This window comes from Luteimonas sp. TWI596 (assembly GCF_039674105.1).
Lineage (GTDB): Bacteria > Pseudomonadota > Gammaproteobacteria > Xanthomonadales > Xanthomonadaceae > Luteimonas.
Genome location: NZ_JBDJMU010000004.1, coordinates 114,661 through 224,543, shown reverse-complemented (window position 1 = coordinate 224,543; position 109,883 = coordinate 114,661). Strand labels below are relative to the sequence as shown.

The 109,883-nt window shown below is 69.1% G+C and carries 109 protein-coding genes, 2 tRNA genes and 1 pseudogene (2 of these 112 only partly in view); 47 read left to right on the top strand and 65 right to left on the bottom strand.

Annotation, left to right across the window (positions count from 1 at the left end; genetic code table 11):
* Together ABE487_RS05015 and ABE487_RS05010 are read left to right on the top strand one after the other, a co-directional pair.
* Positions 1-538, top strand: the 3' portion of a protein-coding gene (locus tag ABE487_RS05015) for a pseudouridine synthase (protein ID WP_346451597.1). It extends 353 nt beyond the left edge of the window; 538 of the gene's 891 nt are visible here — the last part of the coding sequence; the start codon falls outside the window, past its left edge; the stop codon is at positions 536-538.
* 70 nt (positions 539-608) lie between these two features.
* Positions 609-2,171: a calcineurin-like phosphoesterase C-terminal domain-containing protein gene (locus ABE487_RS05010; protein WP_346451598.1), complete on the top strand. Its 1,563-nt coding sequence runs from the start codon at positions 609-611 to the stop codon at positions 2,169-2,171.
* A 79-nt stretch (positions 2,172-2,250) separates the two neighbouring features.
* Here the strand turns inward: ABE487_RS05010 and ABE487_RS05005 are convergent, their stop codons facing one another.
* Positions 2,251-2,823 carry a response regulator gene (locus ABE487_RS05005; protein WP_346445360.1) on the bottom strand — a complete coding sequence of 191 codons (573 nt, stop codon included), beginning with the start codon at positions 2,821-2,823 and terminating at the stop codon, positions 2,251-2,253.
* Positions 2,820-4,061, bottom strand: coding sequence for an ATP-binding protein (locus ABE487_RS05000; protein ID WP_346445361.1), 1,242 nt, complete (start codon positions 4,059-4,061; stop codon positions 2,820-2,822). The genes ABE487_RS05005 and ABE487_RS05000 overlap by 4 nt, the downstream gene beginning before the upstream one ends.
* Positions 4,062-4,157: 96 nt before the next feature.
* Here ABE487_RS05000 and ispG point away from each other — a divergent pair, with 96 nt between their 5' ends.
* Together ispG and ABE487_RS04990 are read left to right on the top strand one after the other, a co-directional pair.
* Complete coding sequence (gene ispG / locus ABE487_RS04995; RefSeq protein ID WP_346451600.1) at positions 4,158-5,456, top strand: flavodoxin-dependent (E)-4-hydroxy-3-methylbut-2-enyl-diphosphate synthase; 1,299 nt, start codon at positions 4,158-4,160, stop codon at positions 5,454-5,456.
* A complete protein-coding gene (locus ABE487_RS04990) occupies positions 5,446-6,153 on the top strand; it encodes a phosphatase PAP2 family protein (RefSeq protein WP_346452867.1) in 708 nt (235 codons plus the stop codon). The genes ispG and ABE487_RS04990 overlap by 11 nt, the downstream gene beginning before the upstream one ends.
* 67 nt (positions 6,154-6,220) lie before the next feature.
* Here the strand turns inward: ABE487_RS04990 and ABE487_RS04985 are convergent, their stop codons facing one another.
* The 14 genes from ABE487_RS04985 to ABE487_RS04920 form a co-directional block, all read right to left on the bottom strand.
* Positions 6,221-6,754, bottom strand: coding sequence for a DUF2939 domain-containing protein (locus ABE487_RS04985; RefSeq protein WP_346451602.1), 534 nt, complete (start codon positions 6,752-6,754; stop codon positions 6,221-6,223).
* 79 nt (positions 6,755-6,833) lie between these two features.
* The gene (locus ABE487_RS04980; protein WP_346451603.1) at positions 6,834-7,520 is read right to left on the bottom strand and encodes a DUF2461 domain-containing protein; all 687 of its coding nucleotides are present in this window, start codon (positions 7,518-7,520) and stop codon (positions 6,834-6,836) included.
* The gene (gene sbcB, locus ABE487_RS04975; RefSeq protein WP_346451605.1) at positions 7,517-8,974 is read right to left on the bottom strand and encodes an exodeoxyribonuclease I; all 1,458 of its coding nucleotides are present in this window, start codon (positions 8,972-8,974) and stop codon (positions 7,517-7,519) included. Before sbcB ends, ABE487_RS04980 begins: the two co-directional genes overlap by 4 nt.
* Positions 8,975-9,135: 161 nt before the next feature.
* Entirely contained in the window at positions 9,136-10,509 is a 1,374-nt protein-coding gene (locus tag ABE487_RS04970) for an NAD(P)/FAD-dependent oxidoreductase (RefSeq protein ID WP_346451607.1), read from the bottom strand.
* On the bottom strand, positions 10,506-11,429 hold the full coding sequence (locus tag ABE487_RS04965; RefSeq protein WP_346451609.1) for a hypothetical protein: 924 nt from the start codon (positions 11,427-11,429) through the stop codon (positions 10,506-10,508). The genes ABE487_RS04970 and ABE487_RS04965 overlap by 4 nt, the downstream gene beginning before the upstream one ends.
* Complete coding sequence (kynU, locus tag ABE487_RS04960; protein WP_346445369.1) at positions 11,426-12,706, bottom strand: kynureninase; 1,281 nt, start codon at positions 12,704-12,706, stop codon at positions 11,426-11,428. Before kynU ends, ABE487_RS04965 begins: the two co-directional genes overlap by 4 nt.
* Positions 12,707-12,751: 45 nt before the next feature.
* Positions 12,752-13,762 carry an amidohydrolase family protein gene (locus ABE487_RS04955; RefSeq protein WP_346445370.1) on the bottom strand — a complete coding sequence of 337 codons (1,011 nt, stop codon included), beginning with the start codon at positions 13,760-13,762 and terminating at the stop codon, positions 12,752-12,754.
* A gap of 58 nt (positions 13,763-13,820) precedes the next feature.
* Positions 13,821-14,363: a 3-hydroxyanthranilate 3,4-dioxygenase gene (locus ABE487_RS04950; protein ID WP_346445371.1), complete on the bottom strand. Its 543-nt coding sequence runs from the start codon at positions 14,361-14,363 to the stop codon at positions 13,821-13,823.
* Positions 14,364-14,438: 75 nt separating this feature from the next.
* Positions 14,439-14,876, bottom strand: a complete 438-nt coding sequence (locus ABE487_RS04945) for a RidA family protein (RefSeq protein ID WP_346451611.1) — start codon at positions 14,874-14,876, stop codon at positions 14,439-14,441.
* Complete coding sequence (gene can / locus ABE487_RS04940) at positions 14,869-15,543, bottom strand: carbonate dehydratase (RefSeq protein WP_346445373.1); 675 nt, start codon at positions 15,541-15,543, stop codon at positions 14,869-14,871. The genes ABE487_RS04945 and can overlap by 8 nt, the downstream gene beginning before the upstream one ends.
* A gap of 7 nt (positions 15,544-15,550) precedes the next feature.
* Positions 15,551-16,978, bottom strand: a complete 1,428-nt coding sequence (locus tag ABE487_RS04935) for an aldehyde dehydrogenase (protein WP_346445374.1) — start codon at positions 16,976-16,978, stop codon at positions 15,551-15,553.
* Positions 16,979-17,036: 58 nt separating this feature from the next.
* Positions 17,037-17,846, bottom strand: a complete 810-nt coding sequence (locus ABE487_RS04930) for a DNA-formamidopyrimidine glycosylase family protein (RefSeq protein WP_346445375.1) — start codon at positions 17,844-17,846, stop codon at positions 17,037-17,039.
* Positions 17,847-17,925: 79 nt separating this feature from the next.
* Positions 17,926-18,711, bottom strand: a complete 786-nt coding sequence (locus ABE487_RS04925) for an SDR family oxidoreductase (RefSeq protein ID WP_346445376.1) — start codon at positions 18,709-18,711, stop codon at positions 17,926-17,928.
* A 66-nt stretch (positions 18,712-18,777) separates the two neighbouring features.
* Positions 18,778-20,277, bottom strand: coding sequence for a S41 family peptidase (locus tag ABE487_RS04920; RefSeq protein WP_346451612.1), 1,500 nt, complete (start codon positions 20,275-20,277; stop codon positions 18,778-18,780).
* Positions 20,278-20,443: 166 nt separating this feature from the next.
* Between ABE487_RS04920 and ABE487_RS04915 the strand changes: the two genes are divergently transcribed.
* A complete protein-coding gene (locus ABE487_RS04915) occupies positions 20,444-20,968 on the top strand; it encodes an XRE family transcriptional regulator (protein ID WP_346451613.1) in 525 nt (174 codons plus the stop codon).
* A gap of 55 nt (positions 20,969-21,023) precedes the next feature.
* Here the strand turns inward: ABE487_RS04915 and ABE487_RS04910 are convergent, their stop codons facing one another.
* The gene (locus tag ABE487_RS04910) at positions 21,024-21,323 is read right to left on the bottom strand and encodes a hypothetical protein (protein WP_346445379.1); all 300 of its coding nucleotides are present in this window, start codon (positions 21,321-21,323) and stop codon (positions 21,024-21,026) included.
* Positions 21,324-21,343: 20 nt separating this feature from the next.
* Positions 21,344-21,646: a hypothetical protein gene (locus ABE487_RS04905; protein ID WP_346448803.1), complete on the bottom strand. Its 303-nt coding sequence runs from the start codon at positions 21,644-21,646 to the stop codon at positions 21,344-21,346.
* Positions 21,647-21,777: 131 nt separating this feature from the next.
* On the opposite strand from ABE487_RS04905, the gene ABE487_RS04900 reads away from it, so the two are divergent.
* Positions 21,778-22,047, top strand: coding sequence for a hypothetical protein (locus ABE487_RS04900; protein ID WP_346451614.1), 270 nt, complete (start codon positions 21,778-21,780; stop codon positions 22,045-22,047).
* A gap of 93 nt (positions 22,048-22,140) precedes the next feature.
* Here ABE487_RS04900 and asnS read toward each other — a convergent pair whose 3' ends face one another.
* Positions 22,141-23,538 (bottom strand): asparagine--tRNA ligase, encoded by a 1,398-nt coding sequence (gene asnS, locus ABE487_RS04895; RefSeq protein WP_346445381.1) that lies wholly within the window; start codon positions 23,536-23,538, stop codon positions 22,141-22,143.
* Between the two features lie 114 nt (positions 23,539-23,652).
* On the opposite strand from asnS, the gene ABE487_RS04890 reads away from it, so the two are divergent.
* Complete coding sequence (locus ABE487_RS04890; protein ID WP_346448801.1) at positions 23,653-23,991, top strand: iron-sulfur cluster assembly accessory protein; 339 nt, start codon at positions 23,653-23,655, stop codon at positions 23,989-23,991.
* A 59-nt stretch (positions 23,992-24,050) separates the two neighbouring features.
* On the opposite strand, the gene ABE487_RS04885 is transcribed toward ABE487_RS04890, so the two are convergent.
* Genes ABE487_RS04885 through cyoA form a run of 5 tightly spaced genes read right to left on the bottom strand, consistent with a single transcriptional unit; the run spans position 24,051 to position 29,109 of the window.
* Positions 24,051-24,800 (bottom strand): SURF1 family protein, encoded by a 750-nt coding sequence (locus ABE487_RS04885; protein ID WP_346448799.1) that lies wholly within the window; start codon positions 24,798-24,800, stop codon positions 24,051-24,053.
* Between the two features lie 19 nt (positions 24,801-24,819).
* Complete coding sequence (cyoD, locus tag ABE487_RS04880; protein WP_346448797.1) at positions 24,820-25,203, bottom strand: cytochrome o ubiquinol oxidase subunit IV; 384 nt, start codon at positions 25,201-25,203, stop codon at positions 24,820-24,822.
* The gene (gene cyoC / locus ABE487_RS04875) at positions 25,200-25,850 is read right to left on the bottom strand and encodes a cytochrome o ubiquinol oxidase subunit III (protein ID WP_346444031.1); all 651 of its coding nucleotides are present in this window, start codon (positions 25,848-25,850) and stop codon (positions 25,200-25,202) included. Before cyoC ends, cyoD begins: the two co-directional genes overlap by 4 nt.
* Before the next feature lies 1 nt (position 25,851).
* Positions 25,852-27,864 carry a cytochrome o ubiquinol oxidase subunit I gene (cyoB, locus tag ABE487_RS04870; RefSeq protein WP_346444033.1) on the bottom strand — a complete coding sequence of 671 codons (2,013 nt, stop codon included), beginning with the start codon at positions 27,862-27,864 and terminating at the stop codon, positions 25,852-25,854.
* Between the two features lie 42 nt (positions 27,865-27,906).
* Positions 27,907-29,109: a ubiquinol oxidase subunit II gene (gene cyoA, locus ABE487_RS04865; protein WP_346444035.1), complete on the bottom strand. Its 1,203-nt coding sequence runs from the start codon at positions 29,107-29,109 to the stop codon at positions 27,907-27,909.
* 180 nt (positions 29,110-29,289) lie between these two features.
* On the opposite strand from cyoA, the gene ABE487_RS04860 reads away from it, so the two are divergent.
* The 5 genes from ABE487_RS04860 (at position 29,290) to ABE487_RS04840 (ending at position 34,458) form a co-directional block, all read left to right on the top strand.
* Positions 29,290-30,609, top strand: coding sequence for an MFS transporter (locus ABE487_RS04860; protein ID WP_346444036.1), 1,320 nt, complete (start codon positions 29,290-29,292; stop codon positions 30,607-30,609).
* A gap of 395 nt (positions 30,610-31,004) precedes the next feature.
* On the top strand, positions 31,005-31,448 hold the full coding sequence (rpsF, locus tag ABE487_RS04855) for a 30S ribosomal protein S6 (protein WP_183425435.1): 444 nt from the start codon (positions 31,005-31,007) through the stop codon (positions 31,446-31,448).
* An 11-nt stretch (positions 31,449-31,459) separates the two neighbouring features.
* Positions 31,460-31,690, top strand: a complete 231-nt coding sequence (rpsR, locus tag ABE487_RS04850) for a 30S ribosomal protein S18 (protein ID WP_047135782.1) — start codon at positions 31,460-31,462, stop codon at positions 31,688-31,690.
* 136 nt (positions 31,691-31,826) lie between these two features.
* Positions 31,827-32,279 (top strand): 50S ribosomal protein L9, encoded by a 453-nt coding sequence (gene rplI / locus ABE487_RS04845; RefSeq protein WP_346444038.1) that lies wholly within the window; start codon positions 31,827-31,829, stop codon positions 32,277-32,279.
* Between the two features lie 778 nt (positions 32,280-33,057).
* Positions 33,058-34,458, top strand: a complete 1,401-nt coding sequence (locus ABE487_RS04840; RefSeq protein WP_047135784.1) for a replicative DNA helicase — start codon at positions 33,058-33,060, stop codon at positions 34,456-34,458.
* Positions 34,459-34,593: 135 nt separating this feature from the next.
* On the opposite strand, the gene ABE487_RS04835 is transcribed toward ABE487_RS04840, so the two are convergent.
* From ABE487_RS04835 to ABE487_RS04825, 3 genes and pseudogenes are all read right to left on the bottom strand, one after another.
* Positions 34,594-35,064, bottom strand: coding sequence for a YbaY family lipoprotein (locus tag ABE487_RS04835; protein ID WP_346451615.1), 471 nt, complete (start codon positions 35,062-35,064; stop codon positions 34,594-34,596).
* An 80-nt stretch (positions 35,065-35,144) separates the two neighbouring features.
* The gene (locus ABE487_RS04830; RefSeq protein ID WP_346444042.1) at positions 35,145-35,999 is read right to left on the bottom strand and encodes an endonuclease/exonuclease/phosphatase family protein; all 855 of its coding nucleotides are present in this window, start codon (positions 35,997-35,999) and stop codon (positions 35,145-35,147) included.
* An 11-nt stretch (positions 36,000-36,010) separates the two neighbouring features.
* Positions 36,011-37,792, bottom strand: a pseudogene (locus tag ABE487_RS04825) (M14 family metallopeptidase).
* Between the two features lie 182 nt (positions 37,793-37,974).
* On the opposite strand from ABE487_RS04825, the gene ABE487_RS04820 reads away from it, so the two are divergent.
* The 5 genes from ABE487_RS04820 to ABE487_RS04800 all read left to right on the top strand — a co-directional run bounded on the left by ABE487_RS04820 (position 37,975) and on the right by ABE487_RS04800 (position 42,784).
* Positions 37,975-39,597, top strand: coding sequence for an oligopeptide:H+ symporter (locus ABE487_RS04820; RefSeq protein ID WP_346444045.1), 1,623 nt, complete (start codon positions 37,975-37,977; stop codon positions 39,595-39,597).
* Between the two features lie 24 nt (positions 39,598-39,621).
* A complete protein-coding gene (locus ABE487_RS04815) occupies positions 39,622-40,239 on the top strand; it encodes a rhomboid family intramembrane serine protease (RefSeq protein ID WP_346451616.1) in 618 nt (205 codons plus the stop codon).
* A gap of 96 nt (positions 40,240-40,335) precedes the next feature.
* Entirely contained in the window at positions 40,336-41,232 is an 897-nt protein-coding gene (locus tag ABE487_RS04810) for a hypothetical protein (RefSeq protein ID WP_346451617.1), read from the top strand.
* 369 nt (positions 41,233-41,601) lie between these two features.
* Complete coding sequence (locus ABE487_RS04805; protein WP_047135789.1) at positions 41,602-41,811, top strand: cold-shock protein; 210 nt, start codon at positions 41,602-41,604, stop codon at positions 41,809-41,811.
* 154 nt (positions 41,812-41,965) lie between these two features.
* Positions 41,966-42,784: a DUF3298 domain-containing protein gene (locus ABE487_RS04800; RefSeq protein WP_346451618.1), complete on the top strand. Its 819-nt coding sequence runs from the start codon at positions 41,966-41,968 to the stop codon at positions 42,782-42,784.
* Here the strand turns inward: ABE487_RS04800 and ABE487_RS04795 are convergent.
* Positions 42,767-43,633, bottom strand: a complete 867-nt coding sequence (locus ABE487_RS04795) for an NAD-dependent protein deacetylase (RefSeq protein ID WP_346451619.1) — start codon at positions 43,631-43,633, stop codon at positions 42,767-42,769. The two genes, ABE487_RS04800 and ABE487_RS04795, sit on opposite strands and share 18 nt — an antisense overlap.
* A gap of 572 nt (positions 43,634-44,205) precedes the next feature.
* The gene (locus tag ABE487_RS04790) at positions 44,206-46,404 is read right to left on the bottom strand and encodes a M3 family metallopeptidase (RefSeq protein WP_346451620.1); all 2,199 of its coding nucleotides are present in this window, start codon (positions 46,402-46,404) and stop codon (positions 44,206-44,208) included.
* 216 nt (positions 46,405-46,620) lie between these two features.
* On the opposite strand from ABE487_RS04790, the gene ABE487_RS04785 reads away from it, so the two are divergent.
* A complete protein-coding gene (locus ABE487_RS04785; protein WP_346451621.1) occupies positions 46,621-47,127 on the top strand; it encodes a glutathione peroxidase in 507 nt (168 codons plus the stop codon).
* A 57-nt stretch (positions 47,128-47,184) separates the two neighbouring features.
* Here ABE487_RS04785 and ABE487_RS04780 read toward each other — a convergent pair whose 3' ends face one another.
* From ABE487_RS04780 to ABE487_RS04755, 6 genes are all read right to left on the bottom strand, one after another.
* Entirely contained in the window at positions 47,185-47,979 is a 795-nt protein-coding gene (locus ABE487_RS04780) for a ferredoxin--NADP reductase (RefSeq protein ID WP_346444055.1), read from the bottom strand.
* A gap of 111 nt (positions 47,980-48,090) precedes the next feature.
* Positions 48,091-49,767, bottom strand: coding sequence for an AarF/UbiB family protein (locus tag ABE487_RS04775; RefSeq protein WP_346448786.1), 1,677 nt, complete (start codon positions 49,765-49,767; stop codon positions 48,091-48,093).
* Positions 49,768-49,872: 105 nt separating this feature from the next.
* The gene (locus ABE487_RS04770; protein WP_346444058.1) at positions 49,873-51,747 is read right to left on the bottom strand and encodes an ABC transporter ATP-binding protein; all 1,875 of its coding nucleotides are present in this window, start codon (positions 51,745-51,747) and stop codon (positions 49,873-49,875) included.
* A 113-nt stretch (positions 51,748-51,860) separates the two neighbouring features.
* On the bottom strand, positions 51,861-52,109 hold the full coding sequence (locus ABE487_RS04765) for a hypothetical protein (protein ID WP_346451622.1): 249 nt from the start codon (positions 52,107-52,109) through the stop codon (positions 51,861-51,863).
* A 309-nt stretch (positions 52,110-52,418) separates the two neighbouring features.
* On the bottom strand, positions 52,419-53,279 hold the full coding sequence (gene pdxK, locus ABE487_RS04760) for a pyridoxine/pyridoxal/pyridoxamine kinase (protein WP_346444061.1): 861 nt from the start codon (positions 53,277-53,279) through the stop codon (positions 52,419-52,421).
* Positions 53,276-54,046, bottom strand: a complete 771-nt coding sequence (locus tag ABE487_RS04755; protein WP_346451623.1) for a YggS family pyridoxal phosphate-dependent enzyme — start codon at positions 54,044-54,046, stop codon at positions 53,276-53,278. The genes pdxK and ABE487_RS04755 overlap by 4 nt, the downstream gene beginning before the upstream one ends.
* Before the next feature lie 230 nt (positions 54,047-54,276).
* Here ABE487_RS04755 and ABE487_RS04750 point away from each other — a divergent pair, with 230 nt between their 5' ends.
* Positions 54,277-55,791 (top strand): fumarate hydratase, encoded by a 1,515-nt coding sequence (locus ABE487_RS04750; RefSeq protein WP_346448780.1) that lies wholly within the window; start codon positions 54,277-54,279, stop codon positions 55,789-55,791.
* Positions 55,792-55,864: 73 nt separating this feature from the next.
* Here the strand turns inward: ABE487_RS04750 and ABE487_RS04745 are convergent, their stop codons facing one another.
* The 4 genes from ABE487_RS04745 to ABE487_RS04730 all read right to left on the bottom strand — a co-directional run bounded on the left by ABE487_RS04745 (position 55,865) and on the right by ABE487_RS04730 (position 60,031).
* Positions 55,865-57,016 carry a sterol desaturase family protein gene (locus tag ABE487_RS04745; RefSeq protein WP_346448778.1) on the bottom strand — a complete coding sequence of 384 codons (1,152 nt, stop codon included), beginning with the start codon at positions 57,014-57,016 and terminating at the stop codon, positions 55,865-55,867.
* A gap of 127 nt (positions 57,017-57,143) precedes the next feature.
* Positions 57,144-58,292: a phospholipase A gene (locus ABE487_RS04740; protein WP_346444066.1), complete on the bottom strand. Its 1,149-nt coding sequence runs from the start codon at positions 58,290-58,292 to the stop codon at positions 57,144-57,146.
* Positions 58,289-59,515, bottom strand: a complete 1,227-nt coding sequence (locus tag ABE487_RS04735; RefSeq protein ID WP_346451624.1) for a mechanosensitive ion channel domain-containing protein — start codon at positions 59,513-59,515, stop codon at positions 58,289-58,291. The genes ABE487_RS04740 and ABE487_RS04735 overlap by 4 nt, the downstream gene beginning before the upstream one ends.
* A gap of 15 nt (positions 59,516-59,530) precedes the next feature.
* Positions 59,531-60,031 carry a DUF456 domain-containing protein gene (locus ABE487_RS04730; RefSeq protein WP_346448774.1) on the bottom strand — a complete coding sequence of 167 codons (501 nt, stop codon included), beginning with the start codon at positions 60,029-60,031 and terminating at the stop codon, positions 59,531-59,533.
* 251 nt (positions 60,032-60,282) lie between these two features.
* Between ABE487_RS04730 and ABE487_RS04725 the strand changes: the two genes are divergently transcribed.
* Positions 60,283-60,492 carry a cold-shock protein gene (locus ABE487_RS04725; protein WP_047135804.1) on the top strand — a complete coding sequence of 70 codons (210 nt, stop codon included), beginning with the start codon at positions 60,283-60,285 and terminating at the stop codon, positions 60,490-60,492.
* A gap of 70 nt (positions 60,493-60,562) precedes the next feature.
* Here ABE487_RS04725 and ABE487_RS04720 read toward each other — a convergent pair whose 3' ends face one another.
* Together ABE487_RS04720 and ABE487_RS04715 are read right to left on the bottom strand one after the other, a co-directional pair.
* Complete coding sequence (locus tag ABE487_RS04720; RefSeq protein WP_346444071.1) at positions 60,563-61,045, bottom strand: peptidoglycan-associated outer membrane lipoprotein precursor; 483 nt, start codon at positions 61,043-61,045, stop codon at positions 60,563-60,565.
* Between the two features lie 139 nt (positions 61,046-61,184).
* Positions 61,185-61,643 carry a hypothetical protein gene (locus ABE487_RS04715; RefSeq protein WP_346451626.1) on the bottom strand — a complete coding sequence of 153 codons (459 nt, stop codon included), beginning with the start codon at positions 61,641-61,643 and terminating at the stop codon, positions 61,185-61,187.
* A 79-nt stretch (positions 61,644-61,722) separates the two neighbouring features.
* On the opposite strand from ABE487_RS04715, the gene ABE487_RS04710 reads away from it, so the two are divergent.
* Complete coding sequence (locus tag ABE487_RS04710) at positions 61,723-62,526, top strand: tRNA threonylcarbamoyladenosine dehydratase (protein ID WP_346444074.1); 804 nt, start codon at positions 61,723-61,725, stop codon at positions 62,524-62,526.
* 12 nt (positions 62,527-62,538) lie between these two features.
* Here ABE487_RS04710 and ABE487_RS04705 read toward each other — a convergent pair whose 3' ends face one another.
* On the bottom strand, positions 62,539-63,309 hold the full coding sequence (locus ABE487_RS04705) for a TatD family hydrolase (RefSeq protein WP_346449426.1): 771 nt from the start codon (positions 63,307-63,309) through the stop codon (positions 62,539-62,541).
* The gene (locus ABE487_RS04700) at positions 63,306-63,548 is read right to left on the bottom strand and encodes a DUF6116 family protein (protein ID WP_346449419.1); all 243 of its coding nucleotides are present in this window, start codon (positions 63,546-63,548) and stop codon (positions 63,306-63,308) included. The genes ABE487_RS04705 and ABE487_RS04700 overlap by 4 nt, the downstream gene beginning before the upstream one ends.
* A gap of 165 nt (positions 63,549-63,713) precedes the next feature.
* Between ABE487_RS04700 and ABE487_RS04695 the strand changes: the two genes are divergently transcribed.
* The 6 genes from ABE487_RS04695 to ABE487_RS04670 all read left to right on the top strand — a co-directional run bounded on the left by ABE487_RS04695 (position 63,714) and on the right by ABE487_RS04670 (position 69,590).
* Positions 63,714-64,487, top strand: a complete 774-nt coding sequence (locus tag ABE487_RS04695) for a glycine zipper 2TM domain-containing protein (RefSeq protein WP_346444077.1) — start codon at positions 63,714-63,716, stop codon at positions 64,485-64,487.
* 125 nt (positions 64,488-64,612) lie between these two features.
* The gene (locus ABE487_RS04690) at positions 64,613-65,776 is read left to right on the top strand and encodes an acyl-CoA dehydrogenase family protein (protein WP_346444079.1); all 1,164 of its coding nucleotides are present in this window, start codon (positions 64,613-64,615) and stop codon (positions 65,774-65,776) included.
* Between the two features lie 2 nt (positions 65,777-65,778).
* Positions 65,779-66,090 carry a cupin domain-containing protein gene (locus tag ABE487_RS04685; RefSeq protein ID WP_346444081.1) on the top strand — a complete coding sequence of 104 codons (312 nt, stop codon included), beginning with the start codon at positions 65,779-65,781 and terminating at the stop codon, positions 66,088-66,090.
* Positions 66,091-66,109: 19 nt separating this feature from the next.
* On the top strand, positions 66,110-66,667 hold the full coding sequence (locus tag ABE487_RS04680; RefSeq protein ID WP_346444082.1) for a GNAT family N-acetyltransferase: 558 nt from the start codon (positions 66,110-66,112) through the stop codon (positions 66,665-66,667).
* A complete protein-coding gene (locus ABE487_RS04675; RefSeq protein ID WP_346449417.1) occupies positions 66,664-67,305 on the top strand; it encodes a glutathione S-transferase family protein in 642 nt (213 codons plus the stop codon). Before ABE487_RS04680 ends, ABE487_RS04675 begins: the two co-directional genes overlap by 4 nt.
* Positions 67,306-67,319: 14 nt before the next feature.
* A complete protein-coding gene (locus ABE487_RS04670) occupies positions 67,320-69,590 on the top strand; it encodes a thiamine pyrophosphate-dependent enzyme (protein WP_346444086.1) in 2,271 nt (756 codons plus the stop codon).
* Positions 69,591-69,643: 53 nt separating this feature from the next.
* Here ABE487_RS04670 and ABE487_RS04665 read toward each other — a convergent pair whose 3' ends face one another.
* Both ABE487_RS04665 and ABE487_RS04660 read right to left on the bottom strand, forming a co-directional pair.
* Entirely contained in the window at positions 69,644-70,147 is a 504-nt protein-coding gene (locus ABE487_RS04665) for an OmpA family protein (RefSeq protein WP_346444087.1), read from the bottom strand.
* A 546-nt stretch (positions 70,148-70,693) separates the two neighbouring features.
* On the bottom strand, positions 70,694-71,575 hold the full coding sequence (locus tag ABE487_RS04660; protein WP_346449416.1) for a folate-binding protein: 882 nt from the start codon (positions 71,573-71,575) through the stop codon (positions 70,694-70,696).
* A gap of 25 nt (positions 71,576-71,600) precedes the next feature.
* Here ABE487_RS04660 and ABE487_RS04655 point away from each other — a divergent pair, with 25 nt between their 5' ends.
* The 9 genes from ABE487_RS04655 (at position 71,601) to lolD (ending at position 78,352) form a co-directional block, all read left to right on the top strand.
* Positions 71,601-71,774, top strand: a complete 174-nt coding sequence (locus ABE487_RS04655) for a DUF1674 domain-containing protein (protein ID WP_346444091.1) — start codon at positions 71,601-71,603, stop codon at positions 71,772-71,774.
* Positions 71,775-71,859: 85 nt separating this feature from the next.
* A complete protein-coding gene (gene sdhC, locus ABE487_RS04650; protein ID WP_346444092.1) occupies positions 71,860-72,249 on the top strand; it encodes a succinate dehydrogenase, cytochrome b556 subunit in 390 nt (129 codons plus the stop codon).
* Positions 72,246-72,659: a succinate dehydrogenase, hydrophobic membrane anchor protein gene (gene sdhD / locus ABE487_RS04645; protein WP_183425399.1), complete on the top strand. Its 414-nt coding sequence runs from the start codon at positions 72,246-72,248 to the stop codon at positions 72,657-72,659. Before sdhC ends, sdhD begins: the two co-directional genes overlap by 4 nt.
* Positions 72,660-72,666: 7 nt before the next feature.
* Positions 72,667-74,454: a succinate dehydrogenase flavoprotein subunit gene (gene sdhA / locus ABE487_RS04640; RefSeq protein WP_346449415.1), complete on the top strand. Its 1,788-nt coding sequence runs from the start codon at positions 72,667-72,669 to the stop codon at positions 74,452-74,454.
* A 15-nt stretch (positions 74,455-74,469) separates the two neighbouring features.
* The gene (locus ABE487_RS04635) at positions 74,470-75,255 is read left to right on the top strand and encodes a succinate dehydrogenase iron-sulfur subunit (RefSeq protein ID WP_346444096.1); all 786 of its coding nucleotides are present in this window, start codon (positions 74,470-74,472) and stop codon (positions 75,253-75,255) included.
* A 458-nt stretch (positions 75,256-75,713) separates the two neighbouring features.
* Positions 75,714-75,917, top strand: coding sequence for a succinate dehydrogenase assembly factor 2 (locus ABE487_RS04630; RefSeq protein WP_346444181.1), 204 nt, complete (start codon positions 75,714-75,716; stop codon positions 75,915-75,917).
* Positions 75,847-76,329 carry a hypothetical protein gene (locus tag ABE487_RS04625; RefSeq protein WP_346452866.1) on the top strand — a complete coding sequence of 161 codons (483 nt, stop codon included), beginning with the start codon at positions 75,847-75,849 and terminating at the stop codon, positions 76,327-76,329. The genes ABE487_RS04630 and ABE487_RS04625 overlap by 71 nt, the downstream gene beginning before the upstream one ends.
* A gap of 69 nt (positions 76,330-76,398) precedes the next feature.
* Entirely contained in the window at positions 76,399-77,640 is a 1,242-nt protein-coding gene (locus tag ABE487_RS04620; protein ID WP_346449413.1) for a lipoprotein-releasing ABC transporter permease subunit, read from the top strand.
* A complete protein-coding gene (gene lolD, locus ABE487_RS04615) occupies positions 77,633-78,352 on the top strand; it encodes a lipoprotein-releasing ABC transporter ATP-binding protein LolD (protein WP_346444100.1) in 720 nt (239 codons plus the stop codon). The genes ABE487_RS04620 and lolD overlap by 8 nt, the downstream gene beginning before the upstream one ends.
* A 42-nt stretch (positions 78,353-78,394) precedes the next feature.
* Here the strand turns inward: lolD and ABE487_RS04610 are convergent, their stop codons facing one another.
* The 10 genes from ABE487_RS04610 to lexA form a co-directional block, all read right to left on the bottom strand.
* Positions 78,395-79,312, bottom strand: a complete 918-nt coding sequence (locus tag ABE487_RS04610) for a DMT family transporter (RefSeq protein ID WP_346444182.1) — start codon at positions 79,310-79,312, stop codon at positions 78,395-78,397.
* A 5-nt stretch (positions 79,313-79,317) separates the two neighbouring features.
* Positions 79,318-80,346, bottom strand: a complete 1,029-nt coding sequence (gene murB / locus ABE487_RS04605) for a UDP-N-acetylmuramate dehydrogenase (RefSeq protein ID WP_346451628.1) — start codon at positions 80,344-80,346, stop codon at positions 79,318-79,320.
* 7 nt (positions 80,347-80,353) lie between these two features.
* The gene (locus tag ABE487_RS04600; protein WP_346451629.1) at positions 80,354-81,406 is read right to left on the bottom strand and encodes a quinone-dependent dihydroorotate dehydrogenase; all 1,053 of its coding nucleotides are present in this window, start codon (positions 81,404-81,406) and stop codon (positions 80,354-80,356) included.
* A gap of 1 nt (position 81,407) precedes the next feature.
* On the bottom strand, positions 81,408-81,674 hold the full coding sequence (locus tag ABE487_RS04595; protein ID WP_346451630.1) for a DUF4190 domain-containing protein: 267 nt from the start codon (positions 81,672-81,674) through the stop codon (positions 81,408-81,410).
* The gene (locus tag ABE487_RS04590) at positions 81,671-83,206 is read right to left on the bottom strand and encodes an aldehyde dehydrogenase family protein (RefSeq protein ID WP_346451631.1); all 1,536 of its coding nucleotides are present in this window, start codon (positions 83,204-83,206) and stop codon (positions 81,671-81,673) included. Before ABE487_RS04590 ends, ABE487_RS04595 begins: the two co-directional genes overlap by 4 nt.
* A 98-nt stretch (positions 83,207-83,304) precedes the next feature.
* Positions 83,305-83,381 (bottom strand) — tRNA-Arg (locus ABE487_RS04585).
* Between the two features lie 197 nt (positions 83,382-83,578).
* Complete coding sequence (locus ABE487_RS04580) at positions 83,579-86,824, bottom strand: error-prone DNA polymerase (RefSeq protein WP_346451632.1); 3,246 nt, start codon at positions 86,822-86,824, stop codon at positions 83,579-83,581.
* A 43-nt stretch (positions 86,825-86,867) separates the two neighbouring features.
* Positions 86,868-88,286: a DNA polymerase Y family protein gene (locus ABE487_RS04575; protein WP_346449404.1), complete on the bottom strand. Its 1,419-nt coding sequence runs from the start codon at positions 88,284-88,286 to the stop codon at positions 86,868-86,870.
* Between the two features lie 111 nt (positions 88,287-88,397).
* Positions 88,398-89,012: a translesion DNA synthesis-associated protein ImuA gene (gene imuA, locus ABE487_RS04570; RefSeq protein WP_346451634.1), complete on the bottom strand. Its 615-nt coding sequence runs from the start codon at positions 89,010-89,012 to the stop codon at positions 88,398-88,400.
* Positions 89,012-89,617 (bottom strand): transcriptional repressor LexA, encoded by a 606-nt coding sequence (gene lexA / locus ABE487_RS04565; protein ID WP_346451635.1) that lies wholly within the window; start codon positions 89,615-89,617, stop codon positions 89,012-89,014. The genes imuA and lexA overlap by 1 nt, the downstream gene beginning before the upstream one ends.
* A 229-nt stretch (positions 89,618-89,846) precedes the next feature.
* Between lexA and ABE487_RS04560 the strand changes: the two genes are divergently transcribed.
* Together ABE487_RS04560 and ABE487_RS04555 are read left to right on the top strand one after the other, a co-directional pair.
* Positions 89,847-90,644, top strand: a complete 798-nt coding sequence (locus ABE487_RS04560; RefSeq protein ID WP_346451637.1) for an exodeoxyribonuclease III — start codon at positions 89,847-89,849, stop codon at positions 90,642-90,644.
* Positions 90,645-90,710: 66 nt separating this feature from the next.
* The gene (locus tag ABE487_RS04555) at positions 90,711-90,887 is read left to right on the top strand and encodes a DUF3606 domain-containing protein (protein ID WP_346444117.1); all 177 of its coding nucleotides are present in this window, start codon (positions 90,711-90,713) and stop codon (positions 90,885-90,887) included.
* Between the two features lie 96 nt (positions 90,888-90,983).
* Here the strand turns inward: ABE487_RS04555 and ABE487_RS04550 are convergent.
* Together ABE487_RS04550 and rnd are read right to left on the bottom strand one after the other, a co-directional pair.
* Positions 90,984-91,059 (bottom strand) — tRNA-Ala (locus ABE487_RS04550).
* Between the two features lie 13 nt (positions 91,060-91,072).
* On the bottom strand, positions 91,073-92,203 hold the full coding sequence (gene rnd, locus ABE487_RS04545) for a ribonuclease D (protein ID WP_346444119.1): 1,131 nt from the start codon (positions 92,201-92,203) through the stop codon (positions 91,073-91,075).
* A gap of 108 nt (positions 92,204-92,311) precedes the next feature.
* Between rnd and ABE487_RS04540 the strand changes: the two genes are divergently transcribed.
* Complete coding sequence (locus ABE487_RS04540; protein WP_346451639.1) at positions 92,312-94,144, top strand: formylglycine-generating enzyme family protein; 1,833 nt, start codon at positions 92,312-92,314, stop codon at positions 94,142-94,144.
* Positions 94,145-94,177: 33 nt separating this feature from the next.
* Positions 94,178-95,089, top strand: a complete 912-nt coding sequence (locus tag ABE487_RS04535) for a M48 family metallopeptidase (protein WP_346444122.1) — start codon at positions 94,178-94,180, stop codon at positions 95,087-95,089.
* Between the two features lie 19 nt (positions 95,090-95,108).
* On the opposite strand, the gene phbB (ABE487_RS04530) is transcribed toward ABE487_RS04535, so the two are convergent.
* From phbB (ABE487_RS04530) to gluQRS, 4 genes are all read right to left on the bottom strand, one after another.
* Complete coding sequence (gene phbB, locus ABE487_RS04530) at positions 95,109-95,852, bottom strand: acetoacetyl-CoA reductase (RefSeq protein WP_346451641.1); 744 nt, start codon at positions 95,850-95,852, stop codon at positions 95,109-95,111.
* A gap of 41 nt (positions 95,853-95,893) precedes the next feature.
* On the bottom strand, positions 95,894-96,427 hold the full coding sequence (gene phaR / locus ABE487_RS04525; protein WP_346446195.1) for a polyhydroxyalkanoate synthesis repressor PhaR: 534 nt from the start codon (positions 96,425-96,427) through the stop codon (positions 95,894-95,896).
* An 82-nt stretch (positions 96,428-96,509) separates the two neighbouring features.
* Positions 96,510-97,250 carry an acetoacetyl-CoA reductase gene (gene phbB / locus ABE487_RS04520; RefSeq protein WP_346444124.1) on the bottom strand — a complete coding sequence of 247 codons (741 nt, stop codon included), beginning with the start codon at positions 97,248-97,250 and terminating at the stop codon, positions 96,510-96,512.
* 54 nt (positions 97,251-97,304) lie between these two features.
* Entirely contained in the window at positions 97,305-98,207 is a 903-nt protein-coding gene (gene gluQRS, locus ABE487_RS04515; protein ID WP_346444126.1) for a tRNA glutamyl-Q(34) synthetase GluQRS, read from the bottom strand.
* A 149-nt stretch (positions 98,208-98,356) separates the two neighbouring features.
* Between gluQRS and htpX the strand changes: the two genes are divergently transcribed.
* Complete coding sequence (gene htpX / locus ABE487_RS04510; protein WP_047135836.1) at positions 98,357-99,262, top strand: protease HtpX; 906 nt, start codon at positions 98,357-98,359, stop codon at positions 99,260-99,262.
* Between the two features lie 483 nt (positions 99,263-99,745).
* On the opposite strand, the gene ABE487_RS04505 is transcribed toward htpX, so the two are convergent.
* Both ABE487_RS04505 and epmB read right to left on the bottom strand, forming a co-directional pair.
* Complete coding sequence (locus ABE487_RS04505) at positions 99,746-101,830, bottom strand: EAL domain-containing protein (RefSeq protein WP_346449694.1); 2,085 nt, start codon at positions 101,828-101,830, stop codon at positions 99,746-99,748.
* 23 nt (positions 101,831-101,853) lie between these two features.
* On the bottom strand, positions 101,854-102,897 hold the full coding sequence (gene epmB, locus ABE487_RS04500) for an EF-P beta-lysylation protein EpmB (protein ID WP_346451354.1): 1,044 nt from the start codon (positions 102,895-102,897) through the stop codon (positions 101,854-101,856).
* Between the two features lie 96 nt (positions 102,898-102,993).
* Between epmB and efp the strand changes: the two genes are divergently transcribed.
* The 6 genes from efp to folE2 all read left to right on the top strand — a co-directional run bounded on the left by efp (position 102,994) and on the right by folE2 (position 108,133).
* Positions 102,994-103,560, top strand: a complete 567-nt coding sequence (gene efp, locus ABE487_RS04495) for an elongation factor P (protein WP_047135839.1) — start codon at positions 102,994-102,996, stop codon at positions 103,558-103,560.
* A 124-nt stretch (positions 103,561-103,684) separates the two neighbouring features.
* Entirely contained in the window at positions 103,685-105,031 is a 1,347-nt protein-coding gene (locus tag ABE487_RS04490; protein ID WP_346449692.1) for a TRZ/ATZ family hydrolase, read from the top strand.
* A 10-nt stretch (positions 105,032-105,041) separates the two neighbouring features.
* Positions 105,042-105,752 carry a bifunctional 2-polyprenyl-6-hydroxyphenol methylase/3-demethylubiquinol 3-O-methyltransferase UbiG gene (gene ubiG, locus ABE487_RS04485; RefSeq protein ID WP_346449691.1) on the top strand — a complete coding sequence of 237 codons (711 nt, stop codon included), beginning with the start codon at positions 105,042-105,044 and terminating at the stop codon, positions 105,750-105,752.
* The gene (locus ABE487_RS04480) at positions 105,749-106,447 is read left to right on the top strand and encodes a phosphoglycolate phosphatase (protein ID WP_346451355.1); all 699 of its coding nucleotides are present in this window, start codon (positions 105,749-105,751) and stop codon (positions 106,445-106,447) included. The genes ubiG and ABE487_RS04480 overlap by 4 nt, the downstream gene beginning before the upstream one ends.
* Positions 106,444-107,109: a phytoene/squalene synthase family protein gene (locus ABE487_RS04475; RefSeq protein ID WP_346449690.1), complete on the top strand. Its 666-nt coding sequence runs from the start codon at positions 106,444-106,446 to the stop codon at positions 107,107-107,109. Before ABE487_RS04480 ends, ABE487_RS04475 begins: the two co-directional genes overlap by 4 nt.
* Positions 107,110-107,221: 112 nt before the next feature.
* On the top strand, positions 107,222-108,133 hold the full coding sequence (gene folE2, locus ABE487_RS04470) for a GTP cyclohydrolase FolE2 (RefSeq protein ID WP_346444137.1): 912 nt from the start codon (positions 107,222-107,224) through the stop codon (positions 108,131-108,133).
* 759 nt (positions 108,134-108,892) lie between these two features.
* On the opposite strand, the gene ABE487_RS04465 is transcribed toward folE2, so the two are convergent.
* Positions 108,893-109,708, bottom strand: a complete 816-nt coding sequence (locus ABE487_RS04465) for a M23 family metallopeptidase (protein WP_346451357.1) — start codon at positions 109,706-109,708, stop codon at positions 108,893-108,895.
* A gap of 77 nt (positions 109,709-109,785) precedes the next feature.
* Positions 109,786-109,883 carry the 3' portion of a dihydroorotase gene (locus ABE487_RS04460; RefSeq protein ID WP_346451358.1) on the bottom strand. Its footprint extends 1,255 nt past the window's final position, so 98 of the gene's 1,353 nt are visible here — the last part of the coding sequence; the start codon falls outside the window, past its right edge; it ends in the stop codon at positions 109,786-109,788.

Here is a 109,883-nt window from a genome sequence, read left to right as displayed (position 1 = left end):
GACCTTGCTGCACCGGTTGAGCGAACGGCTGGGCAACCCGCATCTGGTGCCGCTGCACCGGATCGATCGCGCGACCGCCGGGTTGGTGCTGTTCTCGGCCGAGCCCGGGACGCGCGCGGCCTACCAGGCGCTGTTTCGCCAGCGGCGCATCGACAAGCGCTACGAGGCGCTGGCGGCGCCGCTGCCCGACCTGGCGTTTCCATACGTGCACCGCAGCCGGATCGAACGCGGCGTGCCGTTCTTCCGCATGCAAGAGTGCACGGGCGTGCCCAACAGCGAGACCCGGATCGACGTGCTCGAACGCGGGCCCATTGACTGGCGCTATCGGCTCGAGCCGGTGACCGGCCGCAAGCACCAGTTGCGCGTGCATCTTGCTGCGCTCGGCGCGCCGATCCTGCACGATCCCTGGTACCCCGACCTGCGCGAGACCGACGACGGCGCGCCTGCGCTGCAATTGCTCGCCGCGTCGCTGGCGTTCGATGACCCGCTCGACGGCCGCCGCCGATGCTTCGATTCCCAGCTGCGCCTGCAGCCGTGAGGCGGCTCGGGATCGGCGGTCATGGGCGCGGTGCATAATCGGCGCGCTTGTTCGCCGCCGGATGTCCGCCATGTCGCGCTCGTGTTCGTTGTTGCCGTTGCCCGTCCTGCTCGCGCTGCTGGGCGCTGTGTCCGCGCCCGCGCCCGCGCTGGCCTGTGACACCGGCCTCGTGTTCGAGGACCGCAACGGCGACGGCCGGCAGGGTGCGGACGAGCCCGGTATCGCAGGCGTGGGCGTGTCCGATGGCGTGCGGATCGTCGAGACCGACGCCGACGGCCGGTTCGGTGGCCTGGCCGGCGGCTCGGCGTTCGTCATCAAGCCGGCGGGCTATGCGCTCGCACGCGATGGTGCGTTGCCGCGGCACTGGGCGTCGCCCGGCCGCGGCGACGATTGCCGCTTTGCGTTGCGCCCGCAGACGCCGGCCGCTGCGCTGGACGTGCTGGTGTTCGCCGACCCGCAGGCCGGGCGGGAGGCGGAGGTCGATTTCTATGCGCGCAGTGTGGTCGCGGCGGCGGCGCGGGCACCGGCGGCGCTCGGTCTGGTGCTGGGCGATGTCGGCAACGACGTGCCGGCGCTCTATCCGGCGATCAATGCCGCGACCGCGCAGCTCGATGTGCCGTGGCTGCATGTGCCGGGCAATCACGATCTGGATGTCGAAGCGGCCGACGATCCCGGCTCGACCGCGTCCTATCGCGCCGTCTATGGGCCGGAGACCTATGCCTGGGAGGAGCCGCAGGCCAGCTTCCTGATGCTCGACAACGTCCTCCACCAGCCGGGCGCGCGCCCGGCTTACGTCGGTGGCCTGCGCGAGGACCAGTTCGCGTTCGCCGAGGCGTATCTGGCGCGGGCGCCGACCGACCGGTTGCTGGTCGTCGGTGCGCACATTCCCTGGTTCGACACCGCCGCCGAGGGCGCGCCGGAGACCATGCGCAGTGCCGACCGCGCGCGGTTGTTTGCGTTGCTGTCGCGGTTCCCGCGCGTGCTGCTGCTCACAGGCCACCGCCACACCCAGCGCCACGTGCGCCACGGCGCGGCGCAGGGCTGGCAGGGCGCCACGCCCTTGCACGAGTACAACGTCGGGGCCGCGAGCGGGGCGTTCTGGAGCGGCGCGCCGGATGCCGATGGCCTGCCGGCGGCGACGATGGCCGACGGCACGCCGAACGGCTTTGCGACGCTGCGCGTCGAGGGCGATGGCAATTACCGGTTGGCCTGGCACCCAGCGCGGTTGCCTGCAGACGATCCGGCCACCACTGCGGCGATGGCGCTGCATGCGCCGCGCGTGCTGCGCCAGGGGGCGTATCCGGCCTGGGGGGTCTACGCCAATGTCTACATGGGCGAGCCCGATACGCGGGTCGAGTACCGCATCGGCGATGGTGACTGGCGGCCGATGCGCCGGGTCGAGCGCGCCGACCCGAGGCTGGTGCTCGAGAATGCGCGCGACGACCTCGCCGACGGCCTGCGCGGACGTGACCGCTCGCCGGAAGCCGACCTGTCGCCGCATTTGTGGCGCGGTGCGCTCGCGACCGATCTGCCGGTCGGTACGCATCGGGTGGAGGTGCGTGCGTTCGATCCCTGGCAGGGCGAACAGCGGGCATCGACGGTCTATCGGCTGGCGGCTTCGCCGGGCGATTGATCGCCAGCCAGTGCGCGGGCCGCAGAAGCGGCGCTGTGGCCGTGTCGGTCCGAAGTGACGGCGGCCCGCGGCCGCCGGTTCACTCCGACAGCGGACGGCGTTCCGGGCCGGGCCGCTTGGCGAGCTTGCGCTGCAGCGACCTGCGATGCATGCCGAGCAGGCGCGCGGTCGCGGAGATGTTGCCGCCCGTCTCGGCCAGCGCCTGCTGGATGTGCTCCCACTCCAGGCGGTGCAGCGGGATCATCGTCGGGCTTTCGACGCTCGGCCCGTCGTCGATGTCGCTCGTGGCACGGTCCGGGGCCGGCTCGGTGTTGTGCAGGATCCGCAGCAGGGTGTCGGCCGATACTGGCTTGGGCAGGTAGTCATCGGCGCCGCGCTTGATCGCCTCGACCGCGGTGGCAATGCTGGCATAGCCGGTGACCAGCAGGATACGCATGTCGGCGCGGATCGCGCGCAGCGGCTCGATCAGCGACAGGCCCGAGGCATCGGCGAGCTTGAGATCGACCAGCGCGAAGTCCGGCGCGATGCGCGCAGCGATCTCGAGTGCGGTCGGAATGTCGGGCGCGACTTCGCAGTCGATCCCGCGGCGGGTCAGGGCGCGTCGCAGCGCTTCCAGGTACAGGGTGTCGTCGTCGACCAGCAGGCCTTTCATCGTGTCGTTTCCTTGGGAGCATCGGCGTGGCGCGCGTCGATCGGGACGCGGAAGTGCAGCACCGCGCCGCCGCCGTCCGCCTCCTCCAGGTCGAGCTCGCCACCCAGTTGTTCGATCGCCGCATGCGACAGCGCCAGACCGACGCCGAGGCCGTCGGGCTTGCCGCTGCGGAACAGGACCGGCAGGAACGGCGCCTGGGCGTCGAATCCGGTGCCGTAGTCGCGGATCGCGCCATCGAGCATGCCGTCGTCGAGTTGCAGGCGCAGGTCGACCTGTTGGCTGCCGTTGGCCGCGCTGGCGTCGGCGGCATTGTTGAGCAGCGCCAGCAGCAGGTGGCCGATCGTGCGGTCCACCCGCAACTGCGGCTCGACATTGCCGCGGCGCATCAGCACCACGGTCGGGCGCACCAACTGCCAGTGGTCGAGCACCCGGCCGATGTCGACCAGCCGGCTGGCGGCCGGGTCGGCGGGATTGGCGAGCGAGCGCACCCGATCACGGCAGGTATCCACCAGCCGCCGCAGCATGGCGATGTCCTCGGCCGTGCCGGCAGGCAGGGCCGCGGTGTCGACATCGTCGAGCACCAGCGTCATCGTGCCCAGCGGGGTGTTGAGTTCGTGGGCGACGGAGGCGGCGTGGGTGGCCAGCGCGAGGATGCCCTCGTTGCGGACGAAGCGGTCGCGCAGGTCGCCAAGCTCGCGTTCCCGGCGGTCGCGGGCGCTCGCCAGCCGGGTCAGGAAGTACAGCACCAGCGCCACGGAGACGAAGAAGTTGACCGCCATGCCGGCCAGGTGCAGGTCGAACCGGTCGTGCAGGTGGGGCAACGGCTGGCCGAAGTGCACCGACAACATGTAGCCGCTCACACACGACAGCGCCGCGGCGACCGCCCAGGCCGGCGGCAGCGCCATCGCGGTCAGTGCGATCGGCAGCAGGAACAGCGAGGCGAAGGGGTTGGCGATGCCACCTGTCCAGGCGACCAGCCAGGTCAGCACCGCGGTATCGACCAACACGTGCGCAAACGCTTCGACCGGCGCCGCGTCGCGGCTGCTGCGCAGGCGCAGGTGCACCGCGACGTTGAACACTGCCAGCACCGCCACCGCGGTCCACAGCGGCCAGGCCGGCAGGCCCATGTCGAAGCCACGCGTCGCCCACAGGATGGTCAGCGACTGCCCGCCCACCGCAGCCCAGCGCAGGCTGTAGAGGGTGCGCAGCAGGGCGGTGGCGGGGGGTTGCGACTGCATGGGCCGCCATCGTAGTGCACCGGCGCGCGGGCGCCTATCGCGACGGCGTTTCGCCCGGCGTCAGCGTCGACCCGGACAAGCCGGTAAACTGCGCGGATGTCCGCTCAGCCCGACGCCCTGCCGTTGTCCGATCCCCGTCCAGAGCCTGCGGCCGCGCCGCCGTTCGGGGCCGCGCCGCGCCGCGCCACGCGCCAGGTCCGGGTCGGGGGTGTCGCCGTCGGCGGCGACGCGCCGGTGGTGGTGCAGTCCATGACCAACACCGACACCGCCGACGTGGTGTCCACCGCGCGGCAGATCGGCGAGCTGTGGCGTGCGGGCTCCGAACTGGTGCGCATCACCGTCAATACGCCCGAAGCGGCGGCCGCGGTGCCGCGGATCGTCGAGCGGCTGGCGATGCAGGGCATCGAAGTGCCGATCATCGGTGACTTCCACTACAACGGCCACCAGTTGCTGGCCGGCGAGCCGGCCTGCGCGCAGGCCTTGGCCAAGTACCGGATCAATCCGGGCAATGTCGGTTTCGGCAAGAAGAAGGACCTGCAGTTTGCGCAGCTGATCGAATTTGCGATCCGCTACGGCAAGCCGGTGCGCATCGGCGCGAACTGGGGCTCGCTCGACCAGTCGCTGGCCGCGACCCTGATGGACGAGAACGCCCGCCGCGCCGTGCCCTGGGATGCGGGGCGCGTGCTGCGCGAGGCACTGATCCGCTCGGCGGTCGATTCGGCCGAACGCGCGGTGGAGCTGGGCCTGGGACGCGACCGCATCGTGCTCTCGGCCAAGGTCAGCGGCGTGCAGGAGCTGGTCGCGGTCTATCGCGACCTGTCGGCGCGTTGCGATTTCGCGCTGCACCTGGGGCTCACCGAGGCCGGCATCGGCAGCAAGGGCATGGTGGCCTCCAGCGCCGCGCTCGCGCTGCTGATGCAGGAAGGCATCGGCGACACGATCCGCATCTCGCTGACTCCCGAGCCCGGTGCGTCCCGAACCAAGGAAGTCGTGGTCGCGCAGGAGCTGCTGCAGACCATGGGTCTGCGCGCGTTCACCCCGATGGTCACCGCGTGCCCGGGCTGCGGCCGCACGACCTCGGAGTTCTTCCAGGAACTGGCCGGTGTGGTGCAGGACCATGTGCGCGAGAAGATGCCCGAGTGGAAGATCACCCACCCGGGCGCGGAGAACATGACCCTCGCGGTGATGGGCTGCGTGGTCAACGGCCCGGGCGAGTCGCGGCACGCCAATATCGGCATCTCGCTGCCTGGCACCGGCGAGGCGCCCTCGGCGCCGGTGTTCATCGACGGCGAGAAGGCCGTCACCCTGCGCGGCGAGACCATCGCCCAGGACTTCGTCGCGCTGGTCGACGACTACGTGCACCGGACCTACGGTCGCGGTGCCGATGTCGGCTGATCACGCGCTGGCGCGCGAGGCCGCGCACGAAACTGGCGGCCTGCTGCGCAGGCACGGCTGGAAGCTGATGCTGCTGTTTGCCGGCGTGCTGCTGCCGATGTGGGGCTTCATGGAGCTGGCCGACGAGGTCCACGAGGCCGAGGCGATCCCGTTCGACGAGCCGTTGCTGCTGTACGCCAACCAGATGGCGCGCGAGGGCTTCGACCGCGTATTCCTGTTCTTCTCGCAGATCGGCTACGCGCGCGGCGTGGTGCCGGTCGACATCGGCCTGGTCGTGCTGCTGCTGGCGTTGCGGCGCTGGCGCGATGGCCTGTTCGCAGCCTTGGCGACCGGCGGCTCGGCGCTGCTGAATCTGGGAACCAAGCAACTGTTCGCGCGCGACCGGCCCAGCCTGTGGGCGTCGATCGCGCCGGAGGCGACCTACAGTTTTCCCAGTGGCCATGCGATGGGGTCGATGACGCTGGCGCTGGTGCTGGTGCTGCTGACCTGGCCGACGCGCGCGCGCTGGTGGACGGTCGCGGCGATGGTGGTGTTCGTGCCGATGGTCGGGCTGTCGCGCATCTACTTGGGCGTGCATTACCCCTCCGACATCCTCGCCGGCTGGGCCGCGGCCTCGGCCTGGGTGGTCGGTGTGTACCTGCTGCTCTACCACTCGCCGCTGCGCCGGCGCGGGCGCACGCTGGCTTCGGGCCGGTAGGCCGCAACGCGCAACGGGACAGCGGCCGGGGCCAGGCCTGCGCTGCGCAGCCGCCAAGCGGGCAGGCCTACAGCGGCAACTGGATGTCCGACAGCCGCCAGCGCAGGCCCTTGCGCGTGAGCACGAAGACGATCGGCCGTCCGGACTCGTCGCGCACGGTCGCGGTGAAGCGCGATGGCGAGTGATAGCGCCAGTGCGCATCGGCCAGCGGATCGGCTGCCGGCGCGCGATCGCCACCGACCGGCGGCGTGGCGCCGCTCGACAGGTCCCACAGCCGCCGTCCGCGCATCAGTGCGCTCAGCCCGACCGGCGTGACCATCATGTCCACGCCCGTGCCCACGGTGCCGCTGGCGGCCTGCAGCGCGAGCGCGCCGAGCAGGCTCGATTGCACATCGACGCCGGCGCGTCGTACGAGCGCTTCGGACAGTTGCAGGCGCAGGCTCTGGCGCAATGCCGGGAAATCCACCTGCCTGGACAATGCCCTTGAATCCTCGCGCTGCACCGCGTCGCGGATCGCGTGCATGGTCAGGAACGGTCCGGCCGCCGTGTAGGCCAGCAGCAGGGCGGCGATGAGTGCGGACAGCCAGGCGAGTTTCTTCATCGGGCGACGGGCCGAACAGGGGAGCGTCGCCATTGTGGGACCGCACGCCGTCGAGCGGCTGAACACCGCCGCGCCAGGCTCAGAACTCCAGGTCCAGCGCCGCGCACAGATAGTCGACGAACGGCGCCAGCACGGCGAGGTCGGCGGCGATCGTGCGGTCGAGGCCGGGACCGGCCATCGCCGCATCATCGAGCGGTCGCAGGAACGCCCAATTGCGATGGCGCAGATCATCGATGTAGACGAAGTCGGCCGGAAAGCCGCGCGGCGGGCGGACCAGCATCTGGCTGTCGTCGAGTGCGAAGCGGCGCCGCAACTTGGGGGCGTGCGCGGCCGCCTTCCAGCCGCCGGGGTTCTCCAGGATGAACTGCCGGACCTTGCGCTGGGTGTGCGGCTCGGGATGCCAGAGCCCGGCGCCGACGAAGCTCGTGCCCGGCTCCAGGTGCACGTAGAACGACGGCGCGGCGACTTCCCGCCGCCGTTCGTGGAACAGCCGCGCGCCCTGCCAGGTCTTGTACGGCGACTTGTCGTGCGAGAAGCGGGCGTCGCGATGGATGCGGAACAGCGAGCCGCCGACGGTGCGGGTGTCGGCGCGGAAATGCGGGCTGATCGCGGCGATGTCGGGCTGCAGGTCGCCGACCAGCCGCAGGAACGGCTGGCGCACGTGCGCTTCGTAGTCCTTGCGGTGGGCCTCGAACCAGGCCTTGTCGTTGTGGCGCGCGAGTGCGCGCAGGAAGCGGAAGCTCTTCTCGCTGAAATAGGCGGTCATGCGGGGGCGGTGGGGTAGAGGTGCGAATGCAGGCCATGGCCCCAGTCGACGAGCGCGTCGAGCAAGGCCTGGTGCGTGGAGGACTGCGCATGGTCGGCGCGCAGCGCGTCGATCTGCGTGAAGTAGCCGTCGAAGTCCTGTTCCGACGCGGTCGTGCCGGGGCCGAGCCGCAGACGACGGTATTCGTCCCAGCGGTGGCGCTCGTCCGGCGACAGGGTGTCGGGCCAGTTCCGGGCGCGGTAGCGGAACAGCAGCTCGTCCAGGCGCGGGTCCTCGAAGCCGAAGTCCGCCCCGTGCAACTGCGTCGGCGGCGTGGCCCGGACCCGGGCGACGCGGCGGCGGTCGCCGTCGCCCAGGAAGCCGTCGTACAGCGAGCCGTCGGCATCCGACGGCCCGTGCGCGCGCTCGGTCGCGAAGACCGCACGGATCTTCGCCGCCAGTGCCGGACCGGCTGCGCGCAGTTGCGCGGCGCGGCGCTCGACCAGCGCTGGATCGATCGACAGGCGCGCGAAGTCTTCTGCGCGCAGGTGCGACCAGGCGACCAGGGCCGGGCAACGGTTGCTGTGCACTTCCTTGAGCGGAATGCGGGCGATGCCCTCGGGCAGGTCTGCGCCGCGCACGAACACGCGCGCGGCGATGGTGTCGGCGTCGAGATCGAGCAGGGCGTCGGGCTCGGCGTCGAGGTCGAACACCACGATGCGGCTGTCGATTGTCGGGTGTCGCGCCAGCGGCAGCACCGGGGCCGCGCACAGCCGCGAGGCCGGATAGCGCTGGGAGACGTGCAGCACCGGGGTCATCGCGACCGGATCGAGCATCGCGGCCGCATGGCGCTTGTCGCGCAGTTTGGCGGCGTAGTCCCACAGCCGAGGCTGGGCGCTGCGCATCCGCCGCGCCAGGCCGATCAGCGCACGCACATCCGACAGCGCTTCGTGGGCGTCACCGGTGCGCACGTCGTTGGCCAGCGCCAGGTGTTCGAGCTTGAACGAGGTCGCGCCGTCGTCGCGCGTGGGCCAGACCAGCCCCTCGGGACGCAGCGCATGCCACAGCCGCATCACATCGAGCAGGTCCCAACGGCAGTTGCCGCCGCGCCACTCGCGCTCGTAGGGATCGTGGAAGTTGCGGAACAGTCCGAAGCGGACGAACTCGTCGTCGAAACGCAGCGAGTTGTAGCCCAGTGTGCAGGTGCGGGGGCGCGCCATCTCCTCGAAGATCCGCGCGAATGCCTCGGCTTCGGTCATGCCGTCGCGCTGTGCCTGCTGCGGCGTGATGCCGGTGATCAGCGTGGCGACCGGCGAGGGCAGCAGGTCGTCGGCCGGGCGCACGAAGAAATCGATCGGGTCCTCGATCTGCACCAGATCGGCATCGGTGCGGATCGCCGCGAACTGGGCGATCCGGCTGCGACGCGGGTCGGCGCCGAAGGTTTCCAAGTCGTAGAAGAGAAAACTATCCGTCATAAGCAGTGCTATCGGCTCTTTTTTGCTGCAGGCCGTTGCGACGGCCTTACTGCGATGGGGGCGGCAGGTTCGTCGAGGCGCAGTCGTAGAAGAGAACACTGTCGGTCATAAGCGATGCTATCGGCTCCTCGTGGCTGCAAGCCGTGGCGATGGCGGCACGATCATGCGGGTGTGTCCTCCAACGGCGTCAGCTGCGCTCGCACCTCGGCGTCGATCGCCGGCCAGTCCAGCGCGTCGAGCGTGGTGTGGCCGGCCGTTGCGCGTTCGAGGATGCCGCGCTGCAGATCGGTGCGGTGCATCGCCAGCGAGTACGGGATGCGCATGAAGGTCACCATCGCGTAGTGCGGGACGAAACGGCCGGGATGGCGCGCCTGCAAGGCAAGTTCGAGTTCGCGCTGCAGCAGGTAGTCGGCATCGTCGACCCGATCGCGCATCTCCAGGTAGTTGTCGAGCGCCATGCGCTGGATCGCGGCGGCGTCGGGCCGGCGCTGCGCCTCGAACGCGGCGAACGCGTCTGCGGTATCGGCATGCGCGTCGAGCTGGTCGGCCAATGCCACGCAGTCCTCGAATGCGCAGTTCATGCCCTGGCCATGGAACGGCACCATCGCGTGCGCGGCGTCGCCCAGCAGCACTGCGCGACCGTCCAGATGCCAGCGTTCGAGGTAGAGCGTGGCCAACTGGCCGACCGGATTGGCGGCCCAGTGCGCGCGGAACTCCGGCATCAGCGCCAGGGCGTCTGGAAACTCGCGCGCGAAGAACGCCTGCGCCGCGTCGACCTCGTGGATCTGCTCGAACGCCGGGCCGCCGTGGGCGCCCGCGCGGTGCGGCAGGAACAGCGTGACGGTGAACGTGCGCTCGTCGTTGGGCAGGGCGATGCACATGTAGTGACCGCGGGGCCAGATGTGCAGTGCGTGCGGCTCGATGCGGAAACCGCCGTCGGCCGACGGGGGGATCTCCAGTTCCTTGTAGCCATGATCGAGTATGTCGACCCGCTCGCCCAGGTCGCGCACGCGCTGCATCGCCGCGCGCAGCGCCGAGCCGGCACCATCGGCACCGACCAGTGCGCGGAAGTGGATCTCGTGCGTTGCGCCGCTGCCGGGATCGCGGAACATCGCGTGCCGGGAGTCGAAGTTGACCGCATCCAGGCCGGCATCGAAATGCAGCCGGGCGCCGGCGGCCTGCGCCAGGTCGAGCAGTACGACATTCAGATCGCCACGATGCACCGACCAGATCACCTCGTCGTCGTCGCGACCGTAGCGCTGCAACTGTGGCGCAGCGGCGCCGGTGTGGACCATGCGCCCGCGCATCATGATCGCGTGTCGCATCACCGCAGCGTCGGCATCGGCCGCGCGCAGCGCATGCCGGCCGCGCTCGGCCAGCGCCAGGTTGATCGAACGCCCACCAGCGTAGCCCAGACGCCGCGGATCGCCGCGCTTTTCGTACAGATCGACCTCCCAGCCCCGGCGTCGCAGCAGGATGCCGAGCAGAGCGCCGGCCAGGCCTGCGCCGACGATGGTCAATTGGCGTGCGCTCATGGCGTGGCACCGCTGACGAACGCCGACCCGTCGGGCGCGACGGCGCGGAAGCGGTCCGCGATCGACAGCAGCGCGCGCCGGACGCTCGACAGCGCGTCGGCGAGCGGACGGCGTGCCAACGACACCCGGATCCGGTGGCGCGGCATCGCGTCCGCATCCGCGCGGCTGTGCCAGGCCTCGCTGCGGATGTCCCATGCGTCGGCGTCGACGATCACCGCATCGCCCTGCAGCCAACCGCGGTCGCCGAGGGTCGATGCGACCGGGCCATCGCTATCCTGCGACGGCGTCGCGAACGCCGCGGGGTCCGCCGCCGGGCGCGCGCGCAGGCGATCGATTGCAAGACCGAGCGCATCGAGGTCGGCCACCTGCAGGTCGAGCGCGACCCCGCCGACTTCGGTGTGGCGGTCGGCGACATGGACTTGGATCTGCCAGCAGGGCACGCGCGTGGCGACGTCGAGCCGATGCGCACGCGCTGAGGTCCAGGTCTGCGCGAAGGCATCGAACCACGCCTGCCAGCCCGCGGGGTCGGCGTCGAGCGCGAAGGCGTGCCAGGACTGCGTTTCGAGGTGCATCCGCCGCGGGTCGGTGCCGATGCTGACTGCGTCGGCGAGATGCGCGTCCGACAGCGCCGGACGCGGCAGGGCCCGCCAGCCGCGGAACAGGCCCAGGCGACGCGTCGGCAGGCGCATCGGTAGCCGGACAGTGGCCTCGACCCGGCAATCGCGCAATCCGATGTCGCCGTCGACAGCGATCACGCCCGCGGCGGTGCCGCGCGGGTCGCGCAATGGCCGGATGTGTTCGTCGTCATCGAGCACCCACGGCGCCACGCCCGCCTCGCGCAGCGCCTGCGTGAGCGCATCGCCCTCGGCATCGGCCTGGCCGGCATCGGCGGTGGAAGGAAAGTCGCCGTCCGCCGTCATCGTGTCTCGCTCCATCGCCTCACCGCGCGTGCGAACCGCAGCACGTCGGTGTGATCGTTGTAGAGCGGCGCCGGCGAGATGCGGATCACGTCGGGTTCGCGCCAGTCGCCGAGCACGCCGTTGTCGGACAGGTGCTCGAACAGGGCGCGGCCCTGCTCGCGGCCACCGCGCACGCGCAGCGACAGTTGCGCACCGCGCCGTGCAGGATCGGCCGGCGTGACGATCTCGAGCACCTCCGACAGCTGCGCGTGGATCAGCGCTTCCAGATACCCGGTCAGGCGCTCGGACTTGGCGCGCAGCGCCGGCATCCCGGCTTCGGTGAACAGGTCCAGCGACGCGCGCAGCGGCGCCAGGCCGAGGATCGGCGGATTGCTGAGCTGCCAGCCCTCGGCGCCCGGCGTGGGCTGGAAGTCCGGCCCCATGCGGAAGCGCGTCGCCGCATCATGGCCCCACCAGCCGGCGAAGCGCGGGCGATCGGTCGTGGCGTGGCGCGCATGCACGAAGGCGCCGGCCACGGCCCCCGGCCCGCTGTTGAGATACTTGTAGTGGCACCACACAGCGAAGTCGGCGTCGCTGTCATGCAGCCGCAGCGGCAGGTTGCCGGCGGCATGGGCGAGGTCGAAGCCGACCACGGCGCCGGCCGCGTGGCCCAGGCGCACGATCTCCGCCAGGTCGAACGCTTCGCCGGTGCGGTACTGCACGCCCGGCCACAGCACCAGCGCCAGCCGGTGCCCGTGTTCGGCGATCGCCGCGGCGATCGCGTCCATGCCGAACAGGCCGTCGGTGCCGGGCTGCACCTCGATCAGGTCGGTCGCCGGGTCGAAGCCGTGGAAGCGGACCTGCGATTGGAGCGCATAGCGGTCGGACGGAAACGCGCCGGCTTCCATCAGGATCGCCGGACGTTCGGTGGTCGGGCGGTAGAAGCCGACCATCAAAAAATGCAGGTTCGCGGTCAGCGAGTTCATCGCGACCACTTCCTCCGGTTGCGCGCCCACGACCTCGGCCAGTTGCGCGCCGACCAGTGCGTGGTAGGTCATCCACTGCGAGTTGCCGCGGAAATGGCCTTCGACCGCCTCCATCGCCCACTTGTCGAGCACGTCCTCGACCTGCGCGCGGGCGCCGCGCGGTTGCAGGCCCAGCGAATTGCCGACGAAATACGCCTGCTCCACATCGCCGAAGCGCGGCATGTGGAACTGCGCGCGGAAGCGCCGGAGCGGGTCGGCGGCGTCGGCGGTCGCGGCGTAGTCGTCGGTGAACAGAGCGTGGGTGTCGGTCATCGTGAAAAGCCGGTGGTGTCGCGCGAGGCGACGCGAAAAGGAGACTCAGGCGAAACGGTTGGCCGGCAGGCCCAGCCAGTCGAGCGCCGTGCCGTGATAGAGCCGGGCGCGGGATGCGTCGTCGAGCGCCAACTGCTCGATCCCGGCGCCGGGTTCCTGCTCGCCGAGCGGGAAGGGGTAGTCGGTGCCGAGCATCACCCGGTCGGCGCCACAAGTGTCGAGCAGGTACTGCAGCGCCCGCGGATCGGCGACCCAGGAATCGAAATAGAGCCGCTTGAGATAGCCACGCGGGTTGTGCGGGTTGTCGGTGGCGACGAGGTCGGGACGCATGTTGAAGCCGTGCTCGATGCGGCCGATCGTGTATGGGAAGCTGCCGCCGCCATGTGCCATACAGATGCGCAGCTTCGGCAGCCGCTCGAGCACACCGCCGAAGACCAGGCAACAGGCCGCGCGGGCCTGCTCGGCCGGCATGCCGACCAGCCAGGGCAGCCAGTACTTGGGCATCGACTCGCTGCCCATCATGTCCCAGGGGTGGACCAGGATCGCAGCCCCCAGGTCGGCCGCGGCCTCGAAGAACGGGAACAGTTCCGGCGCGTCGAGGTTCCAGTCGCCGACATGGCTGCCGATCTGCACGCCCTGCAGGCCGAGCTGATCGACGCAGCGCTCCAGCTCCTGGATCGCCAGCCGCGGCGACTGCAGCGGCACGGTGCCGATGCCGGCGTAGTGCCGCGGATGGGCGGCGACGGTCGCCGCCATGTGGTCATTGAGCGCCTGGTGCAGTTCCAGCGCGTGCGCGGGCTTGGCCCAGTAGGCGAACATCACCGGCACGGTGCTGATCACCTGGACCTGCACCCCGAAGCGGGCGTAGTCGTCGATGCGCTCGCGCGCGTCCCAGGTCCGAGACCAGATCTCGCGGAAGAACCGCCCGTCCTTGTAGATCCGGTGGCGTCCGTCGGCGGTGTGGTGGATGACCGGGAACCGCGCCTCGCCATACTTGGCCGCCAGGTCCGGCCAGTCGCGCGGCAGGTAATGGGCGTGGATGTCGATCTTCAGCATGGCCCGATTGTAGGCACTGGCGGCCATGGGCACCCGCTGCGGCGCGGCAGGCGGTCGATCATCCGGCGGCCGGCCCGGTCGCCTGTTCGTATCGGGCGGGGCGCGGGTTGACGTGGCCGCAGGCCGCGCAGGTGCGCAGGTCGATCGCGCCGTAGAAGCGGTCGAACACCGGCGGGAAGTCCTGCTCGATGTCGTGAAGCGTGAAGTAGTGCTCGAACAACGTGTGGTTGCAGCGCTCGCAGAACCACAACAGACCGTCGCGCTCATGCGGCAGGCGCTTGCGCTCGATCACCAGTCCGACCGAGCCGGCGCTGCGCTGCGGCGAATGCGGCACCTTGGGCGGCAGCAGGAAGGTCTCGCCGGCGCGGATCGGAATGTCGCGCGGGCGGCCGTCCTCCTGGATGCGCAGCACCATCTCGCCCTCGAGCTGGAAGAACCACTCCGGGCCCTCGTCGTAGTGGTAGTCGGTCCGCGCATTGGGTCCGCCGACGATCATCACGATGAAGTCGCCGTCGTGGATGCACTTGTTGCCGACCGGTGGTTTGAGCAACTCGCGATGCGCGTCGATCCAGGCCTGCAGGTTGATCGGGTTGGGCAGCATCGGGCGTCTCCGGTCAGTGGCGCGCGGTGCGCAGCGCGCGGACGTCGGGGCGGGCAGGGCGCGCCACGACGATCATCAGGTGCGTTCGGCCGCGTCGCGCGCGCTCGCCACGCATTTGAGCTCGATCGCGATCGGCGTCGGCAGCGCATCGATGCCGAGCGTCGTACGGCAGGGCGCCGCGGCAGGGTCGGGAAAATGCTCGGCCCAGACCGCGTTGTAGGCGGCGAAGTCCGCCATGTCGGTCAGGTAGACGGTCACGTCGACCAGGTCTTCCCAGCACGCGCCGCTGGCCTGGAGCACGGTGCGGACATTGGCGAGTACCGCGCGGGTCTGCGCCGCGATGTCGCGCGCGACCACGCGGCCGTCGGCATCGAGCACGTTGCCCGGCACCGCGTCGGTCGTCGGGTCGCGCGGGCCGATGCCCGACAGGAACAGCAGGCCGCCGGCACGGCGCGCATGCGGGTAGTGCCCGACCGGAGCCGGCGCGGCGGCGGCGTGGACCGCGTCAGTCATCGCGCTCGCCACGCGCGGCGAGCGCCGCCACCTTGGCGACGGCGGCGCGGTAGGCCGGCGTGATCTGCTCGGGACCGGAGACGTCCATCGACAGCTCGCGCACGCGGCCGTCGCCCAAGGCATACACCCAGCCGTGCACCGCCAGCGGCTGCCCGCGCGCCCAGGCGTCGCGGACCACCGTGGTCTGACAGACGTTGAGCGCCTGCTCGATCGCGTTGAGCTCGCACATCCGGGCGTGGCGCTGGGTCTCGTCCTGGACCGAGGCGAGCAGGTCTTCGTGCTTGTAGGCGAGGTCGGAGACATGGCGCAGCCAGTTGTCGACCAGGCCGACCCGCGTGCCGGTGAGGGCGGCCTGGACGCCGCCGCAGCCGTAATGGCCGACCAGCAGGATGTGCTCGACCTTGAGCACGTCGACGGCGAACTGGATCACCGACAGTGCGTTGAGGTCGCCATGCGAAAGCACATTGGCCACATTGCGATGTACGAAGACCTCGCCGGGGTCGAGCCCCAGGATCTGGTTGGCCGGTACCCGCGAATCGGAACAGCCGATCCACAGGTACTTCGGGGTCTGCTGGCTGGACAGACGGTTGAAGAAATCCGGGTCGTCGCGCGAAACGCGTTCGGCCCAGTCGCGGTTGCGTTGCAGGAGGTTGTCGAGTTCGCCCATCGCACCATTATTCCAGAGACAGGCCGATGTTCTTCGCCTCGGTGAAGAATCGCATGGCCTCCAGCCCGCCTTCGCGGCCTAGCCCCGAGTCGCCGCTGCCGCCAAACGGGGTGCGCAGGTCGCGCAGCAGCCAGCCGTTGATCCAGACCATTCCCACGCGCAGCGCGGCCGCCAGGCGGTGGGCGCGGGCCAGATCGCGGGTCCACAGCGACGCGGCCAGGCCATAGCGGCCGGCATTGGCGAGCGCGAGCGCCTCGGCGTCTTCGTCGAAGGTCTGCAGCGTGACCACTGGCCCGAAGATTTCCTCCTGATTGGTCGCGCAGTCCGGTCCCAGACCGTCGATGACCGTCGGCGCGACGAACCAGCCGGGGCGGTCGAGCGCGTGGCCGCCGCACAACACCCGGCCGCCTTCGTCGCGGGCGCGCTGCAGCGCGGCAAGCACCTTGTCGAGATGCGCCTGCGACACCAGGGGCCCCATGCGCACATCCGGGTCCATCGGGTCGCCGACGCGAAGCGCGGTGGCCTCGGCGACGAAGCGCTCGGCGAACTGCACCGCAATGCGCCGCTCGACCAGGATCCGCGAGCCGCACAGGCAGATCTGGCCGCTGTTCTGGAACGTCGAGCGCACCAGGGTGTCGAGCCGGTCTTCCCAGTCGCTGTCGGCGAAGACCAGCGTGGCGTTCTTGCCGCCGAGTTCGAGCGAGGTCTTCTTCAGCAGGCCGCCGGCGAGCGCGCCGATCCGCCGCCCGACCGCAGTGCTGCCGGTGAACGACACTGCCCGCACCCGGGGATCGATCACAAGCGCCTCGCCGACCTCCGCGCCGCTGCCGTGGACGAGGTTGAGTACGCCCGGCGGCAATCCGGCCTCGGCCGACAGCGCGGCCAGCAATGTCGCCGTCGCCGGGGTGATCTCCGACGGCTTGGCGACCACCGTGTTGCCGGCCGCCAGCGCCGGCGCGATCTTCCAGGTGAACAGATACAGCGGCAGGTTCCACGGCGAGATCGTCGCGACCGTGCCCAGCGGCTGGCGCAGGGTGTAGTGCAGGCCGGCCTCGCCATGGTGCGATTCGCTGGCGAACTGGGTCGCGGCATGTGCGAAAAAGCGCAGGTTGGCGACCGCGCGCGGGATCTCGGCATCGCGCGCCAGTGCGAACGGCTTGCCGCCGTCCAGGGACTCGGCGTGGGCGAACTCGTCGTTGCGGGCCTCGAGCAACGACGCCAAGCGTTCGAGCAGGGCCGCGCGTTTGCTGTTGGGCAGCGCGGCCCAGCCGGGGGCGGCGCGTTCGGCGGCCTGTAGCGCGAGATCGACATCGGTGACATCGCCCGCGGCGACCTCGGCGTACACCCGGCCGGTCGCGGGGGCATGGACCGGCCACCAGCGATCCGCCGCCGGGTCCCGTGCTGCGCCGTCGATCCAGTGGGTCAGCCGCTGCATGGCGCCAGCTTACCTGAGTGCGCGCCGGGGCCGGGGGGCGGCCGGCCCGGCTCCAGGGTCAGTGTTGGCAGCCCGGGCACCAGTACAGCCGGCGGCCGGCCAGGCGGAGCTCGGCGATGGTGCCGTCGCCGCGCGGGCACGGCGCCCCGGCGCGCTCGAACACCGCGAAACCGAAGGTCGCCCGGGTGCGCGCCAGATAATCCTTGCCCGGCGGCGGCGTGTCGTCGAGCTTGGCGCGATAGGCGCGCCGGGGCACGTCGAGCAGGGCATTGGCCAGCCGCCGCCGCTCGCCGACGGTCAGGTCCTGCAGGATGCGATGCGGCGACAGCCGCGCCTGGAACAGCACCTCCGAGCGCAGGTAATTGCCCATTCCGGCCGCGAAGTCCTGCGCCAGCAGCAGTGCGGCCAGCGTGCGCTTGCCGAAACGCGGTTCGCGCATGTGCGCCAGCAGGGCTTTGGCGTCGATCGCCGGATCGAGGACGTCCGGGCCGAGCTTGGCGAGGTAAGGCTGGTCGCCGAGCGCATCGGTGCGCCACAGCGAGACCGACGGCGCGGCATAGAGCGCCGCGACACCGCGCACGGTGACCAGCAGCACGCGCGGCCGGGTCTCGCCCGGCAAGGCCTCGGGCGTATCGACAAAGCGCCAGAAGCCGAACAGGTGGCTGTGCGTGTACAGCGTCCAGCCCCCGTCGACCGCGGTCAGCAGCGCCTTGCCGCGCGCCTCGACAGCCAGCACCCGATGGCCTTCGAGCAGACGGCGGCGTCGCTGCAGCGCCGGATCGACGAACCGCACGCAGCGCAGCGTCTCATCGACGAGCAACTGCGACAGGTGGTCGGCGAGGGCGTGGGTTTCCGGACCTTCGGGCATGGGCGCATCGGAGCAGCCCGCACGTCGTCACGCCGTGACCCTGCCGGACACCGCGTTGAGGGGGGGGCCGCGTGGGGGCTCAGATCGAGGCCATGCGCCCGCCGTCCACCGGGAGGCTGACCCCGTTGATGTAGGCCGCGGCCGGCGAGCAGAGGAATGCGATCACGCCAGCGGTCTCCTCGGGTTCGGCGAAACGCCCGGCTGGCACCGCGGCCTGCATCGCGGCGATGACGGCATCCTCGGACTGGCCGCTGCGCGCGGCGCGATCGGCGACGATCTGCGCGATGCGCTGGGTGCGCGTGTAGCCGGGCAGCACGTTGTTGACCGTGATCCCGTCGGCCGCCAGTTCGCGGGAGAGCGTCTTGGCCCAGCCGGCCACCGCACCGCGCACGGTGTTGGACACGCCCAGGCCCGCGATCGGCTCGCGCACCGAGGTCGAGACCACGTTGACGATCCGGCCCCAGCCGGCGGCGCGCATGCCCGGCAGCAGCACCTGGACCAGAACCTGTCCGGCGAGCAGGTGGCGCCGGAACGCGCCCAGATAGGCGTCGGCCGATGCGGTATGCGCCGGCCCGCCGGGCGGACCGCCGGTATTGTTGACCAGGATCTGGGCCGGGACCGTGGCGACGTGCGTCTCCAGACGGCTCCGCAGAGCTTCCAGGTCGTCCATGTCGGCGACGAGCGCATGGTGCGCCTGGCCGGCAGGCGCCGGCAGCGATTCGCATACAGCTTGTAGGGCATCGCTACGTCGGGCGAGCACCGTCACGCTGGCGCCCAGCAGGGCCAGCTCATGCGCCGTGGCGCGCCCGATGCCTTCGGAGGCGCCGCAGACGAGCGCGTGGCGGCCGGTGAGGTCGAGGTCCATGGGCGGGTCTCCTGGAGCGGATGTGCACGTGCGGTAAGGATCGCGCGAGTCGAGCCTGACGATCCACTACGCGAAGAGGCGTGAGCGAGGACCTGGCCTCGGCGCCAATGTCGATCCCGTTGCGTCGTGTGTCCGGGAGATGCCGGTGGACGCGAGTGGCGGGCACACGGCACGGTCCGGGGTGCCCCAATCCTGCAGGGCGATGCGCCGAGCGACGCGCCAAGCACGGTCGCGCCCCACGCCGATCTCATCCACGCTCGGCGGCACATCGCAATGCGGCCGCACGCCACGGCCAGCGGGCAGACCGGGCCAGTCGAACCGGAATCGCAGCAGCGGGATCCCCAGCGCGACCCCGCTGTGCGGCAAAATCAGGCGCCAGCTGTAGCCGCTGGTGTTGCCTTCGTGCGCGCCGCCAACCTCTTCGCCGACGAACACGGCGCGGCCGACGTGGTGGAGCATCGACGCCAGTTCGGCGGCGCCGGAGAACGTGCGGCCGCCGGCCAGAACGACGAGCCTGCCCGAGAACACCGGTGTGGACGGTGCCCAGTGGCTCATCAGCCCCTCGGGCGGGACATTGAGCCGGGTCAGGCGACCATCCCCGGTCGGGCGTTGGAAATGGATTTCGTCTTCGTCGTAGACCTCCGTCTCGAAGATCTGTCCGGACGCAGACGCGACGCTGATCCGTTGGCCTCGTGCGTCGACGGCGCGGTATTTGCGCAGCGGCGTGTCGACCAGGAAGGAGAACAGGATGCTCTCGTTCGGTTCCGAGCCGCCCCCGTTTTCGCGCAGATCGAGGATCAGACGCTCGGCGCGACCGCGCTGCAGTTCCTCGAACAGATGGCGCATCTCGTCGCGGAAGGTCGTGCCCGCATCGCGATAGACCCGGTTGGAGAAAGAGGGCACCTCCAAATAGGCGAGCCCGGGCGCGAGCCATTCGAGTGAGGCGCGCCGCCTCTCCCGTTCGGGCGCACGCGGGCGTTCGGCCATGGGGTGCGCGGCGACGCTCCTGTGCACGATTCCGCCCGCAGGCGGCGCATAGGTCAGCGCGAATGCGGACTCGCTGCCACGGCGCCTGTGCCGAAGTACGGCGTAGCAACTACCGGGACATTCGCGCATAGCGCTGGTCGCGATCCGCCCGTCGTGCTCGACCAGTGACATCAGTTCCTGCAGCAGCGTGTCACCGTGCTCGCCGTTGATCGACAGCAGCCGGCTCCCGAGCGGAATATCGGCCGCGTCTCCGTAGCCCTGGCTCACGAAGGTGCCTTCGGTGCTCCAGTGCAGGTCGAGCGGCAGCAGCCGAGCGGTGCGTTGCTGCTCGGCCACCGCTGCGGAGGCCGGGCGGACGGTCAGATGGCCTTCGCCGATCCGGCTCGTCAGTTCGGCCACCGCCACATACACCGACATTGCGTCGTGCGCGCCGTCGGCCGCGGCCAGTGCGCGCGCCTTGGCCGACGTCCAGTCGTCCGGCGACTGATGCCAGTGGATGTCCGGCAGCGCCGCCTCGGTCGCATCGATCGCCAGCAGGATGTCTTCGCGCGCCTGGATGGGCGTGATCGAACGCGCCACGGGCACTGCCTCGGCAGCGGCGGCCGATGTACTCGCGAACAGAATCGCGGCGAGGAACGCCGCCCGGAAAGAGCAAGTTGGCGGCACGCGACAGACCCGCTATAAGCAAAATACCGCCGGTATCCTATGAGGCAATATTTTGCCGAGTCAAGTCACCCCGTCTTTCATGGCGTTCGTCGCCAACAATGTCCGCGAACGGCGCTTGGCCGCCGGCCTGAGCCAGAAGGCACTGGCGGCGCGTTCGGGTGTCAGCCAGCGGATGATCGGCGCGATCGAGGCCGGCACCAGCAGCGTCAGCACCGCGACGCTGGACCGGATCGGGATCGCGCTCGATGCCACGCTCGCAGAATTGGTGACCGACCCCTCCGCACCGCGAAGCGTGATGGTGGACCGGCTGGGCTGGACGGGTGCGCACGGCGGCAGTGGCATCCTGCGCTGGAGCGTCAACGCCGTCCGCGAAGTCGATGCGTGGGCGTGGCAGCTGCAGCCAGGCGACCGCTACCAGGCCGCCGCCGACCCTGCGGGTTGGCACGTCATGCTCTTCGTGCTGCAGGGACGGCTGACGCTCGAACTCGACGACGTCGAGATGGAGATCGAGGCGGATGCGCACGTGTTCGAGAGCGCGACGACGCACGCTTACAGCAACCGGACCGACTCGCCGGTGCGGTTCTATCGCTGCACGGTGTGGTAGGTCGTCCGCGGCGACGCAGCTCGTCTGCGGGCGGGTCGCTCTCTGGGCCTTCGCGTCAGGCGCGCGCGCCCAGCGACTGCACCATGCGGTCGCGCAGCTGGGCGTCGTCCTCGGCCTGCGGCGGGGCGATCTCGCCGGGCGCGAAACCGCGCTCGAGCGCATCCTCGGCGTCCAACCCGTCCCAGGCGACGAACTCGGCGTCGAGCAGCATCGCGCGCGCGGTGTCCTCGCTGTCGTAGGGCAGGGTGTTGCCGTCGCTGTCGAACACCTCGGCGGTGCCGGCCTCGAGCACGCGCAGGCGCGCCCAGATCACGGTCCGTCCGATCGTCGCCAGCCACCATTCGTCGCGGGTCATCGAAAACGTCCTTCCTAAGGTCAGGGGGCGATCGACCACAGCCACAGCACCGCGCAGGCGGTCAGTGCGCCGAGGATCACCATCAGCGAGATCCGCGCCGGGGTGGCCAGGCCGGTGAACTGGCGGTCGGGGACTTCGTAGTAGCCACCGGCCAGCAACCAACGCAGCGCCGCCGGCTGCAGAAACGCACCCTCCGCGAACCGCGCCCGCACCTGCGGATGGCGGTCGCGCAGGTGCACCAGCGACAGCGGCCAGAAGATCACGAACGCGGTCACGCCGCCGATCGCGACGCCGAAGAAGCACAGGGCGAGGAAGAGGATCACGACGCGTCCGGTACGTGGATATGCCGAAAGGATAATGGGTTCGAACAGATCGCGCTTGACCTCGGCGCGCGCACGGAACTAGCGTCCCACGGGAGGGATACTCCCTCGAAAACGCCATTCAAGGAGGATGTATGAAGACCAGAACGTTGTGGGCAGGCGCGCTGATGTGCCTTGTCGCCGGATTGACGGTCGCGTCTGTCCAGGCTTCCAGTGTCGCGACCGAAGAACGCACCACGCCGGAGGTCGTCGCCTCTGTTTCGCCCTCGCTCGCTGCACCCGTCAGGTTACTTCCTGACCTTGGCAGCGATCCCGAGATGAGCTGTATGCAGATTCGCGACCGGCAGTCTTGCCTGTTGAACATCGCGTGTCGGTGGCGCAACGAACGCTGCGTCGACGAGTAACGCAACATGTTGCTCGGTCCCAGCACTTTTCACCGAGTGCTGGGACCGGTACTGGCTCAAGACGCAGAACCTGCGTTTCTTCGATCCCTGAACTCAGTATTCTGCCTGCCCCGGTGCGCGTGGGTAGGGGATTGCGTCGCGGATGTTGGACAGGCCGCAGACGTAGACGATCAGGCGCTCGAAGCCCAGGCCGAAGCCGGCATGGGGCACGGTGCCGTAGCGGCGGAAGTCGCGGTACCAGCCGTAGTGTTCGCGGTCGAGACCGAACTGGTCCATGCGCGCATCGAGCACGTCGAGGCGCTCCTCGCGCTGCGAGCCACCGATGATCTCGCCGATACCCGGCGCCAGCACGTCCATTGCCGCGACGGTCTTGCCGTCGTCGTTGAGGCGCATGTAGAACGCCTTGATGTGCTCGGGATAGTTCGCGACCACGACCGGCCGGCCCACGTGCTGCTCGGTCAGCCAGCGTTCGTGCTCGGTCTGCAGGTCAAGGCCCCATTCGACCGGGAACTCGAACTTCTGCCCGGACTTGCGCAGCAACTCCACTGCCTCGGTGTACTCGATGCGCTCGAACGGGGCGTTGACGAACTTTTCCAGCCGCGTGATCGCATCCTTCTGCACGCGTTCGGCGATGAACGCCATATCGTCGGCGCGCTCGTCGAGCACCGCGCGGAACAGGAACTTCAGGAAGTCCTCGGCCACGCGTGCGTCTTCGGCCAGATCGGCGAACGCGATCTCCGGCTCGATCATCCAGAACTCGGCCAGGTGACGCGTGGTGTGGCTGTTCTCGGCCCGGAAGGTCGGGCCGAAGGTGTAGACCTTGCTCATCGCCAGGCAGAACGCCTCGACGTTGAGCTGGCCGGACACGGTCAGGAACGCCTCCTTGCCGAAGAAGTCGCGCGAAAAGTCGACCTTGCCATCGCGCAGCGGCAGGTTGGCCAGGTCCAGCGTCGAGATCCGGAACATCTGGCCCGCACCCTCGGCATCGGACGTGGTCACGATCGGGGTGTTGATCCAGTAATAGCCGTTCTGGTGGAAGTAGCGGTGCGCCGCCTGCGCCAGGCAGTGGCGGATGCGGGTGACCGCGCCGAACAGGTTGGTGCGCGGGCGCAGGTGCGCGACTTCGCGCAGGAATTCCAGCGAATGCGCCTTGGGCTGGATCGGATAGGTCTCCGGGTCCTCGACCCAGCCCACGACCTCGATCTCGCGCGCCTGGATCTCGAAGCTCTGCCCCTGGCCCTGCGAGCGGACCAGCGTGCCGGTGGCGATCACCGAACAGCCGGCGGTCAGCCGCCGGATCTCCGACTCGTAGTTGGCCAGTGTCTGCGGCGCCACGACCTGGATCGGCGCAAAACACGAGCCGTCGCTGACGTTGACGAAGCTCAGGCCCGCCTTGGAGTCGCGGCGGGTGCGGACCCAGCCACGGACGGTGACGTCGCCGCCTTCGGGAAGATGGCCGGCGAGGGCCTGTTGGACGCTGGTCGTGGTCATGCCTTGAATCCCGGAAATCCGCACCGATGAATGGCTGCACAGTCTACCGTGCCGCCGCCGCGCCGCGGATGTCCGCTCAGCTGCCGCTGTCGACCGCAGGAGTACACTCGTCCCATGGCCATCGCACTCGCTCCCGCTGCCCTCGAACGGGCCCGCCGTTTCCTTGCCGCCAGCCCCGATGCGCTGGGGTTGCGCTTCGGCGTGGCCAGGACCGGCTGCTCGGGATGGGGCTATGTCGTCGACCTCGCCCACGAGGAACGTCCCGGCGATGCGGTCTCCGAGCAGGACGGTGTGCGGATCTATGTCGATGCGCAGAGCCAGCCGATGGTCGACGGCACCGAGATCGATTTCGCGCAGAAGGGACTGAACCAGGAGTTCGTGTTCCGCAACCCCAATGCGGCCGCCGAGTGCGGCTGCGGCGAAAGCTTCACGACCGATCCGGGCAAGGCCTGATCGCTTCGGCCGGTGGCCTCGGCGGCCAGGGCGAACGTTCCCGCCGGGGCAGTGCGCGTCTAGGCGGCGTCAGGCGCGCTGCGCCGGAACTCGCTGCGCAGCACGAAACCGATCGCCAGCAGCGTCAGCAGCGCCATGCCGAACCAGGTCAGCGCATAACTGAGGTGGTTGTCGCGGAACTGCACGATCGTCAGTCCGGGCACCGGCCAGTTGGCGCCGTCGATCGAGGTCTGGGCGTCGATGAAGAATGGCGCCACCGGTGCCGGGACCTGCCGCGCGGCAGTCATCTCCACCGGCACGCGGGCATACCAACGGTCCTCGGCGGGCACGTTGGCACGCACGAACAGGCCGGCGCGGTCGGGCTGGCGTAGCAGGCCGGTGACCTCGACGACGTCGGCGGCGTCCACACGGGCGCGGCTGTCGCGTCGGCGATGCGCATTGTCGACGTAGCCGCGGTTGATCCACACCGCGCCGTCCGCGGTCGCCATCGGGGTCATGATCCAGTAGCCGGGTCCACGCTCGGTGGAGGCGTAGACCGCGACTTCCTGATCGTGCAGCAGGCGCCCGCGGGCGGTCACGCGCTGGTACTGCGCATCGGCCACGTCCAGGCTGTCCCAGTCGGCGACGGCCGGCAGCGCTGTGGGGGCTGCGTGGATCCGGGCCTCGACCCGGGCGATCAGGTCGCGTTTCCAGCCCAGCCGCTCGACCTGCCACAGGCCCAGCGCGATGAAGCCGGCGGTCGCGGCGACCAGGAATACCAGCAACGCCCAGCGTCGGGCCGGGCGTTGCGGGGCGCGTTGCACGTGCATGCGGAGGCGTCGCGTCCGGTCAGGGCGCGGCGCGCATCTGCTCGGGCGACATCGGCATCATGTTGTTGTTGAGGTGATACATGACCCACAACGAGCCGACCAGCGCGATGACGATGAGGATGCCGGTGAACAGCATCGACATCAGGATCCAGCCGCCCTCCGATTTCCGGTTCATGTGCAGGAAGTAGATCATGTGCACGACGATCTGGATGGCGCCGAACATCATGATCAGTGCGACTGTCCAGACACGGCTCTCGATCACCTCGCCCATGACCAGCCAGAACGGGATGACGGTGAGGATCACCGACAGCACGAATCCGATCACATAGTCGCGCATGCTGCCATGGCCGTGCGCGTCGTGTGCCGCCTCGTGGGCAGGGTGGTGGTTGGTTCCGGTGCTCATCCCACGACTCCCATCAGATACACATACGAGAACACGCCGATCCAGATCACATCCAGGAAGTGCCAGAACATCGACAGGCACATCAGACGGCGGTTGTTGGCGGCGTTGAGCCCGTGCTTGCGCAACTGGACCACCAGCGTCACCAGCCAGATCAGGCCGAACGTCACGTGCAGGCCGTGGGTGCCGACCAGGGTGAAGAACGCCGACAGGAATGCGCTGCGCTGCGGTGTCGCGCCCAGGTGGGCGAGGTGGTGGAACTCGTAGAGTTCGATGCCCAGGAACGCCAGGCCGAACAGGCCGGTGACGAGCAACCAGCCGATCGTGCCCCGGATGTTCTGCTTGTACGAATTCAACATCGCGAACCCGTAGGTGATCGACGAGAACAGCAGCATGAACGTCGCGACCAGGATCAGCTTCAGGTCGAACAGGTCGGCCGGCGATGGGCCGGCCGCGTAGTTGCGGCCGAGCACGGCGTAGATGGCGAACAGGATCGCGAAGATGAGGCAGTCGCTCATCAGGTAGATCCAGAAGCCGAGGTTGGTCCCGGTCTCGGGGTGGTGCCCATGCCCGTCCTCGGCATGGGGGTCCTCGATCACGTGGTAGACGCGGGCGGTATCGCCGGAAGTGGATTGGATGCTGTGTGCCATGTCAGAGCGCCTGCTGCGCGAGATCGCGCGTGCGTTGTTCCTCGGTGTCGATCACGTCCTGAGCGGGGATGTAGTAATCGCGGTCGTAGTTGAAGGTGTGCGCGATCGCCGCGACCACCAGGGCCACGAACGACGCGCCGGCCAGCCACCAGATGTGCCAGATCAGGCCGAAGGCCAGCGCGACGCTGATCGCCGACAGCACGACCCCCGCACCGGTGTTGCGCGGCATGTGGATCGGCACGAAACCGGCCAGCGGACGCTTGTAGCCGTGACGCTTCATGTCGGCCCAGGCGTCGATCTCGTGGATCACCGGGGTGAAGGCGAAGTTGTAGGCCGGCGGCGGCGACGAGGTCGACCACTCCAGCGTGCGGCCATCCCACGGGTCGCCGGTGACGTCGCGCAGCGCCTTGCGCTTCCGCACGGCCTGGACGATCGACATGATGAACGCGCCAATGCCGGCCGCGACCAGCGCCGCGCCAATCGCCGCGACCACGAAGAACAGATGCAGCGAGGTGTCCTCGAACTGGCTCAGGCGGCGGGTCACCCCCATCAGGCCCATGATGTAGAGCGGGGTGAACGCGACCCAGAAGCCGGTCAGCCAGCACCAGAACGAGACCTTGCCCCAGAACTCGTCGAGCTTGAAGCCGAACGCCTTCGGGAACCAGTACACCATGCCGGCGAACAGGCCGAAGACCACGCCGCCGATGATGGTGTTATGGAAGTGCGCGATCAGGAACAGGCTGTTGTGCAGCACGAAGTCAGCGGGCGGCACCGCGAGCAGCACGCCGGTCATGCCGCCGATGACGAAGGTGAACATGAAGCCGATCGTCCACAGCATCGGGACGTCGAAGCGGATGCGTCCCTTGTACATCGTGAACAGCCAGTTGAAGATCTTCGCGCCGGTGGGGATCGAGATGATCATCGTGGTGATGCCGAAGAACGCGTTGACGCTGGCACCCGAGCCCATCGTGAAGAAGTGGTGCAGCCACACCAGGTACGACAGGATCGTGATCACCGCGGTCGCGTAGACCATCGACGTATAGCCGAACAGGCGCTTGCCGCAGTACGTCGAGACGATCTCCGAGAAGATGCCGAACGCCGGCAGCACCAGGATGTAGACCTCCGGGTGGCCCCAGATCCAGATCAGGTTCACGTACATCATCGGGTTGCCACCCAAGTCGTTCGTGAAGAAGTTGGTGCCGACATAGCGGTCCATCGTCAGCAACGCCAGCGTCGCGGTGAGGATCGGGAACGACGCGACGATCAGGATGTTGGTGCACAGCGAGGTCCAGGTGAAGATCGGCATGCGCATGTAGCGCATACCCGGCGCACGCATCTTGACGATCGTCACGATCAGGTTGATGCCCGACAACGTTGTGCCGACACCCGCGACCTGGAGCCCCCATAAGTAGTAGTCCATGCCGACGCCTGGACTGTAGTCGGCGCCCGACAACGGCGGGTAGGCCAGCCAGCCGGTCCGCGCGAACTCGCCGACGAACAGCGACAGCATGATCAGCACCGCGCCGGCGGCGGTCATCCAGAAGCTGAAGTTGTTGAGGAACGGGAACGAGACGTCGCGCGCACCGATCTGCAGCGGCACGATGTAGTTCATCAGGCCGGTCACCAGCGGCATCGCCACGAAGAAAATCATGATCACACCGTGCGCGGTGAAGATCTGATCGTAGTGATGGGGGGGCAGGAAACCTTCGCCACCGCCCGAGGCCAGGGCCTGGTGCGCGCGCATCAGCACGGCGTCGGAGAAGCCGCGCAGCAGCATCACCAGCGCCAGGATGCAGTACATGATCCCGATCTTCTTGTGGTCGATGCTGGTGAACCACTCCTTCCACAGGTAGCCCCAGAGGCGGTACCGGGTGATGAGCACGAGCAGCGCGATGCCGCCGAGCGCAGTGCCGATGAAGGTCGCCGCGAGGATCGGGTCGTGGAGGAAGGCCAGGGACTCGAGCGAAAGACGCCCGAGCCACGGTGAGTTGAGCTGGTCCTGGGGTGCGGACATGGGGTTCCTGCCTAGTACTGGATTCGGTGATGCGATCCGGGATCAGCGGCCTGAGGGGCCGCCGTCGTCGTCCGGCTTGCCGGGCGCGCCTTGCTGCTGCGGTGCCTGTCCCGGCGGGATCGGCTGCACGCCCTTGTCGTCGGCGCCTTCGCTCGAGGGCGTGGGCTGCGGTGTCGGCTCCTCGGGCGAAACGGCTCGCGGCTGGTGGCCCTGCGGCTCGTCGCCACGCGCTTCGCGGCCGGCCTCGGGGAACGTCGCGCCAGGAGCGGCCATCGGTTCGTCGGCGTGGCGGTTGTCGTAGCGCAGCCGGGCGTAGTTGGCATGGCTGTCCACGCCGCCGCCGCCCGAGCGGTCGATATGCATCATCTCGTGGATGCACATCGAGCCGGGCGACACGCACATGTTGAGGATCGCCTCGTAGAGCGCCGGGTCGACGTTGCCGAAGTAACGCACCGGTTCGCGCTCGGAAGGCTTCTCGAGCACCAGGTACTCCTGACGGCCCAGCGGGGTCTGGTCGGCCTGCACCTTGCGCACCCAGGCGTCGAAGCCTTCCTGGCTCATGCCGTGGAAGTCGAAGTGCATGTGCGAGAAGCCATCGCCGCTGTAGTTGGCCGAGAAGCCCTTGTAGACGCCCTCGGCGTTGATCACGGCGTTGAGCTTGGTCTCCATGCCGGTCATCGCGTAGATCTGGCCGGCCAGCGCGGGGATGAAGAACGAGTTCATCATCGACGCGGAAGTGATCTTGAACTCGATCGGCACGTTCACCGGCGCGGCGAGCTCGTTGACCGTCGCGATGCCCTGCTCGGGATACAGAAACAGCCACTTCCAGTCGAGGGCGACGACTTCGACCACCAAGGGCTCGACGCCCTCGGCGATCGGCGTGTTGGAGTCGATCCGGTCGAGTGGGCGATAAGGGTCGAGCTTGTGGGTGGCGATCCAGGTCACCGTGCCGAGCACCAGGATGATCGCCAGCGGCGCCGACCAGATGATCAGCTCCAGGCGCGTGGAGTGGTGCCAGTCCGGCGCGTACTCGGCGTTCCTGTTCGACGCGCGGTACTTCCATGCGAAGAAGAACGTCAGGAAGATCACCGGGACGATGACCAGCAGCATCAGCACCGTCGACAGCAGGATCAGGTCGCGCTGCTGCAAGGCGATGTCGCCGGACGGCCGCATGAGCACCCAGTCGCAGCCGGACAGCAGCAGGGCGGCCCCGAACAGGACCGAGAATCGAAGGAAGGATTTCATTGGCGGGAGATCAACGACTGAAAAGGGAAAGACGGCTTGACGGAGGCGCCACGTGGCGGCGGCTAGCGTGGAATCAGGGCAGGGCGCGGACGCGTGCTGCTGCGCACCTTGCGTGGTGGGCCCGTTTGGGGTTCACAATGCGGTGCATTATCCCCCATGACGACCGGAGAGAGCGCGCAGATGAGCGGAACCGCACAGCAAGCCACCACCGGGCTGGACGATGCGCCGGAGACCGACGACCTGGAGATCTCGCCTGGGAAGATCGCCTTCCCGGTCGTGATGGGCCGGACGTCGGAGTTCTTCGACTTCTTCGTCTACGGCATCGCCTCGGTGATGGTGTTTCCTTATCTGTTCTTTCCCGACAGCGATCCGGTGCAGGCAACGCTCAAGTCGTTTGCGATCTTCTCGCTGGCGTTCATCGCCCGCCCGATCGGCTCGGCGGTGTTCATGGCCATCGACCGCAACTTCGGTCGGGCCGCAAAGCTGATCGTGGCCCTGTTCCTGCTGTGCGGCTCGACCATGGCGATCGCGTTCCTGCCCAGCTACGCCCAGGCGGGCCTGCTGGCGCCGGTGCTGCTGGCAGTCTTCCGCTTCGGCCAGGGGCTGGGCTGGGGCGGCGCCTGGGACGGGCTGCCGTCGCTGCTGTCGCTCAGCGCGCCCAGAGAACGCCGCGGCTGGTACGCCATGGTGCCGCAGCTGGGGGCGACGTTCGGCTTCATGCTCGCGGCTGGCATGTTCCTGGTGTTCACCCGCTTCCTCGGCCATGAGGACTTCATGGCCTGGGGCTGGCGCTTCCCGTTCTTCGTGGCGCTGGCGCTGAACGTCGTCGCGCTGTTCGCGCGGCTGCGTCTGGTGGTCACGCCGGAGTTCGTGCAGTTGTTCCGGCAGCAGGAACTGCAGCCCCGCCGGATCGGCGAGACCATCCGCACGCATCCGCGTCAGGTCCTGCTCGGTGCGCTGATTCCGCTGGCCAGCTACGCGATGTTCCACCTGGTGACGATCTTCCCGCTGAGCTGGGCCACGCTTTACACCGACCATGACCCGGGCGACTTCCTGGTCAGCCTGCTGATGGGCGCGGTGGTCGGCGGGGTGGGCATCGTGCTGTCGGGCCTGCTGGCAGACCGGGTCGGCCGCCGCGGGCAGCTGGCGATCGCGGCGGTCCTGATCGCGATCTTCAGCTTCTTCGCCTCCCGCCTGCTGGGCGACGACACGACCGCTGGCCGCACGACCTACGTCGTCGTGGGCTTCGCGCTGCTGGGGCTGTCGCTTGGCCAGGCGAGCAATGCGATCGCCTCGCGCTTCGAGAGCATCTACCGCTACACCGGCGCGGCGGTCACATCCGACATCGCCTGGCTGCTCGGCGCGGGCTTCGCGCCGCTGGTCGCGCTGGGCGTGTGCAGCCGATTCGGGCTGGAGTACGTGGGCTATTACCTGCTGTCGGGCGCGGTCGTGACGTTGGCTGCGCTGGGCTTCAGCCGAACGCTGGAAACCGTGCGCTGACCCCCACGCACCGTGCGCCCAGTCGGGCGCACGGTCGATTCGGTGAAGGGCGGCGGTCTGCACGATGCGTTCGTCCGGGCCCGAAACATCCGGGCATGTGAGGCGGGGGAGGGGCCTGCGGCTCGACTCGGGCGCGTCCGCTTGGGGTGCGCTCCGATGTCGCGGTGGCCGGGTGTCCATTTCACCATGCCCGCCTGCGACAGGGCTGCGACCGAGTGTCGCACCTGCGCGCTGGACCACCTGCGCATGTCCCGCGCTTGCCCGAAGGCGGGGAATCTGTGACAATTGCCGGCTCCCTGCGCCCAGGCGCCGGGAGGCCCTTGCCCCACTGCGCACGCGGGGGGCTATCCGGACCGCCGCCGACCGGCGCGGTCGATATCCGAAAGGAAACCACTATGCGTCATTACGAAGTCGTGTTCCTGGTCCACCCGGACCAGAGCGAGCAGGTGCCCGCGATGATCGAGCGTTACAAGTCGATGATCGAAGGCGCCGAGGGCACCATCCACCGTCTGGAAGATTGGGGCCGCCGTCAGCTGGCCTACCCGATCAACAATCTGGTCAAGGCCCACTACGTGCTGTTCAACATCGAGGTCGGCCAGGCCGGTCTCGACGAGCTCGTCGAGGCGTTCCGCTTCAACGATGCCGTGCTGCGTCACCTGGTGATCCGCCGCGAAGAGGCCGACACCGAGCAGTCGCTGATCATGAAGAACAAGGACGACAAGGGCGACAAGCCCGAGCGTGGCGAGCGTCGTCGTCGCGATGACGAGGGCGAGTCCACCGGCGGCGATGCCGACGGCGACAAGTCCGACAAGCCCGACACCAACGCCGAAGCCGCCTGAGGAGCACGTCCATGTCCAAGTTCTTCCGCCGCCGCAAGTTCTGCAAGTTCACCGCCGAGGGCGTCAAGGAGATCGATTACAAGGATCTCAACACCCTGCGCCAGAACCTGACCGAGAACGGCAAGATCGTTCCCAGCCGCATCACGGGCACCAAGTCGCGTTACCAGCGCCAGCTGGCCACGGCCGTCAAGCGCGCCCGTTACCTGGCCCTGATCCCGTACACCGACAACCATAATGTGTGAGTCCCTTCACTAGAAGCCCGCACATCCATGTGCGGACTGTCCAAGTGAAGCGAACGCATCTTTAGATCATTTCGTCCGGTTCGGACAGCAATCGTTGCGGCGCCTGGGGCGCCGCTAACGAATACGGAGCTACACCATGCAACTGATTCTGCTGCAGAAGGTCACCAACCTCGGCAACCTCGGCGACAAGGTCAATGTCAAGCCGGGCTATGGCCGCAACTACCTGGTGCCCCAGGGCAAGGCCGTGCCGGCGACCGAGGCCAATCTGGCCGAGTTCGAGACCCGCCGTGCCGAGTACGAGGCCAAGGCCAAGGCGCAGCTCGACGAGGCGCAGTCGCGTCTGGCCAAGCTCGAGGGTGCCAGCGTGACCGTCTACGCCAATGCGTCGACCGAAGGCAAGCTGTACGGTTCGGTCGGTCCGCGCGAGATCGCCGACGCCCTGACCAAGGCGGTCGCACCGGTCGAGAAGTCGGAGGTCGTGCTCGGTGAGGGCGCGTTCCGCACCACCGGTGAGTACGAGGTGGTCGTGCACCTGCACGCCGATGCCGAGACCACCGTCAAGGTGATCATCGAAGGCGAGGTCGCCTGATCCATCGGATCGGGTGGTCCTTAGACGGGCGCCGCAAGGCGCCCGTTTTCGTTTGGGTGTTCTGTTTTGGTCGCTTGTGCCGGGCTTTGGCTTCGGGGACCACGCATCGGCCTGCCGGGCCACGGTCGCTCTTCCCTCGGTCAGGGCCGCTTCGCGGTCCGGCCCGGCGCAGCGCGCCGTGCGTTCATGTGGACGCGCGGCAATGCCGCGCAAGCCGTCCCCACTCACCCTGCCCTGACTCGGGCGCGCGCCCGCTCAGCTTTGCGGATCGGTCCGGCCCGGCGCAGCGCGCCGGGCGTTCGCCCACTCGCGCGGCATGCCGCGCAAGCAGAGCGGGCTCACCCATGGCGCGCTCGGCGCGACCATGACCCCCCAGTTCGCCGCTTGCAGCAAGCCTTAGGCTTTCGTGCCTTCGGAAATGCCTCACGCAGCAGCGCTTTTCACAGGCGTTTGGTCCGTCTGAGGCATCCAACCGCAGCGCGCATGAGCTTTCGAGGTCTGCATCGTCCCAACTCGCGGGCGAGGGCTCGGCCGGGCGTTGCGGAGAGCGGACCATGGATGGTCCGCGGCGGCGAGTCAGTCAGGGATGACTGACCGAGCCGAGGAGCAATCCCGGCCGGGTACTCGCAGCCGCCGAAGAAGTCGTCTCAGTCCGCGAGATAACCCGTTGTGAAGCTGCCCATCGTTAGGCTTATCCACAGGTTATGGGGTCGCGTGTCCACAGGCCCGCGCTCTAGCATGCCACTTGCCGTAATCCGTTCTTTCTGAAGTCCACGCCATGTCCGCACGTCCCGAGTACCGCAATGACCACCGTGCCGATGCGCGCGTCGAACAGCTGCGCATTCCGCCGCAGTCGGTCGAGGCCGAGCAGGCCGTGCTTGGCGGCCTCATGCTGGTGCCCGATGCGTACGACCGCATTGCCGACCTGCTGGTGTCGGAGGATTTCTACCGGCGCGACCACCAGAAGATCTACGCCGCGATCCAGGAGCTGGCCGAGAAGAACAAGCCGTTCGATGCGGTGACGCTGGGCGAGTGGTTCGAGTCCAACGGGCTGTCGGAGCTGGTCGCCGGCGGCGCGTACCTGGGCGAGTTGGCGAGCACGACGCCGTCGGCGGCCAACATCCGTGCCTATGCCGAGATCGTGCGCGACAAGGCCATCCTGCGTCAGCTGATCGATGTCGGCACCGAGATCGTCAACGACGGCTTCCAGCCCGAGGGCCGCGACAGCAGCGAGATCCTGGCCAAGGCCGAGCAGCAGGTGTTCAAGATCGCCGAGGCCGGTGCGCAGGGGCGCAGCGACTTCACCGCGATCAACAAGGCGATGGCCGACGCCTTCGATGTGCTGCAGACGCGCTACAACAACGGCGGCGGGGTCACCGGCTTGCCGACCGGCTATACCGAATTCGACGAGATGACTGCCGGCCTGCAGCCGACCGACCTGATCATCCTGGCCGCGCGCCCGGCGATGGGCAAGACCACGTTTGCGCTCAACATCGCCGAGTACGCGGCGATCAAGACCAAGAAAGCGGTCGGCGTGTTCTCGATGGAAATGTCGGCCAGTCAGCTCGCGCTGCGTCTGATTTCCTCCAATGGCCGCGTCAATGCGACGCGCCTGCGCACCGGTCAGCTCGAGGACGAGGACTGGAGCCGGGTGAGCAGCGCGATCCGCATGCTCAAGGAGACCAAGATCTTCATCGACGACACGCCGGGTCTGGGGCCGGACGTGCTGCGCGCCAAGTGTCGCCGCCTCAAGCGCGAACACGATCTGGGGCTGGTGGTGATCGACTACCTGCAGCTGATGTCGGTACCGGGCAACAGCGAGAACCGCGCGACCGAGATCTCGGAGATCTCGCGCTCGCTCAAGGGCCTGGCCAAGGAGCTCAATGTGCCGGTGATCGCGCTGTCCCAGCTCAACCGTTCGCTGGAAACCCGCGCCGACAAACGTCCGGTGATGGCCGACCTGCGCGAGTCGGGCGCCATCGAGCAGGACGCCGACATCATCATCTTCATCTACCGCGACGACTACTACAACAAGGAAACCTCGCCGGACAAGGGGCTGGCCGAGATCATCATCGGCAAGCAGCGAAGCGGCCCGACGGGCTCGGTCAAGCTGAAGTTCTTCGGCGAGTACACGCGCTTCGACAACCTCTCGCACGACTCGATCGGCAGCTTCGAGTAACACGACGCGGTCGTGTCTTCTTCATTGGGGGCGGGGTGTTGTCGCGCCCGGAGACGGGCGAACGCACGCAGGGGGCGCGCCGATGTCGAGGCCGCCGCCGGTGATGCGGCGCGCAGCCTCGTTTCCGGCATCGCTTTACGGCTGGACGTGATGCAGCCGTACGCGGCCCACGTGCACCCCGACGTTGGCCGGATCGATCGCGATTGGCACGGCATCCTCAGTGCGGAAGCGTGGCGTGCCGTCGGGCATCGACACGGCGATTTCCAGGGCGACCGCGCCCTGCAGACGCGCGCGCGGCACGACGAGCTCGAACGCGTAGGGCCCGGCGCCGACGCTCGTGCTGCGTTCGGCCAGCACCCGCGCCTCGCCCGTGCGGGAAGGGTCGACCAGGCGGACATCGAGCCGCGAGCCCTCGGGCATCAGGATCTTCTCGAAGTAGACGGCTTCGCCCTGCAGGGTGAGCGACGGCTGCGGCATGGTGTCGGTCATCGATGGTGCTCCTGCGGCGACGGTTGGGGCCGGGGTCTGACAGGCGCCGAGGAGCGCCACGGAAAGCGCTGCGGCGGCGATACGGGCAAACACCAGGACGGGGCGGGTCGGGGACATCGGATGGGCTCCACGGTGGCGAGGCCGACCAGCATGCGCGTCGCCAGCGCAATGGCGGCGCAACGCTGGACCGGCCATGGTCACGGGCGCAGGCGCAGGCGGACCCAGGTCCCGAAATGGTCGGACGGCCAGGTGCCCTCGGCGTCCGGCGTGTCGAGCACCACCTGGGCGTCCTCGATCTCGAACCGGTCCTGCTGCGCGAACACCAGATCGATCCGTGACCGGTAGTCGAAGAAGTGCGGATTGAGCGTGGTCACGCCGGCGCCGTCGGCTTCCGGGTGCAGCGTGCCATAGGCGTCGATGTAGCGTGCGCGCAGCGCCGCGAACTCGGGTGCGCTGGCTGGCGCGTTGAAGTCGCCCAGGATCAGCGACGGCGCTTGCGCGGACGTCCGCGCCACGAAGTCGAGTGCGTCAGCGACCTGGACGTCGCGGATCGCGCCGCCCTCCAGCGTCCAGTGCAGGTGGGTGAAGTAGACATCGAGCGGGCGTCCATCGATGTCGAGGCGTGCGTGGCCGATGCTGCGCGAGTCGTCATGCGGCTGCAGCCGATGCCAATCCTGCGCCTTCACCGGTAGCCGGGTGAGCAAGGCATTGCCGTAGCGGTGCGCCTGGTCGGCCGGGTCGGTGGAGACGAACTGCACCGCGTAGCCGAGCTCGGCGGCGATGGTCTGCGCCTGGTTGCGCAGGGTCTGGGTCTGCAGCACTTCCTGCAGCGCCACGATATCGGGATCGAGCGCGCGCAGCTGCTCGACGATCAGCGGCAACCGCTTCGGCCAGTCGGCCTTGTCGTGGTAGATGTTGAGCGTGACCACGTCCAGGGTGCGCGGCGTCGCCGGTTCGGCTTTGGCGCCGCCGGTGCCGGTGCAGGCGGCGAGGAGGAGCAGCGACAACGCCGCGGGCAGGCAGTGACGCATCAGGCGGGACAACGGGGACATGGCGGCTCCGGTCATTCGGGGGCGAGGTCGGTGCGGACGATGGGGTAGAGGTTGTAGCGCGCATCCCAGGCGCTGTGCCGACGATAGAAGTACGCCAGGCGTGCGCGCGGATCCGCCGCGAAGGCCGGATCGTCGCGCAGCCGGGCCCGGAAGTCCTCGGCGAGCGCCGGATCGGCAGCCAGCATCTCGCGCGCCACCGCTTCGGCGACGTAATCCTCCATGTACTCCTTGCGCTCGAAGTGGGTGTTGAAGCGGCCCCAGGCGGCCATCGAATCGGGCGCCTGCGGCTCGAGCAGCGCGGCGACCAGCCGCGCGCGCGGCTGTGCGATCGGCACATACAGCGCGCCGGCGCCGATGTCCTGCGGCTCGGCGCGCCAGCGGCCTTCGAGCGTGAGCCGCTGGTGGCCCTCGACCGGGGCGGTGCCGAACGCGGTGCGCTCGGCGCGGAAGGTGTCGACGGCGAGCTGGGGATGGGCGCGCTTGAGCGTCGAATGGGCGATACCGTGGCGGTCGAGTGCCTGGGCGACGCTGGCCGCGTGGGCGGCGGGCACGATGTAGCCGGCGCGCGGCAACACGACGCTCAGCGACGGCACGATCTCGTCGCGCAGCGGCACGTGCCAGATCTGCGGCGTGGTCTCGTCGTAGCGCGTCATCAGTGCGCCCGACACCTCCGACAGCGTGCGCGTGTAGGCGTAGCCACGGAAGTCGACCATCCGCGCGCGCGCCGTGGCCTGCCAGTCCAGCGGCAGCGAGGTGCCACCGAGCGCGGCGGCGCGGGCGTCGGCGTCGGCTGCCACGCGCATCCAATCGCGGCCATGGCGGGCGATCTGCTCGAGCACCGAGACCACGGTGTTGCGGGTCAAGGCCACGCGGACCGGGTAGGGTTTCCACGAGTGAGTCTCGATCAGCATCGCCACCCGGTTGCGCAGCGGGAAATAGCCGGTCGAAAAGCGCGGCGCCGACACGCCGTCCTCGAAGCCCGAGGCCGGATCGTCGGATTCGACGAACGACGGGTAATAGGGCAGCGGCAGCGCGCCCTGGCGCGCGAGGTCGTCGATGACCGCATCGCGAAATGTGCGCCCGACGCTGCGCATCTGCGCATCGCCCGAATGCAGCGGTTCGACCTGCACCGCGATGTCGTGTTCGAACTGCGCGCCATTGGTCGCGTGCAGGTCCACATAGGCGATCGGATCCCAGGCCTCGACCAGTGCCAGCATCGCCTGCATCTCCGGCGACTCGGCCTTGGCGTAGTCGCGATTGAGATTGTAGTTCTGCGCGGTCGTGCGTCAGCCCATCTCGCGCGGACCGCGCTGGTTGGGACGGTTCCAGGCTGCGAACCGCTCATGGCCATCGGCGCTGAATACGGGCACGAAGACCCAGACCAGCGCGTCGAGCGCGCCGGGCGCGGCGTCGCCGTCGAGCACCTGGCGCAGCGCCAGAAAGCCGGCGTCCTTGCCGTCGATCTCGCCGGCGTGGATGCCGCCCTGGATCAGCACGACCGGAATGCCCTGCGCACGCGCCTGGGCAGGGTCGAGCGTGCCGCTGCGGCTGACGATCAGCGCCTGCATCGGTCGGCCTTCGGGCGTGGTGCCGAATTGGGTGCAGCGCACCGCATCGGGATGCAGGCGGGCGAAGGTGGCGCACAGGCGCACGACCTCATCAAAGCGGCCGGTCTCGATGAAGCCACTGCGCTCGGACACGGTGATACGCGGATCGTCGCTGGCCGAGGCGGACGGCAGCGGCGCGACGAGTGCGGCGGCGAGCAACAGCGGCAGGAACGGGCGGCAGGACATGGGGCGGTCCGGAGGAGAACGACGACGCATGATGCCCGGCCGGGCGCGCCCGCCCAAGGGCAGGTGTCGCGATCGATGGCCCAGCGCCCGGCACTTGCCGCCGTCCGGCGGGCATGGCAGTCGCGGGCCGGACGCGAGGATCGGGTAGGCTGTCGGGTTCCCAGACTGCCTTCGACGTGCCGATGACGACCGTCCAGACCACTGCGGGCCGCATGCCCCGCCAGATCTCCTACATCATCGGCAACGAAGCCTGCGAGCGCTTCAGTTTCTACGGCATGCGCAACATCCTGGTGCCGTTCCTGATCAGTTCGGTGCTGCTGGCCTACCTGCCCGAGGGTCCGGAGCGCGACGGCGCGGCCAAGGACATCTTCCACATGTTCGTGATCGGCGTGTACTTCTTCCCGCTGCTGGGCGGGTGGTTGTCCGACCGGTTTTTCGGCAAGTACCACACCATCCTGTGGTTCTCGCTGATCTACTGCGCCGGTCATGCCTGCCTTGCGCTGTTTGAGAACAATGCCGCGGGCTTCTACACCGGCCTGTTCCTGATCGCGCTCGGCTCGGGCGGCATCAAGCCGTTGGTGGTCTCGTTCTGCGGCGACCAGTTCGACCAGAGCAACAAGGACAAGGCCAAGCTGGTCTTCGACGCGTTCTACTGGATCATCAACTTCGGTTCGTTCTTCGCGTCGTTGCTGGCACCGCTGTTCCTGCGCCATTTCGGGCCGGCCGTGGCCTTCGGCATCCCCGGCATCCTGATGTTCATCGCCACGTTCGTGTTCTGGCTCGGGCGCCGACGCTATATCGACGTGCCGCCGGCCGGTCGCGATCCGCATGCGTTCTTCGAGGTGGTCAAGACTGCGCTGCGTGCCGAGCGCCCGGGGGCGGGCCGTCCTGGCCTGCTGGTTGCGCTGTTCGGCCTCGCGGTCGCCGCGCTGCTGCTCGTGCTGTGGGCGCTGTCGGCGGTGGGCGTGGTGCCGTCGGCATGGGCCGAGTCCTTCAACTTCGTCATTTCGGCGTGTCTGGCACTGGGTGTGATCATCGCTGCCGGTGGTGTCGGTGCCTCGATGCAGCTCGAGCGTGCGCGCGGCGCGCACCCCGATGCCGCGGTCGACGGCGTGCGCGCGGTGCTGCGGATCCTGATCGTATTCGCGCTGGTCACGCCGTTCTGGTCGCTGTTCGACCAGAAGGCCTCGACCTGGATCATCCAGGGCCGCGAGATGGTGATCCCGCACGCGGCCTGGTGGTGGCCGAGCTGGCTGATCCAGGACGCAGCGCAGATGCAGGCGCTCAACCCGCTGCTGGTGATGCTGTTGATCCCGTTCAACAATCTGGTGCTGTACCCGGCACTGCGCGCGATGGGGCTGTCGGTGACGCCGCTGCGCCGTATGGGCTGGGGCATCGCGTTCTCGGGCGTGGCGTGGATCGCCGCCGGCGCGATCCAGTTGTGGATCGATGGCGGCGAACAGGTCTCGCTGGCCTGGCAGTCGCTGCCGTATCTGCTGCTGACCTTCGGCGAGGTGCTGGTGTCGGCGACTGCGCTGGAGTTCGCCTACAGCCAGGCTCCGCAGGCGATGAAGGGCGTGATCATGGCGTTCTGGTACCTGACCAGCACTTTCGGAAGCCTGTGGGTGCTGTTGACCAATGCCGGCGTGCGCAACGAGGCGGTGACCGCGTACATCGCATCGTCGGGGTTGAGCGAAAACGCCTTCCTGATGTTCTTCTTCGCCGGTTTCGCGTTCCTGGCCGCCTTGGCGTTCGCGGCGTACGCACGGCGCTATCCCATGCAGGACCACTACCGTGTCGCCTGATCCGTCCACCCGGAAACCCGCCCGATGAACCTCGCCCCCGTCACTTTGCTGCTGATTGTCGTCACCGCCGTGGTGTCATGGCAGGCGTTCGAGAAGCCGCAGTTGCTCGCCCGGCTGATCCTGTGGCCGCCGGCAGTCGATCGCTATCGCCAGTACGACCGCCTGCTGACCCACGGCTTCATCCACGCCGACTGGCAGCACCTGCTCTTCAACATGATCACGCTGTTCTTCTTCGGCGGCGGCATCGAACGCGCGTTCGCGCCGTACATCGGTCCGGTCGGCTTTCTGATGTTCTACCTGTCGGCGATCCTGGTCGCGATCCTGCCGACCTATCTGCGTCACCGGCGCGACCCGCACTACCGCAGCCTGGGCGCCTCGGGCGCGGTGTCGGCGGTACTGTTCGCGTCGATCCTGCTCAGCCCATGGTCGATGCTGTTGGTGTTCTTCATCCCGATGCCGGCAATCGTGTTCGGCGTGTGCTACGTCGGCTACAGCATCTGGATGGACCGCCGAGGCGGCGACAACATCAACCACAGTGCACACCTGTGGGGCGCGGGTTACGGCGTGCTGTTCACCGTGATGATGGAACCGCGCGTGCTCGGCAGCTTCGTCGATCGCTTGATGTCGCTCTCGTTCTTCTAGCGGCGAATGCGGACGTGGTTGGCGTCCGCACTCACTGGTCTTGCATGCGAGGCGTGGTATCCCTGCGCCCACATCCATCAAACGGAGTGCATGTCCATGGCCGTGACACGAGCGAAAGCCACCAGCCTGCTCAACAAGACCGAGATGGGGCTGTACGACGCGAGCCGCGCCAATGCAGTGCGTGGTCTGAGCGAGGCCCAACTCGCCAAGCTGGTGACCCGCGCGCGTACCGCCCGTGATCGTGCGCGGGATCTGGAAAAGCGCCAGCGTCTGGCCTCGCGCAAGTCGACCGGCAGCAAGGCCGGACGGACCGGTCAGGCGAATGCGCGCACGGGCGAGAAGGCCGAACTGCTCGCCGATATCCTGAGCCGCTTCGAGACACGCCAGAAGGACACTGCGAAGGCCGCCAAGGCGGCGGCGACGGCTGCGCGCAAGTCTGCGAAGAAGACCAGCGCGTCGGGCGCACGCAAGCCGGCCGCCAAGTCGGCCGCTGCTGCGCGCTCGACAGGCACGCGGTCCAAGCCTGCCAAGACCGCAAAGACGGCGAGCAAGGCCGCGGCGAAGTCGGGCTCGTCCCGGCGCGCGGCGTCCGGCGCGACATCGACCAACGCCGGCACGACCACCAAGCCGGCTGCGGCCCGGTCGCGCAAGGCAGCCACGTCCACGGCGCGCAAGCCGGCGTCCGCCGAGACGCCGGCCGCGCCCGCGCGCAAGTCGCGACGTGGATCGCGTATTTCCCCCGAGCGTGCGCTCGACAACACGCGGCAGTTGCTCGAGCAGCACGAAGCACAGGCACGCGCGCCCAAACACTGGGAGGACATCGGTGGCGACGGCGCGGCGGCGGCGGCGCCGGGCTTCCAGTCTCCGCAGGCCCGCGCCAAGGCGCTGGAACTGCACGCTGCCGAAAGCCGGCAGGCCTCGATCAACGGCAGCAGCAGTACGCGCGACCGCAAGAATCAAGGCAAGCGCGATCGCCGGGCAGCGACAGACTGACCGACCGGGCCGGTCGGGTCGGCGGTGTCCGCAACCCGCGTCCGCAGCCGGCGTGACCAGCGCCGGCTGCGCAGCGCAGTGAACCGTTGGCCGCAGCCATGGCGCCGACGGGGCCGGCGACATTCGCGTCCCCCTATTCACATTTCGGTCGATAATTGCGGTATCGTGCGCGGACTGTTCAAGGCGGGATCACGGTACATCGTGGCTCCGATGCGGTAGATCCAATCTCACGACGGCCGGGCTTTCCGGTCGGGACGATCCGCTCCATCGCTTTCGCGTTACCCCTTGCTAGACAGTCGCGGCAGCCGGCCATCCAAACAACGCCGGTCGTCGTGTTCCAATGACCACACTGCTTCAAGGAGTAACACCATGTCAGAGCGCCAGACCGGAACCGTCAAGTGGTTCAACGATGCCAAGGGCTTCGGCTTCATCACCCCGGAAAGCGGCCAGGACCTGTTCGTCCACTTCCGCTCGATCCAGGGCACCGGCTTCAAGTCGCTGCAGGAAGGCCAGAAGGTCTCCTTCAAGGTCGTGCAGGGCCAGAAGGGCCTGCAGGCTGACGAGGTGCAGGCGATCTAATCGCCCGCAGCGTCTGCAAGATCCGGCCCCGGACGGTAACGTCCGGGGCTTTTTCGTATGCGTCGGCCTGGCGGGCGTCGTTCACGACGAGGCCACGTCGATATCGTTAGCGTTTCGTGAGTTCCATGCTGCGTGGACGGCTCGAGGATCGATGATGAGACGGATGGTGCTGTGCGTTTTGCCGCTGTTGCTGCTGGCCTGCCAGCGCGAGGCGCCCGTGCCCGCGCAACCTGCGGCCGGCCCCGCGGGCGTCGATGCCGAGGCGGTGCAGCCGTTGGCCGAAGCGCCGGTCAAGCTCGAGGATGTGGTCGAGATGGACCCGCGCTACATCGTCGGCATCAGCTACCCGCCCGAAGCCAACAAATACCCCGGGTTGGCTGCGGAATTGCATCGCTTCGCGCAGGCGGCCCGCGACGAACTCAAGCAGGCGTTGCCGGGCACCGAGCAGCAGCCGGGCGTGACCTACGATCTGTCGCTGAGCTTCACCACGTTGCTCGACACCCCGCGCGTGCTGGCCATCGCCGCCGATGGCGGCAGCTACACCGGCGGCGCGCACGACAGCCCGATCATCGCGCGCTTCTTCTGGCTGGTTCGGGAAGAGCGGTTGCTCACCGCCGAAGAATTGGTTCCGCGCGCGGCCGACTGGCAGGTGATTTCGGACTACGTACGAGAGCAACTTCATGCGGCGCTGTCCCAGCGCATCGATGCCGACGAACTCGAACCGGCCGAGCGCAGCCGGATGATGCAGACCGCAGGCCGGATGATCGACGAAGGCGCACGGCCGGACGTGTCCAACTTCCAGCAGTTCGAGCCGATCGCCGGTCCGGGCGGCACGCTGGCCGGGCTGCGTTTCGTGTTTCCGCCCTACCAGGTCGGGCCGTACTCGGACGGCGCGCAGACCGTCGAGGTGCCGGCGTCGGTCCTGTTGCCGCACCTGGCGCCGGCGTATCGCGATCTATTCGTCGCTGGCTGAGGCGTCTTGCGCGAGGGTGCCCAAGGTGTGGCCGATCTCGGCATCGAGCCGCAGTGTGGCCAGGGGGTCGGCGCGCGTGACCCCGCGGTTGAGGATCGCCAGCGGCAGGCCGGCCTCGTGGGCCATCTTGGCGAAACGGAAGCCCGAATAGACCATCAGTGAGGAGCCGACGACGAACATCGCGTCGCTCTGCGCCAGTGCGGTCCTGGCTGCCTGCACGCGTGCCTTCGGCACATTCTCACCGAAGAACACCACATCGGGCTTGAGCAAGCCGCCGCAGTGCAGGCACCGCGGCGGCACGAACGCGGCTTCGGACTCGGCGGCGATGTCGGCGTCGCCATCGGGCGCCATCGCGGCCGCGCCGGGATGCCAGCGGGGGTTGTCGGCGACGAGCCTGGGTTGCAGCGCATCGCGCGCCATCGCGTTGCCGCAGCTCAGGCAGACCACGCGGTCGAGCCGGCCGTGCAGGTCGATCACCGAGCGGCTGCCTGCAGCCTGGTGCAGGCCGTCGACGTTCTGGGTCAGGAGTGTCGCGATCGGACCGGCATCGCCCAGTGCCGCCAGCGCGCGATGCGCGACGTTGGGGCGTGCGACGGAGAATCGCGGCCAGCCGACGAAGCTGCGCGCCCAGTAGCGGCGGTAGATCGCGGGGTCGCCGGTAAAGGCCTGCCAGGTGACCGGCGCCGGGCGCTTCCAGGCGCCATCGGTATCGCGATAGTCGGGAATGCCGGAGCCTGTACTGATGCCCGCGCCGGTGAGCACGAAGACGCGGCGGAATCCGCCCAGCCAGTCGCGCAGGCGTTCGGGGGCGTCGGTGGCTTCGGCGGCGTCGAGGCAGATCGCGGACATGCGGCCATGCTACTCCGGGCCTCTACTTTTCGTAGTACGCGCGCTCGCCCGTGAAGCGGCCTTCCTGGTGACGTGGGTCCACGAGCGAGCGCATCCCTCCAAAGCGAGGTTCTTCACCAGAGTCATGAAGATCCTGCTTCTGCTACTCGATCATGGAGATCGGCTCCGGAGCGCGCGTCGCGCCGGCCGGGGACTGCTCCCGGCTCGGTCAGCCATCCCTGGCTGACTCGCCGCCGCGGGCCATCCATGGCCCGCTATCGCAATCCCCGACCAGCACGACGCACCTGAGGCCGACAAGTGCGCGACTTCTTGTAGGAGGTGACTCTGCGTCTCCTCGAAGTCGGGTTGCCAACGTCCACCGCAGTGGACTGGCAGCCGGTGGCCGCGCCAAGCGCGCCATGGATGGCGCGCGCCCGAGTCAAGGCAGGATGCCTTGACCGAGGGGAGAGCGGCTTCCGGCTGGCAGGCCGCTGCCCATCTGAAGCGGAACGACCATTTCGGTATTTGGTGGAGAACCAAAAAGAACGCCCGGCGCGGAGCCGGGCGTTCTGGTCACGCATCGCGGTGGGCGATCAGTTCGTGGCGTCCTTGGGATCGGGCGCCAGGCCGCGCTTGATCAGCAGGGGCTCGATCTGCGGCTCGTGGCCGGTGAAGTCCAGGAACAGCTGCTTGGCGTCCTTGCTGCCGCCGCGCGAGAGCAGGGTGCTGCGGAAGCGGTCGCCGTTGGCGCGGGTCAGGCCGCCGTTCTGCTCGATCCACTGCACGGTGTTGGCGTCCAGCACTTCCGACCAGATGTAGGCGTAATAGCCGGCCGCGTAGCCGCCGTTGATGTGGCTGAAGTACGGCGTGCGATAGCGCGGCGGCACCGGCGGGTAGTCCAGGCCGGCCGCCTTGAGCGCGGCAGCTTCGGTCGCCATGACCTCGGACGCCTCCGGCAACTGGTCGGCCGGCAGCTGGTGCAGATACTGGTCGAGCATCGCCGAGCCCAGGTATTCGGTCGTCGCGAAACCCTGGTTGAACTTGGCAGCCGCCTGCACCTTGGCCAGCAGCTCGGCCGGCATCGGCGCGCCGGTGCGGTAGTCCTTGGCGTAATTGGCCAGCACCTCCGGCCAGTCGGCCCACATCTCGTTGACCTGCGAGGGGAACTCGACGAAGTCGCGCGGCACGCTGGTGCCACTGAAGAACGGGTACTTCACGTCCGAGAACATGCCGTGCAGCGCATGGCCGAACTCGTGGAACATCGTGGTCACCTCGTCCCAGGTCAGCAGCGTCGGCTGGCCGGCCTGCGGCTTGGGAATGTTCTGGTGATTGGCGGTGACCGTGAGTGTGCCGTCGAGCTCGGACTGCGAGACATACGAATTCATCCAGGCACCACCGCGCTTGGACGGGCGCGCGTAGGGGTCGTAGATGAAGATCGCCAGCTGGCTGCCGTCCTCATTGAAGACGTCGTAGGTCCAGGTATCGGGATGGTACTTGGGCAGGTCGGTGCGTTCCTTGAACGTGATGCCGTAGAGCTTGGTCGCGGCGAAGAACACGCCGTTCTCGAGCACGTTCTTCATCTCCAAGTAGGGCTTGAGCTGCGCGTCGTCGAAGCTGTATTTGTCCTGCCGGACCTTCTCCGAGTAGTAGGCCCAGTCCCACGGCTCGAGCTGGAACGTGGGCTCGCCCTTGGCGGCCTGTTCGCGGTCGATCATCGCCTGCAGTTCGGCGGCTTCGCGCTTGGCGTTGGCGACGGCGGCCGGCGCCAGCTGGCCGAGCATGCCGTTGACGGCTTCGACGGTACCGGCGGTCGAATCTTCGAGGATGAAGGCGGCCTGGTTCGGATAGCCCATCAGGTTGGCACGCTCGGCGCGCAGCTTGAGGATCTGCGCGATCACGCCGGTGTTGTCGTACTGGTTGCCGCGGCTGCCGCGAGCGACCGAGGCCTTGTGGATGCGCTCGCGCAGCGCCCGGTTGTTGATCTGCGGCAGCGGTGGCTGGCCGGTGGTGTTGAGCAGGGTGATGACGTACTTGCCGTCCAGTCCGCGCGACTTGGCGGCTTCGGCCGCGGCAGCGATCTGCGCCTCGCTCATGCCATCGAGTTCGGCCACGGTGTCGACCACGACAGCCGAGTCGTTGACCTCGTTGAGCACGTTCTGGCTGAAAGTCGTCGAGAGCTTGGCCGATTCGGCGTTGATGCGCCGCATCTGTTCCTTCTGTGCGTCGCTCAGATTGGCGCCGGCGCGGACGAACATCGTGTGGTAGCGCTCGACCAGACGCTGGCCCTCGGCATCCAGGCCGAGCGAGCCGACGTTCTTGTAGAGCGTGTCGACGCGGGCGAAGAGCTTGGGATTGAGCATGATCGCGTCGCGGTGCGCGGCGAACTTGGGCGCGTAGTCGGCGTCGATCTGCTTGCGGGTGTCGTTGGTGTCGGTGCCGTTGAGGTTGCCGAAGATCCGGCGTGCGCGCGACAGCAGTTCGCCCGACTTCTCCAGCGCCACGATCGTGTTGTCGAAGGTCGGCGGCTCGGGATTGTTGGCGATCGCCTCGATCTCGCGCAGGTTCTCGGCCATGCCGGCGTCGAATGCGGGGCCGAAGTGCGCGTCCTGGATCAGGTCGAAGCGCGGATAGCGCAGATCGAGCGTGCTTTCCACGAACAGCGGATTGTCGGCGGGGCGCTGGGCGCTTGCGGCAGGTGCGACCGCGGTGGTGCCCGAGGACTGGGCGAAGACGGGCAGGGCGGACACGGCGAGGGCCGCACACAGTGCGGCGGCAAGCGGGTGCTTGAGCAAGGGTGACTCTCCGGGTGACGTGACCGCCTAGGCTAGCTTATCGGGCGTCGCGATGACCGTGCCGGAAGTCCGAGCCGTGTTTGTGCAAGTCATTCAACGGGATGGACGATATTTTTCGTGCGATGCATGATGGTTCGGCGGGCGCGCCAGTCGGGCGACGTCATCGATGCAGGATCTGCGGCAGACTGGCGAGCCACGTTCCCGCCCGTCACTGCCATGACCACGATCCACGAGTTCACCGCCCGTACGCTGGACGGCGTCGACCAGCCGCTGTCGGATTTCGCCGATCGCGTGCTGCTGATCGTCAACGTCGCCTCGCGCTGCGGATTCACGCCGCAGTACGCCGGCCTGCAGGCGCTGTGGCAGGACTATCGCGACCGGGGGCTGGTGGTGCTCGGGTTTCCGTGCGATCAGTTCGGCCACCAGGAGCCCGGCGATGCGAACGCGATCCGCAGCTTCTGCGCGCTCAACTATGCGGTCGACTTCCCGATGTTCGCCAAGGTCGAGGTCAATGGGCCGAATGCGCATCCGCTGTGGGCCTGGCTGGGCGGGCAGAAACGCGGCTTGCTGGGCACCCGACGGATCAAGTGGAACTTCACCAAGTTCCTGGTCGGCCGCGACGGCTGCGTCCGTGCGCGCTATGCGCCGTCGAGGGCGCCAGCCGCGTTGCGTGGACGGATCGAGACGATCCTCGACGAAGACCCGAGCCCTGTGCGGCGCTGAGCGCGGCCGGCTGCGCGGACATGACACGCCGGCGCGCGCGACGAAAGTCGCCCGGCCTTACTTCTCGACGAAGGCGCGCTCGAACACGTATTGCCCCGGCGTGCCGATGCGCGGCGCGGCCTCGAAGCCGCGGGCATCGAGCAGGCCGCGGAAATCGGCCAGCATCTGCGGGCTGCCGCAGATCATCGCGCGATCAAAGGCCGGGTCGAGCGGGGCCAGGCCGAGGTCGGCGGCCATGCGACCGCTGTCGAGCAGCTCGGTCAGCCGGCCGCGGTGGCTGTGGCCGTCGAACATGAAGTCTTCGCGGGTGACGGCCGGGTAGTACAGCAACTGGCGCGAAATCTGCTCGCCGAGGAATTCGTGCCGCGGCAGCTCGTTGACGATGTAGTCGCGATAGGCCAAGTCCTGGGCCGAGCGCACGCCGTGGGTGACGATCACCTTCTCGAAACGCTCGTAGGTCTCTGGATCCTTGATCACCGACAGCCACGGCGCAAAGCCGGTGCCCGTGCCCAGCAGGTACAGATTGCGGCCCGGATGCAGATCGTGGATCAGCAGCGTGCCGGTCGGCTTGCGGCCGACCAGAATCTGGTCGCCCGGCTGGATGTGCTGCAGACGCGAGGTCAGCGGGCCGTTGTCGACCTTGATGCTGAAGAACTCGAGCTGCTCCTCCCAGTTCGCGCTGGCGATCGAGTAGGCGCGCAGCAGCGGCTTGCCCTCGACCTGCAGGCCGATCATCACGAACTGGCCGTTGTCGAAACGGAAACCGTCGTCGCGGGTCGTGGTGAAGCTGAAGTACGCGTCCGTCCAGTGGCGGACGTCGAGCACCGTTTCGGAACCAAAGGCGGAGGACATAGAAGGCAAGGCGAGGCGCGGAGCCGCCCATCTTAACAGAGCGATGAGACCGGTTCTCATCTGCGACCTGGTGTCGCAGCCTGCGCGCCGGCTGGAAGAGGCGGCGCTCGACTAATGCGGCCCGCTTTCCTCGTTCGGCCGTGCCCGGCGGTCGCCGAGCAGGGCACTGAGCACGATCGCGATGCCCAGGCCTGCGCCGGTCAGGAACAGCAGCAGCGCGATCGCCGGATAGCCGAACAGCCGCGGGCCGCCGGGGTTGTCCATCATCAGCGCCGAGGCCAGGATCAGCGCCGCGGTGACCACGCCCGCGGCGATGCGATTGGCGATCTTGTGCAGGCTTTCGAGCAGATGCGATTCCTCCAGCCCGGTCAGGCGCACGCGCAGGCGGTTCTCGGCCAGCAGCGACAGCACATTGGACACCTTGCGCGGCGCCTCGCGGACCAGTTCCTGCAGGTCCATCATCTCGCTGGCGAGATTGGCCGGCGAGAGCGACTTGCGCAGGCGCTGGCGCATCATGTCGTTGAGGTGCTCCTCGACGACGCGCTTCATGTCCATGTCGGGCGCCAGCGTGCGCACGACCGATTCGAGGTGCAGCAGCGTCTTGCCCAGCAAGCTCATCTCCGGCGCGGTGCGCAGGCCGCAGGCGGTCGCCAGGCGCACCAGGTCGAGCACCAGGCGGCCCTCGGTCTGGCCGGTGGCGCCCGACTGCGCGGCGTAGCGCGCGACCAACTGGCCGACATCGCGGTAGTAGCGCTCCTCGTCGAAGTCCTCCAGGCGCGTGCCCATGGCGATGCCCTCGGCGGCGACCTGCTCGCCGCGGCCATCGACCGCGGCGAACAGCAGCTTGAGCAGGCGCTCGCGGGTGCGTGGCGGCACGTGCGCCACCATGCCCAGGTCGAGCAGCGCCAGTCTACCGTCGCGGGTGTAGAGCAGGTTGCCCGGGTGCGGATCGGCGTGGATCTCGCCGTGGACGAACACTTGGTCGAGATAGCCGTGCAGCAGCGCGGTCGCCAGTGGCGCCATGTCGCGCTCGGTGCGCTGCAGGCCGCTGATCGCAGTGACCTTGGTGCCTTCGACCAGTTCCATCGTCAGCAGCCGCGGCCGGGTCAGGTCCCAGATCGGCTTGGGCACGAACAACGATGGGTAGGCGGCGAAATGCGCATCGAAGCGATCGAGGTTCTCCGCCTCGACGCGATAGTCGAGCTCGGCCAGCAGCGTGCGCCGGAACTCGTGCACCCAGTCGGCGAAGCGCACGCGCCGGCCGAGGTCGGTGACCCGGTCGATGCCGCCAGCCAGCCGGGCGAGCGTGTCGAGGTCGTCGCGGATCTGCTCCACGATGCCCGGGCGCTGCACCTTGACCGCGACGGCGCGGCCGTCGCGCAGCGTGGCGCGATGCACCTGCGCCAGCGAGGCGCTGCCCAGTGGCGTCTCGTCGAAGCTGTCGAAGACCTTGTTGATGCGCACGCCCAGCGCGTCCTCGACCGCGGCGTGGATCACCTGGAACGGCACCGGCGCGACATCGTCCTGCATCCGTTCCAGCGCGGCGAGATAGGCCGGCGGCACCATGTCCGGACGTGTCGACAGCGCCTGGCCGATCTTGATGAAGGTCGGGCCGAGCGCCTCGAGGTCATCGACGAACGCCTCCGGCCGGCCGGCAGTGTCGGCCTCGTCGACCTCCACCGTCGCCGCGTCCAGGTCGAATCCGGTCAGCACGCCGGCCTTGCGGTACTTCATGAGGAAACGCAGGATCTGCGCGTTGCGCGCGAGCGCCTGGCGGGTATCGGTCATCGCGGAACTCCGTTGATGTGGGCAGCGTACGCAGCGCCGCGTCAACGCCGTCTCACGGCAGCGGCGCGACGGGCGCAACCTGCGCCGTTCCGACCTGCTGCCGCGTCAGCGGTAACCCGCGGCCTGCAACTCGAACAACTCGGCGTAGCGGCCACCCTCGGCCATCAACTGGGCGTGCGAGCCGCTGGCCTCGATCCGGCCTTGCTCGAGCACCAGGATGCGGTCGGCCATGCGCACGCTGGAGAAGCGGTGCGAGATCAGCACCGCGGTGCGCTGATGCGACAGCTCCTTGAAGCGTCGGAACACCTCGTACTCGCTGCGCGCATCGAGCGCGGCGGTGGGTTCGTCGAGAATCATGACCTGGGCCTCGCGCATGTAGGCGCGTGCGATTGCGACCTTCTGCCACTGGCCGCCCGACAGATCGACGCCGTTGCGGAAGCGCCGGCCGATGATCTGATCAAAGCCGTCGGGCAGGCCGGCGATGATCTCATCGGCCATCGCCCGATGCGCCGCGTCGACGATCCGCGCGTGATCGTCCATCGCCTCGATGCGCCCCACGCCGATGTTCTCGCCGGCGGTCAGGTGGTAGCGCACGAAATCCTGGAAGATCACGCCGGTATTGGCGCGCAGCGCCTCGAGGTCGTAGTCGCGCAGGTCGCGGCCGTCGAGCAGGATCCGCCCCTCGTCGGGGTCGTAGAGCCGCGCCAGCAGCTTGACCAGCGTGGTCTTGCCGGCGCCGTTCTCGCCCACCAGCGCCAGCACCTCGCCAGCGTGCAGGGTGAAGTCGAGGTGCCGGACCGCCCAGCGCTCGCTGCCCGGATAGCGAAAGCCCACGTTCTCGAAGGTGAAGCCCTGGCGGATCGGCTGCGGGAATGGCACAGGATCGCTTGGCGAGGCGATCTCTGGTTCGATCGCGAAGAACGAGAACAGGTCGTCCAGATACAAGGCCTGGCCGGCGACCTGCGAGAAGCCGACCAGCAGGCCTTCGAGCAGCTGACGCAGGCGCAGGAAGCTGCCGGCCAGGAAGGTCAGGTCGCCAATGCTGAAGTCGCCGCGCACCGTGCGCCAGGCGATGTAGCCGTAGGCGACGTAGTAGCCCAGCGAGCCGAGCGCGGCCAGCAGGGTGCCCCACAGCGCCCGGCGCCTGGCGAGCGCGCGGTTGGCGAGGAAGAACCGGTCGGCCAGCGTGCGGTAGCGATCGATCAAGAACCGGTGCAGGCCGAAGATCTTCACTTCCTTCGCCGTCTCGACGCTGGCGCCACTCTGGCGCACGTATTCGAGCTGGCGACGTTCGGGCGTCCACTGGAAATTGAGCGAGTAGCCCAGCGCGTTGAAGTGCGATTCGCCGATGAAGGCCGGCACCAGCGCGACGGCCAGCAGCACGATCAGCCAGGGCGCGTAGACCAGCAGGCCGATCGCGAAGCTCGCGACCGTGATCGCATCCTGCACCTGGCCGAACAACTGCCCCATCAGGTTCATGCGGCCCATGGTCTGGCGGCGCGCGCGGTCGAGCTTGTCCTGCAGTTCGGGGTCCTCGAAGTCTTCGAGGTCCAGGGTCGCCGCGTGTTCCATCAGCCGGATGCTGGTGGCGTTGGTAAACAGCTCCGACAACAACGTGTCGGCATAGCTGACCAATCGCCCGAGCAGGTCGGAGCCGATCGCCAGCGCGAACTCCAACGCAAGCAGCCCGGCAAGCGTGTCGAGCGCACCGCTCGACCAGGCCTGGGCCAAAGTCGTGAAGCCGCCGTCCAGGCCGACGACGCGGATCGCCTCGTCGATGATCAGCTTGCCGACGTAGAGCATCGCCACCGGCAGGAACGCGCGGACCAGACGCAGGCCGAGGCTGGCGAGCGTCAGCGGCCGGCTGGTCTGCCAGATCATGCGCAGGAATGGCCGCAGGTTGCGCATCGCGTCGAAGCGCTCGCGCAAGGTGGGGCGGCCATCGGTGCGGAGCGGTTTGGCGGAGGCGGAGGCGGGCATGACCCATTGTCGCGCCAACGGCGTCGACGCGTCGGCATGCCGGCGCATCCTGCGCATGCCGGCCGCTCACGCCGGACACGGAAGGCGCCGCCAGCGGCGACGCCGCATCGCCGTCAGCCGCTGCAGCCGCCGCCGCAGCCCCCGCAGCACGCCGCGGCCACGCGCTCGATCTGGCTCGCGCGGATCGGATGGCCGGCCTGCGCGAGGATCGTGACCAGATCGCGGTCGGAGGCGGTGGTCGAGACGCGCAGCACGCCGGTGATGTCGACGTCGGCCAGGCCGGCCGGATCGAGGGTCTGCAGCAGACGCTCGACGGCGTCGATGTCGATTTGCGGGCGGTCGAGATGGATGTTGAACTGCATCGGGGTGGCCTCTGGACGATGGCGGCGGGCGGTGAGGCCATGCTGGGGCGGGCGGCGGCCGGCCGCCCTGATCTCGATCAACGTCCGGCTTCGCCGCGTCCTGGCGCTCATAAGCCGGCCGCGCACGTCTCGCTCGCCGCCCGAGGCTGCGGACGTGGCATCTGGATGTGTTCCATCGGCTCGGACGGCAGCAGATCACGACGATCGAGGCGAATATGCATGACGGCTGCGCCGGGGAAACGGTGCACGACGGTGCGCCGTGCACGCCCGCGACCCATTGGCCTGGGGCCGTGGCGCGACGCCTTGGGCTCAGCCCAGGCGCCGTCCGATCTCGCGCGGCAGCGCCAGTTCCTGCCAGCCCTGCGCCTGGACATGGCGCAGCACCGCGACCACGTCGTCGCAGGCGCGGCGCACCGCGTCGCCGAGCGCGGCCCCGGTCATCATCCGGCCGCCGACCAGCGCGGCGAACATGTCGCCGGTGCCCTTGACCGCATGCGCGACGGCGGGATGTTCGAACGTCTCCCAGCCCTGCGCCGAAACCGCGAGTACCTGGACCACGCCGGGCGGGCAGGTCTGGGGCGCGGCGCTGGTGACCACGACCCATTCGGTGACCGGGCCGAGCAGACCGGCCGCGGCCTGCGCGCAGTCGTCGAGCGTGTGCAGCGGGCGACCGGCGAGTTGTTCGAGTTCGAAGTGATTCGGGGTCAGGCCATGGGCGCGCGGCAGCAAGTGATCGCGCCAGATCGGAACCAGCGCAGGATCGGTGTAGATGCCGGTGTCGTGGTCGCCGATGACCGGATCGATCTGCATCCGCAGCCCCGGGTTGCGCACGCGCATGCGGTCCAGCCAGGCCGCCAGCGCCAGGCCCTGGGCCGGCGAGCCGAGATACCCGACCAGCAGATGCCGCGCGCGGGTGATCACCTCGCGCGCTTCGAGGTCCTCGAGCAGACCTTCGAACCAGTCCAGCGGCAGCGGCGCGCCATGCATCGTCGGATAGTGCGGCGTGTTGCCGAATACCACCGTCGGCACCGGTGCCACCTGCAGCCCGAGTGCCTGCAGCACCGGCACTGCGATGCTGTTGCCGACGCTGCCGTAGACGACCTGCGACTGCACCGATACGACGTCGATGAGGCGGGTGCCGACCGCCGGCGATTGGAGCAGGGCGCTCATCGCGGCTGCGCCGCGGAGCCCAGCCCCGGCCAGTAATGGCTGTCGGGCAGGCCGCGGTCGCCGAAGATCGCCGTGCCCACGCGCACCGTGGTCGCGCCCTCGGCGATCGCCAGTGCGAAATCGCCGGACATCCCCATCGACAGCTCGTCCATCGCCACGCCCGACGGCGCTTCCTGACGCAGCCGGTCGCGCAACGTGCGCAAGCGCACGAAACAGGGACGCACCAGCGCCGGATCGGGCGAGAACAATGCGAGCGTCATCAGGCCGCGCACGCGCAGCGACGAGAATGCGCCCAACTGCCGCACGAAGCCCGCGACCTCGTCGGGCGCCAGGCCGAACTTGCTCGACTCGGCCGAGGTATTGACCTGGACCAGCACGTCGAGCGCGCGCCCCTTCGCCTGCAACTGGCGGTCCAGCGCCTCGGCGACCCGCAGGCTGTCGAGGGCCTGGAACTCACTGGCGAAGCGCGCGACGTACTTGGCCTTGTTGGTCTGCAGGTGGCCGATCAACACCCAGCGAAGATCGTCGAGATCGGCCATCGCCTCGGCCTTGCCCAGCGCCTCCTGCACCTTGTTCTCGCCCAGTTCGCGCAGGCCGATCGCGTGCGCCAGGCGCAGCCGCGTCTCATCGACGGTCTTGCTGACCGGCAGCAGGCGCACCTGCGCCGGATCGCGTCCGGCGGCATGGCAGGCATCTTTGATGCGCGCGCGCACTGCATCGAGGCGGCTGCGCAGCGCGGCGGCGGGATCGTTCGGGGCGTCGGTCATCGGTCCTGCGTCGTGACGGTCGGTGCCGGCCTGCAATTGCGGCCGGAAGCGAACAAGGATACGCCTCGCGGATCGGCGCCGTGCGCCGCCACGGGTCTGCGCCGTGGCGCGCGGGTGGTCGGCTGCCGCGACGGAGCGGAAGGCCTAGAATGGGCGGGTTTCCCTCCGCCAGCTACGAGCCAGCCGTGTCCGCAAGCCACTCCCCGCATGCCGCGCCTTCCGGCGCGCCCGTGTCGATCCGCCAGGACGACCTGATCCAGTCGGTCGCCGATGCGCTGCAGTACATCAGCTACTACCACCCGGTCGATTACATCCGCAATCTCGCCGATGCCTACGAACGCGAGGCCTCGCCCGCGGCGAAGGATGCGATGGCGCAGATCCTGATCAACTCGCGCATGTGCGCCGAGGGCCACCGTCCGATCTGCCAGGACACCGGCATCGTGACCGTGTTCCTTGCGATCGGCATGCAGGTGCGCTGGGACGACGCCACGATGGGCGTGGAGGACATGGTCAACGAGGGCGTGCGCCGCGCCTACAACGATCCCGACAACAAGCTGCGCGCCAGCGTGCTGGCCGATCCGGCGGGCGCGCGCCGCAACACCCGCGACAACACGCCGGCGGTGGTCAACGTCAAGGTCGTGCCCGGCAACACGGTCGAAGTGATCGTCGCGGCCAAGGGCGGCGGCTCGGAAGCCAAGTCGAAGTTCGCGATGCTCAACCCGTCCGATTCGATCGTCGACTGGGTGCTCAAGACCGTGCCGACGATGGGCGCGGGCTGGTGCCCGCCGGGCATGCTCGGCATCGGCATCGGCGGCACTGCCGAAAAAGCGATGCTGCTGGCCAAGGAATCGTTGATGGAGCCGATCGACATCCAGGACCTGATCGCGCGCGGGCCGTCGAACCGGATCGAGGAGCTGCGCGTGGAGCTCTACCAGAAGGTCAACGCGCTGGGCATCGGCGCGCAGGGCCTCGGCGGGCTGACCACCGTGCTCGACATCAAGATCAAGGATTACCCGACCCATGCGGCGAACCTGCCGGTGGCGATGATCCCCAACTGCGCGGCGACCCGGCACGCGCACTTCACCCTCGACGGCAGCGGGCCTGTGACCCTCGACCCGCCGTCGCTCGCCGACTGGCCCGAGCTCACCTACAACCCACGCAATGCGCGTCGGGTCGACCTGGATACGATCACCCCGGAGGAGGTCGCCAGCTTCCGGCCGGGCGAGGTGGTGCTGCTCAACGGCAAGCTGCTGACCGGGCGCGACGCCGCCCACAAGCGCATGGTCGACATGCTCAACCGTGGCGAAACGCTGCCGGTGGACTTCACCAACCGCTTCATCTACTACGTCGGCCCGGTCGACCCGGTGCGCGAAGAGGTCGTCGGCCCGGCCGGACCGACCACCGCCACGCGCATGGACAAGTTCACCCGGCAGATGCTCGAGCAGACCGGCCTGCTGGGCATGGTCGGCAAGGCCGAGCGCGGCCCGGCGGCGATCGAGGCGATCCGCGACAATCGCGCCGTCTACCTGATGGCGGTCGGGGGTTCGGCCTATCTGGTGTCCAAGGCGATCAAGGCCAGCCGCGTCGTCGCGTTCGAGGACCTGGGCATGGAGGCGATCTACGAGTTCGAGGTCAAGGACATGCCGGTGACCGTGGCCGTGGATGCGAACGGCGAATCGGTCCACGAGACCGGCCCGCGCACCTGGAAGGCGAAGATCGCCGGCATCCCGCTCGAGGTCGTCTGACCGGCGAGCGCTGGAGATGGGATCGGACGGCGCCTGCGGGCGCCGTTCGCGTCTGCGCAGGCGGCCTTCGGACTCAGTCGACGTAGTCGTCGAAGGTCTTGCGCCGACGGAACGGCATCAGATGCTGGCTGACGATGCCGCGCGGCACCGTCTCGAGCTTCATCACGCCGTACTCCTGCGGCCAGGCATCGCGCTCGCGCGGGAGCTTGAACGTGCCCATCAGCATGTCGACCAGCGGCAGATGGATCGCGTAGTTGACGTCGATGTAGTCCTGCTGGCGGGCGTGGTGCCAGTGGTGATAGCGCGGCAGCACCAGCACGTATTCCAGCCAGCCGAAGCGCACGCCGATGTTGGCGTGGGCGACGACCGCCTGCAGGCCGACCAGGATGACGTAGGCATTGACCGCCGGCGTCGAGAAGCCGAGTACCAGCAAGGGCAGCAGCACGACGCTGCGCGTGAGCACGATCTCGACGAAATGGATCCGCGAACCGGCCAGCCAGTCCATCTGGCGGCTGGAGTGATGCACCGCGTGGAAGCGCCAGAGCCAGGGAATGTTGTGGTAGGCGCGGTGCAGCAGCGCCTGGGCCATGTCGGCCACGAACACCGCGATCAGGAACTGCGCCCACACCGGCAGCGACTGGATCGCCCGCTCCAGCGCCGGGAACGCGGCGAAGCTGGCGATCGTGGAGGTCGAGGCCGTGACCAGGATCAGGATGAACTGCACCAGCACATGGCTCATGAAGAAGTACGTCAGGTCGGTGCGCCAGCCCGGGCGCAGCGGCGAGACACGACGCTTGCCCAGGTAGTGCTCCAGCGGGACGAACACCAGCGCCGAGAAGAACAGCGAGATCACGAACCAGTCCAGGCCCAGCGAGTAGGGCGTGTGGCCGATGGCGTCGAATTGCACATTGGTACCGCCCAGCAGCACCGCCAGCGTCGCGCCGGCGACGCCGATCGTGGCGATGCGCTTGTTGCGGTCGCGCAGGATCGCCACCGTGCCCAGCACGAACGCTGCGACCAGGCCGATCAGCAACAGGTTGCGCGCGAAGCCCTCGTCGTAGACCGCGCGGAACTCCTTGCTGGTCAGTAACTCGGGAAAATGGAAGCAGACGACGCCAAAGACGCTCAACAGCCCCAGCAGCGCCGAGGCGTAGGCGAAGAACGAACGGCGCGGACGCGCGAGCGGGGCGGCGTCATGCGGTGGCGGGGGTGCGGCTGCCTCCATGCGCGGGTCCTGCTATGCGGCAGCGCCGCGGGCGAGCCGATCATAGCCGCTCGCGGCGGTGGCGCCGCAAGCCCCGGATCGGCGCCTGCGGTGCCTGGTGGCGCGGGCCGGCCGCCCGCGCCGTCGGTCAGAACCAGTCCATCAACGAGATGCCCAGGCCGACGTAGGTGGCCTTGTGGTTGTAGTCGATCAGGCTTTCGCCGTAGCCGTCGAACACCTGCAGATGGCCGCGGAAATTGCGGTGGATCGGAAATCCCCAGTCGAACTGCAGGGCCCCGTGCGAGCGGTCGCCGCCGCGGAGCGAATGCCGGGCCATCAGCGAGAACTGGTGGCCGTCGCGCACGTGGGTCAGCGTCAGGTCGCCACGCCCCATGTAGTCGGCGATATCGGGGTTGTCGCTGTCGCTGCCTTCGCCCAGCACGATCCACGGCCGCGCGGTCAGCGCCCAGTTCTGCCGATCGAAGCCGAAGTTGAACATCACCCGGTTCCAGCTGCGCGACAGCGGGTCGCCGCGGCCGTTGGACTGGTGGTTGATGCCGATCCCGGTCATGCGCCCGCGCCAGCCACCCGGCAGGCCATAGTTGTTGCGGAAGACCAGCAGGATCTCGGGCTCGTAATTGGTCTCGCGGAACGGGCGCGAGGCCTCGCTGTTGTAGACCTGCCAGCGCGAGCTCTGGGTGTAGCCCATCCAGATGTCGCCGTTGTTGCCGAACAGGTTCTCCACCGCCTTGGTCTTGAAGCTGATCTGGAACTTGGCCTCGGTGCTGTCGAGCAAGAGCGGGTCGGTGACCGTGTTGGCCGGATTGGGCGAACTGGGCGTACGGTTGACATCCGAGGTCCAGAACACCGGCAGCAGGTACAGCGGCTTGTAGGCACGCAGATTGAAGATGCCGAGCTTGGAATCCTTGGCCAGTTCCCAGCGACTGTCGAGCAGCGAGCCCTGCCCGGCGTTGGCGATCGCATCGTCCAGTCCGCGGGTGGTGTCGCGCGCATAGAGGTTGCGGTTGGCCGGTTCGGCGGACAGCGCCTCGGCGAGCGCGGCGGGATCGCGGCGCAGTTCGCGCGCGCGCTCGGCGGTGACGTCGGCCTGCGGCGTCGGCGGCGCTTGGCGGCCGGCGAAGGCGTCGTAGCACGCCAGGCGTTGCGCGTCCTGTTCCAGTGCCAGGCAGGCCTCCAGGCTGGCGGGCGCGGACGGTGCGGCCGGAACGGTCTGCGCCACGGCGTGCGTGGATAGGCCAGCGAGCGCGGCCGGGAGCAGGGCGATGCGGAGTTTCATTGCGGGGCGTCCTTTGCGATCAGCAGGTTCTGGGGGTCGGCATTGACGACTTCGGCGACGTGCTCGTCGATGTCGCGGTTGACCGAGGTGTCGACGCCGACGCTGGTCGCCGGCTCGATGTCGTGATGATCGGCGACCGCGCCCTCGTCGCGCGTGAGGACGACGTGGGTGGTGGTGCGCGGCCCCTGGATGCCCGCGCGCCAGAAGGCGCCCTTGACGCGACGGATCGCTTCGCCGCGGGTCTTGCCCAGGTCGCTCTTGCGCTGGTCCACCCAGCCGAAGAACCGCAGTACGCTGCCAGAGGCCCCGAACTCGACCAGTGTCCACGACGGACCGGGATCGGTCAGGACGTCGTCGATCGCAGCGATCTCGGTCAGGCCGATCGTCTGCGCCTGCCGGATCGAATGGCTGGCGTCGATGTTCATCGTGAAATCGAAGCGCCGGCGCGGATTGCTGCTGTAGTTGAGGATCACCGCCTTGAACACCAGCGCATTGGGTAGGCGCAACTCGTTGCCCTCGGCGGTGACCAGCACCATCGCGCGTGCGCTCAGCGAGGCGACCCGGCCCTCGTAGCTGTCGATCTTGACCGTCTCGCCCGGTTCGAACGGCCGGCGCAGGCTCAACAGGATGCCGGCGATGTAGTTCTCGGCGATGTCCTTGAATGCGAAGCCCATCGCGATGCCCAGCACACCCGCCGAGCCGAACACCACGCCGATCACCGCGGTTGCGTTGAGCAGGTCCAGTGCGATCACGATGCCGATCAGCAGGATCGCGGCCTGCACCATGCGGCGCAGCAGGCTGTCGAGATAGGGGTTGCGCGTGCGCAGGTGCAGCCAGTGCAGGCGCTGGGATATCACCCGGCCTAGCCATGCGGCGAGCGCGACGACCAGCAGTGCGGCCAGCAGCAGCGGCAGATTGGCGAGCAGGCGCATGAAACGGCTGACCGTTTCGTCGTACACCGCATCGAAGCGACCGCGCACGTCGGCCTCTTGGAACGCCTGCGCCGCGCTCGGCGGCGGGGTGTCGACCGCCTGGGCGCCCTCGGTCGTGTCGGGGGCGGGTGCTGCCGAAGCGGCCGGGGCTGCACTGGGTGGCGCGCTCGGTGCGGCCAGGCTCGGGCCGGCAAGGAGGCTGGCCACGAGCGCCAGCAACACGAGAGCCGACAGGCTGCGCAATCGCCCACGGCGGGGCGGCGGGAAGGGGGCGTAAAGGGAATCGGTCATCGTGTCATTGTGGACTCAGAACCACCAGGCGAGTGCGAAAATCGCCAGCATCGAGACCGCCAATGCGAGTTTTAACGCCACGCCCAGTGCGATGCCCAGCCACGTGCCGACCCCGACCTTGGCCGCATGGCCGAGGCCGGCAGGATAGAGATTGCGGCGACTGATCAGCTCGCCCACCACCGCGCCGACGAAGGGGCCGGCGAATAGGCCCGGCAGGCCGAAGAACAGACCGACGAAGGTGCCGACCACGGTGCCCAGCAGCGCCAGCGGACTGGCCCCCACGCGTTTGGCACCGACCGCGGTGGCCCAGAAGTCCACCGCGAACGAGACTGCAGTCAACAGCCCGAGCAGGACGAGCGGCAGCGCGCCCACCCGCTGAAAATCGTCCGCCCAGGCCGCCGCAAGCAGGCCGGCGAACACCAGCGACAAACCGGGCAGGGCAGGCAATACAACGCCGGCCAGGCCGACGGCAACCAGCAGCCCGGCAAGTAGGTACAGGGCCAGGCTCAGATCCATGTCGGGCCCCCTGGATCGGGAGTAAGAGACCCCCGGAACGGGCCTTTTGCGGACGATTGCATTTTCATAAATGCCGGGTTACTTTGCAGCCGCTGTGTTTGTCAAGGTCACCGTGAATCGTGACCCTGCATCAAGTCGCTGGCTCGTTCCACCGGTCCGCTGCATCGTCGCACCCGTGTTCTCCTTGCAACCAGCCGCCCGACAGGCGTAATCGCTCGATTCATCGAACAGTTTCAGGGAGAGAGAGCAACATGGCAGAGCGCGAAACCGGTACCGTGAAGTGGTTCAACGATGCCAAGGGATTCGGATTCATCAGCCGTGAAAGCGGCGAAGACGTTTTCGTGCATTTCCGCGCCATCCAGGGCACGGGCTTCAAGAGCCTGCAGGAAGGCCAGAAGGTCAGCTTCACCGTCGTCCAGGGCCAGAAGGGCCTGCAGGCCGACGCCGTGACGCCGCTCTGACCAGCTGCGACGCTTCAAGAAAAACCCGGCCATCGGCCGGGTTTTTTTTGCGCGCCAAGCAGGGGCCGGGTCAGTAGGCGTAGGCGCGTCCGTTCTGGATGCGAACGGGCGAACCCTCGCGGATGCCGTCCAGATCGCCCTGGCTGACCACCGTCGTGCGGCCGTCCTGCATGCGCACGTGCACGTTGTACTGGCGCGCGCCCTCGACGCGGTTCTGGATTGCGTTGCCGGCCACCGCGCCACCCACGGCGCCCGCGCCGATCGCCACGTTCCGTCGCCCGTGGCTGTCGGTGTTGCGACGCGCAAGCTCCTTGGCCGCGACCGCGCCGACGATGCCGCCGATGATCGGTCCGGCGACATTGGGATTGCGATCACCGCCGACGACTTCGATGCGGGTCACGGTGCCGCAGTCATAGCACTCGCCGCGGCCATAGCCATTGCCGTATCCGCCACCGTACCCGCCATAGCCCGGCGAGTAGCCGGGTGACGACGCGCAACCGGCCAACGCCATCGAGGCCGCGACCACCGCCGTTCCGATCAGACGAGATTTCATGACAACTCCTAACGTGTAGCGGGCCCGCTGCCCGACACTGCCCACGCTAGGGCCGAGAATGTGAACGAGACAGCAATCCTCCCGGCGTGTCGCCTGCGCAAAGGCTGACGTCCAGTATCGATTCAGCCGCCTCTTCCCACTACCGCAGGTCGCGATGGCATCCGCTGCAGGTCTCGCCGATTACGGCGATGGTCGTGCGCAGACTGGCGCAGTCGCCCGGCGGCGCAGCCAGCGCAGCGTCGAGCGCGCGCCGTGCGGTGTCGGCATGCTCGGCGAACCGGCGATGGTCGCGCAGGTCGGGGAACGCCGGCGCCAGGTCTTCGGACAGGACCCGCAACGCGCGCAGATGGGGGCGCGCGTCGGCCGCCGCGCAACGACCGGCGCTGGCATCGCTCTCCAGGCCCGCCATGTGGGCCTGGTAGAGCTGCATCAGCGCGGTGGGGTAGTGATCCTGCCAGCCCCGCCGGCTCTCGAGTGCGCGCAGCACCACGACGAGTGCGAAGATCCCGACCACCAGGCCGATGCTGAACACCACGGCGTAGCGAGCGGTCGCCGACGGCGGTGTGTGGACGATATGCGGTGGCTCGGGCGTGGACATTGCGCACTCCAGGCGGCGGGGCGGCGCGACCATAGCATCGCGGGGCGTGCCGGGCGGGGAGGGCCGCTAGAATGCGCGCATGGATGAAGACGCACGCGCCCGCTTTTCCGGAATCGAACGCCTGTACGGGCAGGGCGCAGTTGCGCGCCTGTTGCGGCGCCACGTCGCAGTGGTCGGGCTGGGTGGCGTCGGCTCGTGGGTGGCCGAGGCGCTCGTACGCAGCGGCGTCGGCACGCTGACGCTGATCGATGCCGATGATCTGTGCGTCTCCAACACCAACCGCCAATTGCCGGCGCTCGAAGGGCAGTACGGACGCAACAAGGCCCGCGTCATGGCCGAACGCTGCCTGGCGATCCACCCGCGTGCGACCGTGCATGCGCTGGAGGACTTCGTCACCCCGACCAATCTCGAAGCGATGCTGGGACGGGGCTACGATCTGGTGATCGATGCTTGCGACAGTTTTCGCAGCAAGGTCGAGCTGATCGCCTGGTGTCGGCGACGCAAGCTGCCGGTGATCACGGTGGGCGCCGCCGGCGGCCGCATCGACCCGACGCTGGTGCGCGTGCGCGACCTGTCGCGCACCGAGCACGATGCGATGCTCGCGCTGATCCGCAAGAAGCTACGCGCCGAGTTCAATTTTCCCAAGAGCGCGAAGCGTTACTTCGGGGTGCCGGCGATCTATTCGCTGGAGAACGTGCGCTATCCGCAGGCCGACGGCAGTGTCTGCGGTCTTCGCCCGCAGTTGGGCCCCGACGCTGCGCTCAATCTCGACTGCGGCAGCGGCCTGGGGGCGGCCACGCACATCACCGGTGCGTTCGCGTTCGCCGCGGCCGGCAAGGCGCTGGAAGTGCTGTTGCGGCCGGCGGCCGACGCCGCGGCCTGATCGGCGCGGCGGCTAGAGTGGCGGCAGGCCGAACAGCCGCGCGGCGTTGTCGCGCGTCTGCGCGGCCACGATCTCCGGGGGGACGCCGCGCAGGCGCGCGACCGCTTCGAGCACGTGGACCAGGCGCGCCGGCTCGTTGCGCTGGCCGCGGTGGGCGCTGTCGGGCTGGTCGGGGGCGTCGGTCTCGAGCAGCAGGTGTTCGATCGGCATCGTCGCCGCCAGCCGGTGCAGGCGGCGAGCGCGGTCGTAAGTCAGTGGACCACCCAGTCCGATCATGAAGCCACGCTGCCACAGCTGACGCGCCTGTTCGGCACTACCGCCGAAACTGTGCACGACGCCGCGCAGGCCGTCGAACCGCTTGAGCGCGGCGATCACCGGATCGACGGCGCGCCGAGCGTGCACGATTACCGGCAGGTCGTGGGCATGCGCCAGGCGCAACTGGCCTTCGAAGTAACGTGCCTGGACATTGGGATCGAGCCCGTCGACGAAATGGTCCAGGCCACATTCGCCCACCGCCACCGGCCGCTCGCGCACGATCCAGTCGGCCAACGCATCCAGGTCGTCGGGCCGGTGCTGGGCCAGAAACATCGGATGCAGGCCGTAGGCGGGGAACAGGCCTGGATCTGCGGCGCAGATCGCGCGCAAGCCCGGCCATCCGGCACGGGCGACGGCCGGCACCACCTGCTGCACGACGCCTGCCGCCCGTGCGCGCGCCAGCACCGCCGCACGATCCTCGTCGAACTGGGGGGCGTCGAGATGGCAGTGGCTGTCGACCAGCATCAGGGGCGGCGCGCCTGGCCGTCGATCGGCGGGCGCGGATCGGCATGTGCGGGCGCGTCGGGCACGCGCTTGCGTCTGGCCAGCGCGACTGTCGCCAGGCCCAGCAGGACCTCGTCGATCAGGATGATCGGATCGGGCACGACCAGATTGATGCCGAACAGCACGGCCACGACGACGAACAGCCGCGGGTGGCTCAACCGGGACAGCCACGACACGAGCGGCACGGTGAAGGGACTGGGCATCGCGGGCCTCGTGAGGGCGGGGTGCGACACACGCTAGCACGGCGTGCGCACGTCGCGGTTTAGCGCCGGGTCAGCCTGAGCGGGTGGTGTTCGTGTGCCTGTTCAGCTTGGCAATGGTGCAATCACGGTCACGACGTACAGGCCGATGGCCGCAAGGAGATCCCAATGAAAAGCAACACGATCGCGATTGCGCTGGCGTCTCTGCTGGTAGGCGGCGTGGCCGTCGGCGCGTACCACAACAGCCGCGACGGCGCGGGCACCTCCGTCGCAGGCGATGCCGCTGCGGGCGTTGAGGTCCCGCGCGTGGAGGATAAGCTCGACTATGCCGACGTCGTCGCGACCCGCCCGGTCACCGAAACCGAGCAGGTCTACGCCACTGTGCTGGGCAGCGAGCCGATCCGCGAGACGATGACGTCGACCTCGCCGCGTGAGGTGTGCGAGGACGTGGTGGTCCAGGAGCGCCTGCCCGAGCGCGACGGCAACGTGGGGGGCACCGTGGTCGGTGCGCTGGTCGGCGGTCTGGTCGGCAACCAGGTGGGCGGCGGCAACGGCCGCAAGCTCGCGACCGCGGCCGGCGCGACCGCCGGTGGCTTCATCGGCAACCGGATCGACCGCAACCATGTCGGCGGCCGCGTCGTCGAGCGCGTCGACCGCCAGTGCCGCACCGTGCAGGACTCGTCGCAGTCCTCGCGCGTAGTCGCCTACAACGTGACCTACCGCAATCCCGACGGCACCACCGGGTCGATGCGCACCGACAGCAAGCCGGGCAACCGGATCCTGCTGGGTGACGAAGAGAAGACGGTCGGCTACGACGTCACCTATCGCTACGAGGGCACCGAGCACACGCTGCGCATGCGCGAAGCTCCAGGCGAGCGCCTGCCGGTACTCAACGGCCGGGTGATGACCGCAGCGCTCGACGGCGCGCCCGAGCGCGGCTGAGCACCGCAACCTCGCTGTCTTGCAGGAAGGCCGGCGCATCGCCGGCCTTTTTGCGTCCGGGGGGGGCGACGCCGCGGGCGCGCGGATCGCTACAATGGCCGGCATCCCGCCCAGACCGGACCGCCATGGCCCTGCATCCCTATGATCTGTACGACGTGCGCTCGCTGCTCGATGAAGACGAGCGCGCGGTCCAGGACGCCGTCGCCCGCTTCACCGACGAGCGCGTGCTGCCGATCATCGGCGGTTGCTTCGACGAGGCGCGGTTTCCGACCGAGCTGATCCCCGAAATGGCCGAGCTCGGCCTGCTGGGCGCCACGCTGCCGACCGAGTACGGCTGCGCCGGCCTCAACGCGGTCAGCTACGGCCTGATCTGCCAGGAACTCGAGCGCGGCGACAGCGGCCTGCGCAGCTTCGCCAGCGTACAGTCGTCGCTGTGCATGTATCCGATCTTTGCCTACGGCAGCGAGGAACAGCGCCGCCGTTGGCTGCCCGACATGGCCGCCGGCCGGGTCATCGGCTGCTTCGGCCTGACCGAGCCCCACGGTGGCTCGGACCCGGCGAACATGAAGACCCATGCGCGCCGCGACGGCGGCGACTGGGTCCTCAACGGCGCCAAGATGTGGATCACCAACGGCAACCTGGCCGACATCGCGATCGTCTGGGCCAAGACCGACGACGGCATCCAGGGCTTCATCGTGGAGAAGGCCTTCGCCGGCTTCTCCGCCCAGGAGATCAAGCACAAGATGAGCCTGCGCGCCTCGGTCACCAGCGCGCTGTACTTCGACGACGTGCGCGTGCCCGAGGCCAACCGCCTGCCCAACGTCAAGGGACTGAAGGGCCCGCTGGGCTGCCTGACCCAGGCGCGCTACGGCATTACCTGGGGCCCGATCGGCGCGGCGATCGCGTGCCTGGACGAGGCACTGGGCTACTCCAAGGAACGCATTCTGTTCGACCGCCCGGTGGCCGCGACGCAGAGCGCGCAGATCAAGCTTGCCGACTGGGCACGCCGGATCACCAGCGCGCAACTGCTCTCGCTGCAACTCGGACGCCTGAAGGATGCCGGCACGATGCAGCCGACCCAGGTCTCGCTGGCGAAGTGGAACAACTGCCGCATGGCGATCGACATCGCGCGTGAAGCGCGCGATCTGTTGGGCGGCGCCGGCATCACGACCGAGCATTCGCCGATCCGCCATGCGCTCAACCTCGAGTCGGTCATCACCTACGAAGGCACCGAGACCGTGCATCAACTGGTCGTGGGGCGCGAACTGACCGGCATCAACGCGTTCTGACCATGCGCACGATCCGGTCTCGCGAGTTCACCGCCGACAGGGCGTGGGGCGCACTGGATGTCGCCGCCATCGAGGGCGCCACCGTCCGTCTGCACTGGACCGATCGTCCGTACCAGTGGCACGTCAATGATGGCGAGGAAGTCTTCGCCGTGCTCGACGGCCGCGTGGAGATGCGCTATCGCCAGGGCGAGGCCGAACACGCAGTCGTGCTCGAGGCCGGCGACCTGTTCCATGCCGGGCAGGGCGATGCGCATGTCGCCCATCCGATCGGCGAGGCGCGCATCCTCGTGATCGAGAAGGCCGGCAGTCTCTGACCCTCCAAGGATGCCCACGATGTCGTCGTCCGCTGCCTCGCCGATCCTCGAAACCGAACGTCTGATCCTGCGTCTGCCCAAGGCCGAGGATTTCGATCGGTACGCCGAACTGTTGGCCGACGAGACTGCGGCGCGCTACATCGGCGGGTGCCAGCCGCGCGCGGCGGCCTGGCGCAAGTTCCTGCAGCAGCCCGGCGCCTGGCTGCTGCAGGGCTTCGGCATGTTTTCGGTCGTCGAGCGCGCCGACGGACGCTGGCTGGGCCAACTCGGGCCCTGGCGCCCGGAGGGCTGGCCGGGCAACGAGATCGGCTACGCGTTCCATCCCGATGCCTGGGGCAAGGGTTATGCGGTGGAAGCGGCCGTGGCGGCCATCGACTGGGCGTTCTCGGCGCTGCACTGGGACGAGATCATCCACTGCATCGATCCAGCGAACATCGCGTCCCAGCAGGTCGCCCGACGACTGGGATCGACCCGGCTGCGCCCCGGTCGGCTGCCGGCACCATTCGAGGACCACCCCATCGACATCTGGGGCCAGACACGCGCGCAATGGCGCGAGCACCGACAGCGCTTCGCATGACCACGATCCACGGCTACTCGCCGTCCGGCAATTGCCACAAGCTGCGGCTGTTGCTCGAACAGCGCGGCCGCCCGTATCGCTGGATCGAGACCGACAGCAGCCGCGGTGCGACCCGCACCCCGGACTACCTCGCCAAGAACCCCAACGGCAAGGTGCCGATGCTCGAGCTCGACGACGGCCGCGTGCTGGTGGAGTCGAACGCGATCCTGCACTGGCTGGCCGAGGGCAGCGAGTTTCTGCCCGACGATGCGTGGCAACGCGCGCAGGCGCTGTCGTGGATGTTCTTCGAGCAGTACAGCCACGAGCCCTGTCTGGCCGTCGCCCGTTTCATCCGGGGCTGGACGCCGCTCGATTCGCCGCGCCGTGCCGAACTGCCGCGCCTGCATGCGCGCGGCGCGCAGGCGTTGGCGGTCATGGAGACGCACCTGTCGGCGCGTCCCTGGTTCACCGGTCCGCGCTATGGCATCGCGGACATCGCGCTATTCCCCTACACCGATGCGGCCGGCGACGGGGGATTCGACCTGTCGCCGTACCCGGCGCTGTGCGACTGGCTGGATCGCGTGCGCGCGACGCCGCGGTTCGTTGCGATGCCGGCGCCCGCGCCCGAACACGCCGCGCTGATCGCGGCTTCCCATTAGCAGGCCCCGACTGCATGTTCGCCACCGTCCCCAACCCGATTCCCGCCCGCATGAAGGGCCTCAACCGCGCCGAGATCTGCGACGCGAACTTCCAGCAGTTCGTCCGTGACTGGCGCGGCCCGGTGCGGACCCGCCCGGCCGATGCCGATGCGGTGCTGCCCGGCAGCGCGCTGGATGCGCGCGGGTTTGTCGAACTGCTCGAGTCACAGTTGATCAGCCGGCATCTGGACCTGATGGCGCGCGTGCTGCGCGTGCAGAACAAGGTCTTCTACACGATCGGGTCCAGCGGTCACGAAGGCAACGCGATGGTCGCGCGCCTGACTCGGCATACCGATCCGGCGTTCCTGCACTATCGCAGCGGCGGCTTCATGGCCGAGCGCTTCCGCAAGCTGCCCGGCATGGACCCGGTGATGGATTCGGCGCTGTCGTTCGCGGCCAGCCGCGAAGATCCGGCCAGCGGCGGCCGCCACAAGGTTTGGGGCAGCAAGCCGCTGTGGGTGCTGCCGCAGACCTCGACCATCGCCTCGCATCTGCCCAAGGCCTTCGGTACCGCGGTCGCGATCGAGCAGGCACGGCGCATCGGCCATGCGCTTCCGGTGCCCGACGACAGCATCGTCGTGTGCTCGTTCGGCGACGCCTCGAGCAACCACGCGACCGCGCAGACCGCCTTCAACGCCGCCGCCTGGACCGCCTACCAGAAGCTCCCGGCGCCGGTGCTGTTCGTCTGCGAGGACAACGGCATCGGCATCTCGGTCAAGACGCCCGACGGCTGGATCGCGCGCAATTTCGCCCAGCGCCCCGATCTGGATTACTTCGCCGCCGACGGCCTGGACCTGGCCGTGGGCTACGGCGAGGTCGAGCGCGCGGTCGCGCATTGCCGGCGCACGCGCCGGCCCACCTTCCTGCACCTGCGCACGACCCGGATCATGGGCCACGCCGGCACCGACTTCGAAATCGAGTGGCGGTCGCTCGAGGAACTGTGCGCGGTCGAGGCGACCGATCCCTTGCTGCGTTCGGCGGCGATCGCGCTCGAGTCCGGGCTGATGAGTGCCGACGCATTGCTGGCGCTGTACGAGGACACGCGCGCGCGCTGCTTCGCCGCTGCGCACGATGCCGACAGCCGGCCGCGGCTGGAGACCCTGGCCGAGGTCATGCAGCCGCTGGCGCCGTATTCGCCGGCCCAGGTCCAGGCCGAGGCCACGCGCTACGCGCACGCCGCCGGGCGTGCAGCGGTGTTCGGCGGCGAGGCCAAGCTGCCCGAAGCGCAGCCGCCGCGGCACCTGGCGATCCAGATCAACCAGGCGCTGCACGACCTGTTCGCCAAGTATCCCCAAGCGCTGCTGTTCGGCGAGGACGTGGCGCAGAAGGGCGGCGTGTACACCGTCACCAAGGGCCTGCAGAAGGCCTTCGGCCCGCGCCGGGTGTTCAACACGCTGCTCGACGAGACAATCGTGCTCGGGCTGGCGCAGGGCTACGCCAACATGGGGCTGCTGCCGCTGCCCGAGATCCAGTATCTGGCGTACTTCCACAATGCCGGCGACCAGATCCGCGGCGAGGCGGCGAGCCTGCAGTTCTTCAGCAACGGCCAGTACCGCAACCCGATGGTCATGCGCATCGCCTCGCTGGGCTACCAGCGTGGCTTCGGCGGCCACTTCCACAACGACAACTCGATCACCGCGCTGCGCGACATCCCGGGCCTCGTCGTCGGCTGCCCGTCGCGCGGCGACGACGCGGCGACCATGCTGCGCACGCTGGCCGCGCTGGCGACGGTCGACGGCCGGGTCTGTGCGTTCCTCGAACCGATCGCGCTGTACATGACCAAGGACCTCTACGAACCCGGTGATGGCGGCTGGCTGACCGCGTATCCGCCGCCGGACCAGGCGATGGCCTTCGGCGAGGAACGGGTGTATGCGCCCGAGGCGACCGATCTGCTGGTGCTGACGTTCGGCAACGGCGTGCCGATGAGCCTGCGCGCGGCGCGCACGATCGAGGCCGAGCGTGGCTGGCGCGTGCGCGTGGTCGACCTGCGCTGGCTGTTGCCGCTCAACGAAGGCGCGATCGCACGGCACGTGGCCGAATGCGATCGGGTGCTGGTGGTCGACGAGGGGCGGCGCAGCGCCGGCGTGGGCGAGGGCATCGTGACCGCGATCACCGAGGCGGGCTTCGGCGACCGGCCGCTGCGCCGGGTGGTCGGGGCCGATACGTTCACGCCGCTGGCCGGCGCCGCGTTCCTGGTGATCCCGTCGGAGGCCGACATCGTCGCCGCCGCGACGGCCATGGCCTGAAACGATGAAGGGCCGGCGCGGTGCGCCGACCCTTCGTGGCGGTGCAGGTCCGGTCAATCGGTGAAGCGGGCCCGGACCTCGACGCGGCGGTTCGGTGCCAGGCAGGCGATCAATGCCTGGCCGCGCTCGCTGCGGCACTCGACCACCGGCTCCACGTCGCCGCGCCCGACTGCCGTGATCCGGTCGGCAGGCACGCCGTGCTCGACCAGATACGCGCGCACCGCTTCGGCCCGCTGGTTGGACAGCCGCAGGTTGCCCTTGGCGTTGCCGATGCGGTCGCTGTGGCCGATGACGTGGACGATGTCCAGCCGGTGCGCGCTGCCCGAGAGCCGGGCGGCGATTGCGTCGAGTGCGGCGCGCCCGTCGGGGCTGAGGTCGCCGATGCCGGCCTTGCCGAACGCGAACAGGCCATCGGCGTCGAGCTTCTCGATGAAGGCGCTCGACGGCGCGGGCGACTGCGGTGCCGGCGCCTGCGTCTCGGGTGTGGACGAGCAGGCCGCCAATGCGAGCGAAACAACGGACGCGGCGAAGGCCGCGGACAAGCGAGTGCGCTTCATGACATTCCCTTTGAGCTTTCCAGTTCCCCTGCCACCGGACCGCAGCCGGTCCGGCGACTGCCTCGACATTCCCCAGCGCTTGCGCGCCCTGTCAGCGGCCGAGCATAGCAGCCGCGTCGGGCATGAAAAGGGGAAGGCTTCTCCAATGTGCGAGACGGGAATCCCACTTCGGATAGGCAGCGGCCTGTCAGCCGGAAGCCGCTCTTCCCTCGGTCAGGGCCGCTCGCGGTCCGGCCACGCGAAGCACGCGCGGCGTTCGCATGGCTGCGCGGCATGCCGCGCAAGCCATCCATGCTCACCCTGTCCTGACTCGGGTGCGCGCCCGCTCCGCTTCGCGGATCGGTCCGGCCCGGCGCAGCGCGCCGGGCGTTCGCTCGCTCGCGCGGCATGCCGCGCAGGCAGAGCTGGCTCATCCATGGCGCGCTTGACGCGGCCACCGGCCGCCAGTCCGCTGCTTCACTCTGACTTCAGACGGAAAAGACAGCTCCCTTCGTCTCAGTGCGTCGCACTTGTAAGCTGATAGACGCTAAAAAGACAGGCAGACGCTCAGCGCGCCAAGCCTTCGCACAGTGGTACGGCCGTCACTGGATGTGTATCGAGGGCCAGTGACGCAGGTCCCAGATCCAGTGGCAGCACCGCAAGCTGGACCTGCGTCGAGACCGCGACGAGCCGACCGACCGGCGCGCCATCGGCGGCGACGTCCTGGCCGGTCTGTGCGGCATCGGCCCCCTGCAGCGCGACCAGGCCGCGCTTGCTCTGGCCCAGGAAATGCGTCCGCGCCACGATCTCCTGACCCGGGTAGCAGCCCTTCTTGACGCTGTAGGCCTGCAGGCGGTCGAGCGAGAGTTGCTGCGGCGTCCAGCGATCGAACTCGCTGGCGGCCAGCCGCGGCAGCCCGTGTGCCAGGTCGATTGCACGCCACCGCGCATCGGCTTCGCTCTGGAACGCGGCATCAGGTTCGGGTGTCGTGGCCGTGTCCGACTCGATCGGCTGCAGGCGCAAGGTGCGTGGCTGCGACGGCACGCCCAGGTCCAACTCCGCCGTCTGGCCATCGAATGCGGCCTGGGCGCCGCGTGCGGCCGACGGGGCGGCGAACCGGCCTGTGGCCGCAGTGCCCGCCATCGCGATCGCGACCTTGCTGCGGAACACGAATCGTTTCAGCGCATCGGCGAACGTGGCGGGGTCGGCGTCGTGCAGGACGACATCGAGCGTCTGCGCGTCGCGGCGCAGCAGCGCGAACAGGGCGAGGAGGCGGCCCTTGGGCGTCAGCCAGCCGCTCCATTGCCACTGGCCGTCGGCGAGCGCGGACACGTCGTTCATGAATTGGGCCTGGGCGAATGCGAGTGCATCGCGGCCCGATAGCCGCAGCACGTGCAGGCCGGAGAGGGCGAAATCCGCGTCGGGCAGGGGATGTGGCTTGTTTACCATGGGTGTGGGAACTAAAATTGAACGGATGATCACCCCGGACATCATAGGCGACGACGCGGCAACGCCGCGGTCGGAACCGGCGGTCACGCCCGTTCCGGCACCCGAGCCGGAGCCAGCGGTCGAGATCGGGGGCCGTGATGGCCTCGATCCCACCCGTTACGGCGACTGGGAAAAGAACGGCCGCTGCATCGATTTCTGATCGCCGCCGCATCGCGTTGGCGATAGCGGCCCTGTGTACCACCAGCCACGCGGTGCGACGCCGCCAGCGAGGAGACCAGCCAGCGATGGCACATTCCAACCGTCCTCTGTCGCCGCATCTGCAGGTCTATCGACCGCAGATGACGTCGACCATGTCCATCCTTCACCGCATCACCGGCATTTCGCTGGCGGTCGGTGGCATTTCCCTGGTGTGGTGGCTGATGTCCATCGCCGCGGGCGGCGAAGCCTACGAGTTCGCCTCCCGGCAGTGGGCCTCGCCGATGGGGCTGATCTTCCTGTTCGGCTTCACGCTGGCGCTGATCTACCACCTGCTCAACGGCATCCGCCACCTGCTGTGGGATGCGGGCTGGGGCTTCGAGATTCCCAAGGCCTATGCCTCGGGCTACGCGGTGTTCGTGGTCGGCTTTCTGATCACCGGCATCATCTGGTTCTTCGGCCTGCGGGGTGCGGCATGAGCGGTGGTGGTGGAGAGACCTCGCGCGCAGTGCCGCTGCGCACGCCGGTCAAGCGGGCCCAGGGCCTGGGCTCGGGCAAGTCGGGCACGACGCACTTCTGGAAGCAGCGGGTCACCGCGATCATCCTGGTGCCGCTGGTCGTCTGGTTCGTGCTGACGCTGCTGTCGCTGGTCGGCGCGGAGTTGGACACCGCACGCGCGATCATCGCCCGGCCGTGGAACGCGATCCTGTTCTCGATCTTCCTGGTCACGCTGTTCTGGCACGCCAAGCTCGGCCTGCAGGTCGTGATCGAGGACTATGTGCACAAGCGGTCCTTCGAGCTGGCCCTCCAGCTGCTCGTGACCTTCCTCTGCGGGCTGGGCGCCATCGCCTCGCTGTACGCGATCGCCCGCATCGCCTTCACTGCCTGAGTCCGTGATGACCGCTTACCCGATTACCGAACACAAGTACGACATGATCGTCGTCGGCGCCGGCGGCGCCGGCCTGCGCGCGACCTTCGGCCTGGCCCACAAGGGCCTGCAGACCGCGTGCCTGACCAAGGTCTTCCCGACCCGCTCGCACACCGTCGCCGCCCAGGGCGGTATCTCGGCCGCGCTCGGCAACATGGGCGAGGACGATTGGCGCTTCCACTTCTACGACACCATCAAGGGCTCGGACTGGCTGGGCGATCAGGACGCCATCCAGTACATGTGCCGTGAGGCGATCCCGGCGATCATCGAGCTCGAGCACCAGGGCGTGCCGTTCTCGCGCACCCAGGAAGGCAAGATCTACCAGCGGCCGTTCGGCGGCATGACCACGCATTACGGCCAGGGCATCGCCCAGCGCACCTGCGCGGCCGCCGACCGCACCGGCCACGCGATCCTGCACACGCTCTACCAGCAGTCGCTCAAGCACGATGCGCGCTTCTTCGTGGAGTATTTCGCGCTTGACCTGATCATGGACGAGGAGGGCGCCTGCCGCGGCGTGCTCGCACTCGACATGGCCGAGGGCACGTTGCACCTGTTCCGCGCCCAGGGCGTGGTGCTGGCGACCGGCGGCTACGGCCGCGCCTACTTCTCGGCAACCTCCGCGCACACCTGCACCGGCGACGGCGGCGGCATGGCGCTGCGCGCCGGGCTCGGCCTGCAGGACATGGAGTTTGTGCAGTTCCACCCCACCGGCATCTACGGCGCGGGCTGCCTGATCACCGAGGGCGTCCGCGGCGAGGGCGGCATCCTGCGCAATGCCAGCGGCGAGCGTTTCATGGAGCGCTATGCGCCCAATGCCAAGGACCTGGCCTCGCGCGACGTGGTCAGCCGTTCGATGACGATGGAGATTCGCGAAGGTCGCGGCGTCGGCGAGCACAAGGACCACATCCACCTCGACCTGACCCACCTCGACCCGGCCGACATCCACAAGAAGCTGCCCGGCATCGCCGAGAGCGCGCGGATCTTCGCCGGCGTCGACGTGGAGAAGCAGCCGATCCCGGTCATCCCGACCGTGCACTACAACATGGGCGGCATCCCGACCAACTACCACGGCGAAGTCGTGCAGCTGAAGGATGGCAATCCGGATGCGGTCGTGCCCGGCCTGTACGCGATCGGCGAAGCGGCCTGCGTATCGGTGCACGGCGCCAACCGCCTGGGCTCGAACTCGCTGCTCGACCTGGTGGTGTTCGGTCGGGCGGTGGCCAACCGCTGCGCGGAGACGATCAAGCCCGACGCGCGCCACAAGCCGCTGCCGGCCGATGCCTGCGACAAGTCGCTGGCGCGTCTGGACAAGCTGCGCAATGCCAAGGGCGACACCGCGACCGCGGTGATCCGCGACCGCATGCAGCGCACGATGCAGAACGACGCGGCGGTGTTCCGTACCAGCGAGACGCTCAAAGAGGGCGTGGACAAGATCCGCGAGATCCACGCCTCGTTTGCCGACGTCAAGGTCAGCGACCGTTCGCTGGTCTGGAACTCGGACCTGATCGAGACGTTGGAGCTGGAGAACCTGCTGGGCCAGGCGCTGGTGACGATCGTCTCGGCCGAGAACCGCAAGGAATCGCGCGGCGCGCACGCCCACGAGGACTACCCGGACCGCGACGACGAGAACTGGCACAAGCACACGCTGTGCTGGGCGGACGAGGCCGGCAACACCAAGATCGACTACCGTCCGGTGCATATGTACACGCTCGACGACGAAGTCGAAGTCGTGCCCCCCAAAGCACGCGTCTACTGAGCCGGGAGACCCCACATGGCCGAATTCACGCTCCCGAAGAACTCCAAGATCAAGAAGGGCCGGCACTTCCCGGCCGCGCCGGGCGCCAAGCGCACGCGCACGTTCAAGATCTATCGCTGGAATCCCGATTCCGGCGAGACCCCCAGCACCGACACCTACGAGCTCGACCTCGACAAGTGCGGGCCGATGGTCTTGGACGCGCTGATCAAGATCAAGAACGAGATCGATCCGACGCTGACGTTCCGTCGCTCGTGCCGCGAAGGCATCTGCGGCTCGTGCGCGATGAACATCGACGGCACCAACACGCTGGCGTGCACGCGCGCGATCGACGACTGCAAGAAGAGCGAGGTGCCGATCTACCCGCTGCCGCATATGAGCGTGGTCAAGGATCTGGTGCCCGACCTCACGCACTTCTATGCGCAGTACGCGTCGATCCAGCCGTGGATCCGCACCCAGACCGCAGCGCCGCCGGATCGCGAGCGGCTGCAGTCGCCCGAGGACCGCGACAAGCTCGACGGCCTCTACGAGTGCATCCTGTGCGCCTGCTGCTCGACCAGCTGCCCGAGCTACTGGTGGAACGGCGAACGCTACCTGGGTCCGGCGATCCTGCTGCAGGCCTATCGCTGGATCATCGACAGCCGCGACGAGGACACCGGCGCGCGCCTGGACGATCTGGAAGACCCGTTCAAGCTCTACCGCTGCCACACGATCATGAACTGCGCGCGGACCTGCCCCAAGGGGCTGAATCCCGCCAAGGCGATCGGCCAGATCAAGCAACTGATGCTCGCACGACGTGGGTGAGCGGCTGCGCTTGGCCGATGCATCCGCATCGGCCGCAGCCGCGAACGCCCGCACACGGATGTGCGGGCCGGCCTCTCCGGAGCCGACACTGCCGCGCCACGGATGGCATGTGACCTCGCGAACGCCCGCACACGGATGTGCGGGCCGGTCTCTCCGGCGCCGGCAATGTCACGCCATGGAGGGCATGGGACAAGCCTGATGCGTCATGAGCGCCAAGCCGATGCATCCGCATCGGCCGCAGCCGCGAACGCCCGCACACGGACGTGCGGGCCGGTCCTTCCGGGGCCGACACTGCTGCGCCACGGATGGCATGTGACATCTCGAATGAAGCGAGCGCGCCAAGCCGACGCATCCGCGTCGGCTGCGCTCGCGAATGCCCGTACCCAGGACGCACGCCCGTGACCGACCACGACGACACCACCGAACTGCGCCGCCTGCGCTGGCGCAGCCGCCGCGGCATGCGCGAGCTCGACCGGCTGTTCGAGCGCTGGCTCGACCGGTGTTGGGCGACATCCTCCGAAAGCGAGCGGGATGTTTTCCGACGGCTGCTCGAATGCGAGGACGATAGGCTCTGGAAATGGTTCCTCGGCCATGAGCGTTCGCCCGATGCACAACTCGACGCCCTCGTCCAAACCATCCGGGCGCTACCACCCGATCCCTGAGCCGGCCAGGCTGCACTGGCGGCCCTCGCGCCTGCTGGTCGCCGCGTTGGGCCTGCTCACGCTCGCTGCCTGTGGCGCCTTGCTGCTGTCCGAACTGCCGGGCCCGATGGCCTGGCTCGGTATCGCCTGGGTCCTGGCCAGCGGCCTGCGCACGATCGTGCGCACCGCGCGACAGCCGCCACATCGCATCGTCGTGCAGGCGACGGGGCGGATGCTGCTCGATGGGCGGCTGCTGGAAGCGCCTTCCCTGCATTGGCGCGGCCCGATCGTTCGCCTGACCTGGCGCGAGGGCCGACGCACGCGCAGGCTGCTGTGGTGGCCCGATACGCTGCCGGCACCGCAGCGCCGTGAACTGCGTCTGGCCGCCGCGATGCGTCCACTGCCACGCGCACCGGAATCGGTGGCACCATAGCCGCTGCCCGGCGGGACGGGCACGGCGATCGCGCCATCGCCAACGACCCGCATCCATCGACGGACGCCCATGCTCAGACCCATCCCTGCCGCCATCGGCCTGCGTTATCTCCGGGCGAAACGGCGCAACGGCTTCATCTCCTTCATCTCGCTGGCCTCGATCTTCGCGATCGCGATCGGCGTCACCGTGCTGATCACGACCCTGGCGGTGATGAGCGGTTTCCAGAAGGAAATCCGCGATCGCATGCTCGGCATGGTCGCGCACGCGACCGTGAGCGCCGAGGGCGACACGCTGCACAACTGGGCACGTGCGGTCGAGGTCGCGCGCGAGGACCCGCGCGTGGCCGGCGCGGCGCCCTACATCGACACGCAGGCGCTGCTGCGCGGACGCCGCAACGAGCCGGCCGCGGTCCGTGCGATCTCGCCCGAGGACGAGAGCCAGGTGTCCGACTTGTCCACCTCGATGGTCGTCGGCCAACTGTCGGACCTGCAACCGGGCAGCTTCAACATCGTGCTCGGCCGCGAACTCGCCCTGTGGCTCGGCGTCGGTGTCGGCGACAGTGTCATCGTGACCACCGATTTCCAGGTCACGCCGATGGGCGCGGTGCCGCAGCTCAAGCGCTTCACCGTCAGCGGCCTGTTCGAGGCCGGCTACCAGGATTTCGACCGCCGGCTGGCGGTGGTCAACCTGCAGGACGCGCAGCGGCTGCTGCGCATCGGCGACGGCGTGACCGGTGTGCGCCTGAAACTGCACGACATGGATCTGGCCCAACAGGTCACCCGCGACCTGGTGCACAGGCTGGGCGGGGTCTACCGGGTCAGCGACTGGAGCACGGAGAACGCGAACATGTTCCGCGCGCTCAAGCTCGAGAAGACCATGATCGGCATCCTGTTGTCGCTGATCATCCTGATGGGGGCGTTCTCGCTGTTGAACTCGCAGGTCATGCTGGTCACCGACAAACATGCCGACATCGCAATCTTGCGCACGCTCGGCCTGACCCCGCGTGGGGTCATGCAGGTGTTCATGGTGCAGGGCACGATGATCGGCGTGATCGGCACCGTGCTCGGGGTCTGCGGCGGCCTGCTGCTGACCTTCAATCTCGAGCACATCCTGCGCGCCCTCGAGCGCCTGTTCGGCGTGGTGCTGATGCCCGAAGACGTCTACTACGTCACTGGTCTGCCGATCGACCTGCAGGCCAGCGACGTGACGATGATCGGCGTGATCGCATTGTTGATGGCGTTCCTGGCCACCCTGTATCCGGCGTGGCGCGCGGCGCGCACCGCCCCGGCGGAGGCGCTGCGTTATGAGTGAGCACGCGCAAACGGCGGCCGATGCCGTCGTGCTGGCGGCTGAAGGCCTGGGCAAGACCTACGCCGAGGGCAAGCTGCATACGCCGGTGTTCGACGGGCTCGACTTCGCGGTCCGCGCCGGCGAGACCGTTGCCATCCTCGGTGCTTCGGGCGCCGGCAAGAGCACGCTGCTGCACCTGCTCGGCGGGCTGGATGTACCGAGCGCGGGCGAGGTGTTCGTGACGGGACAGAAGATGAGCGCGCTGTCGAACGCGGCGCGCGGGACGCTGCGCAACCGCGCGCTCGGCTTCGTCTACCAGTTCCATCACCTGCTGCCCGAGTTCACCGCGCTGGAGAACGTGATGCTGCCGGCACTGCTCAACGGCGCCAGCGACAGCGATGCGACCACGCGTGCGCGCGGTCTGCTGGAGACGGTCGGGCTGGGCCACCGGCTCGGCCACAAGCCGGGCGAGCTGTCGGGTGGCGAGCGCCAGCGCGCCGCGGTGGCGCGGGCGCTGGTCAACAAGCCGGCCTGCGTGCTGGGCGACGAACCCACCGGCAATCTCGACGAGCGCACGGCCGCGACGGTGTTCGAGTTGATGCTGGAGATGAACCGCGCGCAGCGCACGAGCCTGGTGCTGGTGACCCACGACCGCCGACTGGCGCGCAAGCTCGACCGGGTGATGGAACTGCACCAGGGCAAGCTGCGTGAGGTCGCGCGCGACGAGGTCTGACGCGGCGCCTCGCGGCGCTGCGCGGTTGCCGCGACGCCCGTGCTACTCGCTGGGCTTGGCCGCCTCGGTCGGACGCTGGGAGGCGGCGCGGCGTGCGAGCACCGCTTCGCGATGGGCGATGTAGCCGTTGGCGCCGAACACGATCGCCGCGCCGGCCATCGTCCACAGGTCGACCGTCTCGCCGAACAGCCACCAGCCGAAGATGACCACGATCGGCAACTGCACGAAGCTGATCGGCTGCAGCGCAGAGACCTCGCCCAGGCGCAGCGCGCGTGTCCACAGCCATTGGCCCAGCGTGCCGAGCACGCCCGTCGCCAGCAGCCACAACCAGGCGACCGGATCGGGCCATACCCACTGGAACAGCGCCGGCACCAGCGACAGCGGCACCCATAGCACGTAGGTGTAGAAGACAATCGTGTCGGGCGGATCGATCTTCGACAGCTGCTTCATCTGGATCGCGACCAGGGCCGCGAGCAGGGCGCCGAGTACCGGGATCAGCATCGGCGCCGAGAACGCCACGCCCGGGCGCAGGATCACCAGTACGCCGATGAAGCCGGCCGACACCGCCATCCAGCGCCGCACGCGCACGATCTCGCCCAGCCACAGCACCGCGGCGATGGTCGCAAACAACGGTGCGGCATACGACAGCGAGACCGCCTGCGACAGCGGCAGATGGCCGATCGCCCAGAACGCGCACAGCATCGAGCCCAGGCCGACCAGCGTGCGCACCAGGTAGCGGCCGAGATGGCGCGTGCGCGGGAGGCCGCCGCCGGCATGCAGCAGGATCGGCAACAGCGCGAGCAGGCCGAAGAAGTTGCGGAAGAACGCGACCTCGGTGGTCGGGACGGTCGCCGACGCGAAGCGGATCGTGATCGCCATCAGCGCGAACGCCGATGTACTGCCCAGCATCAGCAGCGCCGCTTTGCCTGCGGCCGAGGTCGGCTGCCAGCGTCGTGGCAGGCCGCTCACCACGTCGCTCCCACGATCCGCGGCTCGGGCGCCAGGTCCACGCCGAACCGGGCGTGCACCGACGCGGCGATGCGCCGCGCCAGCGCCAGCAGGTCGCGGCCGTGCGCGCCGCCGTGGTTGACCAGCACCAGGGCGTGTCCCGCCGAGACGCCGGCATCGCCATCGCGGTGGCCCTTCCAGCCGCAGCGGTCGATCAGCCACGCAGCCGAAAGCTTGCAGCGCTCGCCATCGACCGGGAACACCGGCAGGTCGGGATGCGTCTCGCGCAGGGCCGCGGCGATCGCGGCGTCGACGATCGGGTTCTTGAAGAAGCTGCCGGCGTTGCCGATCACGGCCGGGTCGGGCAGCTTGCTGCGGCGGATCGCGATCACGGCCTCGGCGACGTCGGACGGCGTCGGTGTGGCGACACCGCGCGCAACGAGCGCGTCGCGGATGCCAGCGTAGTCGAGCACCGGCGCGGCGCGGCGCGAGAGCACGAAAGTGACCGCGGTGACGATCCAGCGGTCGGGTGTCTGCTTGAACACGCTGTCGCGGTAGCCGAAGCCGCAGGCCGCCGCGTCGAGGACGACCGGGGCGCCGCGTGTGCGATCGAAGGCCTCGACCGCATGGATGCGATCGGCGACCTCGACGCCGTAGGCGCCGATGTTCTGGATCGGCGCCGCGCCCACGGTGCCAGGGATCAGCGCCAGGTTTTCCAGGCCGCCCAGGCCTTGGGCCAGCGACCACATCACCACATCGTGCCAGCACGCGCCCGCAGCGGCGCGGACCTGCGCCTGGACGCCGTCGTCGGCGACGATGGCCCGGCGGGTGTCGACGATCGCCAGCGCCGTGTCGATATCGTCGACGAACAGCAGATTGCTGCCGCCACCCAGCACCAGCGGCGCCGCCTCGCCGAGCGCGGGCAGCGCCTGCGGCAACGCCGCGGCGTCGCCGACCTCGAACAGCCGGCGTGCCTGCGCCGGGACGCCGAAGGTGTTGCGGGTGCGCAGGTCGACGCGTTCGCGCAGATCGAACGGGGCGGGCATCGGCGGCTCAGCGCTCCGGGGCAGGGCTGCGGTCGGTGGCATCGCGGCGGCCGCGGATCGCCTCCACGCATTCGCCGACCAGGGCCGGCCCCCGATAGACCAGGCCCGAGTAGACCTGGACCAGCGACGCGCCAGCGGCGATCTTGCTGGCAGCGTCGGCGCCGCAGACGATGCCGCCCACGCCGATCAGCGGGAGGGTCGCGGGCAACTGCGCGCGCAGCTTGCGCAGCACCGCGGTCGCCCGGTCCATCAGCGGCGCGCCGGACAGGCCGCCGGCCTGCGCGGCGGTCGCGTCGGCTTCGACGCCGGTGCGCGCGATGGTGGTGTTGGTCGCGATGACGCCATCCACCGCCAGGTCGCCGAACACCCGGGCCGCGGCTTCGATGCCGCCGTCGTCGAGGTCGGGGGCGATCTTCACCAGCACCGGCACGCGCCGCCGATGCTGGGCGGCCAGCCGCTCCTGCGCCTCGCGCAGCGTCCCGATCAGGCGTTGCAGGGCCTGCGCTTCCTGCAGGTCGCGCAGGCCCGCGGTGTTGGGCGAGGAGATGTTGACGGTGACGTAGTCGGCCAGCGGATAGACCCGCTCCAGGCAGGCCAGGTAGTCGTTGGCGGCCGCGTCGTTGGGGGTGTCCTTGTTCTTGCCGATGTTGATGCCGAGCACGCCGTTGCGGCGCGCGCGTTCGACATTGGCGACCAGCGCATCGACCCCGGCATTGTTGAAGCCCAGCCGGTTGATCAGCGCGCGATGCTGCGGCAGCCGGAACATCCGCGGCTTCGGATTGCCGTCCTGTGGGCGCGGGGTCACGGTGCCGATCTCGACGAAGCCGAACCCCAGCGCGAACAGCGCATCGATGTGCGCGCCGTTCTTGTCCAGACCGGCGGCAAGGCCGACGGGGTTGGGAAAGCGCAGGCCGAAGGCCTCGGTCGGCAGCGGTGCCGGCGCGCCGCCGAGCATCGACGACAGGCCGGCGCGGTGCGCGGCATCGAGCGCGGCCAGCGTCAGATGGTGGGCGCGCTCGGCGTCGAGCCGGAACAGCAGCGGTCGGGCGAGTGCGTACACCTCAGGTCGCCGTCCCGAGCCAGAACAGGCCGCCGAAGAACAGCATCAGCACCACGATGCCGACGACCGTCGCGACGAACTGCACATAGCCCAGCACCAGCCCGGCCACGGCCATGCCGTCGCCGTCGAGCTCGGGCGTGCGGCGGATTTCCGCACGCGCCAGATGGCCGGTGATCACCGCCACCAGGCTGCCCAGCCAAGGCAGCAGGCTCCAGCCCAACAGACCGCAGACCAGGCTGGTGACCGCCAGGGCGCTGGTCCGTCTCACAGGTCGAACTTGATGCCCTGGGCGAGGGGCAGGGCGTCGGAGTAGTTGATGGTGTTGGTCTGCCGGCGCATGTAGGCGCGCCAGGCATCGGAGCCCGACTCGCGGCCGCCGCCGGTCTCCTTCTCGCCGCCGAACGCGCCACCGATCTCGGCACCGGACGTGCCGATGTTGACGTTGGCGATGCCGCAGTCCGAACCGCGCGCCGACAGGAAGCGCTCGGAGGCCTTGAGGTCGTTGGTGAAGATCGCCGACGACAGGCCCTGCGGCACGTCGTTCTGCATGTCGATCGCCTCGTCGAGCTGCTCGTACTTCATCACATAAAGGATCGGCGCGAAGGTCTCGGCCTGCACCACCTCGGCATCGTTCGACAGGCCGGTGACGAGGGTCGGCAGCACGAAGAAGCCCTTGCGGTCGTCGAGCGCCTTGCCGCCGCTCTCGATCGTGCCGCCGGCGGCCTTGGCCTTCTCGATCGCGGCCAGGTAGGCGTCCACCGCGTCGCGCGAGTTCAGCGGGCCCATCAGGTTGGCCGCATCGGTGGGGTCGCCGATCCGCGATTCGACCTGGGCGTAGGCGGTCTTGAGCTTGGCCAGCACGTCGTCGAAGATCGAGGCGTGCACGAACAGCCGGCGCGTGGTCGTGCAGCGCTGGCCGGCGGTGCCGACGGCACCGAACACGATCGCCGGGATCGCCAGCTTCAGGTCGGCGGTCGAATCGACGATGATCGCGTTGTTGCCGCCCAGTTCGAGCAGCGAGCGGCCCATGCGACGGGCGACGCGCTCGCCGACGTGGCGGCCGACCCGGGTCGAGCCTGTGAAGCTGACCAGCGCGATGCGCTTGTCGTCGACGAACGCCTGGGCCAGATCGCTGCCGGCATCGTTGAACAGGAAGAAGATGTCCGGGAAGCCGCCGGCACGCAGCGCCTCGTTGCAGATCTTCATCGACGCGATCGCCGACAACGGCGTCTTCGGCGACGGCTTCCAGATGGTGACGTTGCCGCAGACCGCGGCGACGAAGCTGTTCCAGGCCCAGACCGCGACCGGGAAGTTGAACGCGCTGATCACGCCGACCAGGCCCAGCGGATGCCACTGCTCGTACATGCGGTGGCCGGGGCGCTCGGAATGCATGGTCAGGCCGTAGAGTTGGCGCGACAGACCGACGGCGAACTCGCCGATGTCGATCATCTCCTGGACTTCGCCGTCGCCTTCGGGCTTGGACTTGCCCATCTCCAGTGCGACCAGCGAGCCGAGCGCGTCCTTGTGCGTGCGCAGCGCTTCGGCGCACAGCCGGATCGCCTCGCCGCGGCGCGGCGCCGGCGTCGTGCGCCACTCGCGGAACGCGGCCTGGGCACGGGTCACGATGGTCTCGTAGTCGGCCTGCGAGGTCGCCAGCACCTGCGCCAGCGACTCGCCGCTGGCCGGATTCACCGGAGTCAGCGTGCCGGCACCGGTATCGCGGGCCCATTCGTTGTTGCCGAGATAAGTGCCCGATTCGGTGGAATCGAGGCCGAGCGCGGTGAGGACGGGATGGGACATCGCGAAAAACTCCTGGTGTGCGCTGGCGCCGCGGGGCGGCGCTGGCGAAGAAGGGGGTGCGACGCGGCGGGACAGCCGCTGGGGGATGGTCGCGGAACTGGCGACCCCGGCACGATTCGAACGTGCGACCTTCCCCTTAGGAGGGGGATGCTCTATCCAGCTGAGCTACGGGGCCATCCCTTCATTATAACGTCCGGGCGTTCCCCGGACGACCGCGCTGCCGGCCGGCGAGCGGCCTGGGCAAGCGCGCAGAACGGGGTGGCGTGATGCGCGGTCGCCCAGCAACGACACAGTGGCGCAGGGGGGCCGGCACGCAAAAGTAGGGAAGGCCGGTTGCGGGGGGCCAGGAACCGGGTGCGCAGGCGCCGCGGCTCAATGGAAATCGCGCGAGGGCAGCGGCATCGTGCCGAGCAGGTCGCTGAGGTCGTGCAGGTCGCCGGCGATGAGGTGGGCGACGCCGTCGACCCGTTCCCAGCGGCCGCGCACGGCGAGCAGCCGGGATTCGAGCAGGGCGCGCCGGCGGCGGATCGCCAGGTGCGACCAGACGATGACGTTGATCATGCCGGTCTCATCCTCAAGCGTGACGAAGATCGTGCCCTTGGCCGTGGCCGGGCGCTGGCGCTGGGTCACCAGGCCGGCGACGTGCACGCCGCTGCCGTGGCGCCGGGCCTGCAACTCGCGCAGGCCGATGATCCGCCGCGCGGCCATCTGCGGACGCAGCAGCGCCATCGGATGCGGGCCCAGGCTCAGGCCCAGGGCCCGGTAGTCGGACAGGATCTCTTCGCCGGCGGCGGGCGCGGGCAGGGCGACCTCGGCCTCGTCGGGGCTGCCGGGCAGCAGCGGGCGCCGCTGCTCGATGCCGGCGACCGCCCAGCGCGCGGCATTGCGATGGCCGGCCAGCCCGCGCAGCGCATCGGCCTCGGCCAGCGCCTGGCGCGCCTTGGCCTCGAGGCCGGCGCGCAGGACCAGGTCGGCGATGTCGGCGAACGGGCGTCGGTCCCGTTCGGCGACGATGCGGTGCGCGGCCGCCTCGGGCAGCCCCGCGACCAGGCGCAGGCCGAGCCGGATTGCCGGCTGGACGCCCGGATCGGCGTCGCTGCGCCAGGGCCGGCCGCCGACCAGCGTGCTGTCGTAGTCGCTGTGCAGCACGTCGACCGGCAGCACCTCGACGCGTGCGCGCTGCGCGCTGCCGCGGCGGGCGTCCTGCACGATCTGGCTGGGGGAGTAGAAGCCCATCGGCTGCGCGTTGAGCAGCCCGCAGGCGAATGCGGCCGGCTCGTGGCGCTTGAGCCAGCAACTGGCATAGACCAGCTTGGCGAACGAGGCGGCGTGGCTCTGCGGAAAGCCGTAGGAGCCGAAGCCCTTGATCTGGTCGAAGATCTGGTCGATGAACTCGGGCGAATAGTCCTTCCGCAGCATGCGCTCGCGCACCCGCACCCGGTGCTGCTCCATGTCGCCGCCGCGCCGCCAGGCCGCCATCGAGCGCCGCAGGTGGTCGGCCTCGCTGTCGGTGTAGTTGGCCGCCTTCATCAGCAGTTCCATGACCTGCTCCTGGAACAGCGGCACGCCGAGCGTGGGTGCGAGGATGCTGCGGATCTCGTCGTTGGGATAGTCGACCGCCTCGCGACCCTGCCGTCGGCGCAGGTACGGATGCACCATGTCGCCCTGGATCGGGCCGGGGCGCACGATGGCCACTTCCACCACCAGATCGTAGAAGCGCGCGGGCTTGAGCCGGGGCAGCATCGCCATCTGCGCGCGCGATTCGATCTGGAACACGCCGACGGTGTCGGCGATCTGGATCATCCGGTAGGTCGCCTCGTCCTCGCCGGGCAAGGTCGCGAGCGCGAAGTCCCGCCCGCGATGGCCGCGCACCAGGTCCAGCGTCTTGCGGATGCAGGTCAGCATGCCCAGCGCCAGGCAATCGACCTTGAGCAATTGCATCGTCTCCAGGTCGTCCTTTTCCCACTGGATGATCGTGCGATCGGCCATCGCCGCGTTCTCCACCGGAACCAGGTGCGAGAGCGGGGCATCGGAAATGACGAAACCGCCGACGTGTTGCGACAGGTGCCGCGGATGGCCGCGCAAGCCCTCGGTCACCAGCAGGATCTTGCGGATCAGCGGGTTGTGCAGGTCGAAGCCCGCCTCGGCGATGCGCTGTTCCATCGGCGTGTCGCCGTTGCCCCAGCCATAGCAGGTGGCCAGCAGCGCGATCTGATCGTCGGGCAGGCCGAAGGCCTTGGCGACATCGCGCACTGCGCTCTTGCCGCGGTAGCTGATCACCGTCGCGGCGAGTGCGGCCCGCTCGCGCCCGTACTTGGCGTAGACGTACTGGATGACCTCCTCGCGCCGCTGGTGCTCGAAGTCGACGTCGATGTCGGGCGGCTCGTTGCGCTGTTCGGACAGAAAGCGCGCCATCAGCAAGCGGGTCTCGTCGGGGTTCACCGCAGTGATGCCCAGCGCATAGCAGACCGCCGAGTTCGCCGATGAGCCGCGGCCCTGGCACAGGATCTCCCGCTTGCGGGCGAACGCGACGATATCGGCCACGGTCAGGAAGAAGGCCTCGTAGCCCTTCTTGGCGATCAGTGCGAGCTCGAATTCGATCAGGTCGCGCACCTGGGGCGTCGGGCCGTCGGGCCAGCGCTCAACGATGCCGCGCTCGGTCAGCACCCGCAGCCAGGTGGTCGGGGTGTGGCCGTCGGGGACGAGCTCGACCGGATAGTCGTAGCGGATGCTGCGCAGGTTGAAGGTGCAGCGCGCCGCCAGCGCCGCGGCCGCCTCCATCAGCGCCGCGCCGTAGATATTGCCCAGCGCGCGCCGGGTGCGCAGGTGGCGCTCGCCGTTGCGGAACAGGTGCGCGCCGCAGTCGGCCAGCGGGGTGTTGCGGGCGATCGCGGTGAGCGTGTCCTGCAGCATGCGCTCGCGCCGGGTGGCCATGTGCGCATCGCCGCTGGCCAGCGCCGGCATCTCCAGCGTGCGCGCCAGTGTCAGCAGCGCGTCCAGGCGCGCGGCGTCGTCGCGCTCGCGGTGCAGCTCCACGGCCAGATGTGCGCGCGCGCCGAACAGGGCGTGCAGCCAGCGGCCCTCGTCCGGATCGGGCGTTTCGCCCGGCAGCCACAGCGCGAACAGCCCGTCGGCGTCGCCCTGCAGCACGGTGGCCATGTCCTCGCGTGTGAGCCGGTAATGGCCCTTGGCGGCGGCGCGCCGTGCCTGGGTGATCAGCGCGCAGAGCGTGCGGTAGCCGGCGATCGTCTCGACCAGCAGCACGCAGCGCAGGCCGTCGACGAGCCGGAATTCGCTGCCGACGATCAGCTTGAGCCCGGTGCCTTCGGAGGCTTCGAGCGCGCGCACGATCCCAGCCAGCGAGCATTCGTCGGTGATCGCCAGCGCCTCGTAGCCGCAATGCACCGCACGCTGGAACAACTGTTCGGCATCGGAGGCGCCGCGCAGGAACGAGAAATCCGACAGACAGTGCAATTCGGCGTAGGGCGGCGATCCGGCAGCGCGCGCATCGGGGGCGACGGCGTCGTTGGCCGCCTCGCGCAGCCGGTGCGCGACCGTCCAGGCCCGCGGCGGCTGGCCGCCGGGCGTATCGCGGTCGACGCCGTCGACCGTGCTCATCGCAGCGCTTCCGTGGGCGTTGGAATCGGCCTGCGCACGCTGGTCATGCGAACCACCCGTGCAGCATCCAGCCGTCGCGTTCGCCGACCGGCACGAAGGCCCAGGCGCGTTGCCCGTTCGAGGTCTCGACGCAGTAGTAGTCGCGGCGCGCGTCGCCATCGTCCCACCAGCCGCTTTCCAGCCGTTCGGGCCCGGACAGCACGCGCAGCCGCGGGTCGCGCAGGGGGACCGGCTCGGGCAACAGCCACGCCGGGCGCGGCGGCCGGGGCGGGGCGGGTTCGATGGTGATGTCGTCGCCGGACACCCGTCGCCAGGCGCGTTCGGGCCGTGGATCGCCGGCCGGGGCGACGCGATGCACGGCGTCGTCGCCCAGCCGCGCGCGCAGGCGCTCACGCAGCTGCGGCCAGTCCACGGCCTGCTGCGGACGCGGATCGAACAGGTCGCGGCTGGCTGGCACGAATGGCGGCAACTGGTGGGCGACCAGACCCAGCGCGACGACCGGGCGGTCGACCCCGGTGCGCTCGAGCCGGCTGCGTGCCAGTTCGAACAGCAGCGCCGGGTCGCGCTCGGGCGCGAGCAGACCGACCTCTACCTCGGTGCGGCCGCTGGCGTGCTCGAGCCGCAGCGTGAAGCGCTGCACGCCACCGTCGCGGATCGACAGATAGGTCGCCAGATCGCCGGTCAGCCGGCGCAGCGGGAACAGCAGCGCGGTATGGCTCTCGACCTCGTAGCCCAGCTCGACGCGGGCATCGAAGCGGTCGGGCGGGGCGTAGCAGTCGAGCGGGTCGTCGACGTCGCCGTAGAGCCGATCGAGATGGTCGAGCACCGCGATCCCGCAACGGCGTCGCAGCGCATCGCGCGGCAGGCCGCGCACGTCGGCCAGGTGGCGCAGGCCCATGCGGTGCAGCCGCTCGCCGGCATCGTCGGGCAGCGCCGCGCGCCGGATCGGCGCGCGGTCGAGCAGGGCCCGCAGCGCGCCCGGTTCGGTCACCGCCAGGCCGTCGCGCAGCCCGGCGAGCACGCGCGCCGCACGCGGTGTCGGCGCCAGCGCGATGCGGTGCCGGAAGCCGAGCGTGTCGAGCTCCTGACGCAGCCGATGTTCGAATGTCGGCCAGGGCCCGAACAGGCGGAAGCTCGCCTGAGCCTCGAGCACGATCGCACGCGGCCACTGCGCGCTGACCAGCGAACTGTGGCGATAGGCCCAGGCGGCGAGGAAGCGCTGGCAGCGCGCTTCGGCCCCGGCGTCGTGATCGACGGTGCGCACGTCGGCCAGCAGTGCATGCGCGGCCGACAGCCGCATGCCGGATTTCAGGCCGGCGGCAGCGGCGGCGGCGTTGACCGCGTGCAGGCGCCGCAACTGCGCCGGGCCTTCGACCAGCGCCAGCGGGGCGTCGGGATCGTCGAGACGGCGCAGGACGGCGTCGAGCGCCAGTTGCGGCAGCAGCAGACAGGTCCAGAGCATGGTGGGCTCACGCCTGTGCGCGGGCGAGGGCGTGCGACCGGCGCCCCGAAAGCCGACGGGCAGACGGCCGCGCGGTCGGGACTGCGCTGCATGCGGACGGGCGTGGCGGCATCAGTGGGCCAGCCGGATCGGGCGCGCCGGCGGCTGCGCGCCACGGCATTTGCGCACCTGCCAGGCGTCGTCGGCGGGCAGGTATTCCAGCCGCAGTGCGGCCGGGGAGGCGTTGACCGCGTGCCGACGGTCGCGCACCGCGAAGGCGCAGCAGTCGCCGGCATCGGCCGCGACCTGCAACCGGCGCAGTGCACGGTCGTCCGCCGTCCGTGGCCAGCCCAGCACCGCCGCGCAGGCGCCGCTGCGCAGGCACTGCTCGAAGGCCCACAGGGCATCGCGCGGTGGCGCGACCACGATCTCCAGCCGGGCCAGGTCGACACCGCCGGCCTGCCAGGCCGGCGCATAGGCGACGTAGGGCGGATCGACCAATACCACCCGCCCGCCGGTGGCGGTCATGCGCGCCAGCGCCGGCAGCAGCAACGCGATCTCGCCGACGCCATCGGCCGGCAGCAGCAGTTCGGTCAGCGCACCGCGCGGCCAGCCGCGGTCGGGCAGCACCGCATCGAGTGCGGCCATGCCGGTCGGCTCGCCATCGCCGGCCGTCGCCGTTCCGCGGCCGGCGTGCCAGACCGTGCGCGCGGCCAGCAAGGCGTCCAGGGGCAGGACCTGGCCCATCAGCCCTGCCGCACCAGTCCGCAGAACAGGCCCTCAATCGCGAAGTCGGCGCCCGGCGGCACCACGATCGGCGCATACGCCGGGTTGCGCGGCAGCAGGCGGATGCCGTCAGCGCCCCGCTGCAGCCGCTTGATGGTCAGTTCGCCATCGAGCCGGGCGACCACCGTCTGCCCATCGCGGGCATCGGCGCTGCGGTGCACGCCGACCAGGTCGCCGTCGAGGATGCCATCGTCGATCATCGAGTCGCCCTGCACCTGCAGCAGGTAGTCGGGCCGCAGCGAGAACACGCCGCGGTCGAGCCACAGCTGGCGGTCGAGTCGAATATCGGCGCCGATCGGCACGCCGGCCGCGACCCGGCCCAGCACCGGCAGCGCCAGCAACGGCGGGCGCGCGTCCTCGCCGGGCAGGCTCAGGCCGCGCTTGTGATGTGGATGTGCCTCCAGCAAGCCGACGGCGGTGAGCGCCTGGACATGCTTGTGCGCGGCGCTGCGCGAGGCGAAACCGAAGTGCGCGGCGATCTCGGCCAGGCTCGGCGGCCGGCCGGCACGGATCCGGTCGCGGACGAAGGCCAGCACGGCGGCGCGTTGGGGAGGAAGAGAGTGCATGGTGTACATTTGTACACCTTCCGCCCCCCGTTGGCGAGAGGGCAGGACCCCCGCCCGCGCGCCGCCGGCAAAACCGGGGTCAGAGTGCAATTTTTGCAAGGTGAAATTGCACTCTGACCCCGGTTTTTCTGATTTCCGACGAAGCCTCTTTTTCACCCGCTGGCCATTGCGCCGGTCCTATGGTCGGGGCCCACTGCGGCACGCAGCCCCGTCACCGGAACCCGGCGCCATGGCGCGCAAGAAGACCCTCAAGCTGGCCACGTTCAACGTCAATGGCATCGGCAAGCGGCTGCCGCAGTTGCTGGCCTGGCTGGAGGCGGCGCGCCCGGACATCGTCGCGCTGCAGGAACTCAAGGCTGCCGATGCCGCGTTCCCGGCCCAGGCGCTGGAAGCGGCCGGCTATGGGGCGATCTGGCAGGGGCAGCGGGCCTGGAACGGCGTCGCGCTGCTCGGTCGCGATACGGTGCCGGTCGAGAGCCGGCGCGGCCTGCCTGGCGATCCGGACGATGCGCAGAGCCGCTACATCGAGGCGGCGGTGCACGGCATCGTGGTCGGCGCGCTGTACCTGCCCAACGGCAATCCGCAGCCCGGCCCCAAGTTCGACTACAAGCTCGCGTGGATGCAGCGGCTGGCCAAGCATGCGCGCACGCTGGTCGGGCTGGCGCATCCGGTGGTGCTGATGGGCGACTACAACGTCATCCCGACCGATGCGGATGTCTACGATGCCAAGGCCTGGCGCAAGGACGCGCTGATCCAGCCCGAGGTGCGGGACGCCTTCGAGCGGCTGCTGGCGCAGGGCTGGATCGATGCGCTGCGTCAGGTGCTCGGCGATCAGGCGCAGGTCTACACGTTCTGGGACCATTTCCGGCAGCACGCCGAGCGCGACCGCGGCCTGCGCATCGACCATCTGCTGGTCAACGCGGCGCTGGCCGAGCGGGTGCGCAAGGCGGGCGTGGATCGCTGGCTGCGGCTCGAACCCGGCGCCAGCGACCATGCGCCGACCTGGATCGAGGTCGCGGCCGTCTGACGCGGTTCACGCACGGCCCACATCCACGGCGGGAAGGTGGCGCCACCGCAGCCTTTGGAGACCACCATGTCGGACGACAAGCGCAAGACCGGCGCCGCCGATCGCGATCGCATCAACGTCGACGAAGATGACGAGCTTCGCTATTGGACCCAGGCGCTGGATGTCACGCCCGAGCAGTTGCGCGAAGCGGTCGCGGCCGTGGGGCCGATGGCCGCGGATGTGCGTCGCCACCTGGGCAAATAGCGCGTAACGCCAGGCGACCGGGCGCGCCAGGTGTCAGAACGACGAAGGGTTGGACGGCGGACCGTCCAACCCTTCGTGTTCGAACCGGGAATGACTTGGTGGAGCGGAGGAGGATCGAACTCCCGACCTTCGCATTGCGAACGCGACGCTCTCCCAGCTGAGCTACCGCCCCACGATGGGCGCAATTATACGGAGCGTTCGACCAAGCCGCCAGCCTTTTCTAGCAACGGCGCGAGCGTGGGTTCGAGCTGGGCACGGCGCCAACCCGACAACGCGCCGGGCCAGTCGGCGCCTTCGACCAAGGCTTCGAGCCACTTGCGCGAAGCGAGCACGCCATCGGGCAGGCCGAGTTCGGCGCTGCGTGCGGCCACCGCCTGTTGCAGTTGTTTCAGGCGCTTGCGGTCGGGCTCCTCGGCGCGTGCGATCGGCGCCTCGGCCTCGTCGAGCAGTTCGGTGTTCAGCGCGTCCCAGATCGCGGCGCCGAGTTTGCGCGGGGCCTTGGGATGGGCGTCGAGCCGGCGCTGCAGCGCGGCCGGATCGACCGGCGGGTCGCGAGCGAGCAGCGTCGCCAGTTCGTTGTCGAGAATCCAACTGCGTGGCCGGTCGTGACTGCGGGCGTAGTGCTCGCGCCAGCGCAGCAGGCGCAGCAGGCGGCGCTGCGCGTCGGCATCCAGAAACAGCCCGGTGCGACCGCCCAGTTGCGGCCAGCGCTCGCCTTCCATGTTGCCGGCCGTTGCCACCAGCCGCGCGCAGTCCTCCTGCAGCCAGGCCTCGCGGCCGAGCGCCGCGATCTTCGCGGCCAGCGTTTCGTGCAGCGCGAACAGGTGCTCGACATCGTCGGCGGCGTATTCGAGCTGGGTCGGCGACAGCGGCCGCCGCAGCCAGTCCGAGCGGGTTTCGCCCTTGGGCAGCGCGATGCCGAGCGTGTCCTGCACCAGCCGCTGGTAGCCCATGCCCGAACCGGTGCCGGCCAGCGCCGCGGCGATCTGGGTGTCGAACAGCGGCGCCGGCGCCACGCCGCAGGCATGGCCCAGCGCGACCAGGTCCTCGCTGGCGCTGTGCATGATCTTGACGATGGCCGGGTCGGCCAGCAGCGGGCGCAGCGCCTCGAGCATGCCGGGCACCAGCGGGTCGACCAGCAGCACATCGATGCCGCCATCGTCGCGCTCGAGCGCGACCTGCACCAGGGCCAGCTGGGGCCAGAACGTCCGCTCGCGGATGAATTCAGTGTCGAGCCCGACGCGGACGGAGGCCGCCTGGAGTCGGGACTGGAGAATCGCCGGATCGTCGATCCAGCAGGCATTGGAAGAGGGCATGCGCGACAGCCTAACGGCGGCATGCGGGGGCGGCAATCGTGAAGCCGGCGCATCGTCGCCTCGGCTGCGATCGATTAATCTGACGCGATGCGGTCATGGGAGCCAGCGTTGCGCGCAGTCGTCGTGGTCGGAGTGCTGGGCGCGTTGCTGCTGCTGGGCAGCGGCTGTGACGGCGACGCCCGCAGCGAAAAGGCCTCAGGCGGCGACGGCAGCGTGACCATCAGCGGCGACGACCGGATCGCCGGTGAGCTCAACTGGCAGCCGCCACCGGTCACGATCGCCCCCGAGGCCGTCGACGAAGCCCGCAAGCGCGCGGCCGATGCGCTGGCCGCAGACGACCTGTACGCGACCGCCGACTCGGCGATCCCGCTGTATCTGGCCCTGCAGCAAGTGCCCGGTCACGCGCGCGCGGCGCGCGCCGCGCTGCGCCGGGCCCAGGCCAAGCTGCTCGCACTGGGCGATCGTGCGCTGGACGAGGCCGACAACCGCGATTCGATCGCCGGCCTGCGCGCCGCGCACGAGTTTGCCGCGGTCGCGCGCTACCTCGCTGCCGACGACGAGGCCGTGGTCCGGTACCTGGAGCGCGTCGACGAGAGCGATCGGCTGTGGGACCTCAACCGCGAGGCCGAGCGCGCACTCGCCGCCGGCGAACTGGGCGAGGAGGGCGGCGGCGCATTGGCGGGTTTCCGCGAGGCGGCGGCGTTGCGACCCGGCCAGCCGCGCGCGCTACAAGGCCTGGCCGCGGTCGAGAGCGCGCTGATCCGGCGCGCCGAGGACGCCGGCACACAGGGCGATTTCCGTACCGCCGCGCGCTGGCTGGCCTACGCCACGACCGTCCGGCCCGGCTTTGCGACCGTGCCCGATGCCGAGCGGCGCATCGCGCACATGCGCGCGGTGCGCATCCAGCGGCTGCGCGATGCCGGCGTGGAGGCGCTGCCGAAGATCAATGGCGTTGCGACCGCGCGCGCGCGACTGGCCGAGATCCTGGCGATCGCCTCGCCGGGCGACCCGGTGGCGCTGGACCTGCGCGAGCGCATCGATCGGGCGGTCCACTACGGCGACTTCCGGCCCGGCCAGGTATTCACCGATGCGCTGGAAGGCGGGGCGCGCGGGCCGCAACTGGTCGTACTGCCGCACGGCGGCTTCATGATGGGCGCACTGCCCGGCGACGAGACCGCCGACGACAACGAAAAGCCGCGCCATGCGGTCCGGTTCGAGCGGGGCTTTGCGATGGGCGTGCGCGAAGTGAGCGTGGCCGAATTCCGGCGCTTCATCGAGGCGACCGGCTACCAGACCCGGGCCATGCGCCGCGGCTTTTCGATGGTCTACGACGAGCGCACCGGCAACTTCCTGCGTCGCAGCAACGTCGACTGGCGCTCGGACTATGTCGGTCGCCCAGCCGGCGACACCATGCCGGTGCTGCATGTCAGCGCCAAGGACGCGCAGGCCTATGTCGACTGGTTGTCGGCACAGAGCGGGCAGCGCTACCGGCTGCCGAGCGAGGCCGAGTTCGAGTACGCGTATCGCGCCGGCACCAGCGAGCGCTGGCCGTGGGGCGAAGGCACGCCGCCGCCCGAGGCCGGCAACGTCACCGGCGCCCTCGACCGTTCGCCCTCGGGGCGGACTTGGGGCAATGCGTTCGCCGATTACGGCGACGGCTACTGGGGGCCGGCCCCGGTCGCCAGCTTCCCACCCAATCGCTGGGGGGTGTACGACCTGGCCGGCAATGTCAGCGAATGGATGGCCGATTGCTGGCATGCGACCTACCGCCGGGCGCCGGAAGACGGCTCGGCCTGGGTCAATCCGGGCTGCCGCGACCAGGTGATCCGGGGGGGCTCTTGGGCGAGCTCGCCGGCCCAGACCCGCGCCAGTTGGCGGGCACTCGCCTCCGTCGACACGACCAATGCCAGAATCGGCTTCCGCGTCGTCCGCGACCTTTGACCGCCGCCGGCCTTTCCGGTACTGGAGAACGAGATGAGACAGGATCCCTTCGGTGGCAGCCGGCAGCAGCCCGGGCGTGCGCCGCGTCGCGGCTTCAACCTGCGGTGGGTGATCCTGCTGCTGTTCGGGCTCTACGGCGCGTACTACTACATCTCCAACCGCTCGGTCGATCCGGTCACCGGGGAGACGGTGTTGATCGACCGCGGCCTGAGCGTCGACGACGAGAAGGCGCTCGGCCTGCAGGCCTACGAGGAGATTCTGGGCCAGGAGCGTGCGGTCGCGCCCGACAGCCCGGTTGCCCGCGACGTGCGCGCGATCGCCGATCGGTTGATCGCCAAGGTCGGGGTGGTCGAGGCCGAGTTGGCGCGCGAGAACGGACTGGCGCCGACGCGCTTTTCCGAGACCTTCGACTGGGAGGTCAATGTCATCGAGTCCGACCAGGCCAACGCCTTCTGCCTGCCCGGCGGCAAGATGGCGGTCTACACCGGGCTGGTGCCGGTGGCGCAGACCGCCGATGCGATGGCGGTGGTGATGGGACACGAGATCGCGCATGCGCTGCTGCGCCACGGCGCCCAGCGCATGGCCCAGCAGCGGCTGACCCAGATCGGCCAGACCGCCGGCGCGATGAGCGGGATGGATCCCCAGCAACAGCAGATGGTCATGGCGGCCATGGGCTACGGCTATCTGCTGCCCTATGCGCGCAAGCACGAGACCGAAGCCGATGCGGTCGGGCTGATGCTTGCCGCGGCAGCGTGCTTCGATCCGCGCGAAGCGGTGCCGCTGTGGCAACGCATGGGCGAGGCCAGCGGCGGACAGGCGCCGCCGGAGTTCTCGTCGACCCACCCCAATCCCGGCACCCGCATCCAGACCCTGGAGGGGCTGATGCCCAAGGCGCTCGAGTACCGCGCGAAGTTCTGCGAGGACGCACAGACCGCCACCCGCTGACCGTGCGCGGCCGGGCGCCTCAGAAGCTCATGAACAAGCCGCCGTTGACCGGCAGGTTGACGCCGGTGATGTAGCCGGCATCGTCGGCCGCCAGGAACGCGACCGCACGGGCGATGTCGTCGGGCTGGCCGACGCGGCCCACCGGCACGCTGGCGACGGTGCGCGCGAGCACCTCAGGCGGCATCGCCGCGGTCATCGGTGTGGCGACGTAGCCGGGCGACAGGCTGTTGACGGTGACGCCCTTGGCGGCGACCTCGCGTGCGAGCGCCATCGTGAATCCGTGCAACCCGGCTTTCGCCGCGGCGTAGTTGGTCTGGCCGAAATTGCCGGTCTGGCCACTGACCGAACCGATGTTGACGATGCGCCCGAAGCCGCGCGTCGCCATGCCCTCGACCGCATGGCGGCAGAGGTTGAACACGCTGCCCAGGTCGATGTGCAGCACTTCGTCCCACTGCGTACGCGTCATCTTGCGCAGGGTGGCGTCGCGGGTGATGCCGGCGGCATTGACCAGGATGTCGAGCCGGCCATGCCGTGCTTCGATGTCGGCGACTGCCGCCGCGCAGGCGTCGAAGTCGCCGACGTCCAGCGCCAGCGTCTCGATCTGCGTCGGCAGCGGGTCGAGACCGGTCTGGCGCCGCGCAGGATCGCGAGGCAGGTCGGCGGCGACCACGCGGCAGCCAGCGGCGGCCAGACGCATGCAGATCGCGCGGCCGATGCCGCCCAGGCCGCCGGTGACCAGCGCGATTCGAGGGGGTGAGTTCATGCGGGAGGGCGCCCGGTCGGGCACGGACACGGTGCGTCGGCTCAGCGGCCGCGCTTGTCGCCCGGACGATCGGTGTGGACGCCGCCGGTCATGGTCTTCTGGAATTCCTTCCACATTTCCAGATTGCGCTCGGTGAGCTGGTTCATCATCGCCCACGGCGTCTGCCCGAGCAGGCCACCCATCTGCTGGCGGAACTGCTGCTGCTGGTCGAGGAAGACCTGCATCGAGCGTTCCAGGTAGCTGCCCATGAATCCCTGCATCGAATCGCCGTAGAAGCGGATGATCTGGCTCAGCAGCTGGGTCGAGAGCACGGGTTCGCCGTCCGACTCCTGGTCGGAGATGATCTGCAACAGGACCGAGCGGGTCAGATCCTCGCCGCTCTTGGCATCCCGCACCTCGAAGTTCTCGCCGTCGACGATGAGTTGGCGCACGTCCTCGATGGTGATGTAGCTGGAGATTTCCGTATCGTAGAGCCGACGGTTGGGGTACTTCTTGATGATGCGCGTGGCGCCCATGAAGCCGGTACTCAAGTCTTTGATGCCGCGCAGCATGGCGCAGCGGGGAAGGGGGCGCAACTGGAACAAGGCATGAATGCGGCCGGCGGCAACGCGCTGCAGACCGTTCGCCGCGGTATGGACGCGCGGCGCGGTCGCCCCCTCACCACCCCATGTGGTGGCCACCGTTGATGTCGAGGTTGGAGCCAGTGATCCACGACGCTTCCTCGGCCACCAGGAAGTTGACCGCGTAGGCGATCTCCTCCGGGCGTCCCAGCCGCCCGGTCGGGATGTCGGCGGCGATCTTGGCGCGCACCTCCTCGGGCACCGCCATCACCATGTCGGTGGCGACGTAGCCGGGCGAGACCGTGTTGACGGTGATACCGAGCTTGGCGTTCTCGCGCGCGAGCGAAATCGTGAAGCCGTGCATGCCGGCCTTGGCCGCGGCGTAGTTGGCCTGGCCGTACTGCCCCTTGAGGCCGTTGATCGAGCTGATCTGGATGATCCGGCCCCACTTGCGCTCGCGCATGCCCTCGATCACCGGACGGGTGACGTTGTAGACCGAGTTGAGATTGGTGCCGATGACGTCCTGCCACTGCTGCGGTTGCATCTTGTGGAACGTGCCGTCGCGGGTGATGCCGGCGTTGTTGATCAGGATATCGATAGGCCCGAGCTGGGACTCCAGCTCGCGCACCATGCGCTCGGCCTCGACGTGGTCGGACACATCCCCGGCCGCGATCGCGACCTCGTAGCCGGCCTCGCGCAACTGCCGCTGCCAGGCTTGCGCTTTTTCGGCGTTGCGGTAGTTGGTGGCGACGCGATAGCCGCTGTCGGCCAGGCGCCTGACGATGGCCGTGCCGATACCGCCGGTGCCGCCGGTGACCAATGCCACGCGTGCGCTCATTGCCGCCCTCCCATTGCGATGCAGGCGTCGCCCCCATGGCGACGACAAGCCAGTCTAGCCATGCTGACAAGCGCGTCCAGTGTGCGATGCACCAACCGGATCGACGATCGGAATGCGCGCCGGATCGAAGCACTCGAGCGCGCGCGCGCGCCAGGCCTGCACGCTGTCGGCCGCGAGCGGCGATTGCCCCAGCGCCTGCCAGGCCGCGCGCAGGGCGGGCAGAGGAGCGGCCGGGTCGGGCGCCTCCGCGCCGAGAGACTTGGACAGCTTGCGCCCGGTGGCGTCGCGCAGCAGCGGCAGGTGCGCGTGGCGCGGGATGGGCAGCCCGAGCCGCTGCTGGAGCAGGATCTGCCGTGGTGTGGAATCGAGCAGGTCGGCGCCGCGGACCACGTCGGTGATGCCCTGGTCGGCATCGTCGACGACCACCGCCAACTGGTAGGCCCACAGTCCGTCGGCCCGGCGCAGCACGAAATCGCCGACCTCCGTCCACAGGTCCTGTTCGATCCGGCCGCGCAGCGCATCGTCGAACGCGATCTGCGTACCCGGCGGCACGCGCAGGCGGATCGCCGGGTCCGGGCGCGGGCGGGGTGCGACGCAACGACCGCGATGGATCCCGCCGGCCGCCGCCAGCGTGCTGCGGGTGCAGTGGCAGACGAACGCATGGCCGTCGGCCAGCAGCCGGTCGAGCGCCGCCTGGTACAGGGCCTCGCGGGCACTCTGGCGCACGACCTCGCCGTCCCAGTCCAGACCGCAGGCGCGCAGCATCGCCAACTGGGCGTCGGCCGCGCCGGCGACCTCGCGTGGCCGGTCCACATCCTCGATCCGCACCCGCCACTGTCCACCGCTGCGGCGCGCCATCAGCCAGCTGCCGAGCGCGGCGACCAGCGACCCGGCATGCAGGGGCCCGGTCGGGGACGGCGCAAAGCGGCCGCAAGGGGGAAGGGCAGAAGGCGACATCGCGCCGGAACTGTCTCGAACATGAACTGTCACGGGGCGCACACTGTGGCATCGCGGCCCGTGAATTGAAATCATGGGGGCGCGTGCGCAAATTCTTCGCACACATTCCGATTCCCGCCAGACGCAGGCAGACCTCAAAAAGGCCCCCGATGCTCAAGCGCTACGCCCTCCTCATCGCCACCAACTTCGCCGTGCTGGCCCTGGTCAGCATCGTCATGGCCGTGCTCGGCATCAATCCTTCGACCTATGCCGGGTTGCTGGTGTTCGCCGCGCTGTTCGGATTCGGCGGTGCGTTCTTCACGCTGGCGATCTCCAAATGGTCAGCCAAGCGCTTCACCGGTGCCCAGGTGATTACCGAGCCGCGCAACGAGGCCGAGCGTTGGCTGCTGACGACCGTGCAGCGGCAGGCGCAGATGGCCGGTATCGGCATGCCCGAGGTCGCGATCTACGACGCGCCGGAGATCAACGCGTTCGCCACCGGCGCCCGCCGCGACGCCTCGCTGGTGGCGGTATCGACCGGCTTGCTGCGCGCGATGACGCGCGAAGAGGCCGAGGCGGTGTTGGCGCACGAGGTCAGCCACGTCGCCAATGGCGACATGGTGACGATGACGCTGCTGCAGGGCGTGCTCAACACCTTCGTGATCTTCCTGGCCCGCGTGGTCGGCCGTGCGATCGACGGCTACCTGAGCGGCGGCCGCGACAACGGCGGTGGTGGCATTGCCTATTTCGCGATCGTGTTCGTGCTCGACATGATCTTCGGTCTGTTCGCGTCGATGATCGCGATGTGGTTCTCGCGCCATCGCGAGTTCCGCGCCGATGCCGGCGGTGCCCAGTTGGCGGGTCGCGAGAAGATGATCGCCGCGCTCGAGCGGCTGGCGCAGACCTATGGCGAGAGCACGCTGCCCAAGCAGGTCGCTGCGTTCGGCATCAGCGGCGGCGTCGGCGGTGGCCTCAAGCGCCTGCTGATGAGCCATCCGCCGCTCGAGGAGCGCATCACCGCGCTGCGCAACGCCAACCTCGACGGCAGCAGCGTCCGGCAGGGCGTGGTGGCCTGAGCCTCATGTGCTAGTGGAACGAAAAGCCCGCCTCTTCGGCGGGCTTTTTTTTGTGAGGTGCGGTGACCGACTTCTATTTCGGATGGGCATCGGCCGGCCGGAAGCCGCTCTCCCCTCGGCAGGTCCCGTGCGCGGTCCGGCCACGCGAAGCACGCGTGGCGTTCGCATGGATGCGCGGCATGCCGCGCACGCCATCCATGCTCACTCTGCCTTGACTCGGGCGCGGCCACCGGTGGCCAGTCCGCTGCCGAGATCGTTTGAGACGGAAAACCGGGGTCAGAGTGCAATTTCCCCCCGCCAATTTGCACTCTGACCCCGGTTTGTCATCCATGGATGGATGACCGAGCCGGTGAGCAGTCCCCGGCCGGCGCGACGCGCGTTCCGGAGAAGAATGCCCCTGATCGAGTGATCGAGTGGGCACAAGCCAGATTCCCCTGACGTCAGCCAAGCACCTTCGGAGCGCGGATTCGCGCCGCGTGGTGGCTACTCGAAGTCGTAGTGCATGCCCGGGCCGGCGGGTGCGAGGAAATTGCCTTGCACGTAGTCGATGCCGGCGGCGAAAAGGATCGACATGCTGGCCGCGTCCTGGACGAACTCGGCGATCGTGCGGATGCCGATCTGACGCGCACGCGCTGCGATCTCGCCGATGCGGGCCTGGTTGTCGGCGTTGGCTGGCAGGTCCTGAGTGAAACTGCGGTCGAGCTTGAGCAGATTCGGCTGCAGATGGCTCAGCAACTGGAACGAATCCAGCCCCGCGCCGAACTGCTCGAGCGCAAAGACGCAGTCGAGGCGGGCGACGTGGGCTGCGAAGGCCTGCGTCGCCTTGAGATGCGTGAATACCTTGGACTCGGGCAACTGCACGACCAGATACCGACCCGGCACTTGGTGATGGGCCAGTTGCTCGCCGATGAACGCCGCAAGCCCCGACGCCTCGAGCGACGCCTGGCTGACCTTCACCAATAGCGTCGTGGGGCGTCCCTCGTGCAGGCGCCGGGCGATTGCGGCGATCGCCCGGCCGACCACATAGCGGTCGATCTGGGCGAGCATGCCGTGGTCCTCGGCGATCTGCAGGAATGTGCCCGGCGCGACGAGTTCGCCGTCGCCGCTGTCGAGCCGCAGCAGGCATTCGTAGACCGGCGCGGTATCGCCCTGCAGGTTGATCACCGGCTGGTAGTGCAGCACAAACCCATCGTGGTCGAGCGCGGTGCGCAGCCGCGCGATCCACAACTGCAGCCGCTCCTGCTCCAGCCGGTCGGCAGCGCCCGGGTCGAACACCTCGCACTGGTCGCCACCGGCGCCGGAAGCCGACTCCAGTGCCTGCGTCGCGCGTGCCAGGACCTGGCCGACGTTGGCGCTGGTTTCGCCGATCTGGATGCCGCCGATGCTCAACGTCACCACGGTCGAGCGCGCGCCCACCTCGAACACATGATCGGCGAAGCCCGCTCGCAGGTGCTCGGCCAAGGCGGCGGTGGCGTGGTAGTCACCCTCGCGCAGCAGCACCGCGAAGGTCGTGCCGCCGTAACGCGCGGCGATCGCCGTCCCTTCGAGCAGCGACTCGAGCCGCGCGGCGACGGCCGCCAGCAGCTCGTCGGCATGGTCCAGGCCGATGTCGGCCAGCAGTTGCTGGTGGCGGTCGGGCTCGATCATCAGAAAACCGTGCCGCGATTGCCCGCGCGCAGCGTCGTCGACCGCGTCCTCGAGTTCGCGCAGGAACGCCGGCCGATTGAGCAGGCCCGTGACGTGGTCGCGCTGGCGCAGCGCTTCGAGCTCGTAGGCGAGCTCCGGATCGATCAACTCCCGGCGCCGGAACACGACCTGCAGGCAGGGTTCGCCCTCGTACTGGGCGGCCGTGAACTCCATGGCGGCCGGAAACGCCTGACCCTCCGCATCGCGGGCCTCGATCTCGTGGCGCAGCGGTGGCGGCTCGCCGCGGCTGAGCGACTTGAGCAGGGCCTTGAAGGCATCGACGTGCTGTGGCGCCACCATGTCCAGCAGCGAGACGCCTTCGATCTGCTGGAAGTCGCCGTAGCCGAACATTTCCAGGTAGGCCGCGTTGGCGCGGATGTGCATGCCCTCGTGGATGTAGGCGATGGGATCGCGCGAGGAGTCGATCAGCGCATCGCAGCGGCGTTCGCTTTCGCGGACCCGTGCCTCGAGCCGTCGCAGGTTGCGCCGCGCCTGGCGGTCGGCCCAGGCATCGCGCACCGCGGCCAGCAGTTGCTGCGGAGCGTGGCGCAACGCCACCGTGCGCGCGCCTCCGAGCACTGCGTCGACGAACGCGGCCTCGTCGAGCGCATCGACCAGCGCGATGACCGGGATGTCCTGGCCGCTGTCGGCGATGCATTGCATCGCCCGCGCGAAGGGCAGGGTGACCGCCGCCTGCGCGGCGATCGCCACGTCGATGACCTGGCCGGTCAGCATGTGGCCCAGCTCGTCGGAAGAGGCCGCCCGCAGCGGGCGCACGGCGATGCCGGCATTGCGCAACCCACTGACGACCGCCTCGGCATCCTCGACGCGTTCGTCGACAATCAGCAGGCGCAGCGCGGAATCGGCGTTGCTCTCTGGCATGCGGGTCTCCGGTGATGAGCGCCTTATGCCACGGGGGGCGCCAGGCGTCCATCCGAGGACTGGGTCAAGGCGCGCTTGGATGTGTCGCCGGCGACCTCGCGGACCAGCCGGGGCACCAGATAGCCCGACTGCCGGGCCACCAGCGCGGCGTGCAGCGCGAGCGCGGTCGCATCGTCGACCTCGAAGTGGGCCGCGCCGGCGACACGGTCGAGCTGATGGAGATAGTAGGGCAGCACACCGGCGTCGAGCCCGCGTTCGGCAAGTGCCGCCAGCGTCTCGACGCGATCGTTGACCCCCTTGAGCAGGACCGCCTGGTTGAGCAGCACTGCGCCGGTGGCGCGTAGGCGGCGCATCGCCGTATCGACATCGCCGTCGAACTCGTTGGCGTGGTTGGCGTGGACCACGATCACCAGCGGCCAGGGCAGTGCGGACAGCCAGTCGGTCAACTCAGCGTCGACCCGCTCGGGCAGCACGATCGGCAGGCGGGTGTGGATGCGCAGGCGACGCACATGAGGAATGCCGCGCAGCGCATCGGTCAGTTCGACGAGTTTGGCGGTCGACAGCGACAGCGGGTCGCCGCCCGACAGCAGGACCTCCTCGATCGAAGCGTCGTCGCGGATCGCCGCCAGTGCCGCGCCCCAGCCGCCGGCCGCCGCGGTTTCCTCGGCATACGGAAAGTGGCGACGGAAGCAGTAACGGCAATGCACCGCGCAGCTGCCGGTCGCCACCAGCAGCGCGCGGCCGGCGTACTTCTGGATCACGCCATGCCCAGCCTTGGCCGCGCCGTCGCCCACCGCGTCCAGGCCGAAGCCGGGCGCCGGGCGCAGTTCCGCATCCAGCGGCAGGACCTGGCGCAACAGCGGGTCGGAGGGGTCGCCGGGGCGCATCCGCGCCACGAAGCCGCGCGGGACCCGCAGGGGGAACTGGGTGGCCGCCTCGGGCGACAGGCCCAGCGCCTGGGGCTGCAGGCCGAGCAGGTCGAGCAACTCGCGCGGATCGCGCACGGCATCGCGCCAGAGCTGCTGCCAGCGGCGCGGCTGCGTCGGAAGGGGGGCTGCGGGTATCATGTGCGACTGCGATCCAATTCGAGCCGGCCGCGTGCACCGCTGCCGGGAAACCCCATAGTGTAGCCGCCGGCAACGCCGGCCCAGCAGGAGCGAGCGATGGCCAGTTATGGCATGAACGACGTCAAGAATGGCCAGAAGATCCTGGTCAACAACGAGCCCGCGGTCATCACCGACACCGAATACGTCAAGCCGGGCAAGGGCCAAGCGTTCACGCGCGTGAAGTACCGCCAGATCCGCACGGGCCGGGTGCAGGAAATCACGATGAAGAGCACCGACTCGGTCGAAGCGGCCGACGTGCTCGACACCGACATGCAGTACCTCTACAGCGACGGCGAGTACTGGCACTTCATGAACCCCGAATCGTTCGAGCAGGTGCAGGCCGACAAGGCCGGCATGGGCGGCGCGGAGAAGTGGCTCAAGGGCGAGGAAGAGTGCGTGGTGACGCTGTGGAACGGCACGCCGATCGCAGTCCAGCCGCCGAACTTCGTCGAGCTGCAGATCACCGAGACCGATCCGGGCGTGCGCGGCGACACCTCGGGCGGCGGCGGCAAGCCGGCGACTCTGGAGACGGGCGCGGTGGTCCGCGTGCCGCTGTTCGTCGGCCAGGAGGAAGTCATCAAGGTCGACACCCGGTCGGGCGAGTACGTCAGCCGCGTCAAGTGATCGACCCGCAGCGGCGCCGCCCGCAGGCGGCCTGCTGCGCGTCCACCATCGCCCGCGCGGCCGCGAACGCGCCGATCGCGCGCGGCGTCCACCGACGCTTCCTGCGTATCGATCGAGGCCCCGCATGACAGACAGTTCCGCTCCCCAGTCCATCGACCTGCTGATCGAGGCCGGGCACGTCGTGCCGGTCGAGCCGCACGCGGTCGTGCTCGACGACCATGCCGTCGCGATCCACCGCGGCGAGATCGTCGCGGTGCTGCCGACCGCTGAGGCCCGGCAGCGCTTCGCGCCGGCCCAGACCGTCCAGCGCCCGCACGCGGCGCTGCTGCCGGGCTTGGTCAACGCGCATACGCACAACCCGATGACGCTGCTGCGCGGGATCGCCGACGACCTGCCGCTCAAAGTCTGGCTGCAGCAGCACATCTGGCCGGTCGAGGGTGCGGTGATCGGCCCGGAGTTCGTCGCCGACGGCGTCACGCTGGCGTTGGCCGAGATGCTCCGCGGCGGCACCACGTGCGTCAACGAGAACTACTTCTTCCCCGATGTGCAGGCGGCGGTCTATCGCCAGCACGGGTTCCGGGCGCGCATCGGCTTGCCGGTCATCGATTTTCCGACCGCCTGGGCCAGCAGCGACGACGAGTATTTCGACCGCGCCGGCGAGGTCCACGATCAGTGGCGCGACGATCCGCTGATCGCGACCGCATTCGCGCCGCATGCGCCCTACACGGTCAACGACGCCAATTTCGAGCGCGTGCGGATGCTCGCCGACCAGCTCGATGTGCCAGTCCACCTGCACCTGCACGAGACCGCCCAGGAGGTCGAGCAGTCGCTGCAAGAGTACGGCCAGCGCCCGTTCGCCCGACTCGACCGGCTGGGCCTGATCAATGACCGCCTGATCGCGGTGCACATGACCCAGCTGACCGAAAGCGAGATCCACCTGTGCGCCGAGCGGGGCGTCAGCGTCGTGCATTGCCCCGAATCCAACCTCAAGCTCGCTTCGGGCTTCTGCCCGGCCTGCGCGCTCGAGCGCGCAGGCATCAACGTGGCGATCGGCACCGATGGCGTCGCCAGCAACAACGACCTGGACATGTTCGGCGAGACCCGCACCGCGGCGATCCTCGCCAAGGCCGTGGCCGGCGATGCGGCCGGGTTCGACGCGTTCACCGCACTGCGCGCGGCCACGCTCGGCGGCGCGCGCGCGATCGGCTTCGGCGACCGGATCGGCTCGATCGAGGTCGGCAAGCAGGCCGACCTGATCTGCGTCGACCTGTCGCCGATCGAGACCCAACCGCTGCATCATGTCGTCTCGCAACTGATCTACGCGACCGGGCGCCATCAGGTCAGCGATGTCTGGATCGCCGGGCAGCCCAAGCTGCGCGAGCGCGCACTGGTCGGATTCGACCTGGAGGCGATCGCCGCCAATGCCCGCCAGTGGCGGGACCGCATTTCCACGCTCCGCACCGGGGCATGACGAGGCCCGCATGAACGCCCGACACGAGAACTACGATCAGGCCGAGCTCGACAAGTTCGGCGCGCTGGCCAGCCGCTGGTGGGATGTCGACGGGCCGCAGCGCCCGCTGCATGCGCTCAATCCGGCCCGGCTCGAGTACGTGCGCGCCCGCGCCCGGCTCGATGGCGCCGACGTGCTCGATGTCGGCTGCGGCGGTGGCCTGCTGAGCGAGGCCATGGCCCGGGTCGGCGGCAAGGTGACCGGTATCGATCTGGCTGAGGATCTCGTCAAGGTCGCACGCCTGCACGGATTGGAAACCGGCATCCAGGCCGACTATCGCGTGCAGTCGGTGGAGGCGCTGGCCGCCGAGCGTCCCGGCAGCTACGACGTCGTGACCTGCATGGAAATGCTCGAGCACGTGCCCGACCCGGCGGCGATCCTGCAGGCCTGCGCAACGCTGCTGCGCCCCGGCGGGCACCTGTTCGTGTCCACGCTCAATCGCACCCCGGCCGCATTCGCGTTGGCGATCGTCGGCGCCGAGTATGTCGCCCGGCTGCTGCCGCGCGGCACGCACCGCTACGAAAGTTTCATCCGCCCGTCCGAGCTTGCCGGCTGGCTGCGCGAGGCCGATCTGCGGCTCGAGGATGTCAGCGGGCTGATGTACGAGCCCTGGCGCAATGCCGCCCGGCTGGTCCGCCGGACCGACATCAACTACGTCGCCTGGGCGCGGAAGCCGGCGTGAGCGGCGCGACGACTACGCAGGTCACGATGGCGTTCCCGGCCGGCGCGCTGTTCGATCTGGACGGCACCTTGCTCGACAGCGCCCCCGACATGCTGGCAACGGTCAACCGGATGCTTGGCGCGCGTGGCCGCCCGCCGCTGGCGCTGGCCGACATCCGCCCGGTGGTCTCGCGCGGCGCGCGGGCGATGGCCGCTGTCGCGTTCCCCGAACTCGATGCCGAGGGCGTGCTTGCCCTGGTGCCGGAGTTCCTGACCGTCTACGGCGAGGAACTGGGCCGGCACAGCCGCCCGTTCGATGGCGTGGAGGCCATGCTGGCTGCGCTCGAGGCCGCCGGCACGCGCTGGGGCATCGTCACCAACAAGCCTGAAGCGCTCGCACAACGCATCCTGCCGCAGCTTGGCTGGCAGGACCGCTGCGCGGTGCTGATCGGCGGCGACACCCTGGCCGAGCGCAAGCCGCATCCGTTGCCGCTGCTGCACGCCGCCGCGGCCATCGGTATCCCAGCACGCGACTGCGTCTACGTCGGCGACGACGCGCGCGACATCCTCGCCGCGCGTGCGGCCGACATGCCGTCGATCGTCGCGCTGTGGGGCTATCGGCTGGACGATGACGATCCGATCGCCTGGCAGGGCGATACGATGCTCGATACGCCCGAGGCCCTGTCGCAGCCCGCTGCCTGGCCGCGTCCGGCATGAGCGCGTCGCCGCACGACGATGATTTCCTGGCCAAGTGGCAGGCCCGGTGGCCGGAATGGCGCATCGGCCTGGCCTTCGTCGCTCCGGAGCTGCGTGAGCGCACGCAGGCCTGGTTCGCGTTGCTCGACGAGTTCGGGGAGGCCGCCTGGGGCGGCAGCGATCCCACGCCCGGCCTGGCCAAGCTGGCCTGGTGGCAGGAGGAACTGCAGGGCTGGGAGAAGGGCGCGCGTCGGCATCCACTGGCGGTGCACCTGCAACGGCATGCCGCGCCCTGGGGCACGCTGGCGCTCGCACTGCGGCTGCTGCCGGCCACGCGCGATGCCGCCCCCGAGCCGGCCGCCCACCTGGAGCGGTTGCACGACCTCGCCTTGGCCGTGGCCGCCTGTGAGATGGCGTTGTTCGGCGACGACAGCCGCGACAGCGGGGACGGGCGCATCACCGCCTCGCCGCTGCTGGCGCCGCAGGCGATGCTGCGCGGCGACCAGTCGCTGGCCGCACGGCTGCTCGCGCGCTGGCCGCAGCGCGACGGCGGGACCCGGCCGCGCCGGATCGGCAATGCAATCATCGCCGCTCGCCTGCGGCCACTGGCGCGGCACGGACAGTTGCGCCCGACCAACGGACTGGCCGTGCTCTGGCTGGGTTGGCGCGCGGCCCGCGGCTGAGCCACGCGGGCTCGCGCGACACGCTGCGTTGCAGGGCACGGACCCGGAGAGCCGTTAAACTGCGTGGCCCACGCCCGTCCGGGCGTCGTCCCGTCCCCCCGCGAGCGCAGCCTTGAGCGATTCAGTCCGTCCTCCCGTTCTTCCCGATGTCGCCGGCGACCAGGCCCAGGCGGCGCGTCTGCTCGATTGGGTGGGCATGGCGGAGATCGCGTTGCCGTTGCGCGTCGAGGACGGGGATGGGCAAGCGGTGACCGTGCCGGCGCGTGCCGATATCGGCGTGAATCTGATCGATCCCGATGCACGCGGCATCCACATGTCGCGGCTGTATCTGCACCTGCAGGACGCGTTGGCGCGCGAGACGCTCGGGCGCGATACGCTCGCACGCGTGCTGGCCGATTGCATCGACTCCCAGCGCGGCCTGGCCGATCGTGTGCACCTGACGCTGAAGTACGGCCAGTTGCTGCGCCGTCGTGCCCTGGCCAGCGATCACAGCGGCTGGAAGACCTATCCGATCGAACTCGATGCGGTGCTGGGCCCCGACGGCCTGGCACTCACGCTGACGCTCTCGGTCGAGTACTCCAGCACATGCCCGGCCTCGGCGGCGCTGTCGCGCCAGCTCAACGCGGCCCGGTTCGCTGCTGACTTCGCCGGCAGCGCGCCGAGCTTCGACGCCGTGCACGACTGGCTGGCCTCGCCGCGCGGCCTGGCGGCGACGCCGCATGCCCAGCGCAGCCGCGCGACAGTGCGCCTGCGGCTGTCGCCCGATGTCGATGCGTTGCCGGTCCTGTCGCTGATCGATGCACTCGAACTCGCGCTCGGCACCCCGGTCCAGACCGCGGTCAAGCGCGAGGACGAGCAGGCGTTCGCTGCGCTCAACGCCGAGCATCTGATGTTCTGCGAGGACGCTGCCCGCCGCGTCGCTGCGGTGCTCAGCGCCGATCCGCGCGTGGCACGGTTCGAAGCGACCGTCGCCCATTTCGAAAGCCTGCACGCGCACGACGCGGTGGCACGCGTCAGCGGCTGACTGCCCACCGCCACGATGGAGGAGTCCCTTCGTTTTGCGGCCTGCCGCCGCAACGAAGAGAGGCGGCCGAAGCTGCCCTTTTTCTAGGTGCCGGTCCCAGGCCCGCTCAGAACTGCAGCGAGAGCCGGGCGTTGGCGCCGTGGTCGCGCGTCAATCGGTGCCCCTGGGGCGTGGTGACGTCGGCCTCGGTCACAGAGCGCGGAAGGGGCGGCTTCGACGCGCACCCGGCAACCGTGGGGGCGGCGAGAAGAGTCAGCAAGAGGATGTGGGATGCGGCCATCGTGCGTAGCAGTCTATCCAAGCGCGCGCCTGCGACCATTTACGCGCCGACCCTGACGAACGCGCCGCCGCGCGTGGGGAGGGCGAACGACGTGGGCAACTACCCTCAGCGTTCCAACACCAGTTGGGGATCGATCCGAACATCGAACCGCGCCTCCATGATCACAACGTGCCGACCCTGACGAACGCGCCGCCGCGCGGGGGAGGGCGAACGACGTGGGCAACTACCCTCAGCGTTCCAACACCAGCTGGGGATCGATCCGAACATCGAACCGCGCCTCCATGATCCCAACGCGCCGACCCTGACGAACGCGCCGCCGCGCGTGGGGAGGGAGAGCGACGTGGGCAACTGCCCTCAGCGTTCCAACACCAGCTGGGGATCGATCCGAACATCGAACCGCGCCTCCATGATCACAACATACCGACCCTGACGAACGCGCCGCCGCGCGGGGGGAGGGCGAACGACGTGGGCAACTACCCTCAGCGTTCCAACACCAGTTGGGGATCGATCCGAACGTCGAGCCAATTCATCCCCCAATGCAAATGCGGCCCCGTCGCACGCCCGGTCGCACCGACCGCGCCGATCACCTGGCCCTGTTCGACGCGGTCGCCGACCTTGGCATCGAGCCGCGAGAGATGCAGGAAATTCGAGCTCACGCCATGGCCGTGGTCGAGCAGCAGCGTACCGCCGGTCAGATACAGATCTGGCGCAGCGAACGTCACGATGCCGGCGGCGGGCGCCTTGACCGGCGTGCCGGTCGGTGCGGCGATGTCCATGCCCGAGTGCGGTGAACCGGGTTGCCCGTTGTACGAACGGGCACGCCCGAAGCGCCCGCTGATCCGCCCCTCGACCGGGCGCAGGAAGCGACCGCCGAAGTCGACGCGCGCGTCGTCGCGCGTTCGCGCCTGCGTGACCTGCGCCTGCTCGCGGCGGATGCGTTCGGCGATCGCCGGCGGCGGATTGACGGTGGCCGGCGGCACGCCATTGACGCGTTCGACCGGCCAGTCGCGTGGCGCGATCGCAATCGTCGCGACCTGTTCGCGGCCGTCCGGGTCGACGACCTGCACCTGGACGGGGCCGACCTCGTCGCGGCCGATGCCCAGCGCCACCGTTCCGTAGCCGCTGACGCGCAGCGCGCGGTCGCGATAGCGCACCTGGCTGCCCGCCGGTACCTTGCCCACGACCAGGCTGCCTTGCTGGACGCGCTCGGGAAAGCGCAGCGCATCGGTATCCTGGGCGGCGAGCGGCAGCGCGAACAAGGCGCAGGCCAGCAGCAGTACGAAACGTGTCGGCATCAGCGGGCGCGGTGCAGCGAAAGGGGCGGGCAGGATAGGCGGACGTGCATGAAGCTGCGGTGGCCTGGTCCCCGCGCTCAGCGCGCGAAGGCCAGGCGCTGGCCGGCCGGATCGCCCACCAGTTGCGTGCCGTCCCAGGCCAACTGGCCATTGACCCAGGTCGACGCGATCCTCG

What these genes read in the sequence shown, in the direction of transcription:
- ABE487_RS04695 (WP_346444077.1), top strand. Translation starts at nt 63,714, where the DNA reads ATGAAAAGCAACACGATCGCGATTGCGCTGGCGTCTCTGCTGGTAGGC.
- ABE487_RS04720 (WP_346444071.1), bottom strand. Translation starts at nt 61,045, where the DNA reads ATGAAATCTCGTCTGATCGGAACGGCGGTGGTCGCGGCCTCGATGGCG.
- ABE487_RS04735 (WP_346451624.1), bottom strand. Translation starts at nt 59,515, where the DNA reads ATGACCGATTCCCTTTACGCCCCCTTCCCGCCGCCCCGCCGTGGGCGA.
- ABE487_RS04990 (WP_346452867.1), top strand. Translation starts at nt 5,446, where the DNA reads ATGTCGGCTGATCACGCGCTGGCGCGCGAGGCCGCGCACGAAACTGGC.
- rnd (WP_346444119.1), bottom strand. Translation starts at nt 92,203, where the DNA reads ATGCCCTCTTCCAATGCCTGCTGGATCGACGATCCGGCGATTCTCCAG.
- kynU (WP_346445369.1), bottom strand. Translation starts at nt 12,706, where the DNA reads ATGACCGACACCCACGCTCTGTTCACCGACGACTACGCCGCGACCGCC.
- ABE487_RS04475 (WP_346449690.1), top strand. Translation starts at nt 106,444, where the DNA reads ATGAGCGCGTCGCCGCACGACGATGATTTCCTGGCCAAGTGGCAGGCC.
- rplI (WP_346444038.1), top strand. Translation starts at nt 31,827, where the DNA reads ATGCAACTGATTCTGCTGCAGAAGGTCACCAACCTCGGCAACCTCGGC.
- ABE487_RS04900 (WP_346451614.1), top strand. Translation starts at nt 21,778, where the DNA reads ATGAAGACCAGAACGTTGTGGGCAGGCGCGCTGATGTGCCTTGTCGCC.
- murB (WP_346451628.1), bottom strand. Translation starts at nt 80,346, where the DNA reads ATGCCCGCCCCGTTCGATCTGCGCGAACGCGTCGACCTGCGCACCCGC.
- ABE487_RS04490 (WP_346449692.1), top strand. Translation starts at nt 103,685, where the DNA reads ATGACAGACAGTTCCGCTCCCCAGTCCATCGACCTGCTGATCGAGGCC.
- ABE487_RS04815 (WP_346451616.1), top strand. Translation starts at nt 39,622, where the DNA reads ATGAACCTCGCCCCCGTCACTTTGCTGCTGATTGTCGTCACCGCCGTG.
- sdhC (WP_346444092.1), top strand. Translation starts at nt 71,860, where the DNA reads ATGGCACATTCCAACCGTCCTCTGTCGCCGCATCTGCAGGTCTATCGA.
- ABE487_RS04625 (WP_346452866.1), top strand. Translation starts at nt 75,847, where the DNA reads ATGAGCGTTCGCCCGATGCACAACTCGACGCCCTCGTCCAAACCATCC.
- ABE487_RS04780 (WP_346444055.1), bottom strand. Translation starts at nt 47,979, where the DNA reads ATGTCCTCCGCCTTTGGTTCCGAAACGGTGCTCGACGTCCGCCACTGG.
- ABE487_RS04915 (WP_346451613.1), top strand. Translation starts at nt 20,444, where the DNA reads ATGGCGTTCGTCGCCAACAATGTCCGCGAACGGCGCTTGGCCGCCGGC.
- ABE487_RS04820 (WP_346444045.1), top strand. Translation starts at nt 37,975, where the DNA reads ATGACGACCGTCCAGACCACTGCGGGCCGCATGCCCCGCCAGATCTCC.
- ABE487_RS04755 (WP_346451623.1), bottom strand. Translation starts at nt 54,046, where the DNA reads ATGACCGACGCCCCGAACGATCCCGCCGCCGCGCTGCGCAGCCGCCTC.
- ABE487_RS04910 (WP_346445379.1), bottom strand. Translation starts at nt 21,323, where the DNA reads ATGACCCGCGACGAATGGTGGCTGGCGACGATCGGACGGACCGTGATC.
- ABE487_RS04710 (WP_346444074.1), top strand. Translation starts at nt 61,723, where the DNA reads ATGGATGAAGACGCACGCGCCCGCTTTTCCGGAATCGAACGCCTGTAC.
- efp (WP_047135839.1), top strand. Translation starts at nt 102,994, where the DNA reads ATGGCCAGTTATGGCATGAACGACGTCAAGAATGGCCAGAAGATCCTG.
- can (WP_346445373.1), bottom strand. Translation starts at nt 15,543, where the DNA reads ATGGGCGAACTCGACAACCTCCTGCAACGCAACCGCGACTGGGCCGAA.
- cyoB (WP_346444033.1), bottom strand. Translation starts at nt 27,864, where the DNA reads ATGTCCGCACCCCAGGACCAGCTCAACTCACCGTGGCTCGGGCGTCTT.
- imuA (WP_346451634.1), bottom strand. Translation starts at nt 89,012, where the DNA reads ATGGGCCAGGTCCTGCCCCTGGACGCCTTGCTGGCCGCGCGCACGGTC.
- htpX (WP_047135836.1), top strand. Translation starts at nt 98,357, where the DNA reads ATGCTCAAGCGCTACGCCCTCCTCATCGCCACCAACTTCGCCGTGCTG.
- ABE487_RS04670 (WP_346444086.1), top strand. Translation starts at nt 67,320, where the DNA reads ATGTTCGCCACCGTCCCCAACCCGATTCCCGCCCGCATGAAGGGCCTC.
- ABE487_RS04555 (WP_346444117.1), top strand. Translation starts at nt 90,711, where the DNA reads ATGTCGGACGACAAGCGCAAGACCGGCGCCGCCGATCGCGATCGCATC.
- ABE487_RS04835 (WP_346451615.1), bottom strand. Translation starts at nt 35,064, where the DNA reads ATGTCCCCGACCCGCCCCGTCCTGGTGTTTGCCCGTATCGCCGCCGCA.
- ABE487_RS04505 (WP_346449694.1), bottom strand. Translation starts at nt 101,830, where the DNA reads ATGCCAGAGAGCAACGCCGATTCCGCGCTGCGCCTGCTGATTGTCGAC.
- ABE487_RS04860 (WP_346444036.1), top strand. Translation starts at nt 29,290, where the DNA reads ATGAGCGGAACCGCACAGCAAGCCACCACCGGGCTGGACGATGCGCCG.
- ABE487_RS04660 (WP_346449416.1), bottom strand. Translation starts at nt 71,575, where the DNA reads ATGGTAAACAAGCCACATCCCCTGCCCGACGCGGATTTCGCCCTCTCC.
- ABE487_RS04620 (WP_346449413.1), top strand. Translation starts at nt 76,399, where the DNA reads ATGCTCAGACCCATCCCTGCCGCCATCGGCCTGCGTTATCTCCGGGCG.
- ABE487_RS04745 (WP_346448778.1), bottom strand. Translation starts at nt 57,016, where the DNA reads ATGGAGGCAGCCGCACCCCCGCCACCGCATGACGCCGCCCCGCTCGCG.
- ABE487_RS04985 (WP_346451602.1), bottom strand. Translation starts at nt 6,754, where the DNA reads ATGAAGAAACTCGCCTGGCTGTCCGCACTCATCGCCGCCCTGCTGCTG.
- rpsF (WP_183425435.1), top strand. Translation starts at nt 31,005, where the DNA reads ATGCGTCATTACGAAGTCGTGTTCCTGGTCCACCCGGACCAGAGCGAG.
- ABE487_RS04580 (WP_346451632.1), bottom strand. Translation starts at nt 86,824, where the DNA reads ATGAGCACGGTCGACGGCGTCGACCGCGATACGCCCGGCGGCCAGCCG.
- ABE487_RS04590 (WP_346451631.1), bottom strand. Translation starts at nt 83,206, where the DNA reads ATGTCCCATCCCGTCCTCACCGCGCTCGGCCTCGATTCCACCGAATCG.
- sdhD (WP_183425399.1), top strand. Translation starts at nt 72,246, where the DNA reads ATGAGCGGTGGTGGTGGAGAGACCTCGCGCGCAGTGCCGCTGCGCACG.
- ABE487_RS04805 (WP_047135789.1), top strand. Translation starts at nt 41,602, where the DNA reads ATGTCAGAGCGCCAGACCGGAACCGTCAAGTGGTTCAACGATGCCAAG.
- ABE487_RS04930 (WP_346445375.1), bottom strand. Translation starts at nt 17,846, where the DNA reads ATGCCCGAAGGTCCGGAAACCCACGCCCTCGCCGACCACCTGTCGCAG.
- ABE487_RS04980 (WP_346451603.1), bottom strand. Translation starts at nt 7,520, where the DNA reads ATGACCGCCTATTTCAGCGAGAAGAGCTTCCGCTTCCTGCGCGCACTC.
- lolD (WP_346444100.1), top strand. Translation starts at nt 77,633, where the DNA reads ATGAGTGAGCACGCGCAAACGGCGGCCGATGCCGTCGTGCTGGCGGCT.
- ABE487_RS04810 (WP_346451617.1), top strand. Translation starts at nt 40,336, where the DNA reads ATGGCCGTGACACGAGCGAAAGCCACCAGCCTGCTCAACAAGACCGAG.
- asnS (WP_346445381.1), bottom strand. Translation starts at nt 23,538, where the DNA reads ATGACCACGACCAGCGTCCAACAGGCCCTCGCCGGCCATCTTCCCGAA.
- ABE487_RS04800 (WP_346451618.1), top strand. Translation starts at nt 41,966, where the DNA reads ATGAGACGGATGGTGCTGTGCGTTTTGCCGCTGTTGCTGCTGGCCTGC.
- ABE487_RS04635 (WP_346444096.1), top strand. Translation starts at nt 74,470, where the DNA reads ATGGCCGAATTCACGCTCCCGAAGAACTCCAAGATCAAGAAGGGCCGG.
- sdhA (WP_346449415.1), top strand. Translation starts at nt 72,667, where the DNA reads ATGACCGCTTACCCGATTACCGAACACAAGTACGACATGATCGTCGTC.
- ispG (WP_346451600.1), top strand. Translation starts at nt 4,158, where the DNA reads ATGTCCGCTCAGCCCGACGCCCTGCCGTTGTCCGATCCCCGTCCAGAG.
- cyoD (WP_346448797.1), bottom strand. Translation starts at nt 25,203, where the DNA reads ATGAGCACCGGAACCAACCACCACCCTGCCCACGAGGCGGCACACGAC.
- pdxK (WP_346444061.1), bottom strand. Translation starts at nt 53,279, where the DNA reads ATGAGCGCCCTGCTCCAATCGCCGGCGGTCGGCACCCGCCTCATCGAC.
- ABE487_RS04890 (WP_346448801.1), top strand. Translation starts at nt 23,653, where the DNA reads ATGGCCATCGCACTCGCTCCCGCTGCCCTCGAACGGGCCCGCCGTTTC.
- ABE487_RS04675 (WP_346449417.1), top strand. Translation starts at nt 66,664, where the DNA reads ATGACCACGATCCACGGCTACTCGCCGTCCGGCAATTGCCACAAGCTG.
- ABE487_RS04725 (WP_047135804.1), top strand. Translation starts at nt 60,283, where the DNA reads ATGGCAGAGCGCGAAACCGGTACCGTGAAGTGGTTCAACGATGCCAAG.
- ABE487_RS04630 (WP_346444181.1), top strand. Translation starts at nt 75,714, where the DNA reads ATGCGCGAGCTCGACCGGCTGTTCGAGCGCTGGCTCGACCGGTGTTGG.
- ABE487_RS04560 (WP_346451637.1), top strand. Translation starts at nt 89,847, where the DNA reads ATGGCGCGCAAGAAGACCCTCAAGCTGGCCACGTTCAACGTCAATGGC.
- ABE487_RS04925 (WP_346445376.1), bottom strand. Translation starts at nt 18,711, where the DNA reads ATGGACCTCGACCTCACCGGCCGCCACGCGCTCGTCTGCGGCGCCTCC.
- sbcB (WP_346451605.1), bottom strand. Translation starts at nt 8,974, where the DNA reads ATGACGGATAGTTTTCTCTTCTACGACTTGGAAACCTTCGGCGCCGAC.
- gluQRS (WP_346444126.1), bottom strand. Translation starts at nt 98,207, where the DNA reads ATGTCGCCTTCTGCCCTTCCCCCTTGCGGCCGCTTTGCGCCGTCCCCG.
- ABE487_RS04765 (WP_346451622.1), bottom strand. Translation starts at nt 52,109, where the DNA reads ATGCAGTTCAACATCCATCTCGACCGCCCGCAAATCGACATCGACGCC.
- ABE487_RS04730 (WP_346448774.1), bottom strand. Translation starts at nt 60,031, where the DNA reads ATGGATCTGAGCCTGGCCCTGTACCTACTTGCCGGGCTGCTGGTTGCC.
- ABE487_RS05010 (WP_346451598.1), top strand. Translation starts at nt 609, where the DNA reads ATGTCGCGCTCGTGTTCGTTGTTGCCGTTGCCCGTCCTGCTCGCGCTG.
- ABE487_RS04885 (WP_346448799.1), bottom strand. Translation starts at nt 24,800, where the DNA reads ATGCACGTGCAACGCGCCCCGCAACGCCCGGCCCGACGCTGGGCGTTG.
- ABE487_RS04775 (WP_346448786.1), bottom strand. Translation starts at nt 49,767, where the DNA reads ATGACCGATACCCGCCAGGCGCTCGCGCGCAACGCGCAGATCCTGCGT.
- ABE487_RS04685 (WP_346444081.1), top strand. Translation starts at nt 65,779, where the DNA reads ATGCGCACGATCCGGTCTCGCGAGTTCACCGCCGACAGGGCGTGGGGC.
- ABE487_RS04690 (WP_346444079.1), top strand. Translation starts at nt 64,613, where the DNA reads ATGGCCCTGCATCCCTATGATCTGTACGACGTGCGCTCGCTGCTCGAT.
- ABE487_RS04945 (WP_346451611.1), bottom strand. Translation starts at nt 14,876, where the DNA reads ATGACTGACGCGGTCCACGCCGCCGCCGCGCCGGCTCCGGTCGGGCAC.
- ABE487_RS04665 (WP_346444087.1), bottom strand. Translation starts at nt 70,147, where the DNA reads ATGAAGCGCACTCGCTTGTCCGCGGCCTTCGCCGCGTCCGTTGTTTCG.
- ABE487_RS04680 (WP_346444082.1), top strand. Translation starts at nt 66,110, where the DNA reads ATGTCGTCGTCCGCTGCCTCGCCGATCCTCGAAACCGAACGTCTGATC.
- ABE487_RS04655 (WP_346444091.1), top strand. Translation starts at nt 71,601, where the DNA reads ATGATCACCCCGGACATCATAGGCGACGACGCGGCAACGCCGCGGTCG.
- ABE487_RS04740 (WP_346444066.1), bottom strand. Translation starts at nt 58,292, where the DNA reads ATGAAACTCCGCATCGCCCTGCTCCCGGCCGCGCTCGCTGGCCTATCC.
- ubiG (WP_346449691.1), top strand. Translation starts at nt 105,042, where the DNA reads ATGAACGCCCGACACGAGAACTACGATCAGGCCGAGCTCGACAAGTTC.
- ABE487_RS04700 (WP_346449419.1), bottom strand. Translation starts at nt 63,548, where the DNA reads ATGCCCAGTCCCTTCACCGTGCCGCTCGTGTCGTGGCTGTCCCGGTTG.
- ABE487_RS04465 (WP_346451357.1), bottom strand. Translation starts at nt 109,708, where the DNA reads ATGCCGACACGTTTCGTACTGCTGCTGGCCTGCGCCTTGTTCGCGCTG.
- ABE487_RS04770 (WP_346444058.1), bottom strand. Translation starts at nt 51,747, where the DNA reads ATGCCCGCCTCCGCCTCCGCCAAACCGCTCCGCACCGATGGCCGCCCC.
- ABE487_RS04970 (WP_346451607.1), bottom strand. Translation starts at nt 10,509, where the DNA reads ATGAGCGCACGCCAATTGACCATCGTCGGCGCAGGCCTGGCCGGCGCT.
- ABE487_RS04950 (WP_346445371.1), bottom strand. Translation starts at nt 14,363, where the DNA reads ATGCTGCCCAACCCGATCAACCTGCAGGCCTGGATCGACGCGCATCGC.
- ABE487_RS04935 (WP_346445374.1), bottom strand. Translation starts at nt 16,978, where the DNA reads ATGCAGCGGCTGACCCACTGGATCGACGGCGCAGCACGGGACCCGGCG.
- cyoC (WP_346444031.1), bottom strand. Translation starts at nt 25,850, where the DNA reads ATGGCACACAGCATCCAATCCACTTCCGGCGATACCGCCCGCGTCTAC.
- rpsR (WP_047135782.1), top strand. Translation starts at nt 31,460, where the DNA reads ATGTCCAAGTTCTTCCGCCGCCGCAAGTTCTGCAAGTTCACCGCCGAG.
- ABE487_RS04535 (WP_346444122.1), top strand. Translation starts at nt 94,178, where the DNA reads ATGAGACAGGATCCCTTCGGTGGCAGCCGGCAGCAGCCCGGGCGTGCG.
- ABE487_RS04840 (WP_047135784.1), top strand. Translation starts at nt 33,058, where the DNA reads ATGTCCGCACGTCCCGAGTACCGCAATGACCACCGTGCCGATGCGCGC.
- ABE487_RS04830 (WP_346444042.1), bottom strand. Translation starts at nt 35,999, where the DNA reads ATGTCCCCGTTGTCCCGCCTGATGCGTCACTGCCTGCCCGCGGCGTTG.
- ABE487_RS04795 (WP_346451619.1), bottom strand. Translation starts at nt 43,633, where the DNA reads ATGTCCGCGATCTGCCTCGACGCCGCCGAAGCCACCGACGCCCCCGAA.
- ABE487_RS05005 (WP_346445360.1), bottom strand. Translation starts at nt 2,823, where the DNA reads ATGAAAGGCCTGCTGGTCGACGACGACACCCTGTACCTGGAAGCGCTG.
- cyoA (WP_346444035.1), bottom strand. Translation starts at nt 29,109, where the DNA reads ATGAAATCCTTCCTTCGATTCTCGGTCCTGTTCGGGGCCGCCCTGCTG.
- ABE487_RS05000 (WP_346445361.1), bottom strand. Translation starts at nt 4,061, where the DNA reads ATGCAGTCGCAACCCCCCGCCACCGCCCTGCTGCGCACCCTCTACAGC.
- phbB (WP_346444124.1), bottom strand. Translation starts at nt 97,250, where the DNA reads ATGAGCGCACGCGTGGCATTGGTCACCGGCGGCACCGGCGGTATCGGC.
- ABE487_RS04575 (WP_346449404.1), bottom strand. Translation starts at nt 88,286, where the DNA reads ATGCTCTGGACCTGTCTGCTGCTGCCGCAACTGGCGCTCGACGCCGTC.
- phbB (WP_346451641.1), bottom strand. Translation starts at nt 95,852, where the DNA reads ATGAACTCACCCCCTCGAATCGCGCTGGTCACCGGCGGCCTGGGCGGC.
- ABE487_RS04965 (WP_346451609.1), bottom strand. Translation starts at nt 11,429, where the DNA reads ATGACGGCGGACGGCGACTTTCCTTCCACCGCCGATGCCGGCCAGGCC.
- ABE487_RS04955 (WP_346445370.1), bottom strand. Translation starts at nt 13,762, where the DNA reads ATGCTGAAGATCGACATCCACGCCCATTACCTGCCGCGCGACTGGCCG.
- ABE487_RS04785 (WP_346451621.1), top strand. Translation starts at nt 46,621, where the DNA reads ATGACCACGATCCACGAGTTCACCGCCCGTACGCTGGACGGCGTCGAC.
- epmB (WP_346451354.1), bottom strand. Translation starts at nt 102,897, where the DNA reads ATGATACCCGCAGCCCCCCTTCCGACGCAGCCGCGCCGCTGGCAGCAG.
- lexA (WP_346451635.1), bottom strand. Translation starts at nt 89,617, where the DNA reads ATGCACTCTCTTCCTCCCCAACGCGCCGCCGTGCTGGCCTTCGTCCGC.
- ABE487_RS04715 (WP_346451626.1), bottom strand. Translation starts at nt 61,643, where the DNA reads ATGTCCACGCCCGAGCCACCGCATATCGTCCACACACCGCCGTCGGCG.